The sequence below is a fragment of the Thermocoleostomius sinensis A174 genome, assembly GCF_026802175.1.
Classification (GTDB): Bacteria; Cyanobacteriota; Cyanobacteriia; order Elainellales; family Elainellaceae; genus Thermocoleostomius; species Thermocoleostomius sinensis.
The window spans coordinates 230,000-345,342 of sequence record NZ_CP113797.1; the positions used below are offsets into that span (position 1 = coordinate 230,000).

Sequence of the window (115,343 nt, forward strand, 5' to 3'; positions counted from 1 at the left end):
AATCAGTATATTTAAGTTAAGAAGCAAATCGCCGATTGAATGTTTCAACGGTGCTTTCACACTCGCTGGTTTGGCTTTACTGGTTTGACTTTATGACCTAACCTGACGAGACCCTGTAAAGGGAATGTTCAACAAAGGGTCGTCTGAACGATCGTTAGAGGGTGTTTAACCTGCACTCTACCATCACTAATCATCCCTGCAATCATCCAACCGGACAGAAATGATGAGCGTAACAAGACGGCAGCCGCATAGACTGGACGCAGTTTAAGCCAATCCTTGATTAGCTGCATACCTTGGCAATGACTGGTAATTGTAAAGGTAAAGTAAGGCGATCGGCATCAGCCGCTGAATGATTTGATTGCACCAATGCCGCCAACAGAGGAACTTGGTCTGGAGTAGCATGCTGCAACACTACCAGTAAATTCACACATTGATTCACCAAGTCAGCCACATCAATCTCGGCAAAATCGGGTTGATAGCGCCGCAGCCGATTAATTCCCTCACCCAGCAAAATTGTAGCGCCGCGCAGATTTTGATTGCCTAGATGATAAAGTGCAACTGCAACTTGCAAAATTCCTTGATAAAAAGTTTTTTGCGGATCAGAAGCTTCAATCCAAATTGCCTCTAAGGTATCGTGACAGGCGTAGTATTCACCCTGGTTGAACTGCTCCACCCCTTGCCAAAACTCTGTCGCCACCGCTTCACTCATATCCTGCTCCTGTGCAGCCTTACCTCACCCTAGCCTGAAACCATAGAACTCTACTATTATTTCAATCTCAACTATTTCAATCTCAACCCCCAACCCTCGATGCCAAAATCCCTACCTTTCGATCCCTAGTCCTCAGAAGGGCAGTCAAGCTATAATCTTGGCGGAGCATAGGCACATACTAATTTATGAGCAACCCTTTGGTACATGCTTTTTTTGTGGGCAGAGCATTTGCAGAAGCAGTTGGAGAACAGGTTGAAAATGCCGTGACCAATGCTCTAAGCGAGCTTGGCAAATTTGATGCAGAACAGCGAGAGCGCTTGCGTCAGTTTACAGAAGAGGTGCTGCAACGGGCATCCTATGCTGAGCAAATGACGATGCAGGGACGATCGTCTGGTTCTACCAACGCGGCCACTTCCACAGATTTACAGGCCATGATTGATGATTTGCGGGCAGAAACGGCTCAACTGCGAGCCGAACTACAGCGATATCGCAATCGCTCTTGATCACGTGCGCGGGATGAGTGACTCACAGCCTTACATGGGAGACGTAGAAACTGGTTCACGCTGGAACCGCAATCAATTGAGTGGCAAGGCCTATCGTTGGAGTCGAGAGAATTACTCGAAACGCCGTCGATCGATCGACATTTGGGCCTTTGTCCTTAAGCTCCTAGCAGCACAGTGGGCTTATAACAAAGCTTGGACCTATCCAAACGGTATGACGGACGAAGCCAGAACGAAGCGCCGTCGATCCCTAGCTGTTTGGATTCGAGAAACGCTGCTGGATTTAGGGCCCACGTTCATTAAAGTGGGGCAGATGTTTTCTACCCGTGCCGATTTGTTTCCGGCTGAATTTGTTGAGGAATTGTCAAAACTTCAAGATCGAGTGCCGGCGTTTAGCTACGAGCAGGTTGAGACAATCATTGAACAAGATTTTGGCAAGTCCATTCCTGCTCTATATAGCAGCTTCGACCCGATTCCCATTGCAGCAGCCAGTCTGGGGCAAGTACACCGGGCCCAACTTCACACGGGCGAAGAGGTGGTAGTGAAGGTGCAGCGCCCTGGTTTGAAAAAGCTATTTACCATCGATCTGGAAATTCTCAAGGGTATTGCCCATTATTTTCAAAAACATCCTAAATGGGGACGAGGACGCGATTGGATTGGCATCTATGGTGAATGTTGTCGCATTTTGTGGGAAGAGATTGAATATCTCAACGAGGGGCGCAATGCTGATGCGTTTCGCCGCAATTTTCGCGAGGAAGATTGGGTCAAGGTTCCCAAAGTTTACTGGCGATATAGCTCTCCTCGGATTTTGACGCTGGAATATATGCCCGGTATCAAAATTAGCCACTATGAGGCCCTGGAAGCTGCTGGACTTGATCGCAAGGAACTGGCCCGCTTAGGAGCCAAGGCCTATCTGCAACAGTTACTGAATGATGGGTTTTTTCATGCCGATCCGCATCCAGGCAACATTGCTGTTAGCCCCGACGGGTCGTTGATCTTCTATGACTTTGGCATGATGGGACGAGTTAATCCCATCACACGTGAGAAATTGCTTGATACCTTTTTTGGAATTGCCCAAAAAGATGCCGATCGTGTGGTGGCGTCGTTAATTGAATTGGGAGCACTGGCTCCGGCAGAGGATATGGGCCCAGTGCGCCGATCGATTCAGTACATGCTGGATCACTTTATGGATCAACCGTTTGAAAATCAATCGGTGGCGGCAATCAGTGATGATTTGTATGAAATTGCCTACGATCAACCTTTTCGATTTCCAGCTACCTTTACCTTTGTAATGCGAGCCTTTTCTACCCTCGAAGGGGTGGGCAAGGGACTCGATCCGGAATTTAACTTTATGGAGGTTGCAAGACCGTTTGCAATGCAAATTATGACAAATGGCAATGGTTCAAAGTCTAACGGTCTGTCGGATGGGCTATTTAATGAATTGGGGCGACAAGCTGCCCAAGTCAGCAGTACAGCATTGGGGTTGCCACGTCGGTTAGAAGATACCCTGGAAAAACTCGATCGTGGTGACATTCGGGTCCGAGTCCGATCGACTGAAACTGACCGAGCTTTACGCCGGGTTAGTGGCGTTAATATGGGAACAAACTACACCTTGCTGGTGGGAACGTTCACTCTCTCTGCTACCCTTCTGTTTATTAATCAGTATTTGTGGTTAGCGGCGCTGGCAGCGTTGTTAGCCTTGGTGGCTGGGGTTGCCCTCGTCCGACTGTTGATTCGGCTCGATCGGCTCGATCGCATGTTCTGAGCGCTTTAAGCTTATGTCCAAGTCCATGTCTATCCCGTTTGCGATGTTGGTTATGCCATGAAACGCCTTTTCACGGGTCTAACCGATCCGGGACTGCTTCGTGCTATCAATCAGGATGACTATTACATCGACCCGCACGGCCGTTTCTTTATTGTGGCAGACGGCATGGGTGGACATGCAGGAGGACAGGAAGCGAGTCGGTTAGCAACCCAAGCAATTCAAACTTACTTAAACGACTATTGGCACTCGCCGGAAGCCTCAGATGTGTTGCTAGAGCAAGCGTTTCTGAAAGCCAATCAGGCCATTTTGCAAGACCAATCAAAACACCCTGAACGCTCAGATATGGGAACCACGGCTGTGGCCGTCATGTTTCGTCACGACCAATCTTGGTGTGCTCATATTGGCGATTCACGCCTGTACCGTTTGCGGGGGGCCAAACTTCATCAAATCACTGAAGATCACACATGGGTGGCACGAGCGATGCGACTGGGAGATATTACTCCCGATCAAGCTCGGAATCATCCGTGGCGGCATATTCTGTCGAAGTGCTTGGGGCGCGAAGATCTCCGGCACGTTGAGGTACAGCCATTTGATCTACAGCCTCACGATCGCTTGCTGTTGTGTAGCGATGGGCTAACCGAAGAACTATCAGATACCCTCATTGCCTCACACTTGAAAACCATTCGTGCCTGCGATCGGGCGGCATTGGCGCTGGTGAATGCTGCTAAAGATAAGGGGGGTCGCGATAATATCACGGTGGTGATTATTGCATTTGATGACTCGCCTACGGAAGACAGATTCTACTTGGGATAAATAATGCTATAAGGTATGGCGGTATATCGCTTATCTTGTGCTGCATCAGTATTCTGGTTCCATGCGATCGTTTTTTCGTTCTTCTTTGGCAAAGCAGACATCTCAAGTTCGTTCAGCCCGGGGAACTTGGTCTCGTTCTTCTCTGTTAGGGCTAGTCTCCCTCATGCTGCTACTGGGTTCAAGTTCCCAACTCTTAGAAGATTTCTGGGCGTCTCCACAGGCAGTCTTGGTGTTGGGTGGTGCTACCGAACGAGAGCAATTCGCGGCGGAATTTGCTCGGCAGCATCCAGCCTTGCCGATTTGGGTATCTTCGGGCAGCAACCCCGAATATGCCGAGTGGCTCTTCGCAGAAGCAGGGATCGCCGCCGATCGAGTTCATCTAGACTATCGCGCTGTTGATACTGTGACTAACTTCACCACCTTGGTTGATGAATTCCAGCGGCAGGGAATCAACAGCGTCTACGTCATTACCTCTGACTATCACATGCGGCGCGCGGTTGTCATTGGTGAGATTGTTCTAGGGAGCCGAGGCATTACCCTAGAACCGATCGCGGTTCCCTCAAAGCACGCCAACGAACCCTTAGACAAAGTGGTGCGGGATGCGGCCCGCTCGATTCTTTGGATCACAACCGGACGCACGGGCGCGAACTTAGCCCATCTCTTGCGCCTGACACCGTCCAACACAGCGGGAATTGGAGAGGAACCTTAACCTACTGATTCAAAATCAGACTGGGGCTGCCCCCGGCCTCGGTCATGACTCCATTTTCCCAACGCACCGCTGTCAAAATCGCCTCGTTAAAGTTGGTGTTGCGGAGGATGGCATCGGTGAAATCAGCCCGAGTCAGATCTGCTCCCCAGAATGAGGTTCCCCACTTGGTGACTACATTGAACGCCACTGCCATAATCTGAGCATGTCTTCGATCGCCATTGAGGGCCCGCCAAGTGATGATAGCACTCATAGCAATCACAATAATCGCCAGTCCGATTGCCGATTCGCCTGCCGTAGGTACCGCAATCAGCAGAAACGGAATCCCAAACGCAATCAAGACTGCTAGCGCTGCCCATGCATTCCAAGCTAGGGTTGTCACTGCTGTAGCCAAGACCAAAAACGTTGTCACCGCTGCGACAAACGACGCCACCGTAATCGCGATGGCGATCGCCCCAGCCGAAATGACAGCAGCGGAACTGGCCAGCGCGACCATGCCAGAAAAAATAAACGCTAAGATAAACACACTAAAACTAGCCGCTAGGCCATTGCGAATGGCGATCGCCGCAAAGCCAATCAGCACTCCCAACGTCAGCCATTTAGGAATTAGATCAACCAAGTGGCTGCTGTGAAACCGAAACTCGACTACGCGATCAACCAACCCGGCTGAAGCTCCCAACAAGGCGGCGGCGGCAATAAACACTAGACTCATAATCACAGCGGCGTGGGGCTGAAGTCCAGCTTTGGCTTTGGCAAAGGTTGTGTTTCTCAAAATCGCGTTTGTGAAGTCTGTGCCACGAATGTCAGCTTTGCTAAAATCTGCATCCGACAAATCCTTACCACGAAACGATTTTCCCCTTAAATCTAAACCGCGAAAATTGCGTTCACCCTGTTGATATTGAGTTAGAAGCTGCTCTACTTTCATGCGTTTCAATTCCACCACCTGCTCTTTCATGACCGTAAATTCCACTCAGTAGTGTTGCTGCGCAAATTAGCACTCTCATGTAGTAACGCTGAGAACGATGCCCGTATGCACAAGCTGACATACCGACCTTTGTACAGTGATGTACGGCAATGAGGTTGAGGGGTTCCTCGCCCTCCCAGTAGACAACTCCCCTTACTTGAGGCAATCTTAACAGAGAACCTTGGCATCATTAGAAAAATGTTAAAATAAGCACATAGAATTTTTAGGTTTAGAATAAAAATTTTTGTCAATAATTCGTCAACAGTCAGCTACGATTCAAGTTATTCATTTTATTCCCTTAATCACAAATGTTTCGGATTTTACCTAAGTCATTCTCAGTTTATGTTTTTCTTTATACATGAATTACCGGTATTCAAAAGAGTTATCAAGGAATCAGCAATCCGATCGGCGGCTCCGGATGTTCCCATTCGATTACGTCCATTGGCGGCAATTAGTTGCAAGCGATCGGGAGTTTGCAGTAGCGTTTGAACCGCTGGCACGATTTCGGCAGGTGAGTTAACTAGAGTGACAGACGTCCCCAACAAACGAGTTTGGGCTTCGGCAAAGGCAGGCGTAAACTGTGGCCCTCTACCTGACAGGATAAACGCTGGTTTCCCCAATCCCACAAACTGTTCTGTGGCCGTTCCTGCCATCGCAATGGCAAAGTCCGCTTGGTGCAGACAATCGTTAAACCCCGATGGCACAAGCAGTAGCCGCGCATGAAGTTGGCTCAAGGTCTGGTAGGGATGTGAACTAGAAGCCCCACTCGATCGCCAGCCGAATGCCGTGGCCGCCTGCTGAAATTGAGCCAGATCCAAGCTAGGGGCAAGGGCCGCCAAAAACACAAGCTTTTGCCATTGAAATACCGGAACCAGAGTAGCCACTGCTTGTAGAATTAATTGCCAGTTTTCATATGCTTCGGGTGATCTAGACCCCGGCAGCAGCACAAAGGTGAGCGATCGGGAATCTATACGAGTCTCAGCACTAGTATCAACATTCAACCCAAAGTCAAGTCCAACCGGATCTAAGCCATCCATCATCGGATTCCCTACATCAAACGTCGGAATAGCCCAGCGCTTTAGGATCAAGGCAGTGAGCCGATCGCGGGGAAATACAGCCCGACAGCGGGGATGCTGCATCAACCATCGCTCCCAGGGTAAATACACAGAGCCAGACCAACTTTCCAGACGTTCAAACCAAGACCGACGCGGCAACAGTCCCTTTTCATCGCGTAAATAGTATTCTGACTTAGCTGTACCCACGAACGCATAAGAAGCTCCGCTGCTCCAAGCAAACAACAGTGGCACAATATCCCCAACTGCTAATATAAACGCTCCAGCTTTCGCCCAAGCGCGCACAGTTTGAAGCTGAGTTTGAGTTAGCCGCAGCAATCCGCCCTGCAAATCTCGTAGTAATTGTCGCCCGTCCATGTACACGAAACCACCCGAAGGCATCGCTCTGACTGATCCGGCGATCGGAATATCGTGTGCTGTATAGACGTGCCCTTCGCCTACAATGGGAAGAGCCGCTATGTCTGGGCAACTTGGGCGCTGTTGCAACGCTTGCAGGATGCGCAGTGCAATTGTGTCTTCGCCATGTCCGTTACTGAGGCAGAGCAATTTCATAGGATTGTTTCATTGAGCAATTGTATGGAAAAGGAACCAAGCACCAAAGATTGCCGATCGTGAATGGTTAAAGGGTGAATAGCAAAAACCAGCGGCTAATAGTAGGCTGGATTTGGACTTTCTAGAATAGACGATGACCACCGGGTTGGTCTTAATTGCAGCGATTTTGGTGTTGGGGGGGGTCATTGCCACCGTTGGCGATCGTTTGGGCACCAAGGTAGGAAAGGCTCGACTGAGTTTGTTTAACCTGCGGCCCCGCCAAACTGCCACGTTAATTACTATCTTGACGGGTAGCATCATTTCAGCGTCAACCTTTGCCATCTTGTTTACCGTCAGTGACCAACTGCGAACGGGCGTATTTGAACTGCGCGAAATTCAACGGGATTTGTCCGATGCTCGGCAAGAGCTAGAAGAAATTACCACTGAAAAAGAAGATATTGAGGACGAGTTAGCCAGTTCGCGGCAAGAGCAAATTGCGGCACAACGCCGCCTCGAGGAAATCAACAAATCCTTGCAGGCGTCGCTGGAGCGGCAAGCTCAAACTGAATCGGCATTGAACAGTACTCAGGAACAATTACAGCAAATTCAGGGACGCTTTCAGCAGGCACAGTCTTTGTTAGCCGCCGTTTCTGGACAAGCCATTACCCTCCGATCGGAAATTCAACAGCTTCAAGCCGATCGTCAAGAACTAATTCGTCAACGGGATGAGGTGCGCTCTCAAATTGCCCAACGTGATCAGGAAATTGCTCAGCGCGATCGCGCCATTACCGAGCGGGAAGAACAACTGCAACTTCTAGAAAATCAATACGTTTATCTCACCCAACAGGTACAAACCTTAGAACGAGAATTTCAAGCACTCCGACAGGGGAATGTAGCCTTGCTGCGTGGACAACCCCTTGCGACAGGGGTTGTGCGGATTATTACTCCCGATGCTGCTCCACAGGCGATCGAACAGTTGCTGAACCAAGCCAATCGGCTCGTGTTACAACGAGTTTTGCCTGGTGCAAGTGATCTAGAAGAACAGGTGATTCAAGTGACAACGACGGCCGTTGAACAAGCGGTACAGCAAATTGCAGATGGTCAAGACCATGTCATTCGGGTGCAGTCGGCTGGTAACTATGTGGTGGGTGAACCGTGTGTACTGGCAGGAAGAGCGTGCATTGGTGTTGACATTACAACGGCTGTCAACCAACTGATTTTCCGACAGGGCGATGTGGTGGCATCAACGGCGGTGAACCCTTCCACAATGACCGATCAAGAACTGGCAGAGCGAATTTTGTTGCTAATTGCAGCAGCACAATTTCGGGCCCGGCAGGCAGGAATTCTTCCAGACACGATCCAAATTTCAGATAATCGGCGGGAGACGGCGCTGGAGTTCATTAATCGCGTGAAGCAACACAACCAACCTGTGGAAATTCAGGCGATCGCGGCGGCAGATGCTTACACAGCCGGATTACAGATTGAACTGGCGGCGGTTCAAAACGGACAAATTTTGTTTAGTACTCAAGCGGGGCGGCTACCGTAATGGTGGTAATGGATGATGGGTAATCGGTACGGAGAGGAGAGGTATCTAAGCGTCGATTCGCTTACTAAGAAAGCTAGATGAAGGCTACCTTTGCACATTTTTGGGCTCTCACCCCACTCCCCGATCTCTGCTTTCTACCCCATAGTCCCCCGGCTTAGTACGAGGTTGAGCGCAGTCTCGATCGATGGTCAGTCGATCGATGTAGAGTGGAGCCTTTGGGACTCGAATCGGTTGAGCTTAAACTTGAGCCTAAACTCGAGCCTAAACTTAATGTCCAGTTGATTTCTTCCCATAACGAATGATTGGTTGTCCGAAAATCAAATAGCATGGCGGCTACGCTGACCAGCAAGAAGGTGGTTCCTGCGACAAATAGAATCAGTGCGCCTTGAATCAACCAATTTGATTGAATCAGCGTTCGACAGGCAATGACTAAAGTGCTGCCAATGCAAAGCAATAAGGCGCTTTGGGCCATAAGAACGCTGACATGGGCAATCTGATAGTGCTGTCGCAAGTGACGCAGTTGGACTTTTAGCGGTATGAGCCGATCGTGACGGCTGAGATCGGCGGCTCTCAATAATTCTAAATAGTTTCGCTGTACTCCTTGCAGGCGATGAAGCATTGAACTATGACGCATTAGCACAGCGCTCAGCAGAATGGTACAGGCAGTCATCAAAAGCGTGGAATTAAGAATCAAGCGGATTAGCTGGTCGGTTTGTTCAACGCTCATACAGCCCCTAATATAGATAGTACAATCGTATTAAATTAGTGCTGTGATTTTGCATTGATTTCAGTAAAGTTTTTTGTCGCATTTTAATACAGGGGGAACGATCGCACTGTTAGGGCTGACTCTTGAGTTCGCGGTCTATCCGTTATAGAGCTTAACAGTGTTGGATTGGACGCCCACATTTATCTGTTGCCATCCGCTAACCCAATTGCAGTGATAACGGTTGTAACGGATGGGACAGAAATTCATTAAATTGGTTAAGTTGAAACTAACCATTTGGGCGATAGTGCGGGGAACACTTGGGTGTATGGTGATGCAGAGGATCTGTTGCGAAGGAAATTAGAACCACGAAGTCACCGTAACGCAACCCAGTCCTGGCAGTTTCGTGTTTTGTTGAATGAACGGGCATGAAAAACTTTCAAGATTCATCGGATGAGCAATTTGAATCTGGGCAGGACAACAAAGTTCCGAAAGACCCAGTTTTTCAGCAGCAAGTTCAACGACTGCACCGTCTAACGGTTTATAGTCGCTGGATGCTTGTCGCGTTGCTGTGGCTTTGTGTTGCACCCTTATGTTTGTGGGCCTTGCGATCGGAGATTGCCCTGTGGCTAGACTATTTCACTTGGACAGCCGTTCGCTACACCATCCTTTATAACCGCATTCCGGCATTGGGGTTGATTTTTTGTGTTGCTGTTACAGTCTCTGTGTTGCTGTGGCAAAGCCGGGCAATTCTGTGGGGGCTGCCACCGGAACACCGCAATTATTTAGAAGCGCAAGTGCTAAGAATTCGCCGTCAAGGCCGAAGCCATCCCCTATGGAAGTGGGTTTGTGAACCATAGAGGTTGATGAAAGAGTGGCTCGATATAAAGGAACCAGAGTGTGGGATCATGACTCAATGCAACAAGACGGAATTGGGCCATTATGCAACCGATCGATTGGCTGATAGTTTTGCTGTACCTGGTGCTGACTATGGCATTGGGGCTATACCTAACCCGCAAAGCCTCTGGAAGCTTAGTTGATTTTTTTGTGTCGGGACGATCCCTGCCCTGGTGGTTGGCAGGAACCAGTATGGCGGCCACAACCTTTTCGATCGACACACCGTTATATGTGGCAGGTGTGGTGGGAAATCGCGGCATTGCTGGCAACTGGGAATGGTGGAGTTTTGGGATTGCTCACTTAATTTTGATTTATGTGTTTGCGCGGCTGTGGCGGCGATCGGAAATTGTCACAGATGCGGAGTTGACGGAGATGCGATATGGCGGTCGCATGGCGGCAATTCTGCGGGGAACCAAAGCATTTTTGTTTGCTGTACCCATTAACTGTATCGGCATCGGCTATGCCATGTTGGCGATGGTCAAGGTGATTGATGCACTGGAGCTTTGGCAAAGTTTGGGCATCACACCAGGCGATACTTTGAAGCTGTGGAGCGTGATTGGTGTCAGCATACTGGTGCTAATCTATTCTGGCTTTTCTGGACTATGGGGTGTGGTCGTTACGGATTTCTTTCAGTTTTTCCTGGCACTGTTGGGTGCATTTGTCGTAGCAGCGGCAGCGATCGGGCAGGCAGGCGGAATGCGACCGCTCATTGATCAAGCTCAGCAAGCTACCAGTATCGATGTATTATCGTTCGTTCCGGTGACGATTGGTGGAGCGAATGGTTGGTTAACTTGGAGCGACACAGCGGGAATTACAGCCAGTACCTTTGCCGCCTATGCAGTAGTGCAGTGGTGGTCGTTTCGTCGCAGTGATGGCGGTGGCGAGTTTGTGCAACGGTTGGCGGCTGCTAAAAATGAGGCCGAGGCCGAAAAAGCCGCCTGGTTTTTTAATATTCTGCATTATATGGTTCGCACCTGGCCGTGGATTGCCGTTGCCTTGGCAGCGATCGCGTTGTATCCAGACTTAGCCGATCGAGAATTGGGCTATCCTCGGCTAATGCTCGACTTTTTGCCGCCTGTGTTATTAGGATTGGTGGTGGCTTCGCTCCTAGCAGCATTCATGAGTACGGTCTCAACGCTCATCAATTGGGGTGCATCTTATCTCACTAATGACCTCTATGGGCGATTCATTAAACCAGATGCCAATCAATCTGAATTAGTTGCTGTTGGACGGATAACATCGGTTCTGGTTACAATTTTAGGTGCATTAGCCGCCTTCTTCTCGGATGATGTAGCAACCGTGTTTCGATTAGTGATCGCCATCGGAACTGGTCCAGGTCTAGTACTGATCTTACGATGGTTTTGGTGGCGCATCAATGCTGCCGCAGAACTGGCCGCGATGCTCGCTGGCTTTGTGATTGGTCTTGTTACCAGTGTAGTTCCGGTGTTGACGATCGAGGATTTTGGTTGGCGACTGATTGTGACTTCGCTGCTGACGGCTGTAATTTGGATTACAGTTATGTATCTAACTCCACCTGAATCGGATGCTACGCTGGATGCCTTTTACTGCAAAATTCGTCCGGGTGGCCCTGGTTGGTCGCGACAACAAGCCCGCACCCGCTTACTGCCAGCTCAGGATTTAGGACAAGATATCAAACGCACGATCGCAGCAGCCCTATTACTGTTTGGTGCCATGTTTGCAGTGGGTGGATTTTTGTTGTTACAACCGTTGATGGGTTGGGTATCACTCATAATCGCCGTTGCAGGTTGGATGTGGCTCCGTCAATTGGGGCGATCAACCGTGATGCCAATCGCACGACCCGGATTAGAGAATCCAGAGTTAAATCGATCAGACGATCGGCCATAGATGGAAAGTTAGAGAACGCAGGGAAGTTATACCAAGGTTCGACGACTCCGCCAACCTAGCCCAATCGCCACTAGTAGTAGTGGCAGCAGCACCATCACCAAGGCAGTCATAGGAGTAGCCGGAATATTGAGCCATGGAGCAAGATAGCGAATGGCAACTGCTAGCCCTGCCGACAGGGACAGCACCTTAAGGACAAACATGATTTGACTAGTCATACATAATCGCAATGAAAAAGCACTCTATGTAAGAGTGCTTTTAGCCTACTGCATTCAGGGAGAGGCGCGAGATCAACGCCTCACGAACCCAAAAAACACTGTGAACTGTTTAGTTACTGGACGTCCAAACGATGAACCGGAGCACCCCGATAGGTTAAGGAGGCAGGGATAGGTTGGCTGACCGGACGCTTGGGCCGACGCAGCCTGACCGCTGCCCCTCGATAATGTCCCACAACGCCATTCTCGGTCATTTCGATCGGTGTCTCGTCATGATGGTAGATTGCACCACGGTAATGTAGTTCCATCGGTTCGCCTCGTGATTCTCAACAAAAATATGGTTATGAGGCGCGTTCCTTCGGGAAATTCTCCCTACTTCCGTCCCCTTTAGGTTTCAATACCAATTAAAAGCCTAGAAGGGGATGAACGATTGAATTTCTGTATCTATTGTTACCGTTTTCCGGGAAGTTGTCAACTTTAAACAGCGAGGTCAGATACAATTCGTAACCAAACGGTTCGATCGCGTGACCCATCAAATTCGCAAAGGTAGATGAACTGATAGGTTCCTAGCAGTAGGTTTCCGCTCCCAATGAATACCGTCTTGGATGGACCAATCAGAGCGGCTTTGATGTGAGAGGGCGCATTTTTGTTAGTCGTCTGATGTAGATAGGGCAAATCTTTCGGAACCAAGCGATCGAGAGCATTCAACAAATCCACATGCACATTTGGATCAGCGTTTTCTTGAATTAAAATGGCAGCGGTTGTATGAGGGACATAGATGGTACAAGCTCCTTCGGTAATTCCAGTTGTGGCGATCGCCTGCTGCACTTGCGATGTAATATTGATAATTTCAGTTTTTTGCTGAGTGGCAACGTTAAATGATTGGCGTGTCGCTGTTTGCTGCATGATGGCAAGCCTCCTTTGGTTGCGGCTAAGTTTAGTTTGGTTTCTTAATCGGATGGCTGCGATACGGCCCCCTGGAGATCAAGTTGCAGCGCTTTTACCTCAACTTTGACTCCTTCTGCCGTCCAGGCCCTTGCCATTGCTGTTGTCACCGCGGAGGCATGGGGTTGATCGGTCAAGGCTAACAGCGTGGGACCGGCTCCACTAATCACTAGTCCATAGGCTCCGGCGGCATGAGCCGCAGACTCAACAGCAGCATATCCTCCAATCAACCGTTGGCGATAGGGCTGATGAATTCGATCGTGCAGAGCAGCCCGCAACCAGCTAGCGTCTCCGGTGGCTAAGCCCCGCAGCAATAATCCCAAGTGGGCCACGTTAAAAATGGCATCGGCACGGGCATAGTTCGTTGGTAGAACTCGTCGGGCTTCGGCGGTTGAAAGTTCAAAATCGGGCATTGCCACGATCGCGACGATACTGCCATGCCACGGTACATCACAGATTGTCCAACTACCATCAGCATTCGATGCTGCCAATTGACAGCCACCCAGCAGCGCCGGTACAACATTATCAGGATGTCCTTCGAGTTCGATCGCCAACTTTACCACCTCTGCCAGAGCAAAGGGCGAGCCAGCCAGGATATTTGCGCCTACCAATCCTCCCACGATCGCCGTAGCCGAACTCCCCAACCCTCGCGCTAACGGAAACCCTAGCTCAATCACAATGTGTACTGGAGGCGGAGTTTGCTGTAACTGTTGAAATAGCCGAACAAATGCTTGATAGGCCAAATTGCTGGCATCAGCTTTGACGCGCTCTGCTTCCGCCCCTCTCACCTCAATTACAGGCGATACGTCGGCAGCAGACAGTTGGGCAAACTGAAATTGGTTATATAGCGTTAGGGCGGCCCCAATGCAGTCAAATCCTGGTCCCAAATTGGCGGTTGTGGCAGGAACCCTCACCGTGACAAACGCTTCAGACATGGATCAAAACTTCAGAAGAATCAAGTGCAACCTCTGAGTGTACTGGGAATTAGTGGGCTGCGATCGATTCTTGAGGGGCAATCGGTAAAACTGTGTATTTGCTTCAGCGCTCTTTTGCCAAAACCCATTGAACCAACCTCGATCGAACTCAGGTGAAAGAACTACCGGGATGAAGCACCAGGGCTTATATCGTCCATCTCGGTAATTACAACATTAGGTATGGCTAAATGGCGATTAAACCTGACTGTCCCTCTCACCCTAGCCCTCACCTGTTAGGAGAGGAAACAAGTGATCCGGCTCTCTGCTCCCGCCGGGAAAAGGGTGGGGGATGAGGGCAACTCCGACGGGAATGGAGCCAAACCAAACACTGATGGGTATGTGGGATAATCCTGGTTCAGATCGAGAACAACGGTTACAGAACTGTGGGGCAAAACCGTGAACTCTAGGTTGAGGGCGGTCACGAACAAGGTAACGAATTAAATCTCACTCAGTTACAGGGGGACAGGCATGAAGCGACAAACATGAACGGCAAATCTCTGCTAAGCAGCCGTCACCATCATTTTTTTCAACAGTTTCAAGCCACGTTTAACTCGACGAGAAACGGTTACAGCACTAATGCCCAAGCGCTCGGCGGTCTCTTTTTGGGTCAGATCATATAGAAAAACAAACTCCAGTACTTCACGAGTGCGCTTTTCGAGTTGCACCAAGGCTTGCTGTAAGCGAATTTGGTCTTCTTGGGCCAGTTGAAAGCTGTGGTATTGGGCATCCGGTACAAGATCACCAAGCGAGGTGGAACCTTCGTCTTCGTCACGGATAGGTGCATCTAAGCTCAGCGGTGCACGGTTTCGGTAAGCCAGCTTAATTTCTTGCCATTCATTGAATGAAATCTGTAGTACGGCTGCTACTTCTGCATCGGTGGGTTGGCGGTTCAGTTTAACCTGTAGTTCGCGGGTGATGTTGGCCGCTTGGTGTTGCAGGGCTTGCCAGCGACGTGGAATCCGAACAGGCGAGCCTTTGTCCCGCAGATAGTGCTGAATTTCGCCGCGAATGTAGGGAATGGCGAAGGAACTGAACGCATGTCCTTTGGAAACATCAAAGCGCTCGATCGCCCGAATCAATCCCATGCTGCCAACTTGCAGTAAATCTTCATAGCTTTCCGTACATTGATTGACCCAGTGATGAGCTTCTTTCCTAACTAAGCCATAGTTCAGTTGCACAAGACGATTACGCAGAGACGCAGAAGGATGTTTGTAATACTCTCGCAATAGTTCTAACGTTTCGCTTTTGAGTTCGCTGGTAATTGAGATAAGCATGACAAGGTTCAGGTATATGGGGCGCTTAATAGATTCTTAAGTTTTCTGATTAAACGTATTCGGTTGCACAAACTTGCAACAACTGAGTTTTTACTGAACCTCGGTTTTGCGTCTCTGGCGCTGCCCGCTATAACCCCCATTTGCAGAGCAAAAGATTAAGCAAATGTCTGCATCGCAAGGGTTATAGGGATTATGACCAACTGTATCTAGACTCACGAATTATACGGAGACGATCGAGCCTGACGACTGGGCACCTCTCTGTGCAGATGGTTCTGAGCAGATTCTCAGCCAGAGATTGGAATGGGGATGTCCTGCTCAACAAAAAAAGAGGGGGAGTCCCCTCTTTGTTAACGCCTTAAAAGTTAGTTTAGGTGTTGTTGCTAACCGGATTGATACTGATGGACAGTGCCACTAGGCAGCGGGTTCCACACGACCGTAGAAAATTCCTTGAATTTTCACATCGACGGGTTCTTTTCCACCCATATCTGTATCCGATGGTTGGATACTTTCAAAGGTTCCAGCAATTTCCCCAGTTGCTCCATTCACCTGAGCGACTTGTAAAGAAATTTCGCCACGTCCTGTCACAAACGCTTTGGTGTTTTCTTTCACGAGTTCTTCAGAGTCAGCTCGTGACGGCAGGGCGATCGCATTGTCATATCCTGTGGTTAAACCACGTCCTTTCGGATCAAGGAAATTGGAAGTGCGATAGGAAGGTACTTTAAACTCGCCCACAAAGTCGGTCGAGGTTGTAATTGCCTTTAACCCTGGCTGCGACTTTGCCACCAAATCTTTGATGGTGAACAGGAAGGGATACATTTCGCCACCCGGCAATTTCACGGTAATGGCTTGGAAATCAAATCCATCTTTCTCAACAAAGGTGAGGCTACCGTCTCCACCAACTTTGAGATCTCCACTAACCTGATCGAGGGTGGAGGTGTAACGAGTCAGCGGTTTGCCCGCAATAAATCGGGCTTCTTGCCGCTTACCCGTTGTTTCCTCTTTCACAAAGAAGTTCGTTGGCTCTAAACAAAGACCAGTGATCACATAAGACTCGTTTGGGTCGAGGGGCAGAGAGCCGCGACGAACTTCTTCAATTTTGGGACAGGTATTAGCGAGGCCTGTGCCTCGAATTTGATCGTAGGTTAATGCAGCGGTTGAGTCGGTTGGACTCTCGCTGCAAGCTGTAATCAAACCTAGACATATGGCTAGGAATGCAGCAACTAAAGCGCGATACCTCATGGTCAACCTCTAATATTGAATGTGAAAACCCTACCAGTGTGATTTTAAAATTGATCAATCCAATCGCTTAGACAGGACTGCTCAGTGTTTGTCTACTTATGAAAGGGAGGGCAAACGATCGCCAAGCCCAACATCCGTCCAGCTTTGTCCAGAAATGAGCCTAGAGTGGCCTAACTATGATTCCATACTGAATTTTACAAGACCTTGTTGCGCTTTTATCTTTGCAATGGCGGAAAGGCATGTTCGTTCCCTGGTTCAAGATAGATTTTGTGGGTTTGCATTTTCCGCTTACAGTTGCCAAACAATTGCATCCGCAATTGCACCCGATAGTACATTTCGCAGCATCCACTTTGCCATAAGCTGGGATGAATTAATAATTGCAGTTGCAGAGTTTCATCAAGTCGGGCTACAACCGATTCGGTGCCAAGGAAGGTATCTGCTTGGAAGCAATGATATCGTTTGACGAACAGGTAGGGGTATTAGGAGTGTTACGAGCATGAGTGGTGAAGGGGACGATGTTCGATCGGCTCAACTAGAGGCGAATTTAGAGACCATTACGTCTTTAGTTCAAACCGTTGCACGACAGCATCAACGGCAAACCCGCGAGCTTTTAGCCTTGTTACGTTTGTTAGAGGCATTGCACAAAGAGATTCGAGATGGGTTGTTTCAGGAGTCTTTGCCAGATAATCGACAGGCCTTATATGCCTTGCTCCGCGATATTGAAACAGGTGGGGGCTGGCCGTATATTAATCGCATGAGGCTTCAAGCCTTTTTGTCACAGCTTCCTGCTGAGTCAGAAGACGATCGCTATCATCAACTCAATGATTGATTTTGGATTGATTTTGACTGGATTGAATCCTGATTGAATTCCAACTCCCAGAGGAAAGATAGTTCAGCCATGACTTTGGCAGGAGTCGCTAGAATAGTAAAAAATTCGTCAAGAAGGCCGCATGATTCCTACCGTTATTGAACAGTCTGGTCGTGGTGAAAGGGCGTTTGATATTTACTCTCGTCTTCTGCGAGAGCGAATCATTTTTCTGGGACAGCCCGTCGATTCGGATCTGGCTAATCTGATCGTGGCTCAGATGCTGTTTTTAGAAGCCGAAGATCCCGAAAAAGATATTTATCTCTACATTAATTCGCCTGGTGGTTCCGTCATGGCAGGGTTGGGCATCTTTGACACCATGAACCACATTCGTCCGGATGTCTGTACCATTTGTGTTGGGCTAGCCGCTAGTATGGGTGCCTTTCTGCTGAGCGCGGGGGCAAAGGGTAAGCGGATGAGTCTCCCTCATTCCCGCATTATGATCCACCAACCATTGGGTGGCGCTCAAGGGCAAGCCGCGGATATTGAAATTCAAGCTCGAGAAATTCTGTATTTGAAAAAGCAATTAAATCAGGCCTTGGCCAATCATACTGGGCAGCCCTTAGAACGGATTGAACAAGATACCGAACGTGATTTCTTTATGTCAGCCCACGAAGCTAAGGAGTACGGACTGATTGATCAAGTTATCGATCGCCAGTCGGTAGGTAGCCGTCCAATTGCAGCGGCTGCCAACTAGTTGAGAACCAAACGTCTCAGCCAAGCGATTCGTCGAAAATCTTAAAACACTTCAATTACTTCAATTAATGATAATCGGTGAGGGACATGGCTAAGTAGCTGTGCCCTTTTTTGTAGCTGTTCGTCCTGTGATAGAAACTCTTTAGAAGGGCGATTCGGACGGCGATGGCTGAAACTCTAGATAGCGTAAAAAGTCGATTAGCTCTGTGTCGTCTAACTCCTGTCGCGATCGCTTGCCATAGGTGCGCTTGAGATAATTGCGTCCTTGCTCGGTTGTCCAGCCCAATCGTTTCATCTCCAAGCCAATTTTGGCAATTTCTTCCGAGCGATCGGTTTCTGCTGTGACTAGCGGCGCTTCATTTGGCTCTGTCTTTCGTTTTGTCTTTTTAGCGGGTGTTGCCTTTTCAGAATCAGCCGCTCGGTTTTTTGCTGGAGATGGCTCTGCTTCCAACTCAGGAAGGGCGGAAACGATCGGAGTAGCTGATTCAGAAGACGCCGTTACGAATGCCTCCGAAGATTCAATTGGCAAGTTAAGGCTTGGTTCATGAGCCGGATCAAATGAAATAGCAGCGTAGTCTGACTGATACTCGGTGGAACTGTAATCGAAATTTGAAGGCGAAAAACTGGACGCCAAAGGAGACTCTGTTTCTGCGGTGGGCTGAGGCGGTACGTTCGCCACAGATTCAGGCTGACTACTAGGGGGGTAGCTGGAAAATGCTGATGGTGCAACTGGCTGGGTGCGATTGGGCGTTTCAACCAATGGCGACGCCGCCGAAGCAGTTGATGGCACTGAAGCAACCAACGGAACAGGTATAGGGTTCGTAGCGCCTTGAAACGGCGGAGGAGACATCACCGAACTCCCCTCCGAGGCAAGGGAAGCCAGCGCAGAACTCTGATCTATCCCAAGTCCGGATAAGGCCCGATACTTGGCCCGATCTTCGGCCTGCTCAATATCAACGGCTGCCGCTAATCCAGTGGCCAAAATAATAGAGCCAGCTCGTACAACGGCACGTACCACGTAGCTGTCTTGATGAATGGTCAACAGTTCGGAGGTGAGGCTAGCGGTTGGATAGCGAGCCTGAAGCTGAGTGATGAGAGTTGGGAGGGAAAACGAGTTCATTAGTTAGGGTAATGACTCTGGAGACGACACAGGTAATACTACAGAAATTACAATCACAAAGAATATTTGCAAGCCTATTGAGGCAATGTTGACCAGTTTAGACGTTAAGCTGAGGTTAGAGAGCTATCCTCTCATGTTTTGTTAAGTTTCTTTCAATGATGTTGTTGAGAAGATCGGTGGCGCTCACCGATTTATCTTAAATTTCAGGACTTCGCGTTTAATGCTAGACCAACTGCTTGACTATTCTCCCAATTTTGGTCTCGACACTCTCATCTTGTTGCCCGTCCTTGTGGCCCTAGAGGCTGTTTTGTCGGCTGATAATGCCATTGCTTTGGCGGCGATCGCCCAAGGATTGGAAGGGCCTCAACTTCAGCGTCGTGCTCTCAATTTTGGGTTAGTAATTGCCTTTTGTTTGCGCGTCCTTCTAATTTTGACCGCCACTTGGGTACTGCGATACTGGCAGTTTGAGTTGCTAGGAGCGGTTTATCTGCTGTGGTTGGTGTATCAACATTTTGCGCCTAATGCAGATATTGATTCTGAGTCCAGTTCCCATCATCATAAGCCTCGCTTTGGGTCGTTGCTTCAAGCGATTCCGATGATTGCCCTGACGGATTTGGCATTTTCGTTAGACAGTGTCACCACAGCGATCGCCATTTCCCGTGAAACCTGGCTGGTGATTACCGGTGGATTAATTGGCGTCATTACTCTGCGTTTTATGGCAGGTCTATTCATTCGCTGGTTGGATGAATTTACGCACCTAGAAGACGCTGGCTTTGTCACGGTAGCCTTAGTAGGATTGAGGCTGCTGCTGCGGGTGATCCATGATAGTTTTGTGCCGCCCGAGTGGTTGATGGTGATATTGATCGCCCTGTTGTTTGTCTGGGGCTTTTCGGAACGCGCCGAATCTAAAAGCGACGAGTCGATTCCGCTGACGGTCGCAGAGGCTTCACCCGTGGATGTAACATCAGAGCCACGAGAACCCCAAGAAATTTCTGCGGAGTAGGGAAACGATCGGCAAAAATAGCACTTAAACCCCAAAAAAGGTGGACTCACAGTCCACCCTCTGTCTTTCGGCTAGCAAGTTGAGTTGCTAGGCTCTTGGAACAAATAAGGAATAATAAGCTACCCGTCGCTCCAACTCAATTACTCATAAAGCCAAGGCGTGATTGTCGGCTGCCAACTTACTAGTTCTTCGTCCTTAAACCACAGCCCAATCTCTCGCTGAGCCGTTTCTGGGGCATCAGAACCGTGAATTAGGTTACGACCGATACTGACCCCAAAATCTCCGCGAATGGTTCCTGGCTCAGCACTCAATGGATTGGTTGCCCCAATTAACTTGCGGGCAGAGGCAATAACACCCTCACCTTCCCACACCATGGCAACAACTGGGCCAGATGTGATGAACTCCACCAAACTGGGAAAGAAAGGTCGCTCTTTATGGACATCATAATGCTGCTCTGCTAGCTCTCGACTGACTTGCAGCAGTTTTAAACCAACCAAGGTAAAGCCCTTGGTCTCGAAGCGGCGAACAATTTCGCCCACAATTCCCCGCTGTACACCGTCGGGTTTCACTGCAATAAATGTCCGTTCCAAAAGTGACTCCTCGTTTTATGAACGCCTCCAGACTCCAGATTAACTCAGAAGGTTCAACGGGTTGTTGAATTTTTGGCGAATCTGTTCAAGATTGAGCCAGAAGGGTGAGGCGTTACACCACACCCACCCTCCTGCAATTATTTGGATTTGCGGATATCTCGAGCCATGTTGCGGAACATATCCATACTGCTGTCGGCCTTGCGCCGTTCTGCCACTTTTAAGGTGTCCTCTATACTCGATTGGGTGGTGGTGGTATTGAGGGCTGTGGGAATTAACCCTTGCTCAGCAGCTTTCTCTAAAGATGAAATCTTCTCGATACGTTCCGGGGTTTTACCGTCTTTGGTTTTCGGAAAAGTACGGCGAATGGCCTTGGCCGATCGCATAAATTCAATGTCGCCATAAGTTTTGGCATCATCGGCACTAAGATAGTAAGCTTCAGCCCGGCTGCGCTGAGGTTTAGACGGGGTCTGTGGTTTCTGAGCTTGTGGTTTCGGGGCTGGCTCTGAATCGTCAGCCTCGGTCTTTGGCTTTGAGCGAAATAACCCTTTAAGGAATCCAGTCACTGATCTCTCCCAATCACGTCGGTTGATTTATTACATTATTGTAAGTTTTCTGAAAATTTATCAAGGACAATCAAAACAAGACTGAAGGGCTATGCTTGAAAGACCGTACTTTTGACTGCCAAAGTAATAATTCTCACACCGTTCATCTTTTGTTTTAATAGACTAAGAACAATATAAACGATTGAAATTAAATTATCCTAAAAGTATCAGGAAAAGCCACCACTGGTAGCGTAGGACTGATGTAGAAGGATAAACCGAAGTCTAGCTAGATTTCAATATTCAATTTCAATCGTTGAACTTGCTGATATTAACGGTGAGGATTTACGTGTGAATAAGGTTGCAATTGATCGCACTGCCCTTCCTAGTTCTCTGCAAGCGACCCTGACTGATCTTGCGACAAAACTAGCCGATCGCAAAGGCGAAGTTGTGGATCTACTCAGTGGAGAACAACCCGCCAAAAGCAGACATGTTGACCTAGAGTATCTCTGCTGTACTTGGTGGGAAGGATGTTACTACTGTCAAGATCAGAATCAGCAGTGGCACCGGGTCAAGTGCTTTATTTGAAGCGATTGGGGGTTGAGGAAACACCGTAAAGCTGGCGGCCCACTCGTTGGACGGGGAACAGAAACAGAATAGGAAGAACCACTGAGTGAGCGATTGATGCTTGTTCATGCTGACATAATTTCTATCCAGTATTTCTATCCAGTGACCCGTTGGCGAATGCCATGCTCCTCGGCCATTTTTGTGGCAGCATCTTGTAGATATTCCAGAAACGTCTGCGCTACGACCGATAGCTGCTTGCCTGCTAGGTAGACAACGTACCATTGGCGCTCGATCGGAAACCCTTCTACGTCTAAGACCACCACGTCGCTGATATCGGTAAGCAGAGTGTGGCGAGACAGGACTGATAGCCCCAACCCTCCGGCGATCGCTTGTTTAATGGCCTCATTACTCCCCAGTTCTAGCCGCACCTTTACCGATAGTTTTTCTTCGTCTAAAAGTTTCTGGAACGCTCGACGAGTGCCCGAACCTGGTTCCCTCATAATAAACGGTTCTTCCACCAAGCGTTTCAACGAGATGTGGCGTTCCTTGGCCAAAGGATGATCTTGTGGAGCCACCACCACTAAGGGGTTTTCCAAGAACGCATGTGCCTTGACATCAATGTTTTCAGGAATCTGGCTCATCACATAGAGATCGTCTTGATTATCAGCCAAGCGCTCAATCACCTGTTCGTGGTTGGTAACAATTAACGACACATCAATACCGGGATAGCGCTGGCAAAATGGGCCCAATAAACGCGGCATGAAGTATTTAGTGGTAGTAATGACAGCAAGCCGCAATTTGCCTTGCTTCATGCCCTTCAAGTTGGCCACTGACATTTCTAGTTGGTCTAGCTTATAGAAAATATCTTGACAGGTGCTAAACAGTTCTCGTCCAGCATCGGTTAGATAAAGCCGTTTGCCTACTTGTTCAAACAGCGGCAGCCCGATCGCTTTCGTCAACTGTTTAACTTGCATCGAAACCGTTGGCTGGGTTAAAAATAGTTCCTCTGCGGCTCTGGTAAAACTGCCATGCCGGGCAGTGGCCTCGAAGACTTTAAGCTGGTGCAAAGTAGCGTGAATCAACGACGGAATCTCCTATACCGAAATAAAAGATAAAAGCAATGCCGGAGCCGAGATTTATAGAACTAAGTCTATCATAGATATCCGAACTAGTGATTTTTATCTATAGAATTTGTGGTTATGATAAGTTCAGGTAGCAATAATATGAATTCCCTTCCAGTGTATGTTGCATGATAGTAGGGGGTAGCGGTTGGATTTAGCTCCCGTTCTAAATTTCCAACTCCTACGGCAATCGAGCGAGTGTGTCTTGCTCCAATCGCTTCCCGATGTTATGCAACATTTTTCTTGCCGATTTTTTAATGTTTGCGAGATGTGCTTAGCCAACGGTGAGAAACTAGCGCTCAGGTTCCACCACAGCGTGTTATCGGCTAGTCCTTCCAAGTCAGATCCGTTATTGGTAGCCGCCGAGCCGGGAACCGTGCGGGTGCATATCCATGCCATTTTGCAAAAATTAGACGCGCGCGATCGGACGCAGGCTGTGGTTTTAGCACTTCAGAATGGGCTGATTTCTTCCCAAGCCTTTGATCAGAGCGGGTCTTGAGACAGAGTTTTGGATTTGCTATAACAGCAATCCATCTTGCTCAATTTCTTCGATTACCTGTAGCCCACGCGGATCGCCCACCTTCAGCATGGCTGATCGTGCATCTTCCCGAACACCCATTTCTTCATCTTCAGCAAAGGCTTCAATCAACGCATCGATCGCAGTGGCATAGATAATATTTGACGGCAACTCTCGACAAATTTGTCCGATCGACCAAGCACAATTACTCCGCACTGCCGCTACTGGATCGCGCCGTAGCCCTTCAATCAGGCACGGCACTGCTTTTACCATGGCTTCGTAACTCACATGGGCCATTTGAGCGAGTGCACTGGCTGCCCACAACCGCACGGCAGACACATCCGTCTTCAGTGCATCCACTAACGGTTCTAATGATCGGCGATCGCGGCAATTGCCCAATGCCCAGACAATGCCTTTGCGCACGTAACCATTCCAATCATGCTGCAACTGCTTAATCAACGGTTCAACCGCCGTAGAGCTAGGATTGCGTCCCAAACCGTAGGCTGCACTGACGCGAATCAGTGGACATGGATCATTGAGCAACCGGATCAGGTGAGGAATCGCTCGCTGATCCTCTAACTCGCAAAAGGCACGGGCAGCTAACATCCGCTGTTGGTTGCCAGGTGACTCCAGCAGGGCCAGCATTGCGTCTGGATCAGGCTTGACGGATTCTTCAGCATCCACCTGATCGAGGGGATCTAGCTCAATTTCGGCGCTTAATACAGTAAGGTCGTCGTTGTCATACATACTGTCAACTTTACAGCAAAGCCTAGGCTTAGGCGGGAGTGAATTGATGATTTTTACTGAAGAAATTTAGATGGCGCAAAGGAGTAAGCCGTGGAGGCAGTTACAGGCAGCCAGTGAGAGTGAACTTCAACCTGCTTGAGCCAAAGGACTCAACTCAAACTGTGAGACAAACCGATATAGTGGTTTTAGGTAGATAGATGACCAATGAGCATTCACACTTCCATTCTGGAAGCATTACTGCACCGATCGCCCCAGTTACGTCCCCAACTGTACTTCAAGTCCTCCCTAACTGCTCTATCGCACGCTATGGAGGATCAGGTGCTAGCGGGTGGAGCGCAACTGCCATTGGTTATTGCTAGTTTTCAGCGAGAGCGATTTTATCGCCAAGAAGCTCATCGCTATGAACGCATTGCTGCTTTGACGCCCCATGTTTATGTGTTGGCAGCGCCTGAGACTAGCTTTACCAATGCTTCTAAAGAATACGAAACGATCGCCTTTGAAACGTCCGATCAACTCAGCCATGAGTGGCATTTAGTGGTAATTGGGCAAAACTATGCGGCTTGTTTAGTATGTCAAGAACGCCAGTCTCTTCCTGAGAAGGCAGAACCCTCAGAAATTCTGGCGATGGATCAAACGCGCCGATTTGAAGGTGTCTGGACGTTCGATCGCCAGGTTAGCTGCCAAGCGGCTGACATTTTACTCGATCGGATTTTGCAATATCGTCCAGAACTCAAGCAAAAGATCAAGCAAGCCAAAGCCGAGTTTTTGGTAGATATGCCTTCTGGTGTACGGGTTGTTGATCCTGATCCATTTGCCCAACGACTCATTACCTATCTACAAGCAGGGCAATATAAGCTGCTGAAGGCGTACCGCTCGATCGCCTCCCAAGAACGGCGAGAGCGTTTAATTAATTTGATCACGACTTCCATTCGACAGTCGTTAGACCCCGATGAAATCTTTCGAGTTGCTGTTGCAGAACTGGGGCAAGCCCTACAAGTTTGTCGTTGCCTTATTTATCGCTGTAAGGCTAACGATATCGAAACCACCATCAGCTATGAATATCGCTCAAATCCATCGCTGCCTTCCTTGATGGGGCAACGTTGGTCTCTGCACGATCACCCGGTGTTTCAAACCGTGGTGGAACAACAGTCTACGGTTTCAATCACTGATGCCCAGAAATCAGCTAACTTTGATCTGTCCTCCCTGCAATCGCGGCTCGAACGGTGGCACATTCGCTCGTGGCTCATGGTTCCTGTCCTCTATCAAGGGCGACTATTGGGCATGGTAGAAATTCATCATTGTCAAGCCGATCCGCATCCGTGGTCAGCCCACGAGATTGAACTGGTCGAGGCGATCGCCACTCAACTGGGTGTAGCCCTAATTCAGGCTGAATCCTATGCCAACTTAGAAGACTTGAATGAGCAGCTAGAAGCCCTGGAACGCACCCGCAGTAACCTAATTGCGATTACTGGGCACGAATTACGTACCCCCCTTTCCACCATTCAAGTCTGTCTAGAAAGTTTAGCCAACGAACCCGACATGATGCCGGAATTGCGGCAGGTGATGCTAAACACTGCCTTGTCTGATGCTGAGCGGATGCGTAATTTGATTCAAGATTTTATTACGCTATCGCGCTTGGAAAGTGGCCGAGTAGAGTGGCACTTCGAGTCAATTTCGATCGATGAATGCGTGGATTTGGCCCTGAGCAGCATTCGCACTCGCCAGAACACCGAAACCCTGCCCCGCATTCGTGCCCAAGTGCCCCTGGAGTTGCCCCCCGTGCGGGCGGATGGGGAATGGCTCGTTGAAGTCCTCTCAAAGCTGTTAGATAATGCCTGCAAATTCACCGAGCCGGAAGGAGAAGTGATTATTGAAGCCAAACCCAACGGCGGCAAGATGTTGGAAGTAACTGTCACCGATACCGGACGCGGCATCGAACCCAATCGATTGGAGGCTGTATTCGATCGGTTTTATCAGGAAGAAGGGGCCCTGCGACGCACAGCAGGGGGAACAGGATTAGGGCTAGCCATTTGTCGGCAAATTGTTTTGAGCTTGGGGGGGCAAATTTGGGCAGAATCAGCCGGACGCAACCAAGGCAGTCAGTTTCATTTCACCTTGCCGATCGCTCAAGATCCGGAATCAGAACAGCCCGACCTGCCACCCAATCCGCCCCCTGCCTCCAAACGTCGTTCTAGCCGCAAACGCGCAACTTTACGCTAGCGATCGCCACGATGACCATCCGGAAAAATGGTGGTGCTGTCATAGATGGCTGTCTGTAAATCGACCGCTTGTGCTCGGGCAAGGTTACAGCCCTGTAGGTTCGCGTTATCTAGGCAAGCGCGTTTCAGGTTTGCTCCTGATAGATCGGCAGATCTCAAATTGGCGTCTTTGAGGTTTGCACCGTAAAGATCGGCATTTTGCAAGTTGGCTGCACCAAAATCAACCCCTTCTAACTGGGAGTAGGCCAAATCAGCACGCACCAAATTTGTTTGTTGTAGGTTGGCACCCGTTAAGTTACTCATTTGTAAGCGCGCATTGCTGAGTTCTGCGCCTTGTAACTGTACGTCTTGCAGGTTGGCACGGCTGAGGTTGGCATAGGGCAAGTAGGCTTGCGTCAGATTGCTGCCTTGCAGATCAACACCTTGTAAATTACATTCAAATAGATCGGCTTGGCTCAAATCACTGTTTCTAAAATCACGTCGCCCTTCAGCGTATTCACTTAAAAGTTGTTTAATACTAATCTTTCGCATAGAAAAGATTTTTGCCATGAGAACCAGACCCTTATCAACCCATGGGTTGCGAGGGCAACTTAAGTATTTATGCTTACCTTTATAAAAGTTTACAAATAGCTATTTAAAAATGGTTCTGATTTAACTTTTTCTTTAGAGTAGCCTGCTACACAATTTGGCTTGTCCTTGCTCTGGGTGATGGGTGGTCAAAAGCGAAAGTGATGGTGACATGTGGCTAACTGTAGCTAAATTATTGAGCTTAAAAAGGCGCTCCAACTATTCTCATCGCTGCGATCGCCCGTTTGTGCCTTGAAAGAGTTGGATGATTTGGTGAATCGCCCCAGGTTTTGTCACCAGCAAAACGGTGGCCTCTGCCTCCAACACAGTATTCCCATCAGGGATCACTAAATCTTCATGAGGATGAGCTTGATAGCCGATGATCAACGAGCCTTTGGGAAAGTTTGAGTCTTGAGCAATCTGTGCCAAATTGCGCCCTACAACATTAGAAGCAGGAGGAATGCAGAGTTTAATGACTTCAATCTGATCTTGCTCAAAGTGCATCATTGATTCGACCTCTGGGTATTCGATCGCATTTACCATCGTAGAAACCGCCAAATCAACGGTGCTAATGATTGACGTAGCCCCTGCAATCCGATAGGGTTCAGCAAAATCTCGATGACGCATCCGCACCAAAATTCGCGACACTCCATAGTGTTTAGAAAGCGCCACCATCGCCAAGTTAAGCGCATCATCTCGTAAGACGGCTGCTACGGCATCGGCTTTGCGAATGCCTGCCTCGATTAACACATCGGTACTGACAGCACTGCCTTCAAAGACCATGACCCCCAATTGTTCCCGTACATAGCGACAGGCAACTGGATCAATATCGACCAGCGCCACTGTGTGTCCTAAATCCACGAGTTTCTGGGCCAAATTCATACCAATTAATCCGGCCCCAGCAATCACAACGTACATGTTCTTTGCCCCCGACGCACAACAACGGCTTTGTTTGACCTATCTGTCACACACTATAAACTCACAGCGTTAGCGGAACAGGGGGGTTATCGCTTTAGCCAAATTGCTCGCAAACCCGCGGCTTTGGCTCCCTCATAGTCTTCCCGAACGCTATCACCGATGTGCCACGCCTGCTCTGGTAAACAGTTGTGCTTATTCAAGGCAGCTTGAAACACCTGGCTGTCTGGCTTCGCGGCTCCTACTTCGGTAGAAATGGTGATCGACGAGAAAAAAGGTTCTAGCTCTAACCCCCGAAGTACTGAATACAGGCGAGTGTCAAAGTTAGACAAAACCCCCAAACTAATGCCTTGCTCGCGCCAGTAGGTTAGCGCTGGCCACACATCGGGATACACAAACCACGGTTCAGCCGTCGCAAAGTAGTCATAGAGAGTGGCAAAAAAGCCAGGAAAATCCTGAAATTGGTCGATCGCACCTACGTGCGCAAACGTTTGGTAGGCAATGTGGTACCACCAGTTGTATTCCCGCTGAGGAATCTCAGCCGTTGCAGTTTCCGGAAATGCCATCGGAGTCGCCGATTTGAACGTTTGGAAAAAGGCTTGATTTAATGCCGTCGGATCAGCCGTCACATCAAACCGTCGGGCGATCGTGCTGTAGGCGTCACCAACACTGCCTTTCACCCCAAATAGAGTTCCAACCGCATCGAGAAAGATGACGTGGGGATAGTCAGAAAATCCAGCGTCCTGTTGGGTCATTTGCAGGCTATCTGTATCAAGCGAATCAGCCGTCGAACATTCGGCAGAACTGGATGAATGCACAACTCACTGCTCCTGGATATTATGAAGTTTGACGGTAGCGCTTGCGATCAGAGGGTATTAGTGGTGAGCTAACAGATCGCGAATCGGTTGAACAATCCAATTCAACCCCACTTTAATTTGATGATCGAGCGTAGGCATCCGATACAGATACAGCAAGCGTCGAGCAATATAAGCGGCTGGGCCCTCTAACTTGACTCCTAATCCAGCCAATGTCGCATTACTGGTTCCCAAAGTCATCATTTCACCCAAGGGCGTATAGCGGAACGGCAGCAATGGGCGATCACTGATCGTTGCCCAAATATTCCATCCCGCATATTCAGCTTGTTGAAACGCCACTTGAGCGGTTCCCGGTACTTTCTGCCCATCAGCATCCTGACATTCAGCCAAGTCACCCAAGGCAAAGATCTCTGGGCGATCGATGACTTGTAGCGTCGGTGTCACCACTACCTGATCGCGAGAATTATGTTTAATGGGCAGATGACGAATGACATCCACAACTTTGGTGCCAACTGTCCACAGAACAATATCAACCGGAATCGTATCTACCTTGCCTTTGTATTCCAGGGTTATACTGTCGGCAGTGATCGACTCCACCTTAGTTTCTAAATCTAACCAGACATCTCGCTCACGAAGGGCTTTCGTCGCTGTCTCGCGATTAAACTCTGGAGAATTGCGCAGAATTTGATCGGTGAGTTCGATAATTCGCAGTCGTCCTCGATCGCCTAGTCGTTCTGCCAATTTACACGCCAACTCCACACCGCTGTAACCGGCTCCTACGATTGCAACTCGAATCTTGTCCTGGTTGGATTGCTCCAATGCCCGCAGACGCTCTTCCAACTGATACGCATCCGTGATTGTGCGAAAGGGAATGGCATATTCGGCAGCTCCAGGAACCTGATCTAACGGCGTTTCACCCCCCATTGCCAAAACCAAGTAATCGTAATTCAACGGGGCTGCATCTTTGAACTGGACAGTTTTTGCTTCAACATCGATGGCGTCTACGGCTGCTTGCTGAAAGCGAATACCTGTGTTTGCCAATAGCTCTGTAAAAGGCGGGGCAATTTCCCATGTTTCCAACTCTCCTGTTAGCAATTCATAAAGCAACGGAGAAAATAAAAACCGATCGCGCTGATCGACTAGCACAATTTCTGGTTTATGTTGCTGTGTCCATGGCAATTGATCTAGGCGTAATGCCGTGTAGAGACCACCAAAGCCTCCACCCAGGATGCAGATACGAGTTGATTGTTGAGTCATGGTGCGATCGAATGGTTAAGCAAGCGGCTTCTCTTACAGGATAGCAACCAAGGTTTGACGCTAACGAGAAGCAGCAGGAAGCGATGGCTGTGATGACTTTTGCGATTGGGTAATCGAGGAACCGTTCGCACGATGTCCGTTCTGTTGATTGGGTTGCTCCTGCAACAACACTTCTCGAATGAGTCGAGCGGCAGTTCGTTGGGCTAGTCCGCCCACAATTTGTTGCCCTAACTGTTGAGCTTCCGGTTTAGCCAACAGGCGCGGTACGATCGGCACTAACTGCACCGGATCAAAACCAGGTGTTTCCCTGAGCAAATTGAGAATGCGTAAAATTCGCTCTAAATTTTCCGACGGTTGGGCTGGTGGGGGTGGGCTAGATTGCTGCCCATTCCAACGGAACAAATTTTGCAGATTGTACGTAACTTGATCGATTGTGCTGCGTCCAAAGTCATCGATGCCTCGAATAATCTCATCGGCTAGAAATATGCGAATGAACTCACCGCGTTCTGAAAACAGAAACTCGATTGTTTGGTTCAAAACCTGATTAATATCGTAATCTTGGCTTTCCTTTGCATTGCGCAGAAGATTTTCCAAGCGATTCCAGCGGAAACTGCCGTCTTTAAATAAGAGATCCCGAAGCGAGTTTCGCAATTGGGGTGATGGATCGGTCAACAAGCGCTTGGCAACATAAGGATATGCCTTACTCAACACTTTGAAGTTGGGATCAACGTTAATGGCAATACCTTCCAGTGTCACCAGCGATCGAATAATTAACGCATAGTAAGCCGGCACACGGAAGGGAAACTCGTACATCACCCGTGATAGCTGATCCGTAATACTCTTGAAATTGAGTTCGGCTACACTCGCTCCTAGGGCATTGTTAAACACACCCGCCAAAGCAGGAACGATCGGCGTGAGATCGGTATCTGGCGTCAGAAACTCTAAATTGACATAGTCATTCGCCAAGCCTTCAAAATCGCGATTGACCAAATGTACCACTGCTTCAATTAGCCCGTAACGTTGATAGGGCTTAACTTCACTCATCATGCCAAAGTCAAGATAAGCCAGCTTACCGTCTGGCGTTGCCAGCAAGTTGCCTGGATGCGGATCAGCATGAAAGAAGCCATGCTCCAACAGTTGCAGCAGCGAACACTGTACCCCGACTTCCACTAGGTAACCTGCATCAATTCCTTGGGCACGAATTTCTTGAGTTTGCGTGAGTTTGGTGCCCGTAATCCATTCCATTGTCAGCACCCGTCGCTGTGTGTACTGCCAGTAGATTCGAGGCACATAAACATCGGTAACGTGACCATAAAGCTGGGCAAACCGTTCAGCATTTCGCCCCTCTTGGGTATAGTCCATTTCCTCGAAAATTCGGGCGCCAAACTCGTCCATAATGCCAACAAGGTCACTGCGAACGCGCTTAAGATTATTAGCAGCCCAACTGGCCAATCCCCGCAGAATGTAAAGATCTAATGTGATTTGCTGAGCCAGACCAGGACGCTGAACTTTAACAGCAACGGTTTCACCACTTTTTAGCTTGCCTTTATAGACCTGTCCCAATGAGGCTGCTGCCACGGGTTTGTCTGACAACTCAGCATAAATTTGGTCAGGACGATCGCCCAATTCTTCTTCAATAAAGCGAAATGCAACTTCATTGGGAAACGGCGGCAACTGGTCCTGTAACAGCGTCAGTTCTTCCAAATAAGTAGGCGGAACTAGATCTGGACGAGTAGATAGCGCTTGCCCGATTTTGATATAGGCTGGACCCAATCGGGTCAGAATCTGTCTCAATTTGACGGCTCGTTTTGGTTGGTTCTGCTCAATTTGCCCCGTTTGCCGATCCCACCAAAGTGACACAACAAAGGTTGCAAACGTCCAGAAAATACTAGACAGCCTTCCCCACACCTGCCACGGACGATGACGGTAATAAGCAGCGATCACAGCCGGATCATACCGGGGAACTTCTTCCAACTCTTCCACATGAACCGATTTAAGGTGTGGGTTGGGTTCTGGGTGCAATTCGCTTTCAACCACAATGCCCGAGGTTTGATTCATGTCGTTTGATGGGGGAGAGGATAAGGTCTGCATTGGTTTACGTTAAAGTTATCTCGCGAGATGGAAAGCTACCTGGATAGGGGCGGAAACGTGGCAGTGGCTGAGTTACCTTGGGTGAGTTACCTAGTGCGTATACTTTTTGCTGATTTACTACTTCAAAAAAGTTTTGAGCTAGAGTCTCAATTCACTGTATCGAGATCGAACCCTTAGGCGTGGGTTGAAAGCCGTCATGAATCGATCGCAAAAACCAGACGTTTATTGAGGTAGTCAAACTATCAGGTGACGAATACAAGTGACAAATATTTGTTGAAAACATTGAACTAGCATGCTTAAAGCGATCGAACCTATCCAACAGCGAAAACTCTGAATGACTCGGCAAATTACTCAGCGTCGTTGCCGGCGGTGAACCAGCCCAACACCTCAAATTCATTTAGAGAGGAAATTCATTTAGATAGACGATCGGCAAAATACACTCATGTAACGTATTGTAACAGCAGGATTTGCTAGGGGCACATCTGTCAGGCGGGGGAAAACAGCAGAATTAGAAAAATGGAGGATTTGAGTAGATAGACTGATGGGTGGATAAATGGGTGGAGATAGGTTGTACGCCGAAGGGCTAATCTTGCTAATTCATCCTTAAACAGAAAGTAGGTTGAGCTTCGGCAGTCTAGATAAGCCGATAAACTGAATAGAGAAGCCCAATCGGGTGATGCCCCTTTCTTGGTCGATCGCTGTTGATTCATGCTGATTTCCCTTCACATCGAAAATTTTGCTTTGGTTGATCGCTTAGAGTTGGAGCTTGGAATGGGATTGAATGTCCTGACCGGAGAGACAGGGGCAGGAAAGTCAATCATTCTAGATGCTTTAGATGCGGCATTAGGCGGAAAAGTATCGGCGCGGGCGGTTCGGACAGGAGCCGATCGGGCCCTAATTGAAGCGTCATTCGATCTAGATCCAGGGCTAATTGCTTGGTTGTCTGAACAACAAATTGAATTGGTCGATGACATGTCGCTGGTTTGTAGTCGCGAACTGACGGTGAATCGAGGCAATGTGCGCAGCCGATCGCGGGTTAATGGGGTACTGGTAAATAAGCAGCAAATGGAATCGTTGCGCGATCGCTTGCTGGAAATTACGGCACAGGGTCAAACCATGCAATTGGGCAATCCCTCACTTCAGCGCGATTGGCTTGATGCATTTGGAGGGGCAGCGTTGCTAGAACAGCGAGAAGTGGTGACAGATTTACATGTCGCTACCCAACAAGCTCTGAAGACGCTTGAGAAGCGCCGCCAGTTTGAGCAACAACGTTTACAACAGCTAGATTTATTTGAATATCAAGCCAAAGAACTGATTGCGGCAAACCTTAGTGATCCCAATGAGTTAACCGAGCTAGAACAAGAGCGGCAACGTCTCAGCCATAGCGTAGAGCTACAGCAGCAAAGCTATCAGGTCTATCAAGCGTTGTACCAAAATGACAGCGGTGCTCTGGCCTGTGCTGATCTATTAGGACAGGCGGAAACGACGCTGCAAGATATGCTGCGCTATGATAACCAACTGCAACCGATTGCGGATTTGGTGAGTGAGGCGTTAGCACAAGTTGAGGAAGCCGGGCGACTGATCAATCAATATGGTGAAGGATTGGAAACCGATCCAGAACGCTTACAGATCGTAGAAGAACGCATTATTCAACTGAAGCAAATTTGTAAGAAATATGGACCAACGCTAACGGAGGCGATCGCTTACAGTCAGCAGGTGCAGCGCGAATTAGAAGAATTGAGTGGCAGTGGTCAATCACTAGAGGTATTGGAGCAACAGTTTCAAGAGCGAGAGGCGGAACTGGCGCAGGCCTGCGCTAAACTCACAGATTTGCGGCAACGAGCAGCCCGATCGCTGGAGGCTTTATTAGTAAAGGAGCTAAAGCCACTAGCTATGGATAAGGTGCAGTTCAAAGTCGATATTGCACCCGTTACACCAACAGCAACCGGTGCCGATCGGATCACGTTTGTATTTAGCCCGAATCCTGGTGAACCGCTGCAACCTTTAACAGAGATTGCATCTGGTGGCGAGATGAGCCGCTTTCTGCTGGCATTGAAGGCCTGTTTCTCGCAAGTTGATTCGGTTGGCACGATGGTGTTTGACGAAATAGATGTTGGGGTGTCTGGTCGGGTGGCACAGGCGATCGCTGAAAAGCTACATCAACTTAGCCGACGCCATCAAGTCTTGTGTGTCACGCACCAACCAATTGTGGCTGCTATGGCAGACAATCACTATCGAGTCAATAAAGCTGTTGTGGACTCGGACGAAACGGCAACTCTTGGGCGCGGCCGGGGCAAAGCGAAAACACCGATCGAAGAGCCAGCGAACGGAGCCATGCTTCCTGCTGGGGAAGAGGTGCGAACTGTCGTGCGAGTAGTGGTGCTAGACGATCGACAGCGCCGTGAAGAACTGGCCGAACTGGCGGGTGGTAAATCGGATCAAGAGGCGATTGCTTTTGCGGAATCCCTGCTGGTGCAAGCAGCTAACACACGATTAACACAATCTCCAACGGCTTCAACCACCAAAGCAGCAACCAAGTCAGCCCGATCAAAGACGCGACAATCTCAAGGGTGATGAGTAACAAGCAATCGGTTACAGTTAAAAATGCTGAAGGCGATCGCGCCATAGCCTAACGGTTGAGTAACGAGTTTCTAGTGAGAGAATTACCATGTCTACCTTGCCATCCAATCCGTCGGATTTTCCATCCGCAGATCCATTGACGGATGAAGCAGCGCAGGAATTACTACTCGCCCTCCGCCGTAAAGAAGGTAACTGGATCGCTTGGGGACAAGCCTGTCAACGGCTACACAAGGCAGGGTATTCGCCCCAGCGCATTTTTGAGGAAACTGGGTTTGAGCCTAGTCAACAAAATCAAATCACGGTAGCGGCACAGGTCTATCAGTCGATCGCCAACCAGGTGGCAACTGATGTACTAGCCCGCTTCGATCGCACAGGTAGTGATTTGCTGTACGAATTTCGGATTTTGTCTCAAGCTCAGCGCTGTGATGCCGCTGCGATCGCCGTTGAAAAGGGCATTGATTCGGAAGGGGCCCGGGATATTGCCAAAGCCCTGAAAGAATTTGGTTGGCTGTCGAATCCACCTAAGGACTTCACCGAACATCCCAGTGATGCGATTACCTACTATTACTGGAAGTTGGCACGTCAACAGTCCGACCTGCAAACTCGATCGCGACTGATTGCCCAAGCTCTGCGATTTGCCAGCAGCGACTCAGCCCGCCGCCAAGTGGAAGCACTGCTCACTGATTTCACCGTCTCTAGAATCCGATCGGCCCCTCGGCTACCGTTCTATCGCCTAGAGTCTGCGGAGGAGCAACCACGGGTGATTCCGGTAGCTGGTAAATTGCCACTGGCAACGGCCGATCTGAAGGCGGTTCCCGTTGTAGATGAACATGGCGCGTTCAAAATCGTTCAGTTTTCGGGTGTAGGCGCGTGGACAGCCCTTCCCAGTTGGCAAGTGGTGCGGAATGCGGAAGATCCGGTCATGGTCATGACAGACAGCAATCAGCTTGCCCCAGACGCCTCGGAAGCGACCGAAGAGGTGTTGGTGATGATCGATCGGGCCCAGCGGCAGTGGAACGATGAAAGTTATTTCGCTGTTGATCAATCCGGTCAATTAGAAATTCGCTGGTTTGAAGAAGCTCCTGACCTCCCATTGCTAGGGCAAGTGGTACTGGTTCTGCGTCCCAAGAAAGTTCTAGATGAAGACTTTAATAAAGAGCTTTGGCAGGTAGAAGAGTGAGGAAAGAGTCGCGAGGGCAAACCAGCGAAGCGATAGCTTCCCCTGTCCGCTTAGGTGTTGCAGCCGCACGAGGTATCGGACAGAAATAGAAACGCATTGCTGTTCAAATCTAGCCGAGTTGATCCCGCCACAATACCAATTAGTTCGTTGGCTTGAGAGCCTTTGAGATAAATCGCAGTGCCCACAGAGAGGCTACGCGGCGCACGACGCAAGACATAATCTCTAGCCGTTCCATGTAACTGAATCACATCTTTGCGACCGAAATCTGTAATCAGGGCATAGTCTGTCCAACCCAGGGTAGTATCTTGCTGATCGTTATAGAATGCAGTTTGGCGATTGCCCAACACGAACCGATCGGCTCCCCGTCCTCCGGTGAGTACATCAATTTCACCCTGACCCGCTATCGACGATGTGGGATCGACCCCCGTAAGGCGATCGTTGCCCAAACCACCCACCAGTGTATCGTTGCCCTCACCGCCTGTTAGTACATCATTTCCACCATTGCCAAATACCTGATCTTGCCCTGTGCCACCATCTAGCGTGTCACTGCCGCCCAAGCCAAACACCGTATCATTTCCTGCCCCAGCGGCGGCGGTATTATTGGCCGCATCGCCCACCAGTAAGTTATCTCGATCGAGCGACACGGCGGCACGTGCTTCGGTGATAGCGCCAATAAACGAGGAACCAGGGGCAGTGCGTAACGTTTCCAACCCGGCGCGGGTTGTCAGGAGAGCAGTTCGCGCTGGGTTGACTGCACCATAGGCGGCTAAAAATTCGGCATAGTCTGAGTCGTTGCTGTAGGAGAAGGTAGGGTTATTGAGGGTTTGCACTGAAATTTCGGTTTGGGTAAAGTCTTGTCCCTGGGGTGGACTGCTCAGCAAACGCCCAATCACCCGGTGTTTGTCTAAAGCATAAACCGGATTGATTGCCGGGTCGGTATAGGATTGCAAAATTACCCGACCGTCGATAAACGCTTCACCTGCTAAGCTGACCAAATCACCTCGAACCACATAGTGCGTAACTGTCTGAGGATTGCCGCCATTCTGGATAAATCGATCGGCGATCGATCGGGTAGTACCGGGGCTATTGAACGTTACCACTCGTCCTATCAAATTGGGAAATTCAGCGGCGGTAATTTGCGTCAATGCACCACCAAAACTGTGTCCTACCACATCGGGTTTAACCGTGGGGCCACCGACACTGTCTAGCCAAGCTCTGATGTCTTCTCGGTTAGCAGCAAACTGGCTGACGCCAATGCCGTTCGGGTCTACAGCCGATCGATCGTCTAACAGATCATCAAGACCGCGAAACACAAGCACAGGGGGTTTGTCACCTCGAATGGCAACTAATCCAAAAGCTTGCAATCCTGTGGTTGAATTCACAAACTCGCGATCGATTCTGTAACCTTGTTGCGTGAGAAATTGTTCAATTTGTGCGCGAAATTCAGGTTTGTCAAATCCATAGACCAGTTCTTTTGCGAAAATTTCATAAATTGCGTCCATACAGTTTTGCCGCCAAATGCGGCTTTGTGAAAGGCTTGATCCTCAATCTTCTGCTTAGTTTAATCGAGATTTGGAACGATCGGAGGTTGTGGTTATAGTCAGCCAATTATTCTTTGCTTTGGTGCTGTTGAATTCATCCCTCTCTGACATCATTGTGAAAATAGTTCAAATGAACTGTAAAGTTGGGTATAGTTTGTCCAGAGAAACGCTAAAATCAAGCACTCGACTTAACCCACGTGGGCAGACCTATGGAAATCCTTTCGGTGACGTTGAAAAACTTTAAGTCTCATAGCGATCGTCACTTTTTGTTTCGACCAGGAACCAATGCCATCTGTGGAGAGAATGGCGCAGGAAAAACCAGCATATTAGAAGCGATCGCCTGGACGCTATTCAATTACCGAGGAGCATACAAAAATGAGGATTTGATTCGCAATGGAGCCGGGAGTGCGCAAGCCATTATCGAGTTTGTGTCGAGTCGAGATGGCCGCACCTATGCTGTTAAGCGCTGCACCACCACGGGGTACACCATTTACGATCCGCAATTGGGCGAAAGTCTAGAGTATAAGCGCATTGATGATGAAGTGATGCCTTGGCTGCGGCAACACCTAGGCGTAGCTCCAGGTACCGATTTAGGGCGCTTATTCGCGAATACAATCGGCGTTCCACAAGGTACATTTACGGCTGATTTTTTGCAACCACCGGAGAATCGCAAGAAGATTTTTGATGCTGTTTTGAAAGTGGAGGAGTATCGACAGGCGAATCAGCAAATGTTATCGCTGGAAAAATATGCCAAGGTCGAAGTGGAAACCTTAGAACGAGCACTGGCTCAATACGATGAACGACTGCAAGAACAAGCCCCACTACAGCACGAACATTGGTCATTGAGCCAAGAGATTCTACATGATGAAGTTCAGTTACAACAGTTACAAGTAACCCTGATGTCCTTGCAAGCGGAACGAGAACAACTAACGCTGCAAGCTCAGCAAGTACAACAACAGCAATTACAGTTACAACAACTGACCCTACAGAGAGAAAGCAAACAGCAAGCGATCGAGTTACTGAAACAATCAGTGCAGCGATCGGAACAAGCAATACAAATTTGCACAACCCATCGTGAAAGCTATCAAACCTATCTGCACGTTGAAGAGCATTTACAACAACTTGATCAACAGGTGCGACAACGACAAGCATTGTTTCAAACACGAGACAAATTACAAAAGCTGGCAAATGATCAACAAACGAAACTGACTCGGCTACAGCTGCAACTGGAAACAATCGCCAATGCCTCAGTGCAAATTGAGCAGCTACAGCCACTGATTCAGCAACAAGAAGCACTGGAACAACAACAGTCGGCGATCGTGGAACAATTGAACCAACTTCAAGCTTACAAACTAGAGCAACAAACAATCTCGCGACAGTTGACCAAGCTTCAGTCAGATTACGTCACTATTGAGGCCGCCATTGAGCAAACTCAAGCACTGCAAGCGATAGTTGAGCAAATTCCAGCCTTGGAACAAAAGCGCGATCGACTCCAGGAACAACTGAGCCGTATCGAGGCCGCTAAACAGTTTGAAACAGAATTACGACAATTGGTGACAGAAGGGGAAGCCAAACGCGATCGCCATCAACTAGATGCAGAGAGTGCTTTAGCAACCCTACGAGAGGTGCAGCAGTTTGTCCCCCTACTAGCAACTGCCCCTATAGAAGCAGCATTAATGGCGATCGGTTCTGGTGTTACGTTAAATACCGAACTGCTGAACGCACTGTGGCGAATTTTGGCGGATTTGTCTGAACAAGTGTCGATCGCCAAACTACAACAGCAGTTTCGTCAAACCAAAACTGAACTAGAGGCGGCTTACCAACAAAAAACGGCATGGATGACGCTGGAAGCAAAACAGACTCAGCGAATGCAATTGCATGAAGAAATAACACACTTGCAAACTCGTCTGACCCAAATTAAAGACCAGTTGGCGATCGAACCGCAGTGGCAACAACAACGCCAACAGTTGGTCAATGAATTGAAACAGTTGGAAGATCCCCGCAGTCGCTGTCAAATCCTACAACGTCAGATTCAACAGCAAGCCGCGCTGAATAGCCAATATGCTGCTTGTCATGCCCAACTTGCTAACACACAAGAGCAACTCCTGAGCTTAGATACTCAACTAGCTGAGTTTGCCGATCTAGACGATCACATCGAGCAGCAGAAGCAAGCCAGACAGTTGCACCACGCCAACTATCTTACCTATGTGCAGCACCGCAACGATGCCAATCAACACGCTCATCTGAAAGCAGAGTATCAGGCGGCGATCGCCGAGCTTCAGCAATTGGACGCGGCTCATCAAACCTTGCAGGCAGAATATAACCAGTTCATGCAAACGTTTGATCCACAACAAGCCATGACTGTTGAAGCAACCTATGCAGAACTACGCAGCCAGGCCGATCGCATTCAAGGCGGATTACCCCAGCAGCGCAAACGGTTAATGGATTTAGAGCAGCGGCTGCAACAGCTTCAAACAGTTGCCGAAAAGCGCGATCGTTGTCAACAAGATCTGACCCAAAAGAAACGCACTCAGAAATTCATCACTTTTGCCCGCAAAGCCTACAAGGAAGCAGGACCTCGCATTACAGAACGCTATTTGCAAAGCATTCGTCGCGAAGCCGATCGCCTATTTCGCGAACTGTTGAACCGCCCCAACGTGGCGTTGGAATGGACAAAAGAGTATGAAATCTTAGTGCAAGAGGGTGGACACACTCGGCGCTTTGTGAATCTCTCGGGTGGTGAACAGATGTGTGCCGCATTAGCGGTGCGTTTGGCTTTGCTGCGGGTCCTGGCCGATGTGGACATTGCCTTCTTCGATGAACCTACCACCAATATGGACCGTCCACGTCGAGAAAGCTTGGCAGATGCGATCGCCAACATCAAGTCCTTTCGCCAACTGTTTGTCATTAGTCACGATGACACCTTTGAGAAAGTCACAGAAAACGTGATTTTGGTGCAGCGCGAGTTGTAAATCTCCGCTGTACCTGACAAGGTCAGGATCGGGTCGTTTACTTCTTAAACTAGACAAGTTTTCATGTGGAAGGAGATGGAATGGTAGATCAGCCCGATCGCGCAATGATCATTCGCCTCTCTCTAGAACAACTGGAACAGGCTGAGTTGCTACAGGGACTAGAATCTTGGTTGCAGTTGGGCTTGTTGAACGATCGACAAGTGCGGCAACTATGTCAGCAGTATCTTATCTGTGCGCTGCCGTCTCCGCTGCCTGTATCCTCTCCAGATACCAAATTCCCCAAGCCTAATTCCACCCCAATCGCCACCAGCGCCCTAGACGATCGCGATGTTGCCGCTCCCCCAGCTACCCGTTCGGGTGTGCCCTCCGCCCGCTTTAGCCGATCGTTGCAAGCCCTCATGTCCGAAATCAGCGTGATTTGGCTTTTGTTTTTGGGCGTATTTCTGGTTGTGGTGTCGTCGGGTGTGCTAGCCGCCAGTCAGTGGCAATTGGTATCGCCTATCGGACAATACAGCATTTTGTTGACCTATACCTTAGTATTTTTCGGCGTCGGCCGGTGGGCAGCGCAGCGATCGAATCTGCGGCTGACGGCACGAATGTTGCATATTGCTACGCTATTGATTATTCCAGTGAACTTCTGGATGATTGACGGATTGCAATTATGGCGATCGCCGACAGGAATACTAGTCGGCACGATTGCAATTCTAGGTCTGAGCGGAATAATGAGGTGGCTATGGCAATCTCGATTGAACGTGTTACCCTCTCCTCAACCGCGTTTGGTAGCTCTGCATAGTGTGGGATTGAGTTGGCTTCATCTAGGTTGGGTCGTGAGTGGGGTACCGCTGATTGCGACCTATCTAGGCACGATCGGGACAGCCTGTTTGTTGGTGTGGTCCGAGACAATGCCAACCCACATTGCAACTTCACCAGATACGGCCAATCGATCGCGTTCAATAGCTCCCATCCTCTTAACGCTCTTAACATTGCTTCTAATTGGTAGGGCTGTGTTTGCGGCCCAAGTTCCTTGGCAACAATTGGGCTTAGCCGTGGGGCTTTGTGGCTGGGTCATGGGATGGTTATCACGGTCTCCGGTTAGCGCAGAGACGCAGCTTTGGACGCGCCTTGGGAGTTTGCTCCTGCTGGCGGGTTGGGCTGTGTCTGTGACAACAACTCCACCTCGGCAAGCTCTCGCCGTCAGCGGGTTGGCTCTCTGGCTTCTGATCGATCGGTTACAGAGAACAGGGCGATCGAGCGGGTTGCTGCTGCTGTTCATCGTGGGGCTACAAGCATATAGCCTAATTTGGTGGCTATTTCCAGCGTCCGTTCAGCAGGCGGTGATTGCCACGGCTGGGCAAGTGGTAGGGAATGCAGCCCTCCCCCAGGTGCTGTTGGCGATCGCAGGATTTCCCTATCTCTGGCTAACCCTAGCGCTAGCAAGCTGGTTGCACCGACAGACTCGCTCGATTGCAACAACCATCGCAGAACCAATCACAGAATCACCAGACTCTCCTAATTTTCGACGGCTGGCCCAGCAAGCAGAGACGATCGCCTTCATGTTGGGACTGGCACTAGTTATCCTCAGTTTGCTGAATCCGGGGGTGCGATCGATCACGCTGTGGCTGGCAACGGGGACATTGCTGGGGCGAGTTTACAAACGTGCTAGTATCTCGACGGCTCAAATCTACCTAGTACATCTAGCGGGTCTTACCGCCCTCATCTCCAGCATCGATTGGCAGTTGCCGATGCTGAGCCAACTCCAATGGGGGCAAATTCTGCTGGGGCTGATGGCAGTCAAATGGGGACTGAGTGTAGGCGATCGCCACTCACGATGGCGGCGGAGTGCCTGGTTTTTCGGCTTAGGACTGGCAGGTCTCAGCTATGTAGCACTGCTGCCTACGACAACGAATCAAGCGCTGATCTGGCTGATCGCTCCGGCCCTACTGACGGGTCTCTCGCGGCTCCGCTCTGCTATCGGTAGCCGCTTGTCTGCTTGGTTCAGCACGATCGGGCTATGTGCCCAACTGCTGCTAATTTATTCCCTCAACGGAGCCATCCTCAGTTTTGCCCTTGCCACCGGATTGATGGCACTCAACACCGCCACGCTGCGGCAACTTGTTCCGGCTGTGCTAACAATCGGAATGGCGTTAGGGCTAGAGTTCACCCTGGTTTGGAAGGAATTTGCCCCTCAAATTACGCAAGACACAATCTTGCTGCTGCTGGCAGCGGCACTGTGGCAACTGTGGCTTTTGCACGATCGGCTACGGCGGTCTACCCATGATTTACAGCGACTCTACGCGGTGGCGTTGAATGGTTGGGCGATCGGGCTATCTGGACTTTCGTTACTGCTATTAACTGGGCTAGCGGCTGTCACCTTGACTACACGATCGGCCAGCGGTTTACAGCTAATCGGTGTGGGGACAATTTTAGGGGCAATCAGCTATCGACTGAGACAACAGCCAACTGATCTGGAATTCTGGGGACTCGCGTGGGGGCTTGAAACGGCTACGGCAATCGGTATAGGACTGGCGGGTGGAGACACGATCGCGCTTGGGGCTGCCAATGTAGGTTTAGGATTAGTCAGTCAGTGGGCAGGAGACGGCTGGGTGATGCGATCGAGACAGAACTATCGCGTTAGTTGGCATCTGATTCCGCTGCTGTATGCAGGGTTAGGACTGCTGTGGGTGCACAGAGACTATACAGCCTTTACCGGACTCTATACGCTGCTGGCGGCTGGGGTTGGGTTGGGTGTAGCACGGCGATCGCGCCGGTTTCACTTGCTGACGCTGCTGTCGCTGATACTGGTGTCGGTTGCCACCTACAAGTTGCTGGTTTACCGGTTATGGCAGTCTGAGGGTGAATACCCAGGCGATGGCTGGACGCTGCTGGCCGGCTTGGCGATGCTGATTGCCTGGAGCTATCACGGGCTGGCCAGTTGGCTACGATCGGGTTGGGACTTGGGCGATCTTCAGCGGCGGTTTTTGGCCCACGCCCATTGGGGGTTGGGCAGCGGGTTGGCTGGGGTTGCCGTTTGGTTTCGCCTCAGTCCGGTGGGAACGGGTTTGTTGATCGTCACAGCCTTGGCGCTGTCTGGCTACGCCCTGACCATGGGACACGATCGTTGGCGCCCCACTCAACCAGAGGTTGAACTTGCAGCCGAAGCCGAAGCTCCGCGCCGTTTAAGCACCCGTGGCGAAGCGTGGATTTATGCCGGATTGTTGGAACTGCTCGCGACGATCACCTATGGACTCTACGAAGCGATTCCAGATACTTCGATGTTATTGTCCTGGGCTGGAACGATCGCAGCAGTCATTGGCATTGGGTTCTATCAGGTTCCTTGGCGCAGGTGGGGGTGGTCGGCTCGTCCGGGTCAGCAGTTAGCGATCGGATTGCCCATCGCGGTAGTGGGGGTAACGGCTGGTCGCGTTGCCCTACAAAGTCTGCTGATTGTGGCCGCATTCTATGCCTGGTTGGCTAAAGCGCTGGGAAAAATTCGGGTTAGCTACCTGAGTGTGCTGTTGTTTGAGTGGGCCCTACTGCGATTTTTGTGGCAACAAAACCGGTTGAACGGGCTGTGGATCGCGGCGGGGGTGGGGGGGGCTTTGCTGTATGTGGCACAAATTGATCCAGCGTTGCAACCCCAATCGGCCCGGGATCAGCGGCACTGGCTGCGATCGATCGCTACAGGGTTAATCAGCTTGACGGCCTTCTACCAAGCGGAAGTAGAAACGGGAGCGATGGCAATCGGTATAGGCGTCTTTACCTTGGGCTTCGGGATAGCCCTGATCCTCTCAGGGCTACTGCTGCGAATTCGTGCATTTCTATATCTCGGCACGGTAACATTTATTGGGCAAATTCTGCGGTGGCTCTGGCAATTTATCAATACCGATGCGGTTTTGCTGTGGTCGGTGGGTATCCTGTTGGGAGTCGCTTTTATCTGGATTGCTGCTACCTTTGAGGCGCGTCGTAGTCAGATGAATGCGTTTGTGCAATATTGGTCTAGCGAATTGGAAACCTGGGAATAGAATGAAAGACTGGGAAATCAGTCAATCTATCCATGAAATCACGCTGGAAGCAAATTTATCCCTGGATTAAATCGGCTGTTTTGAATCTAGACTCGATTGATCATTTTTTGAGGCAAATGGTCGAGAAAATTGCTGCTGTTTATGAAGCTGACTGCTTGCTGTGGACGGGGGTGGAATGGGGAGTCACAGACGCGTTACGAGTCTATGGAACCCCGAAGGCTATCTGTCAGTGTGCCAGTGAGTTGGATTTTGTCTGTACGCCAATCGATCGCTTGTCCGACGCAACCGATGATATCGAGGATCGCGCTCGAAACCTAGACTTGTCTCAAACCGTTCATCAATTTCATCCCCAATCATTGCCCTCGTGGTTACTCGAGCAACAGCGAACCCCACAATTGCGGCAACTAGACACGGGGGATTTGGTGATTCCTGTCACTAGCCGAGTCCCATCTCCCAAAACCGCCGAAGACATGGCACTGATGGCAAATCCGCTGCAATTTGTCTTGCAGTTAAACCGCTCTGCTCCTCAAGGAACCCCCGATGCGATCCATTCTCATATATTTTCTGCTGCCTCTACTGCTGCCCCGAATTGCCTCATCCAAGGCTGGACGGTGGAAGAACTTGAATCGATCGACGTGCTTTGCAGTCAAATTGGGCTAGCTTACAGTGCGTTATATTGGCGGCAACGGTTGGAACAATCTCGCCAACAGGCGGCATTGCTGGGGCGAATCTCGCGGCTGCTTAACTCTACCCTCAACCCCGACGAAATTGTCGATCGAATTGTCGCTGAATTGGGCTATGAGCTTCAGTGCGATCGATCGATTTTGGTCTACTTACGCCATCAGCCTGTCAGCATTTTAGCCACGTGGGATCATCCCGAACGGGATCTGATGCCCTTGGAACCAGAACAACTCGATCGAGAAGATTGGCAAGCTGCCATTGAGCTATTTTTGCAAGATGGTGCTTCCTATTTGCAACTAAGCGTTAATGAGCCAGACTTCAATCCATTGCAGCGCTGGCTACAAGCAAGTCGTGTTCAATCCGTTTTATTGGTACCCCTATTCATTCAAGCAGAGTTCTTTGGGGCTGTGGCGCTCTTGTCCTATTATGACCATCGTTATTACCTGCTCGATGAGTTGCAGATGGTGCGACAAGTGGCAGATCAAGCGGCGATTGCGCTGACCAATGCGCAACATTATCAGCGGCTGTGGTTAAAAAAAGAAGACCTGCAACAGCAAAACAGTACGCTGCAACAAGAAGCCGCTCGTGACGAATTAACCCAACTGCTGAACCGACGAGCCTTGGAGCGAGAACTGAATCAACTGAGCACTCGAACCCTTTGGACGGTGCAAGCCACCTTCAGCATCATCGTGTGTGATATTGATTATTTCAAGCAGGTGAACGATGCCCATGGTCACTTAATTGGGGATGTCGTTCTTCAGTCCCTAGCGCAACGGCTGCAAAGTCAATTGCGACGCGGTACTCTGGCCTATCGTTACGGCGGCGAGGAATTTGTGATTGTGCTGGCAGACACTTCTCTCAACCAAGCCACTGATGTTGGTGAGCGGCTACGGCAAGCGATTTGCTCGGCTCCGGTCCCTACTCAAGTTGGTCCGATCGAAGTAACCGCGAGCTTTGGGGTAGCTCAACAAGACGTTCTGCGCGATCACTCCGCATGGGAGGTATTCAATCGAGCCGATCGAGCCTTGTATGAAGCCAAACGTCTAGGACGCGATCGGGTGTATGCATTGAGTTAATTCTCACCGCGCTTGGTTCTATGGCTCTACCGTTTCCCACAGGCGTTCTAACTGATAGCGCCATGCTCCCAGTACTCGATTGCGGGTCGCTGGGCCAGAATCAATATCCCCCATCACGCCTTCTTCATAAAATCGCTCTAACGATTGCAGCGTAGCTTCCAGCGTTTGTCCCTGTTGTTTAGCTGCCCGAATGATTTGTCGCACCTGCGTTTCTGCCAGGTCATTAAACGCATTCCCCAATCCTTGCTGCTGGATGGTGAGTAATCGAGCGATCGCTGCTCGAAAATCAGTGGACGTCAAGCTATCACGGCTATGTTGAAACACGCCCCACAACAACCCTTGAAAGAAGGCATAGCGCGTTTCTTGAGTTTCATCGAAATTGGCTTCTAACAACTGCTGCATAAAAGGCAATGCCTCTTGCATGGGTGCGATCGTTACCAGTGCCCGCAACCACGATCGATCCTCGGATAGCAACACCAACAGCCGCAAATTATCTAGTTCTGCTTGCCAAGATTCCGGCTCATTCACCTGCACCGCTTCACCAAACAAATTTTTTAACTCTGCTGTAATTTCTTGAGGCGTCATCGTACACACCAACCAGTGGAGCATTTGTCTCACTATACCGTGATGCGATTGGCATCATCTCTCCCATGCGATCGAGTTCTGCTTCCAGTCCAACAAACAGTCCAACAAAAATGGGCAGCAGGCACCCCCACTACCCATGTATCGATTAGCAATCACCAATTACCAATCAATAGACACTTACTTATTGGGCTGCGGTGTCATCCGTAGATACGGCTTCACTTCTGTTACCCCTTTAGGGAATTTCTGCTTCGCTTCTTCCGTAGAAATTGACGGCACAACCACTACATCCTCTCCTTCTTTCCAGTTCACAGGCGTCGCCACGCTGTAGTTGTCGGTCAGTTGCAGCGAATCGATCACCCGCAAAATTTCTTCAAAATTGCGTCCGGTGCTGGGAGGATAGGTAATCGTCAACCGCAGCTTTTTATCCGGATCAATGACAAACACGGTGCGGACTGTCACCTTGGCATTGGCATTAGGGTGAATCATGCCATACGCTTCAGACACCGATTTGTCTGCATCGGCAATGATGGGATAGTTAACAGTTGTGTTCTGTGTTTCGTTGATGTCATTGATCCAGCCTTTGTGCGAATCTGCATCATCCACACTGAGAGCAATCACTTTGGCGTTGCGCTTTTCAAACTCGGACTTAAGTTTTGCCACTTCGCCAAGTTCTGTGGTGCAAACGGGCGTATAATCAGCCGGGTGTGAGAAAAAGACCACCCAGCTATCGCCAGCCCAATCGTAGAAATTAATTTCCCCTTCACTGGACTGTTGAGTAAAGTTGGGAACGGTATCACCAAGTTGCAATGCCATAGCTTAAATTCCTGTCTGTTACCTAAGAAACAAAATTCAGACTACATTGGATCATCATCGCACAAAACCCCGGTAAGCCGCTCGGAGTTTAGATCTTTTTACGATTTCAGCATCCTGTAACTCAATAACGGTTCTCTCGGTTGGGGCACTGACTGAACCTATCCTGGGTGACGATCGCCAGTTAGATAGGATTTTGAGCACGGCTTAAAGGCGCGAGGAGCTATTTCCCCAGAGCAATGCTGGCAGACCCAGATACAACGAGCATCGCGCCCATCAGACCAAGCCAAGTCATTGCATCCGCCGTTAACATGGCTGGAAATAGCCCTGAAATCATGAATACGGCTCCCATTGTAATGATTGGCGTCAAGGACAACACCGCACTGACCCTAGAAGCATCCCAACGATCGAGGGCTTCGGCAAACGCTCCATAGGCCAGCAGCGTGTTGAAGGCGCTGAAAATTAACATTGTCCACTGAAACCCTGTCAAGTTGAAGAGAGCCGTTGGTGCGGCTAAAGGTGTGAACAAGAGAGCACTACCGCCATAAATTAACCACATGATCCCAGGCGAACTCAACTGTTGCAGCAGTTGCTTTTGGGCCAAAGCATAGGCTGCCCAAACAATCGCCGCTAGCAATAGCCAAAAACTGCCCAGCAGATAAGCCGCCGACGCTCCTGCCAGCACTTGCAACTGATCGTTAAAAAATAGCGTCATCCCAAACGCTAGCACGCTTAGCCCCAGCCATTGCCGCAGGTGATATCGTTCCTTAAACACAAATAACCCGCCCATCCCCATTAGCACAGGCGCAAGTTGAATAATCACTTGAGCATTGCTAGGTGAAGTCGCATTCAATCCTTTCAGAAAAAACAGGTAGTTCACCGCTAGAGAGACCGTGGCGATGGTAAGCAAATCTAACCGGAGCGATCGCAACGTTTGCCAACTGGGTAATTGCTGCCTTATCCCCAGATAAACCGTCAATAACCCAAACGACAACAGAAACCGAAACCAAGTAACTGTGTAGACATCAGCGGCTTGCAAAACCACCTTCAACGGAATCGGCAACACTCCCCATAACAAAACTGTAATCAGCGCCAGAACAAGTCCCAAGCGCCATTCACCGGAACTGCGATGTAATGTCATCAAAACTTTTGAAACCCCTGATCCTTCTCAATGTGAGGAAGCTAGTTAAAAGCAACTCAGCGTTAAGCTATGTTGCAACCAGCGCCTTGGTTAGAAGCTTGGCAGCAACCAAGTTTTTAGCCGACTTCACACAACTCAATCTCTAAGTTAGTAAAGCACTGGACTGCTACGATACGATAAATTCAATGTTCTCACTTCCTACCACTGGGTCACTCCTTGGGAGGAAGGCAACGGCCCAAGCTCGATCGAATTCACAACACTTCAGCGCTTATTGTTCTTAGATTTCATTCCCTCCGATTCAACATTAATTCTGTCATTCATCTTTATTTTCTTTCCGCTATGTTCCACATTGCCCATGTTTCGTTGTACTGGCTAATTCAAACGTTGCAACCGTTGCTTGTTCCCATCTGCTTTGTCTTAGCTTGGACGATCGTGTTGCTCATTGGTTGGAACACGTGGGCGGCTATCCGAGACAGCATCACAAATGCTAAACAGATGCATCAAATTCCCTGTGCAAACTGTCAGTTTTTCACCAATGATCATCGGCTGAAGTGTCCTGTACACCCGAGTGAAGCGCTTTCGGATGCTGCCATCAACTGTCCTGATTATACTCCTTCGACCTATCCAACAATTTCCTATACCGGAGATAGGTACGAATAGTGAAGTAAGCTTTAAGATGCTCGGCTAGCTTGCAGTGAGTCAATTCGACAATTTGACTTAGATAGATGGTATTTGAGTGGATGCGACTCGTATTCGCCCGTTTCATTTAGGCTAAGACCAATGCTTTATCCGGTTGCACCAGATGCCAACCCCTCCCAACCTTCCCTTGCCAAGGAGAGGAACCGTCGGCGGTGGGGTGAATACTAGGCAGCATGACCAAGAATGGGTATAAGACCAATTAGACCCATTAGATTTAGACTCATTTAGATGAGTTGAGACAACTACTGGCTGGTTGCTGGAAACCTATGCTTGTGCAAAAACTCAATCAATGTCCTGAATTCGTGGCGGGTGATGCAACACTGTTACGCGAATTGCTGCACCCCGACAAACAACCGATCGCCCTACGCTACAGCCTTGCCCATGCGATCGTCTTGCCTGGGCAGACCTCAAAACTCCATGCACTGAAAACCTCGGAAGTATACTACATCCTGAGCGGTAGTGGTGAAATGCGCATTGACGCTGAGACCCAACCCGTAGAGGCTGGCGATGCCATTTACATTCCACCCAATGCTCAACAATCCATTCACAACTCAGGAACAGAGCCGCTAGTTTTTCTCTGTATTGTCGATCCGGCTTGGCGGGCAGAAGATGAAACGATCTTTGCCGATTGAGCAGTATCGATCCCCGTTGGTTGGCTATTTGTCGGTTTGCCTTTTGTGTAGGTTGGTATGTTGCCGATCGATTTCCCTAATTGGCGGACAATTCTTCTCAAGATACTAGAGAAGTAGCAACATTCTATAAAATTACCGAGGAAGAAAAGCAAAATGTATTCCGGAATACAGAACTGACATGTTAACAGTTGATGAAATTTCTATGATACGTACCAAGCTTTCAGTGGGTGCTCGAGTGTGTCAACAGGTCGCTTCTCTATGAACGCCGACTTGTTGATCAACTCAGTCCTCTACTCGCCAGATTTACAATTTGGCTGATGCTAAGAGGGTTTACTGGAAGGTGTGGGTTGCTCCTCCTATCCGAACGATAAGGACTCTGCTGTGTTTCGTAGAGTTGTTGGCTAACTGCAACTAAGAAAGGAACATCGAGTGATGATGTCTAAGAAACTGGACTTTAGAAGAAAACGGTTAAGAAGTCAGACTGAGCCGCTATTGGCGATCGGTTCTGGCTCTCTGCCAAATGTCAATGGGGCGTTTCAAACGCTGAAGAGGATTCTGCCTCAGCTATCTGCGAGTTGGCTCGCGTGTGTTCCTCTGACCGCCCTCATCGTTGGTGCGTGGAGTTTGGCAGCATCTGCCCAGGAGGAACCCCTGACTCCGGAAAGCGTTCAGGCGACGTTAGATAACATCTGGGTTCTCGTCGCAGCGATTCTGGTGATTTTCATGAACGCAGGGTTCGGCATGTTAGAAACCGGATTCTGTCGTCAGAAAAATGCTGTCAACGTTTTGTCAAAGAACTTGATTGTATTTGCACTGGCAACGATTGCGTATTGGGCGATCGGCTACTCCCTCATGTTTGGGGCACAAGGCAACGGCTTCTTTGGGGCTGGTGGTTGGTTCCTAACAGGAGATTCGGCCACCTATGGGTTGGAAGAAAGTACCTTGACCGTGCCTGTGTATTTCTTGTTCCAAGCTGCCTTTGCCGGAACGGCCGCCACGATCGTTTCTGGAGCGGTGGCGGAGCGCATCAAGTTCATCGACTTCCTCATTTTCAGCCTCCTGATTACGGGTATTTCCTATCCCATCAGTGGTCACTGGGTCTGGGGCGGTGGAATGCTCTCTGAGATTGGCTTTTTAGGCGGCACAGGTTTCTCAGATTTCGCTGGATCGACGGTGGTTCACTCGGTGGGCGGTTGGGCCGCCTTGATGGGTGCTGCCATCCTAGGACCTCGCATTGGTAAATATACCAATGGTCAGCTTTCGGCACTGCCCGGCCACAATATGAGCATTGCCACGTTGGGATGTCTGATCTTGTGGATCGGCTGGTTTGGATTCAACCCTGGCTCTGAGTTAGCAGCCAATGAAGCGGTTCCGTACATTGCTGTCACCACCAACTTAGCCGCAGCAGCGGGTGGAATTTCAGCGACTATCACGTCTTGGTTAGCTTCTGGTAAGCCTGACCTCTCGATGATTATTAATGGGATTTTGGCAGGTCTGGTCGCTATTACGGCAGGCTGTGCTGGTGTCACCTACCTGGGCGCTGTCATTATCGGCTTGATTGGCGGTATTATCGTTGTCTTCTCGGTGTATTTCTTTGACAGCATCCGCATTGACGATCCAGTGGGTGCTATTTCGGTGCACTTGGTCAATGGTATTTGGGGAACCTTGGCGGTTGGCTTGTTTGATCAGGAGTCTGGCTTGTTTTTTGGCGGTGGCGCGAACCAACTGATTGCGCAAATTCTTGGCATTCTGACGATCGGGCTATGGACGGTCGTGCTCAGCACTATCTTCTGGTATGCGTTAAAGTCCATCATGGGATTGCGTGTCACCGAAGAAGAAGAGTTGGTGGGCTTGGACATTGGCGAACACGGCATGGAAGCCTATAGCGGCTTTTTGAAGGAAGCGGGTGGCGTCGCTGGCAGTTCTGTTAGCTCAACGGCTGGCTCACCTGGAGCTACAACGCATTACTAATTTATGACTTAAATGCTTGGTTGGCATCTTGAGCTAACCTTAGTCTGACCTCACACGTGAAGGGATGCTGCTAGGCAGTGTCCCTTTTAGTTTGAGTTTAGTTTGAGAGAGTCGGGGGTCGGGAGTCGGGAAGTCGATAAGAATTTTTTACAGACTTTTTTTTACAGACTATTCCTTGGCTTCGAGTTATGATGAGGCGGTGTTACGCACACTAAGGTTCGCTGAGTCGCTAGCTGAAATGGGTTTGGGTGAGTGCGAAATAAACGTTCTAACTATTGTTCTATCGACTATCGATCGATTCGACAGTTTAAAAGCCGTTCCGTTCGGTTCGTAGCGAATTTCGTCAAGTTTTCTCCTGTGATGCTGCAACTGCGGTTCCTGCCAAGTTGGGTGTTTCTCTCTTTGGCAGCGAATGGCCTACTGCTAGCAGCGTTACTGGGGGTGTCGATGCAGATAAGAAATTCTGCCTCGTTGACTCCAACAACAGCACCCTCTGACCTCAACGTTAACGTTAGCTCAACTGGGGCGACGGTGAAGGCAACAACAGCACAGGCGAATCTGACCACATTGACCACCTCAGGTCATGAAATCAGGCCCCGACCCTCGCTGACCTATGAGCAGTGGCAGGTGCTCCTAGCCCAAGAAGCGGAGGCTGTGATTGAACAAAAACCAGAGCATTTGGCAATTTTGGCAGGAGATTCTATTAGCCTCTGGTTTCCCCAAGCCCTGCTGTTGAACGATCGAACTTGGCTCAATCAAAGTATTTCTGGCGAGACTTCGATGGGTTTGTTGCGTCGGCTTTCGGCTTTCGATCGTACTGATCCAGACACTATCTTTATCATGATTGGGATTAATGATTTGTTACGGGGTTTTGACCAGGAAGCCATTGTAACCAATCAACAAGAAATTGTTCGCACCCTGAAGGCGTCCCACCCTCGAGCGCAAATCGTGTTGCAATCTGTATTGCCCCATGCTTCAGAGGCTGCCACCTGGGAAGGACGCGATCGGCTGTTGAAGCTACCGAATACTCGCATTCAAGACCTTAACCGCGAGTTAGAAGCCGTCGCACAAGACGAAGAAGTCTATTTTCTCGATTTGTACTCACTGTTTGCGGATGAACAGGGCAATTTGCGCATGGAACTGAGCACGGATGGGTTACACCTCAACGAGCAAGGCTATCAAACCTGGAGTATTGCCCTCAAAGTTTATAACCAAGAAGTGCTAGAACCCGCGATCACGATTTACGAATAAATCTCGATGGACAAGTAGATGCATAAAACATGTACATCTTGTCATGATCGCAACAATTCTTGATATACGTTTTTTCTAAACTGCGGATAGGCTGAATGTAGGAACGCAGCTTTAGGAGGTTTCATATGGCTTTGGTAAAACAGGTGGAGGTTCGCCTGCTGGACTCCATCAAGTCAGGCATGGTGGAGTTCTATACTCCACAAGCGAGTCATGAAACGATGCTAGCCCAAATCCCGGCCAGCACGATCGATGACTTATTTGTGCATCATTTCCAGACCGATCAACTGCTGGTTGTGAGGGGTAGCTTCGTGCTGGTGATTCTGCAAAATCGGGAGTATCACTATATTCCACTCAGCGATCGTCAGCCCAAAGTGGTGACGATTCCGCCGGGCATACCACACGGAGCCATCAACCTCAGCCAAGAGCCATGCCTGTTGGTCAATGCTGTACTACGACATGGCCCTACTTACGAGAAAGATTATCGTCCCCTACGCAAACCCTTTCCGTTTGATATCGCGAAAGCCCGTACTCTTTTGACCGAACTAGCGCTTCCTGTCACTGCCTGATCGGTGGTTGGTAGCTAGTAGGTGGCGCTAGTGTGAGTGGCTGTAAGCGCTATCTGCTCGTCTGAGGAAAGTTGATTACAGGCAGTATTCCGGCAGCATTGTACAGGCAATATTACAAGCAATATTACAGGCAATATTCTAGTGAAACCGTTTCCGCTTGAGAAACTCTGAAATCACCTGCTTGCCGTTTTTTGGTCGAAGCGAGGTAGCAGTAGCGACTGTAGAGATGCTAGCAGGTCGATATAGAGATTCACCAGTTCGGATTGGTAAATCTACGGATTGCTGACGTAGGGACAGCCAACGATCGCGAATTAAAACACGCAGCAATTCATCCGATGTGATATTCTCTTGTTCTAAAATTTCTGCCAAAAGCTGTTCTGTTTCCCGGTCTAATTCTTTTGTTATCATCAGTTCACCAACCCGCCCTACGCTAGAAAAACTGTTATTAATTAAGATTCCATCCTAGCCAGATCAGGTCACTGTTTTCCATAATTTTTTAGTATTTTCAGATTTGCTGAGACTGACTTTACAAAACTATGGAATCTCGGATCATGGTTCTGCAAGATTACTTGTAACGTCATGGATTGTAATTCGGCTGACTTGGGCGATCGCCCAGTCCCTTTAGACGCTTTTTTCGCTATGATTTGGGAACTATAATTTTGCACATCGAACATACCTATGCAGTTTGGCCCCGGGTTTCTGCCAACGTTTTTGTACTATTTCACGACGGCAGGCGTGTTGGTGGCACTGGTTGCCTCTAGAGGGATGGGGTTTAGCCTAAATTCCGGGATGCCCGGCCGATTGGGGTTGATGGGCGGAGTCGTGGCCGGGTTGCTAGGAGCCTATTTCAACCGCACCACTACTGTAGATGTGCAATTTCAGGGACAAAAGAAGTTTTTAGCCGAGCTAGAAACAACCCTGGCAGCAATGGGTTATCAGCTTGCCGCGCAGGAGGAGGATCTACGCATCTATGAGCGATCGAACTTAAGCAAATGGCTATCGGGTAAGCTCTATGTTCAGCTTGAGCAGAATCATGCCACAATCGCTAGCCGGGCTGGAACGTTGCGGCGATTGCGAAAGCAGATCTAGGAGATTACTTGGAAGAGTTGGAATAGGCGTTCAAGGCATAGTCACGAAATCGGTTCATATCCGCCTGAATTGTAGATTCTACTACCCGTCCTAGAAACAAATTGTCCATGAGCTTGCCTAAAATTCCGGGAATGGAATAAGCGACCGTTAATTTGACGATGCTGTGGTTGCCGCGATCGTAAAACCGAATGGCTCCTCGGTTGGGCAACCCATCCACTGATTCCCACTGAATGATTTGATGCGTCACAAGTTTGGTAATCCGCGACAGCCAGCTAAACTCAAACCCGCCCGATGCAAGTTTCCAGCGTGATAGGTCTGGATCATCTTCCAGTACCTTCACCGAGTCAATCCATTTCATCCACTTTGGCATTTGCTCTAAATCCGACCACAGATTCCACACGACCTCAATGGGCGTTTCCACTTCAACTTGGACGGTATGTTCGAGCCAGTCGGTCATGGGAAGAATAGAAAGAACGGCTAAAGGATGAAGGCTGGAGGCTAAATCGAAAGAGACGAAGCATGGAGGATGAAACCCTCTGCATCCTAACAGGATATCAGGTCTAGGCTGGGTTTGCCGGGCAAGTACCAGTCACACCGCGTTGCCGACTTCAGGAGTGCCCAACCTAGTTTTGATCGTTCAGGAATGCGGCTGTTGCAAGGCCTGTCGCTGTAATTGCATCAAGGTTTTGATTCCCTTTTCAGCCACATCAAGCATGCGATCGAGTTGAGCACGGGTAAAGCTACCTTCTTCGGCCGTACCTTGCAGTTCAATCAGGCCCAGTTCATCGTTTAGGACAACATTGAAGTCCGTGGTGGCTGCCGCATCTTCGGTATAGTCCAAGTCAAGGAACGGCTCACCGTCTAGGAGTCCGACTGACACCGCCGCAATTTGATGGCGAATTGGAGAACTGGTTAATTCACCGCTTTGCAGCAATGTGTCGATCGCATCGCTGAGGGCAACAAACCCACCCGTGATCGAGGCAGTGCGCGTGCCAGCATCCGCCTGCAACACATCTGCATCGATGGTCAGGGTGCGTTCTCCTAACACTTTCATATCTAGCGCTGCCCGCAAACTGCGCCCAATCAATCGTTGAATTTCTTGCGTACGTCCAGAGAGCTTCATGAATTCCCGGGGCTGTCGTTGCAAAGTGGCGGCTGGCAACATGCGATATTCTGCTGTAAGCCAACCCTGCCCACTGCCTTCGAGAAATTTAGGAACACCCGGTTGCACCGTAACCGTACAAAGCACACAAGTATTGCCGCTGTGAGCCAGCACCGACCCTGCTGCATAGCGGGTAAAATGCCGTTCAAACCGAACAGGACGAAGTTCGTCGGGTTGCCGACCGTCAGGACGCTGCCAAGCCATAGGGGATTTAGGAGGGGATCTATAGATTTGATGGGAGAGGACAGCCTCAAATTCTCACTCAGAATACAAGGGATTCGCGCTAGAGGCTAGAGGGAGAAGAGGAGTTGCTGATAATAAAACGAGGAATCTCACGAGAAATGAAAGCCGCGATCGACTACTTCCCTTTCCGCGCCCCTAGTGACACCAATCTGGGCAGCGATCTCAAACCCAACTAAAACCAACAATTTCTAAATTCAAAGTTATATGTAGCGTTAGATGGCAGAAATTTTTTCAATATCACGCTATATTTTGCCTATGTGAAGAACGAGGTGGATCAGCGAGAAGGACGATCGTCCGTTGGTTTCTCCATACCTTTGTACTATAAATAAAGAAAATCTTAAGCTGCCTAAACTGCTAGCGCGCTTGTCCCCTCGGTTCATTATTTGGCTTGGCTACTGATCCCCATTCGAGATTAATCATGGTTTCCCAACTTGAAACACCCCTCCGCGACAGCAATCATTCCCTGCCCTATGCGATCGAAGGACTGGTTCAGGTTTTTACCTGCCCCCATCGCAGCTTTTTTACTGGGGTGATGGCGCAAGCCCTTCGGATTGCCGGACAGGGAACCCCTGTTTTAATTGTGCAGTTCCTTAAAGGTGGCATTGGGCAAGGTCCACGGCAGCCAATTCAACTGGGACAACATTTAGATTGGATGCGCTGTAGCCTCATGCGGTGCATTAATACACCAGAATTAGAACCGACTGAAACCGATGCCCTGCGCGAGCTTTGGGAACATACGCAAACGGTAGTGTCCGAAGGTAAATATTCGCTCGTGGTTCTGGACGAGTTGAGCCTCGCCATTCAGTTTGGCTTAATTTCCGAGGCAGAAGTGCTGCATTTTCTCAAGCATCGTCCCAGCCAAGTGGATGTGATTTTAACCGGGCCCGAAATGCCGTCTGCTATCTTGGACGTAGCCGATCAGATTACAGAACTGCGCCGCACCTATCGCCCCTAGCCACTCGCCCTTATCCTGCGATCGAATTTTCCCCCAATCTTCTAAGTTTCTTAAAGCTTTCTCCGCGCTCGCGTCGGACAGAGCGATCGTTGGTATAACTAAACCGTTATTTCTCTCATCCTTCAGTTACATGATTAAAAACGACACCTGGATTTTGGAGATGGCGGCGAATGGCATGATTGAGCCGTTCGAACCTCGGTTAGTGCGGCATGTAGATGGACTCCCCGTTATTTCCTATGGCCTTAGCAGCTATGGGTATGACCTGCGCCTATCTCCGTCTGAATTTCGCATTTTCAAACACATTCCCGGAACCGTCGTTGATCCAAAAAACTTTAACCCGGCCAATTTGGAACCTGTGGCGCTGCATTCTGATGAGAACGGCAGTTATTTCATTTTGCCGGCACACTCCTATGGGCTAGGCGTCGCCCTAGAGCGTTTAGCCGTGCCTGAGAATGTTACAGTCGTGTGTATTGGCAAGAGCACCTATGCGCGCGTAGGTCTGATTGCAAATTTAACCCCAGCGGAAGCCGGATGGCGCGGACACTTAACCCTAGAGTTTTCCAACTCATCTAGTGCCGATTGCCGCATTTATGCCAACGAAGGCATTGTGCAACTGCTGTTTTTGGAAGGGGCCCCGTGCGCCATCAGCTATGAAACCCGGCGGGGTAAGTATCAAGATCAACCAGAACAAGTGACCTTAGCCAAAGTCTAAGATGATCTGGCACTTGCTGCGATCGAAACTTCTCACTGCCTGCTAGATTACTGTCATGTACTTCTTTAGGAAGAAACATGAAACAATGGCGTTTGCGGATTTGTGGCAGAACGTCTGAAATAGTAACCCAACGCAACCCGTAATCTGTATCGTCGAGTGGTGAGGTGTCGAGTGGTGAGGAGGGATGAAGTGGCTATGAGTGCATCATTGTTACCGGAGGAATCGCGATCGACCGTTTTGGTATCGCCCGAACTAGAAGTTTCGGTGGTGGTGCCGGTTTATAACGAAATTGAAAGCATTCCTCGGCTCATTGAGGCGATCGCCACTACGCTGCAACAGCACCACATTGCCTACGAAATCATCTGTGTAGATGATGGTTCCAAAGATGGTTCGTCGGAGTTGCTACGGCAGATGGCCCGCACTCGGACTGATTTGCGAGCGGTGCTGCTACGGCGCAACTATGGGCAAACGCCAGCAATGGCAGCAGGGTTTAAGTACGCACAGGGACAAGCCGTCGTTACCCTAGACGGGGACTTGCAGAACGATCCAACGGATATTCCCCGCTTGCTGGCTAAATTGGACGAAGGCTATGACTTGGTGAGCGGCTGGCGCAAGCGTCGGCAAGACGCTATGTTGACTCGTCTGATTCCATCTAAGATTGCCAACTGGTTGATTGCCAAAGTTACGGGCGTGAATCTGCACGACTACGGCTGCTCGCTCAAGGCCTATCGATCGGAACTGATTATGGACATGAATCTGTATGGCGAACTGCATCGATTTATTCCAGCCCTGGCCTTTATTGAAGGAGCTAGAATTGCTGAAATTCCAGTGCAGCACCATGCTCGGCAATTTGGCCAGAGTAAATATGGGCTAGGTCGCACCTTTCGGGTGTTGATGGATTTGTTCACCATCTATTTTATGAAGCGGTTTCTGACCCGTCCAATGCACGTATTTGGGCTATTTGGGTTAATATCAATGCTGATCGGGGTTGGCTTAGGCGCGTATTTGACTTTTGTGAAGCTAGCCTTTGGCGAAAGCATTGGCGATCGACCGTTGCTAATTCTAGCCGTTGTCTTGTTTTTAACTGGGGTGCAATTGTTTAGCTTTGGCTTAATTGCTGAACTGATGATGCGAACCTATCACGAATCGCAAAATCGCCCCATTTACCGCGTTCGTGAAGTGGTAGAAGCTATCAAGAACCGATCGGACTCTAGAACCGTTGATTAGAGTTTCTGTCAGTGATGCCAATGCTGCAACGGATTTCCTACGCCATTTCCTACCACTATGCCTGGTCAATTAACTGGTCAATTAACAACGCACGTTCTAGACACTGTACACGGTGGTCCTGCTGCCAATGTGGCGATCGAGCTTTGGCAAGTGCCGCCTTCAGGAGACAAAACGTTGCTGAAATTGGTGCATACCAATGCGGATGGTCGAACAGATGCACCTCTGCTGGCGGCAGACGAACTGCAAGCGGGCGTGTACGAATTAGTGTTTGCGATAGGCGCATACTTCGATCGATCGATGCCATCGTTGCCCACCCCGCGCTTTCTCGATCGCGTTCCGATTCAGTTTGGTATTGCCAATCCAGAGGCCCATTACCACGTGCCCCTGCTGGTTTCGCCGTGGTCGTACAGCACCTATCGAGGAAGCTAAGCGATGTCTGAATCGAAGTCTGTTGCACCGCCCTATTCCCTGACCACGATCAACCAGATGAGTCAAGAAGAGTTCGTGGCGGCATTGGGGGCTGTGTTTGAGCAAACCCCCACGATCGCTCAGCAAACTTGGCAGCAGCGACCTTTTACTAGTCTGGAAGCGTTACATCAGCGCATGGTTGAGGTCATTAGGGCAGCGCCTATTGAGGCGCAACTGGCCCTAATTTGTGCCCATCCCGATTTGGGTAGCAAAGCCAAAATGGCAGTAGCCTCGGTGCAAGAGCAAGCGGGCGCTGGACTGGATCGGCTATCTCCCGAAGAGTTCGATCGCTTTCAAACACTGAATCAGGACTATAAGACAAAGTTTGGGTTTCCTTTTATCATTGCAGTGCGCAATCACACCAAAACCAGCATTCTAGAGGCATTTGAGCAGCGCTTACAACACTCGATCGACACCGAACGAGAGCAAGCCTTGACTGAAATTTTTCAAATCGCCAAGTTTCGATTAGCAGATTTGATCGGGGCGTAGCCACCAGCGCTCTCGTTGGGGGGCACTTCCTCATTCAGCGCAACGTTGGTCGTTATCCAGGTTGCACAAGCGGCAGCGGTTGAATGGGATGCACGGATGCATTGGTCGAACTTTTCGGCTTTACATTCTCTGCTTTATTTAAATTCAAGATAAAGGATTTATCGATCGATACGCCTTTGGCGTCGGTGCGGCGAACCGTAACGATATGGCAAACCTTATCTTCAACGTTCAAGACCGCTTTGTTCATAATCCTCAATTCATTTCCTTCAATCTTGAAGTATCCTTCTGCATTATTAAGCAAGGTGTAGGTGTAGGTATTTCCCGTTTTTGCATCAGAGGCAGGGAGCGTAGCCACCAAGGTGCTTGCCTCTTCAACGGGCCGATCGGGGTCATTGCTAAGTTGAGACGAGTTGATGGACATTTGTGGCATTTTTGTCACTCGTTGATTTCTCGCTGTGTGGTTTGCGATCGAAATTGGAGTGCTAGGCTCTGGCAGAGTAACAGCCCGATAGCCATGATTGCTTCTGGCAGTGGACGCGCTGAAACGCTGGGAAGTTCGATGGGTTGGAGCTTGCTGCTGAGGAGAGGTCGATGAGTCTACTACCAGGTTTCTCAAGGGTTCAATCACGCCGTCATTGGCCAAGGCAGCCTCTAGGACAGGTTCCATTCCAGAAGCAGCCACATTGCCATTGATTTCAGCTTGGTAGGCAGCTTCAGTGCTGATTGATGAACTCATCGACGAACTGATTGAAGAGGTTTGAGGCACAGATGCAGGTGCAGCCGACGGTTGAGGAGTTGATGATTGCGGAGCGCGATCGGTGGTTGATTTGGCTGTGGGTTTGACAGCCTGATCAGGCGATGCCGAACGGCGAGAAGCAACAGCAGAAGTTGGTTGAACGGTTGGTTTGGCGAAAGAGGGCTTGGCCGTTTTTGGGGTAGCAACAGCGGACTGAGGGCGCTGAGGCACTAATTTTTCCAAGAGGTTAAACCATAGACTACTGATGGTACGGTTCCAGAAAATAACGACATTACCACCGCCATAAACTAGTGCCCAAAGCAACATCCAATAGTACAAACTGTCGTTGTCAACAGGCTCACGCTCAATGGGTTGAGGGGCGGTAGTCGCTTCGGGGCGCAATTGGTTAGAAGCAGGTGCAGATTTGGTCTCTTCACTCGGCTCGATCGCAACCGCAGGTTCTGTCGCTTGGGAGGGTGCAGCTTGGGACGATCTGCCTGAATCAGTGTTTTCAAAGGCTGGGGCGGCAGTTGACTGTCCCTCTCGTGCCTGTAGTTTTTGCCAGGTCAAAGCACCAACAACGCCGTCCACCCCTAAACCGTGAAACTGCTGAAATTTGGCCACAGCGGCTTCGGTCTTGCTTCCATAAATGCCATCAATTTCCCCTGTATAGTGTCCCAACTGGTGTAAGTGGGTTTGTAGCCTGCTGACCGCCTCACCGCGACTGCCCAGGCGCAACAACGGCATCGATAACGGCATCGATTCAGATGTCCTACGAGACTGCCCATTTTCCCTGGTTTGCCTATCACTAGCTGTCAGCACTGCATGGAAGGACTCAGGCTCGGTGGGGCGTGGAATGGTGCTGTCTAGACGGTGGACTTGCGACGAATTATCAGCATGAAGATCCTGTCTAGTACTTGCCAGATTCGATCGCACAGGTTGTACCACTGCCACTGTTTCAGGAGAACTGATACAGTCAACCGCTGCGGTGACAGCAACAGCAGAATTCCCCTGGCTCTGGTGCTGAGGTTCAGGGCAGGTCGAGACACTGACAGGAGTAGGAGTAGTTGCTGCATCAGTACAGGTGACACAGGTAAGCAGCAGCAAGGCAGAAGGATTAGCAGCCATCGATCCTGGGAGTGAAGGTAAGTTGGTAGATTCCCCCAAGTGATTCTGAGCACCAATCGCAATGCGCAAAAACGCTGAATGCGCTGACCCAATTAGCTGACTTTTGTTCCACTATAATGCACAAAGGATTTCTTCAGGCAAGTCGATTCAGTAAAAATATATTTAACGATGGTTTTAGTCTAATTAGGTCAATCTTGTTTAAAGATTTCCCAAATGCACCGTTTATATCCCATGATTGTCGGTGAATAGCTAAAGTGGTAGCTCGATTTGAAACGTAGAGCCTTGGCCCGGCGTACTCATCACTAGCAGCCTTCCCCCATGAGCCTCAACAATTTGCTGCGCGATTGCTAATCCTAGTCCAAACCCACCCTTTTCTCGAGTTCGCTCGGTATCAACCCGATAAAAGCGATCGAAAATATAGGGCAAATCGGACGCTGGGATGCCAATTCCGGTATCCACCACTTGGATGGTGGTCCGATCGGAATGGGGTTCTAGGCGTAGCCACACTGTTCCCCCTGCCTGTGTGTACTTACAGGCATTGCTCAGCAGATTCTCGATCGCCTGTCGCAGTAAATCTGGTTCGGCGGATAGATGAACAGGCACTTCCGGTAAATGACTAATGAATTTAATGTCTTGCTGAGCCGCTTGCAGTGCGTAATCCGTTGCTAATTTCTCGAGAAGTTCGTTGAGGTGAATCCATTTCAGTAACTCTGGGGCTAATCGTCCCTGATGACGAGCCAGCAGCAATAAATGGCTGACCAACGTACTCATTGATTTAGTGCTGTCAATGATATTTTCCATTAAAGGACGCAACTGGGGATGATCTATCGCTGTCAATTGCCCGACTTGGGCATTGGTGAGAATGGCAGATAGGGGCGATCGCAACTCATGGGATGCATCAGCGGTGAAGCGTTGCAGTTGTTGATAGGACTGCCGAATCGGTTGCATCGCCACCCCACTTAATAGCCACCCTGTTAAGCCAATCATTCCCAGAGCGATCGGAAGCAACAAGGTCAGCAGTAGTCGAAATTGCTGAAGATCTGCTTTTAAACTGGTCATCGGAATGGCAACTTGCAGATGACCAATTAATTTACCAGCATCCTGTACGGGTAACGTTACTTGCCGCACCCATAGAGGAGATATTTGAGCATCCTGCAACTGAATGGTTTCAAATCCAGCAGGTCGATCAAGCTGAGGTGGTGGCGGTGGCCCAAAAAACTGGGTAGCTCGTCCTTGGGCATCATACCAACGAATATAAAGCAGGTCGCTATCCATGGGTTGAGCACTGTTTCCTAGAATGGGAACATTGGTTAGATCAACCTGGTACTGTTCTTGCTCTATGCCATATTGCACGCTGGCCGCCAGCACCCTAGTCGTTTTATGCAAAAGTCGATCGATCGACTCTAGCTTGTCTTCAGCCCGCAGGTAGTAAATGGTGCCGGAAAACAAAAAGAGAATGCTGCCCATAGACAGCGTGAACCAACGGGCTAAATTGCGACGACTGCGACTGAACATAACCACACAGAAAGAACAGATAGGTTAGCTCAACCCATGAACACTAGAACGTATCAAACGCGGCTAGCGACGCTCAAGGATTCTCGATCGCTGGTGCAATGACTGATGGGTGGATTCAATCGATATCCCATGCCATAGATTGTTTCGATCCAATCGCCTGCTCCAACGGTTTGCAGTCGTTGTCGCAGCTTGCGTACAAGAACTGTAATGGCGTTACTTTCAGGTTCTTCGCCCCACTCCCAAACCGTTTGCTCAATCTGACCACGAGAAAGAACTTGATGGGGATGCCGCATGAAATACTCAAGTAGCTGAAATTCCCGGCTAGACAGAGCCACTATCTCCCCTTGCCGTTCAACCGTTAAAGTATCGAGATGCAACTGCAAATCTGATACACAAAGGCTGTCTCCTTGCCAAAGCGGCGATCGCCGTCTGAGGGCCCGCACTCGTGCCATGAATTCAACGATGTCGATCGGTTTGACCAGATAATCATCTGCTCCCGCATCTAGCCCTGCTACTTTATCGAGCGTGGTATCTTTCGCTGTAATCATCAGCACAGGCGATACCTTTCCAAGGGCACGATACCGCTTACAGAGATTTAACCCGCTGATTTGAGGCAACATCCAATCTAAAATCAGCAAATCGTACTCTTTTTCACTAATTAGCCACTGAGCTGTTTCTCCATCGTTAACACCATCGACGTTATGGCCGGCTTGGGAGAGAACCGTTTGTAGCGGCATCAGTTGTTTGACATCGTCCTCCACCAGCAAAATCTTCATTGCTCTTGCTCTGCTCATTCTATATCGTTAGTCTAGAGAGCCATATAGAGCAAAGCATCATCCATCAGTGAGATTTCAAGCGATCGGCTTGCCCCCTAAGATGCAACTGTGTAATGCAACTGTGTAACACTTGATTGACTCACTTGGTTAAATACCTTTGGTTAAATACCTTATTACATTGGGCATGGGGGTTGTGTGCGACGAGCAGGAAATCAATGGCTAGGGACATTGGGGATTGAGTTTTGGCTACCTTTGCCAATTCTGGCGTTCTTATTTTGGCTGAGTTGCAGCCTGATCACCGTAGAGGTGCTCAGTCGTCCGTATAGTACGAAAGAGCGCTTGCAAGCCGATACCCAGTTAGAAGTGAGAGTGTCTGTTAACATTGCAACAATTCAAGCAGTCATTGATCAATCAGAGGACTTAACCCGAGTCGAGGTCATCACGGCCGACTCGAGTTTGCGCAGATTAGAATTTGAGTTTCCTGTAACCGAGTTTGCCGAGGTAGAAGCGACACTTGGCAAAGAATTAGGTTTATCGACCGAGGAAGTGAGGCAGTTAGTGCGCTATACGGTGGTAGATTAGCGAACACCTACCGTTGCTGGCGCTAAGGCTACCGTTTCATCTAGTGATAGCTGTTGCCAAAACGATCGAACCTCGTCTCCCACCTGTTGAGGATAAAAATAGTGGAAGAAGTAGCGTCCGCCGGGGCAAATCCACAAACGGGAATGAGGGTGTCGCCAATGTGACTCCCATCCTTGCAGTTGGTTAGGATCAAGCACCACATCATCGACACCGCCACACACTAACAACGGTACAGCCACCTCTAACGGTGGAAGACTCAATTGTCGAAATAAATTATGGGGCGATAGCGATTGCTCAAGATCCTGTTCAAGCAGTTTTACCAAGGCAGACATCGTACACGGCGGTGGGCAGCCAAATAGGTCATATACCATTTGCTGTAACACCTTCAAACGTGGACAGGGCAAAAGGCGGCGACGAACATGATAGTGGGCTTGCCAATCGAGGGTTGGTTGGACCCCCACCGAGCAGATAGCCAGCGATCGAACAGAGTCAGGATGACGCTGAGCATAGAGCAAGCCTAGCAATCCACCCGTTCCATGTCCTGCTAAGTGCAATGGTCGTGATTGTTGTTGAACATAATCATGTAAGAGCGTCAGAGCCGTTTCAAAGGAATTTGGTTCATCTTGAAGTTGGTTGTATTCCCATTGAGCTACAGTAGCAAACTGAGCTAAATAGTGAAGCAGCGGGCGATCGAAACAGCGCAGCCCAGAACTAACGCTGAGCCAAAGCATATCAGGTCGTTGGGGCATATGGATTCGTTGATGATCTAAGAATGAGGTGATAAATTGGAAAGCAATTTGCAAAAAATTCTACTTTGTAATCGGAATTGATTCATCTAAATCAAAGCTGATCCAGAGTAAGTCGATCAGTCGAGCGACAAGAAAGTCACAGGCGGATTCCAGCAAACGCCCCAATAGCAGGACACTCTGGTTTACAAGGAACGAAGAAACCAGGCGATCGAACAGAGAATCGAACAGAGATAGATGGCTCACAAGGTGGTTCATAGGGAATAAATGAGACAGGCTTATTGCAAAAGATATGCAATAACTTACAACAGCATATCGAGAAGTGGTACTACTTGCAAATAATTATCAATAAGTATTGGTAATAGCTAGTGGCAATTCGCTCAGCGCGGTCGCCCCAGGGTGGTGATGTAGAGAACAGCTTCATCGGCAGGAATACCCAACACCTCATTGACTTCATCATCGAAGAAACCAGCAATGCCGCTGACCCCTAGTCCCAAGCGAATGGCAGCCAAATTTAGCCGTTGTCCCAAGTGACCAGCATCCAGATGTAAGTAACGGTAAACTCGATCGCCATAGGTGGCTACGGCCGCTTGCAAATCGGCGGTATGAAACAACACGGCAGCGGCATCCCGACCTAAGTTTTGCCCCAAGCACAGCCGATGTAGTTGCCGCCGAAAGTTTTTGAATCGAATTTGTCGCAATTCTTGAGCATAGGGGGCATAGTAGTAACACCCTTCATCTAAACCGTCTACGCCAGATACGGCAATAAAGGTTTCAATCAACTTTAGATCAAAATAATCAGGAGTTGGGTCTAGCTGCTGATCTTGATAGTGTTGCGGTTGATAGGTAAAGTCAAGGAGTGCTTTCAGTTCATCGAGGCTTAAGTTAGCTCCACTGTAGGTTCGAGTCGATCGCCGTTGCACAATTGTTTTTTCCAGAAGCTCTAAATCGTTGCCCCAGTCAATTGGCTCGGTAGCGGTGGAAACCTTCAGACAGAAGGGAAAGTTATATTTATCTTCCTGTAATTGAGCGGATGGGTGCTGGGCAATAGACGCTAGAGATGAGGCAGATTCTTTCTTATTGGGATCTTCTTGCTCAGTGATGGCCGTAGCGTGGTGAAAATATCGCAGCAACTCATCGTCTGGAATGGCTGGATAGTCAGTTTGAGTACTAGAAGGTAAGGCGGTATAGCTTGGCAGCGTTGGATTGGTTGGCTGAGAGAAGCGATCGGACAGAGCAATGGCAACGATCGCCCCCTCTTGTTCTACATCTAGGTACAACAACTGATTGAGGGCATCATCAATAAACCCGCCAATAAGATGCGGGCGATAGGAGGTCAGGGCACTAGCAAGTTCAATATTTCCCAACAAATGCCCACTGTCTAGAAAAATGCGGCGATAGGCCCGATCGCGATATCGCCACGCCGATCGCATAAACACAGTGGTTACAATCAGTGCTAGGTGAGTGCAATCGAGGCTGGAATGCCAAAAACAGGCGTGCTGAAGCGGCACCCATACTTCACTATCCCAAAACCGCAGCAGAGAATGAGTTTGCGCTTGATAGTTGTACAACCCAGCCGGCAGCAGAGTTGTACCGCGAGAGACTAAATAAAGTTCAGCTGGATAGAGTGCACCAGCCGATGGTGTTGTGCGAAAGTAGACTGGCTCTCCGCTCCGAGTCACCATCCCCACCGTCAGCCCATAGCTATAAAACAAGAAACGGGAAAGCCGTCGCCACTCGTCTTGCTCGGCAGTGGATTCAGCTTTGTTGGTTAAATAGGATTTGAGATCAATGCCGGTGCCAATGCGATACTCTTTGAACGCAGCTGGTTGCTTTGTCCAGTCAAAGTCTTGGTCGGCGATCGTTTCAGGATGATATTTCGTTCGCTCGTGATAGTGTTGGGCGATGGAAATACGCGGGTCAGGCATACAAGATTTAGGACGGTGCGGCAGCTTTCTAGATCTTGACACTTTCGACCCCAGAATGACCATGTTGAATGCTGCATTTTTAAATGCTTGATTTTAGACAGGTTTCCTAGTCGATCGAGATGAGATAGGTTGGGTCTGTCCCTGTTGCTTCCTAGAGAAACCGGGGTTGGGGGAGGAGGGGGAGGAGGCAAAGAGTAGCTAGTTAACCAGCCCCCCTGTCCTTTTTTTCAACGGTGTAACTCCTAACTCTTAATCGCCAACGGCTGAATATAAAGATTTGGTTACAAGAAGTTGATGTGATCGATAGTAGACATGGCGTTGCTTAGAGACCGGAGCTTGATCTCATGCAAAGAATTTTGTCTCGGGCGGTGGTTCGGCATGTCATGAGTTTGGCGTGGGCGATCGGCTGCTTAATGAGTGCAACTGACGCAAAGGCTTATCAAGTTCAACAGGTAGGTCGGTTTAATATCGCATTTCATGTCACTCCCGATGATCAGCCTATTGCTAATCAGCCTTCCGAGGTCTGGATTCAAATCAGGCAGGGAGACGCTATAGTTCCTTCGTCACGCTGTCAAGATTGTCGATTAGTGTTGCTTGCTCCTGACGGACAACCTTTAAATCAATTTGATGGAGAAGAATTGCAACCCATTGGCTCAACTGTCTATGAAGGTGCGTTTGGCACAACCATGATTTTCGGTGCCCCTGGAACCTTTTTGGTGCAATTTGAAGGAACGATCGATCGACAACCAATTGATTTACTATTTGCCATACCTGTTCAAGCAGAACAACGCGACTAAATTAACAACAGTATCAGCTAAGAGCACGCGAAACAGTAACACAAACTCAGTCTCAAGTCAGATGCTAAAACTGGTAGAACTCAGGAGGATGAGGCTGTAGACTGAACGTTCAAATGATTGATTTCAACATCAACCACTGAAGGAGAGACTGAATGCGTTGGGCAGTGTCTCCTATTTTGCTATGGCCCCTATAGCAACAGGGATTGTAACGCTATTTGCTCCATTTGCTCTGAATATCTGCATATGAGATCCTTTTGCTCTGGATCAAGAAAATCCTATATAGAGATAAATTGCTAAATCGCGGTTGAGTAAACCTCACTTTTCTATCACATTTGCAGTCAATTCTAAAGTTGGGTGAATCTTTGAGGAAATCATTATGGACTTACAAGATATTTTTCATTGGGTGTATGTAGCAGGAATGGTAATCGGCGCGTTACATTTTTGGGCCCTGAGCCGTGATCCGCGAGGTGTGCCGCAATATGAATATCTTGTTGCCATTTTCATTCCGATTTGGTCAGGATTAGCTTACATGGCGATGGCGATCGATCAAGGTAAGGTGGAAGCAGCGGGGCAAGTAGCTCATTATGCCCGGTATGTAGACTGGATTGTTACCACACCTTTGCTGCTGCTAGCACTGGCTTGGACAGCCATGCAGTTCATTAAAAAAGATTGGGTGTTGATTGGTTTTCTGATGAGTACCCAGGTAGTTGTGGTGACAACGGGACTCATTGCAGATTTATCTGAGCGCGATTGGGTGAGATATCTCTGGTACATCTGCGGTGTCGTAGCGTTTCTAATTGTGTTGTGGGGAATTTGGGTTCCGCTGCGTCAGAAAAGCAAGAGCCAAGGCCCAGAGTTAGCGGATTTACACAATAAGCTAACAGTCTATTTCACGGTATTGTGGATCGGCTATCCTGTTGTTTGGCTAATTGGCCCATCAGGACTGGGATTAATTAATCAAACTGTAGATACATTCCTGTTTTGTCTCTTGCCGTTCTTCTCTAAAGTTGGATTCAGCTTTTTAGATTTACATGGATTGCGCAATTTGCAAAACCGTCGAGAAGCAACCGGAGCCGATCGCGTGGTTGAAAGAACCTTTCAGTTTGTCGATCGCCTCAGTGGGAGATCAACCCGACGAACCTCCAGACGCAGAACCCGATATCTTCCTGGCAAGTCGTAGACAACAAATTTTCGATTTATCGTTATTGCAGTTAAGCAGGCTTGAAGCAGCGGTATGCAATCATTGTGGTACAAAAATGCGATCGTCTATTCTTTGGATGTGGAAACATTCATGGACTCAAATGGCGATGGAATTGGCGATTTTGCTGGACTTACTCAACAACTCGACTACTTATCAGGACTGGGAATCACCTGCTTATGGCTACATCCATTTTATCCATCCCCAAAACGGGATGATGGGTATGATGTGATGGATTACTATAACGTTGATCCCTGCTTGGGAACGCTAGGTGATTTTGTGGAGTTCATGCACGAAGCCAAAGAACGCGGTATTCGTGTTTTGATTGATTTGGTCATTAATCATACGTCCATTCATCATCCCTGGTTTCAGGCGGCGCGATCGAATCAACACTCGACGTATCGCGACTACTATGTCTGGTCCGACGATCCGCCTCCGACCGATCCGGCAGAACTTGTGTTTCCGGATGTAGAGGACAGTATCTGGGAATACGATGAACAAGCCGGAGCCTACTATCTACATCACTTTTACAAAGAACAGCCTGATCTCAATATTTCCAATCCCGCTGTGCGCGATGAGATTCGCAAAATCGTTCATTTTTGGTTGCAATTGGGCGTGTCAGGTTTCCGAGTCGATGCCGTCCCCTATTTTGTCAAAAATGTTGATGTATTAGCCAAGCAATATGAACTAGAGAGTTTTTTAGAAGATCTGCGTCAGTATGTGTGTTCTCGTAATGCTGAGGCCATATTGCTTGCTGAGGCTAATGTTGAATCTGAGTCATTCCCACTTTATTTTGGTGATGGCGATCGAATGCATATGCTGTTCAGCTTTTTTGCCAATCAGAAGAAGTTTTTGGCACTGGCACGCCAGAATGTGGCTCCATTGATCGACGGGCTGAACCAGTTGCCTAATATTCCCCAGTCAGGTCAATGGTTGAATTTTGTGAGACATCATGATGAACTTACCCTAGACCAGTTAAGTGATGCTGAACGGAATGAGATCTTTCAGGCGTTTGCTCCAGAAGAGCACATGCAAATTTATGGGCGAGGTATTCGACGACGCTTGCCCCCGATGGTGAATGGCGATCGACGCTATATCGAACTAATCTACAGTTTGCTGTTTACGCTGCCGGGAATTCCCTTAATTCGGTATGGGGAAGAAATTGGCATGGGAGATGATTTGTCCTTACCCGATCGCGATAGTGTGCGGACTCCGATGCAATGGACAGATGCACCGAATGGAGGGTTTTCAACGGCTCCCAGCGGTCGTCTGTCTAAACCAGTCATTGCTGAAGGGGAGTATGGCTATCAACATGTTAATGTAGCCGCTCAGCAACGCGATTCTGAGTCACTACTGAATTGGTTCGATCGAGCAATTCGGATTCGGAAACAATGCCCTGAATTTGGTTGGGGGCGTTGGGTTATTATTGATATAGACGAACCTAGTGTGTTTGCCCACTCGTGTCAGTGGAACGGAAAGATGGTCGTAGCTGTTCATAATCTATCCAATCAGCCTTGTACCGTCACACTGAAATTCAGTTGCGATCGCCCCCTAGTTGATCTATTTGGCGATTGCCAATATGAACCGTGGCAAGGTGCGTCAGCCCTAGCACTGGAAGCTTATGGATATCGCTGGTTGCGGGCTGCCTAAAAACTATTCAACACATAGCCATACGTGTAGCTTCAATTTGCTAGAGGGCTATGCAACACCAACAAGCCAGTCAACTAACGAGAAATAAATTAAGAGTCCCAAAAAATCTTTGATTGTGGTGAGAAAGGGATCGGCACCCGTGGCGTGATCAAATCCAGACCGTAATAGTATCCAAGGCAGCACCGCTCCTAATACCGCTCCTAGCAGTACTACTGCAAACAACGCTATCCCTACTGCCATTCCTAATTGCGGTACATTATTCGGGATGCCTTGCCAGAAATACGCGATCGTACCGGCTGCTACTCCCAACACTAACCCAATCAGGGCCCCAATTGTTGCTTCGCGCACCAGATACGGAAAAAACCGACTAGCGTCAATTTGTTCCCATGCCAGTCCTCGCGCAAAAATCGTGGTAGATTGAGTGCCAACATTTCCGCCCATGTCCATGACCAAAGGAATGAAGATGGCGGCGGCAACAACTGTTTCCAAAGTGTCTTCAAATTGATCAATTACTCCTCCAACAATAAAACCACCAATTAAGGTGATCACTAGAAACAACAGACGTAGTCGCATGGCGTACCAGATCGGCCCACTGACTAAACGCTGACTCCAAACCCGATCGCGTCCTCTTAGGTTTCCGCCTACTCCAGCTTTTGAGTAGGCGGCTTCAGTCGCCTCTTCATCGATCAAATCAATAATATCGTCAAAAGTAATAGCCCCGACTAATCGTCCTTCTTGATCGGTAACGGGAATAGCTGGCAGATCGCAATCCTTCATCAGCTGAGCCGCCCGCACTTCGTGATCAACAACTCGCACCGCAATCTCTCCTTCAATCAACGTTTCGACGGCGGTATCAGGATGAGCTTTAATCAGAGTTGCTAACCAGGTATAGCCTCGATAGAAGCGTCCTTCGGTGAGGATAAATACCACTTGCAATTCATCGGAACGTAGTCTGGAGTTCCGAACCACATGAACTGCCTCTCCTGCCGTAGAGTGGCTGCGAACAGCCAAGTAGCGAGGACTCATCAAGCGCCCTGCACTTCGTTCTGGATATCCCAGTAGAGTATTGATTGTTTGGCGAGAGTCAGGGCTGAGGTCGGCAATCAATCGCTTAGTGACTTTGGCAGGCAATTCTTCAAACAACTGGACACGATCGTCTGGGTCAAGCGATTCAATTACTTCAATACTTTCGGGGTTCTCCATCGCTTGAATCAAATCGGCTTGCTCGTCAGGATTGAGGTATTCAAACACTTCAATTGCCTTATTTTTACCAAGCAATCGAAAGGCTAGCACTCGCTTCTGATAGTCCACATCATTCAACAAGCGCGCCAACTCAAAGCTACTGAGTTGATTCACGGTTTGCTTGGTTGCTTCAACAGAGGGTTGCTCCAACAGTTGATTGAGAATGTTACTCCGCATAATTTGAGTTTAGGATTCATTGCTCGATCTCAATAAGCTAGTGTTAGTCAATAAATGTGATTTGAAGATGACTGTAGTTTGAGCGGATGCATTGGAGTCCTACTGTAGACGGCAAAATTAGCCATACTGGAAGGATTGGTGAGTCGAATCGCTGCTGAAGAATATGACAAAACCAGAACAAAGGTGGGGTTTTGTTAAGAAAAGGCAATTCATCACTTTTCAGTCACATTTGCCATTAATTCTGAGCCGTAAACTAGTCGATCGTATTGTTGTCAATGATACGTTAATCAGGCGTCGTGCTCATAGGGTTGACGCGCTCACGAGACCGATTGAATGCAGTGAGAATGAGGGAAAATCTTATCTAGATTTAGCAACACTGAAAAAGTTAGTCACGACGTATGTTTTGAGGACTTTTGAGGAGAAATCATGCAAATTAGTGTGGGTCCACCGATTCTAACGATTAACCACGGCAGTACCTTTATGGTAACGGATTTAGCCGGACAGATTCATCCCGAAGGGTACTTTGGCATCTTCTGTGATGACACGCGATTTCTCAGCTATTACGCTTGCTATATTGATGGGCATGATTGGAATCGCCTAACATCGACGACTACAGCCTATTATGCTGCCCGTATTTACTTGTCCAATCCAAAATTCATCGCTAAAAATGGTGAGGTGGCGGAAGGAACGATATCTCTGATCATTAGCCGAGTTGTAGAGTCGGGGGTGCACGAAGAACTAGAATTAACAAATCACAGCCTCAATCCTGTAAGCTTTAATTTGGAAATTGCACTGCGATCGGACTTTGCAGACATTTTTGAAGTGGAATCTCAGCAGTTTGTGCGGCGTGGGCGTATAGAAACTGAATGGAATGGTGAACGCCAAGAATTATCCACAACTTATACAAATACCAACTTCTTTCGCTGCATTACCTACCGGGTGCGCGAGTGTGCATCACCAGTTCGCTATGCCAATGGACGCATTGTATTTGAAGTTACCTTAAAGCCAAATGAAACATGGAAGACCTACGGAAAATATGTTCTAGCTGACAATGAACGTATTCAAGAACCACAAGATTATGATTATCAATCGGCAGTTGATCAACGTGTGATCAATACCGAAGTAGAGAAATTACACGATCAATGGCTGCGATCGGTTACACAATTAACCTCCTCCAGTGAAGGAGTTAACCATCTGTATCACCAATCCATTGAAGATCTAGGAGCACTGCGGCTGTTTGATTACGATATGGGATCAGATATTTGGGTAGCAGCAGCAGGTGTGCCCAAGTTTGTCACCTTGTTTGGTCGCGATAGTCTGATTGTTAGCTTACAAACGATGATGGTGCATCCTAGCTTTGCGATCGGCGCACTCAAGCAGTTGGCACAATGGCAGGCAACCGAGGTTGATGAGTGGCGCGATGCAGAACCCGGCAAAATTTTGCATGAGATCCGTCGTGGGGAACTCGCCTGTTCTCAACAAATCCCCCATACGCCCTATTATGGAACAGCCGACGCTACCCCGCTATTTTTAATTACCCTGCACGAAGCCTGGAAATGGTTGGGCGAGGATGGATTGTTGCAGGAGCATCGGGATGTGATGCAGCGAGGGTTAGAGTGGATTGATTGCTATGGTGATCGCGATGGCGATGGCTTTCAAGAATATAAAACTCGTTCATCGAAAGGAATTGAAAATCAAGGTTGGAAAGATTCTGGGGATGCGATCGTCTATCCTGACGGTCAACAAGTATCACCGCCCATTGCGCTATGCGAGTTGCAAGGGTATGTCTTTGATGCGTGGCTACGCTCAGCCGAAATTTTTGATTATTGGGGTGAATTCGATCGGGCTGATGAACTGCGCACCAAGGCCAAGCACCTTCAGGCGCGCTTTGAGGAGCATTTTTGGTGTGACGATCTGGGCTTCTATGCGTTTGCTCTCGATTCAGAGAAACAGCCTGTTCGATCGATTGCCTCCAACGTTGGACATTGCCTCTGGAGCGGTATCGTCAGCCGCGATCGGGCCGCACAAGTCGCTAAGAAACTACTGCAACCAGAGATGTGGAGCGGTTGGGGCATTCGTACCCTCAGCACCACCAATGCTGCCTACAACCCGTTCTCCTACCACCGTGGCTCCATTTGGCCCCATGACAACAGCTTGATTGCAATGGGCTTGAAACGCTACGGCTTTGCATCTGAGGTGGCACAAGTTGCGGCTGGCATTTTTGAAGCTGCACAATACTTTAGCAGCGATCGATTGCCAGAGTTATTTGCTGGAATTGTGCGAGAACCGGGCGCTTTTCCTGTTCCCTATCGAGAAGCAAATGTACCACAAGCGTGGGCGGCTGCTTCGGTTTTTCAGTTGCTTCAAGCCATGTTAGGAATACAGGCTGACGCGCCCCATCAACAACTATTGGTTGATCCAAATCTTCCTGACTGGTTGCCAGAGCTAACCCTACGTCGGATTGAGGTTGGCAATGCACAGGTCGATCTGAAGGTTTGGCGCGATGGTGATGAAACTCGCTGGGAGGCAACGGTGCGATCGGGGACGATCAATGTAGTAGCCCAGGTTAGCCCTAAACCCAACCAATCGACTGGGGGTTGAAGCAAGCGGCATCTTGCTATGCATTGAATTGACCGACTCCAATCCCCAAACCAAAGTCGTCGATTGCTCAAGGCGCTGCATGCACTGACATCGGCGGCAGTACAGAGAACGCAGGGACAATCAGACCGATCGCCCCTACAACATAGGTTAGAGATTGGACATCACCGATCGAGCCGCCTCCAAGGTGCGATCGATGTCTTCGTCGGTATGGGCCAGCGATGTAAAGCCTGCCTCAAACTGAGAAGGAGCCAGATAAACGCCCTGTTCCAACATGCCGCGATGGAAGCGCCCAAACTTGACCAAATCTGATTGCTTGGCATCGTCATAGTTGTGCACCGGGCCAGCGGTGAAGAAGAAACCAAACATACCGCTGATTTGCCCCCCGCACGCCGCATGACCGGTTTCTTGGGCAATTTGCAGCAGCCCATCTGCCAGCTTTTTGGTGATGCGATCGAGATATTCGTAGCTGCCGGGACGCTGAAGCAATTCCAAGGTTTTGATGCCAGCCGTCATTGCCAAGGGGTTTCCCGACAGAGTTCCCGCTTGATACATTGGGCCAGCCGGAGCCACCATTTCCATAATATCCCGACGACCGCCATACGCTCCTACGGGTAACCCACCTCCGATCACCTTGCCCATTGTGGTCAAATCGGGCGTGACACCAAAGCGTTCCTGAGCGCCACCGTAAGCAATGCGAAAGCCTGTCATCACTTCGTCAAATACCAACAGCGCGCCGTGTTCTTTGGTAATTTCCCGCAGTCCTTCTAAAAATCCGGCATCGGGTGGAATAAATCCAGAGTTGCCAACAACAGGCTCTAGAATAACCCCAGCAATTTGATCCGGATTTTGGGCAAATAGCGCTTTGACCGCTTCTAGATCGTTGTAAGGCGCTGTGAGCGTATCGGCGGTAGTGGTTTTGGGTACGCCTGGCGAATCGGGCAGTCCTAGGGTGGCCACGCCGGAACCTGCCTTCACTAAAAACATATCCGCATGTCCGTGATAGCAGCCTTCAAACTTGATCACTTTGTCGCGTCCGGTGAAGGCCCGCATTAGGCGCAGCACCGCCATACAAGCTTCTGTCCCAGAGTTGACAAACCGCACCATCTCCACGCTAGGCACAGCATTGATCACCATTTCCGCCAGCACATTTTCTAAATAGCAGGGTGCACCAAAGCTGGTTCCGTTCTCCAGTGCTTCCTTCAGCGCTGCAATTACTTCGGGATGGGCATGGCCGCAAATCGCTGGACCCCAACTGCCAACATAATCAATGTATTGATTGCCGTCTACGTCCCAGATGTAAGCGCCTTTGACGCGATCGAACACGATCGGCTGTCCGCCCACTGACTTAAACGCTCGCACAGGCGAATTGACTCCACCAGGCAGCAGTTTTTGAGCCGCTGCAAAAATTTCTTCTGATTTGATGGTTTTAAGCGTCGTAGTAACCAAAATTCTCTCCTCTTATACGTTCAACCTAATCCATTCAACTGAAATGAGTTACGGGTACACAATCACAGCGATAGTCATTGTCGCTAGAGCCATAGACTATCAGTCTAAAGCAATCGCCGCGACAAGATGCAGGCTCATCGACTGAATTGACGCTCAATCAATGTTCCCACTCACTCACCGCCAATAGCCTCTGCATCATAGCCAATCACCCTACTTGGACAGTTTGCCGTGATCGGGTTAGGCTGTCGATCGCCTTTCTCTTTTTCTTAAGATTTTTATTGCTTAATTCCCTCAACACCAAAAATATTTACAGAGAGATCGCAGTGCAAGCGTATTAAAGTGCAGACGTACTGTTATCTTAGGATCACAGGTTTTGCTGACACTGGTGATTCCACAACAACTGACGCTGAAAAATTTTTTGAGCTATCGAGAGGCAACGTTAGATTTTCGCGGTTTTCACGTTGCCTGTATTTGTGGTGCCAATGGAGCCGGGAAATCGTCGCTGTTAGAGGCGATCGTGTGGGCAATTTGGGGGCAAGGACGCGCCACTGACGATGATGTGATTCATCTGGGCGTCACCGAAACCTTGGTGGATTTTATTTTTCAGTATCAGCATCAAACCTACCGGGTAATTCGATCGCGTCAACGAGGACACGCCACCACTCTAGAATTCCAGATTCGCACACCCAACGGGTTTCGCAGCATCACCGAAAAAGGCGTCCGCGCCACTCAGCAATTGATCTTGCAGCACCTGCGGCTAGACTATGACACGTTCATCAACTCAGCCTATCTACGGCAAGGTCGAGCCGATGAGTTTATGCTGAAACGCCCTAGTGAGCGTAAACAAATCTTGTCAGATCTGCTGAAGCTAGAACAGTACGATCACTTGGCCGAACAAGCTAGAGAACAAGCCAGACACCTGAAAGCGGAAATTAACGTTTTGGAGCAATCCTTGGACAGGTTGGCTGAACAATTGCAGCAAGAAGAAGCATTGGCGATCGAGCAAGCCCAAGGGCAAGCCAGGTTGCAACAATTGCAGCAGCAGCAACAGACCGATGAAACTCAATTGCGACGACTCTACCACTTGCAACAGCAGCGCCAAGCCGGGTTTCAACAACTGCAATTACAACAGCAGCAGCAAGAGCACCTGATGCAGGACTGTCAACGGGTGCAGCAAGAACTAGCCGCCGCTCAGCAACAACAACGCCAGTTGGAAATCCTTCTGCAAGATGCAGAAACGATCGCCACGCACTATGCCCAATTCCAGCGATTGCAAGCCGAAGAAGAAGTTCAAAGCGCCAAGTTTCAGGCTCAACAGGTCGCCCTAGCCAAACGCCAGCAACTTCAGCAGCAGCAAGCCGACCACCAGCACGCCCTGCAAGATCAACGACGGCAGGCCCAAGCTCAACTCGATGCCATTCATCAACAACAGCAAGATATCCGCCAAACCCTAGAGAAAACCGCAGACGTAGAAGCCGCGCTAGAACAGTTGCGCCAAGCCAGAGCGCGATTGAGCGAATTGGACGGGCTGCAAATGAAAGCAACCCCGCTGATGCAACGACGACAACAGGTGCAAACCCAACTCGATCGAGTACAGGCTCGGCTACAAGCACGCCTAGAAGAATTGCAACGATTAGCCGATCGCTTACAGCAGCAGCAACAGCAGCAACCCCAGCTTCAACAAGCGGTTCAATCGATCACCAATCAAATTCAGCATCTAGAAACCCGACGGGCATATCAACAGCAAGTCCGAGAAAAAGGCATGGAGCGACGGGCATTTTTAGAACGTCTGCAAGAACAGCAGCGCGAATGTGAACGCGGCATTGCGGAACTTGATCACAAAATTGCTATGCTATCGAAACGCGGAACGGTGGAACTCGCTCATGCAGAGGTCAGTCATGGGGCTGAAACGTCGGATGAACCAGAAGTCGAGGCGGCAGCCAGTACAACTGGGTTGCTCACCCTGGAATCTCCTCGTACTGTAACAGCAACTCCTCACGCTTACCCACCCTGTCCACTGTGCGATCGCCCTTTGGATCAACACCATTGGCAAGTTGTGTTAGACCATCATCGTCATGAACAGCGAGAATTGCATCATCAACTGTGGGTAATTCGAGAACAACTCACTACCTCCGATCGCGAAATTCGGATTTTGCGGCAAGAGTACCGCGATGTAGATAAAGAATTATCGCCCTATGCTGGTCTATTGGAACGAAGAGGACAATTACAGCAACAGCTACAGGATGTTCAACTGGAACAAAATCGACTTGAGCAAATTACCGCTGAAATTCAGACGCTGGAACAAACTCTTCAACAGCAAACCTTTGCAACGGAACTGCACGAAGAATTGCAATTGCTCGATCGCAGCTTGAATCAGTTGAACTATGATGATAGAGATCACGCCCTAATTCGCGGAGAAGTCGATCGCTGGCGCTGGGCCGAAATTAAACATGCCGAAATTAAACAAGCTCAACGTCGCTGGAATCAACTCAGTGAACAAATTCCAGCCCTTGAACAAACAATCGCCACCTTAGATCAACAACTGCAAACACTTTCAACCTCACCATTGCAGCAACAAATCTATGAACTCGATCGTCATCTCGCTGCGATTGACTATTCCATTGAACATCACACTGCATTGCGACAATCGTTGCGACAAGCTCAAACCTGGCAGTTGCGCTATCAAGAACTTTTACAGGCTCAGAATAACTATCCCCACATGCAGCAAAAAGTGCGGGAACTGACTGATTTGTGGGTGCAACGAACTCAAACCCTTCAGCAACTTCGTTTACAAGAAGCATCCCTCGCGGCGCAACTTCAGCAAACCCCAGATCCCACTGAGCAACTGCATATCCTTGAACACCAGATGCAGCAACGCCGAATCGATCTCGATCGGCAGTTGGCCGATTTAGGACGGCTTCAACAACAGCAACAACAGCTAGAGTGGGTGAAAGAACAACATGCAACCCTCAGTACACAAATACAAACAGCGCGACGGCAATATCGCATCCATCAAGAGCTAACCCAAGCCTTTGGTCGCAATGGCATTCAAGCGCTGATGATTGAAAATGTATTGCCGCAACTAGAAGCTGAAACCAACCAAATTTTGGGACGCCTCAGCGCAAATCAGTTACACGTACAGTTTGTGACGCAACGAGCCAAGCGCAGCGGTTCGGCTCGCAGTTCAGACAAATTAATCGACACCCTTGACATCTTGATTAGCGACATGCAAGGCACTCGGCCTTATGAAACCTATTCAGGCGGGGAAGCCTTTCGCGTCAATTTTGCGATTCGTTTGGCTTTGGCTCGACTATTGGCCCAACGATCGGGCATGGCCTTGCAACTATTGATTGTAGATGAAGGATTTGGCACCCAAGATGAAGCAGGTTGCGATCGGCTAATTGGGGCACTGAATGCGATTGCCCCCGATTTTGCCTGTATTCTAGCGGTGACTCATATGCCCCATTTGAAAGAAGCGTTTCAAACCCGCATTGAAGTCTACAAAACCGATCGCGGATCGCAGTTGCGGTTGGTTAGTTAGCTATTTACCCCAAGCCTAAGGCTTTCTCTCGCTTCGCCCCCTACGGTATACTCAGACCATCAACAAATCTGGGTTTTACGGGTGTGAAAAGGGTTTAGCTAGGTCTTTAAGCTGATGATACAGCACCCCCTACCTCATTAGGTAATGCTGTTACTTGTGTTCAACCTTGTGTTCAACTTCGTGTTCAGCGAAAACAAAGAACACGTTGTTTATATTAGGTTTGTTTATATTTAAGGTGCGATTGTGATCAGAACCAAACTTGTTGAATTATCCACTATTGAAGCCGTCGCCTATCGCCAAAAACTGCGAGACGGCAAAGCAGGAATCGTGATTTTGCGCTATGACTCTGACCAACCTGGCTTAGCATCGGTGAATCGGCGAGCAGGCACGCCTGAACCCGCTGCCAATACTAATCTTGAGGTCTTTCCATTAGAAGCCTTTCAAGAAGCAATTGAACTGACGTCTGGAATGCCCTACTCCCGTCGGGGCGCTGTGAAGCTGAGTGGTCGTCAAGCTGAAGAGAAACCAGAGGACGCATCGCCAGAGGAAGTGGCAACGGTTGATAGCGCTGAATATGAAGCGATCGTCAAAGCTTACACCAACAAAAAAGGAGAATTGTCCTACGATCTGTTAAACAAGGATTTTATCCAGTTTGCGAAGTCCAGCAAAATTGTTGCTGATATGGTGGCAAACCGGGCATCGGTAGACGAAATCCGAGAGCACGTTCTCAAGGTGAAACTAGAGTCGCTAACAGGCAACCGCGATTTAACCGCGGCGCAAACGAACCGAATTGTGGAAATGCTGGATGAAGTCAGCCCTCGCTATGTGTTTCGCGAACTAAACGACGAGATTATTAGAATGCTCAGTCGTTAGAGGCTGCTCGGCCAATATTGGGAAACGATCTAAGCGAGCCTGGTCACGTTTGTCGCCCTCACCTAAAATCCCTCGCCCTCACAGGGTCAGGGACTTCGCTCCGGCTCCCGGCTCCTCGCTTAGGAGCCGAGGGTGAGGATGAGGGTGAGACTGGCAACCGTGATGTGCCTCAACGAGCGATGCGTCTAGCCAAATGGGTTTAGCTATACAGAGAACGAAGCTGAATAGAATAGTAAAAAATCATTAGTCTTGCTTCAATCTGTTCTAGAAAAGGCAGGGTCATCAGATACTTGCTCATCATGGTCTCGCAATCAGCGTCAGCGCTATCAAGCTTGAGATGCCGACTGTTCAAGTAGGCACCATAGCCCTTGGTGATTAGCTTTTTACTCAGCTTTTTAAACGCTGGAAAATTGATTTTCATCCAATAGCCAGCCGTCATATAGATTTCTGCATAAATCCTACGCCTTCTCGCCAATGTGAGTGATTTGTGTTTCATGTGTACTCTATAAATACCCAGTTTTTGCTCCGTTTTATAGCCCGTTGCCAGCCCGACTGCAATAGAAGTGACATAGAGATCAGTGAGGGCCATCCCTGTGAATCCTTTAATTTCCGGCAATGGAAATAGCTGCTCTAGAAGCGATCGCGAAAAGCAAAGATTAGAACTAGAGGGAGTGAAGTTTGGTAATTCGGCGCGTTTGATATTTTCTCTGAAATCAATTTTCCTGAATGTCTTTTCTACATTTTTACAGCGAATATCACTAAAAATAGCCTCAGCCCCGGATGATTGAAAATCGACTGTTGTGACGGCGGCTGATTCTGTAAAAACCCAACCAACCTCAGATGAACTGTTAAAAAACTCAACGACCTTAGTGATTCGTTCAGGAAAGTACAAATCATCCGAATCAAGCAGACAGATGATATCTCCGGAGCTTGCGGCAACTCCTGCATTGACAGCGGAAGCCTCTCCGCCATTCTTCTTCAGAACTTTAATAATTTGATCACCATAGCTATTAATAATCGTTGGAGAGCTATCAGTTGAGCCGTCATCTACTACAATTACTTCAATTTTTTTGTAGGTTTGATTTAAAGCACTATCGATAGCATCTCTCAAGAATTGTTCATAATTATAGCTAACAATAATAATGCTAACTAATGGCATCGGTTCCATATTTAAATCCTCTTAAACACACGACGATCTCTAGCCCAATGGAACGTAAACTCACACTAATACAGCCGGTATCTTGCCAAGCGGATGTCAAATACATCATCAACCGCAACTTGCAACGATACACATCAAGCCGTGATAGACGATCGCATTCAAATAACCAGAAAAAGCAAATCTAAAACATGACAAATGAAACATTGCAGATGCTAAAGTTCTGCAAAACTTGCGGAAAAATGCTTAGCTCTTCAACGTAGAGTCTATATCTATGTTGAGGGATGTGAAAAAACTTAAATTTTTAATACTTTTAAGGTAGACAGCTAAGGTAGACAGCACCACTCTACAACTTGAGGGGATCGGGAATCTAAAGACCCTGGCTCGGATTAAATTTGTCTTACTAAGCTGATTTTGTACTATATGAGACGTTTTTTTCATAAAGACTAGATAAATGTACGAAAAAGATATGAAAAGCCAATAAATCTGCAACAAACTGGTTAGGCTATAATTCCCAGCCGATTGCTTCTACTGTCTTAATTTCCGCTTCATTAAGCCGATACAAGGCATACACTAACCGATCGATTGCGTGGTCTAGTGGCCCAAACTGGCTAGTTGTGGTAGCGCTTAACCGTTGTTCGACAAGAGCAATCAAGCGGATGTATTGCTGACGATCGGTGGCGTCATCCCAATTTGGCATGTAAATGGGCAGCGATCGTAACTGGGGTGGACCGACGCGATAATAGCCACCTTGCAGCCGATTGCCGCCGAACGAATGGCGGAAGTAAGCGTTCAGCAATTGGCTATTGAGCAACCCCAGCAAGTAGCGCAGATCCAGTGTTTCTGTGTCCTGCCAAATAATAGAAGTCGATTTGGCCGCTAACACCGAACCATGGCGATCGATCGCACATTCCAACTGCTGTGAGAGTCCTGCCACAATGATTTTTGGTTTCGTGGCTTGTTGATAGCGCTTTGTTGGCAGTTTGGTGCTGTGTACCGCCGCAACGCAGGGATAATGATACACCTGTCCCAGATAGCGCAATGGCTTGTGTCCCCACCGCAACTGATAGCGATCGATTGTGCCGCTGTTGATCACAGGTAAATCGCCTGTAGTCGGCAGCGAATTGTCCTGAATTAAGGATTGAATTTCGTAAGCTTCTGCGACAGTCGCGGCTCCTTGCACGCGGGCAATGTCACCCAAGGCTGGCAGGGTTTGTTGCAGGCGACTCAGAAGGGACTGGCTTACCGGAGTGGTGAAGCGCCACATGTCCCCAGAGGCAAATAGGTTGATCGATCGGCTAGAGTGCACCTGCTGCAAATCTTGCATTGCTTCATACAAGAGAGAAGAGTTGGAAGTTCCACCCTTCTTTGCCACAAACACCAGTGGATAGACCGACGCGGCAAACACAGGCACAGCCGCGTAATCACGCAGGTGAAGAAGCTGGGTCGTTTGAGTCAGTAATTGCCGCACTGGATGAGCATAAGCAGCCGACGCTAGTTTGTTAGGCACAACCAGGCTGATGAATCCACCCGATCGACACAGATCGATCGCCTTTTCAATAAACACACAAAACAAATCCCAATTGCCTACCGCCGATCGATATTGTTGGGTGCAGGCCTGCCGCCAGTTGGGCAAGTGTGTGGTCATTCCCTCCGAGTCGAGGTAGGGGGGATTGCCAATTACCACCTCAAAGCCACCATTCGCCAAAATGGTAGGAAAGGCTTGCTGCCAAGTAAAGTCATGACAATCGGCATCGATCAAGGCATTACCACAACGCAGTTGGTTGCTGAGATCGGGCAACGGTCGATCGAGAGTATCCGGCGAGGTCAGGGTCATGAGCCACAGCGATAGCCGTGTCACCCCGATTGCCGCTGGATCAATATCTACTCCGTAGAGGTAATTTAACAACCGCAGGTGTTCAGCGATTGACAACTGCCATTGCCCGTGTGAATCTGGCACAAGTACTGATGACTTGCCCACTGTCAAATATCGTTGCAATTGCCAATTCAATAAATATTGATAGGCACCCAGCAAAAACGCGCCGCTGCCACAGGCCGGATCAAGGATTTGGAAGGACGGCAAATTACTCGATGGTTCTGCTGCCAGAACTCGCCCGATCGTTTGCTTCACGATATAATCCACCACAATCGCGGGTGTATAGTAAATTCCCCGATTTTTTTTGGTGATACGTGGAGAGGGGATGGCGATCGATTGATTGGCCAGATGATCTGATTCAGCCTGCCAAGACAAACTGTGTTCATAGAGTTGCCCTAACTGTTCGCCGATTCTCTCTAGCGTAGATTGCCTGTTTGCTTTGCCCAGCGCATTCAGCAATCGCCGCAACAGCTCGTCAGGAATGGCAACAGTCGGTAAGGCAAAGGGAAAAGAAATGCCTAAGCGATTGTCTGTGCGATGCAACAACTCCAACAGTCGAGGATATAAGTCTGATTGGTGTTGCCACTGTTCGATTGTTCCCGTTGACAGTATTCTACCGTGCTCACAACCGCACAGCCACAGCAGCGCTAACCCCAGATGTTGGGCAATGCGGTTACTTTCACTGGTAGAAGCCTGACTCTGCTGAACTAACTGAGTGACGATCGCCTGTCGCCAAGCCTCGATCGGTCTCAGCCAAGAGGAATTCATCGAGAGTTCTCTGGTGTGTTGACAGGTTCCGTCTCAGCCTCTGTGGACTGGTCTAAGGGCTGGATACACTCAGCCGTGTCATTTTTGGGACTATTGACCTTGAGGCTAACCGGGTAGCTCTGCATGGCTTCAGCCGGATACGGGCGCAACAGTGGCAACAGTCGATCGGGCTGTTGTATCTGTGGATCAAGCCACAGATCATAGGTGTCCGGAGGCAGCACTACGGGCATTCGATCGTGCACTGGCTCCAACACCGCATTCGCTACGGTTGTCAGAATTGTGCAAGAGTCAATCACATCGCCGTTGCCGGTTTCCCAATGCTCCCACAGTCCAGCCAAGGCGAAGGGTTGACGATCGACTAGTTGAAAGTAATAGGGTTGTTTCCTCTTGGGCAACCGCTGCCACTCGTAAAAGCCATCCGCCACAATTAGACAGCGCCGCCGCTTGAACGCCGCCCGAAACGACGGCTTTTCTGTCACTGTCTCCGATCGGGCATTAATTAACCGTGCACCAATGCTGGGATCTTTTGACCAGGACGGAATTAAGCCCCAGTACAAATAGGTGAATTCGCGATCGGCTTCTCCAGCCCGCACTACCGCTGCTGGTTGCGTTGGGGCAATATTGTAGCGAGGAGACACCGTAGGAACGTCTGCCAAATCAAACGCGGCTGCGATCGCCTCCCCAGATTGCGTTAGGGTATATCGTCCACACATAAGCTCCGCCGTTCTGCTTCTTGTTGAATGGCTCTCAAATTATCGCTCAAACTTCCGGCAAATACTTGATGAAACATGCCTTCTAATAAGCCAGCGTTGGCTTCGGCTTCCACGGTTTGCGTTACCAAAACTTGAGGCAACTGATCTTGAGAATTGCCCGTCTCAATGGCAATCGGATACAGCTTCCAATAGCCTTGCAGCGTTTTCAGATCACCATCGACCAGTTGAAAATAAATGCGATCGGGTGCTTGTTCAATATTCTCCGTTCGCACCGTCGATTCAACCTCCATCATCAACACCCGGCGGCTATCTACCTGTTCAACCACTTTGCGAGACGCATCCGCTTCGATCACCGAACTCGACGCCACAGTAGGCAAAAATTGCTCAAAATTCTCGTAATCCGTCAGCACCGACCAAGCCACCTCTGGCGATGCTGCCACCAATACCCAACCGATATAGTTTCCACCTGCTCCGGTAATCACTGGCTTGCCACTACGAAGGGTTTCGCGATCGGCCCGAAACGATCACTATCCGCATCCTAAACAATCTGCTTCGAGGTGCGATCGGTCTTCAGTTGTAAACCTTTATAGCGATCGCCCAGTAAATAGACCTCTTTCAAATTAGGTTTTGAACGGGCGTTGTCCGCGCAAAATCTAATTAAAAACTCTAATATGCAAGAGTCCTAATGAGGACATTGGGTTGAAAGAGAGGGATGTGGCGGCACTGCCACCACAGGGGTGAAACCCCCTGCACCGCGTCCTAAACCGACTGGCTATAGCGATAACATGAGCAATGACATGCGGTTAAGTAGATAGTTGTTGCAATTGATAGCTCGCCTTCAGGTTGTGGGAAGATCAGGGTATGACTCTGATCATCGAGTTACTTGGACACCCACGGCTAGTGCGCGATGCTGTAAATTGGCGGCCAAAGGGACGCAAGAGTTGGTGTCTGCTTGCTTACTTGTTGCTAGCGAACCAGCCAGTTTCGCGTGAGCGTTTAGCGGAGTTGCTCTTTCCAGCAGCGGATGATCCGCTTGGTGCATTGCGCTGGAGCTTGTCAGATCTGCGCCGTGTGCTTGGTCCAGACTGCAAACTCTTTGGTAATCCGCTTGTGATTACGCTGCCGTCCACCGCTTTTGTTGATGTCAACCTGGTGCGTCGAGGGCGCTGGGAGGAGTCCCTCGATCTGCCTGGTTTGGGTCAGGATCTCCTGACGGGTATCAACGTTTCGGGTAGTGCTGAATTCGAGCTATGGCTGTTCAGCGAAAGACATCGCCTTGACGGTGCTACCGAGGCCATTCTGCATGAAGCTACCTTAGCCTGTTTAGCAGAAGGACGCCTCAACGATGCACTCAAATGGGCCTCGCGGTTAGTGGATCTCAACCCGCTCGATGAGGCTCATCACGTTCTGCTGGTGCAGTGTCTTAGAACGGTGGGTGACGATGATGGAGCCGTTAAGCATGTGAAGTACTGTACTGACCTTTTCCGGCAGGAGTTCGGGGTCGAGCCAAGCCCAGTACTACAGGAGGCAAGTTGCCAACCCACAATCAATCTATCTAAAACGCGCCCCTATTCTGTGCAGGCAATGCTTGAGGCTGGGGAAGCGGCGATCGGAGCGGGGGCTATTAGTCAAGGCTTGCAAACCTTACGGGAGGCAGTCGCTCTAGCCCGCCAAGGACAGAATCATCAACTCTTAGCTCGGGTGCTGGTGGCACTGGGTCACGCGCTTGTCCATGTGGGTAGAGGCAGTGACGAGGAAGGGGGGGCAGCCCTGCATGAAGCAGTCGTTCGCGCTCTTGAAGTGGGCGATGAGTGTACCGCTGCCATTGCTTATCGAGAACTAGCCTTCGCTGACCTGGAGCGTGGGCGCTATGCCCGTGCCCTTGACCTAGTGGATGAGGCGAAACGTTTCGCCGCAGGAGACGACGCTGAAATGGCATGGATCGAATGTATCGAAGGGGCCTGTCTGAGCGATCAGGCCCGTTATTCTCAATCACTGAAAATACTGAGTTCCGCTGTGCAACGGGCTGAGCGCACCGAGTCTCCAGAGGCTTTAGTGTTTGCCCGCTGTTGGGTAGGCCGGTTGCACTTGTTGCGGGGTGAATTGGCTGAGGCAACGCCAGTGCTTGAACAGGCACTAGAGGAGGCACGTGCTTGCTGGATGGCGCTTGCCCCACTTCCCGAGTCTCTTCTGGCTGAGGTACACCTGCTAACTGGCGATCTTGACACAGCCGAGAGCCGACTCGAACGTGCTTTTGTCATGGGACGACAACTCGACGATCCGTGTTTAGAGAGCATCGCCATGCGTGGACTGGGGCTAGTAGCCGTCGCCCAGGGGCAAGATAGCCGGGGCTATCAGATGCTCATTGATGCACCACGAATTTCTCGACGGCTACCCGATAGCTATCGATGGATTGAGGCTTATGGGCTTGATGCATTGTGTCGGGTGGCGATCGACCAAGAACAAGCGGCAGCACCCCACTGGATTGCTGACCTCGAATCACTGGCCGCACGATGTGGAATGCGCGAGCTTTTTGTTCGGGTACTGTTGCATAAGGCTATGCTGGGTGAGCCAGGTGCGTTCGAGCTAGCGTGTGATTTAGCGACTGCGATCGATAACCCTTTCCTCCATAAAACCATTGCTCAAATTAAGCTCCGGAAGGTTTCACACGCTGGTTCACACGGACATCATTGATCATAGTGAGATTGGTTAGCAGCCTCATGAGGAGGAAAGTACCATGTCATCTCACACCTTCAATGAAGTCGCTCTAAAGGAACTGCGCGACGGCTTTACTGGCAACCTGATCACACCCGACAATTCAACCTATGATGAGGCTCGAAAAATCTTCAATGCGATGATCGATCGCCGTCCCAGCCTTATTGCTCAATGTGCTTGTGTAGAAGATGTTGTCCGCAGTATTCAGGTTGCCCGTCATTATGGTCTTGAGATTGCAGTGCGTGGTGGCGGGCACGGTGTTGCGGGTAAGGCGCTTACCGAAGGTGGACTCGTCATCGACCTGCGGCAAATGCATTCCGTCTCAGTTGATCCGATTGAGCGCACGGCGACGGTTGGGGGTGGAGCTACGATGAGTCACCTCGATCGAGCGACAGAACCCTATGGACTGGCGACAACAGGGGGACGAGCCTCTACAACAGGCGTGGGTGGATACATCCTGGGAGGTGGCAGTGGTTGGCTTGACCGCAAGTTTGGTCTCGCCTGTGACAACCTCCTCTCCGTCGAACTCGTGACAGCCAGTGGTGCTGTGATTCATGCCAGCGAAAACGAACACTCAGAACTCTTTTGGGCACTTCATGGTGGGGGTGGTAACTTCGGAGTTGCAACTTCATTTACATTGCGTTTGTACGAATTATCGTCAGTCAGCGTGATGTTGTTAATATGGTTGCCTGAAGCCGGGGTAAACGTGCTTCGTACCTACCGAGATTTTATGGAATCAGCCCCTGATGACATCGGCGGTGGTGCGCTTTTTCTGACTGCCCCTGATGAGGAATTCGTGCCCGCATCGTTAGTTGGGAAGATGGCTTTCGTCGTTCTCATTACCTATGCTGGCTCATTATCTGAAGCCTATCAGGTCGCAGCCCCAATGCTAGAACTAGGACATGAGGGAGAGTTTATTTCAGAAATGTCCTATGCCGATCTCCAATGTATGCTCGACGATCCTCCCGGACATCGCAACTATTGTTCTGTGGAGTATCTTGATGCTTTCCCGAATGAAGCCATCGATCGGTTCTGTGCCCATGCAAAGAACATGATTGTACCTTCAGCGTCTCAGCATATTCTTCTACCGCAGGGAGGTGCACTAGGACGGGGGCGCTCTGACTATCCGTTGCCGTGGCGACAGGCTCCCTGGCTGATTCATCCCTACGGTTTATATCAAGATTCGGCTGATGATCAGCGGGTTCGGCAGTGGACTCACGATACTCGATCTGCCCTCAAACCGTGGGAGAGCGGGGCCGTCTATCTCAACTTCATTGGTGACGAGGGGCAGGATCGGGTGGTTGCTGGACTTGGACAGGAGAACTATGCAAGGCTGGCAAACGTTAAAGCTCAATATGATCCAGAAAACGTCTTTCACTTGAACCACAATATCAAGCCGACTTAATCGGCTCGGTTTGCCGCTACAGGCTTAACACTAATTGTAATCCCGGTTCTGGGCGAGCATCGTCTGGTAATGGATCGGGGTCGGGTCGCATGGCGGGACAATACCGCGCATAGGCACATCGATCGCACTGTGCCCCTGGAAAGGGTTGCCACCGTCGATCGCGCCGCAACTCAACGGCCAAATCGCTGACAACAGACTCAACTTGCTCACGATGGGCGGGTGTGGCTTCAAAGCTAATTTTTTCGCCAGTACGCAGATAGAGCAGACTGAGGCGCTTGAGGGAGCGTTGATAGCGTTGTTCCAAGGCTAGATAGTAAAGCCCAATCTGCAAATCAATCTCGTCGGGTTCGGATGGCTCAATTTCTTTGGCAGACTTATAGTCAATTAGTTCAAGCCCGTCATCTAGGTAATCTAGCCGATCGTAGCGTCCAGATAGAGTGAATTCTAGATTGTCTACCCGCAAACAGCCCTGAATTCTACCTTCCACCGCCACTGGGCGTCGCATCGCCGATTGAGTGGTAATGAAGGTGTGATAGTAGCGCCGGAGAATCGATCGTCCTTCTGTAATTTGGCTAGACGTCAGATCGCCGACCTGCTGATTCCAACAATATTCAAACCAATCCCAACGTGGAATCGGATCTTGATAGTGCCAGTCTTGATAAATTTGCGCCAACGCTTGATGCAGTGAAGTTCCCAAGGCAGCCGAGCCAAAAAAGGCAGCGCTTTCCAGCCGCCGTTCATAGCGAAAATAGTAAGCACGAGGGCAACGATAGTAGGACTGTAACTTGGCAGCAGAGAGGAGGTAGGACATGCTTTTAACACCGATCGTCTGAAACAAATCACCTGAACCAAAACAAATCGCCCGCCTAAAATGGTTGCAATGCTTCCTATTTGGCAACTCCTTATGGCCCATCGAAGCAGCTATACAGGCTTGTGGCTACTATGATGACACTAGATATAGGATTTGGACAGGTTTTTTGCATTAATTATTTCTACATGTAGAGTTGAGCGCGTTGAATCAGATTTTTAGCTTCAGAGATCTGCTTAAAAGTTTGTTGCTACCCTCGTTTCCACCACTCATAGAGTGCAGCGTCAGTGAAGCAACCCTCTCGGAAGCACGCAGCTAGCTAATTGACGGACCAAAGGTTTCCGCCCTTGCCCTAAATCCTCTCCCCAAGAACGCGGAACTTCAATCCGGTTTCCCTGCTCCTAAGCGGAAAGAAGGGAGTCGGGAGTCGGGAATGAGGTTAAACTGGCACACGTGACATGCTCCCTTCCTCTCGCCCCGTTCCGTCGGTAAGCGCTCACCAAATTCCGGATCAATTCAAAAAAATTTTAAACAGTCTATCGGAGCGTTTCGTCCTTGTCCTCTGGGCATTATGTTGCGATCGGCTAATTGGATTTCCTACATCTTTGGTCGTAACAAATCATCAATGATCTTGATCATTTTGAATGATTGGTTATGATGAAAAAAAGTAAAGTCAATAACAAGATTGTCAATTTAGGCGATCGGATTTTGACGTATCTCTAGGCTGAGACTGAAGGAGCTATCCGATTAATGGATTACATTCAGAAGTTGCTTGAAAAAGTGAAGGAGTGGGCCGGCAAAATTATTGAGGCGCTCCTGGGGCCAGAAGCGCAGCCGGAGCCAGAGCTAATCCCGGTGCCTGTAAGAGACAGTAACCGCAGACGCTGAATGGTCTTCTGATTTGCCTCGCCCAAGTTAAGATATCGCATTTTTCTACAGCCTGATCAATTCAGGCTTATTTTATGAATCTATTCAGCCAGATAGCTGGCTATTCCGCCACAATTGTGTAAATTCGCTCTGAGTTCAGCGAGATGGCTGAAAAAGATTTTGTAAGGATTTTGTAAGGTTCTAGGTCGCATGGCGCGACTCACAACAGTGCCTAGAACTATAAGCCAACCTGAGTCATCCAAGCACAACTGCCTGAAAGGAGTTGTACAATGTTTGGGTTGTAAGCTAAGGACACGAGCCTTGATTGAGCGCTATACTTTGCCCGAAATGGGCAATCTGTGGACGGAAACCTACAAATTCAAAACGTGGTTACAGGTCGAAATTGCGGTTTGCGAAGCACAAGCCGAACTGGGCCACATTCCCGCAGAAGCTGTAGAAACTATCAAGGCAAAGGCAAATTTTGATCCGCAGCGGATTTTAGAAATTGAGGCAGAAGTCAAACATGATGTGATTGCCTTTCTCACTAACGTCAATGAATACGTCGGAGATGCTGGGCGTTATATTCACCTGGGCATGACCAGTTCTGATGTGCTAGACACAGCGTTAGCCTTGCAACTGGTGGCTAGTTTGGATGTGATTATGTCACAACTGGAGCATCTGATTCACGCGATTCGCTTCAAAGCTCAACAGCATCGCGATACGGTGATGATTGGCCGATCGCATGGTATTCATGCTGAACCGATTACCTTTGGCTTTAAGCTGGCAGGTTGGTTGGCCGAAGTGTTACGCCATCGCGATCGCCTCTGTGCCGTACATCAACGCATTGCCGTTGGCAAAATTTCTGGTGCGGTTGGAACCTATGCCAATATTGATCCACGCATTGAAGCAATCGCCTGTCAAAAACTAGGACTAGAACCGGATACTGCCTCCACGCAGGTTGTTTCTCGCGATCGCCATGCCGAATTTGTGCAGGCAATTGCCTTGCTGGCCGCCTCAATTGAGCGGTTTGCGGTAGAAATTCGCAACTTGCAACGCACCGATGTTTTAGAAGTAGAAGAATTCTTTTCTAAGGGACAGAAAGGTTCCTCTGCTATGCCCCACAAGCGTAATCCGATTCGATCGGAACGGCTGACCGGTCTCGCACGTATGATTCGCGGCTATGCGGTGCCTGCGTTGGAGAACGTCGCGCTGTGGCACGAACGCGATATTTCCCACAGTTCCGTCGAGCGTATGATGTTTCCCGATTGCTGCACATTGATGCACTTCATGCTGGTAGAAGCCACAGACTTAGTGAAGAATTTATTGGTTTACCCCGAAAACATGCAGCGCAATCTAAACCTCTATGGTGGCGTCGTGTTCAGCCAGCGAGTTCTTCTAGCGCTGGTGGAAAAAGGCATGAAACGCGAAGAGGCTTATGCGATCGTCCAATCCTGTGCACATACCGCTTGGAATCAACCCAATGGAGATTTTCATGCCTTGGTTGCTCACCATCCCCAAGTGACCGCCTTGCTTTCACCTGCCGAGATTGAGTCCTGCTTTGATCCACAACACCATTTGACTCACCTGGATACCGTGTATCAACGGCTCAATATTTAGCAAAAAGCCAAAGGATGAAAAGCCTTAACCCATGACCCCAATCCCCATTATGCCCACACATTGGGACAGCCAACGACGCAATTACGTCCTTGGGCTTTAGCTTGCAATAACCGTTGATCGGCACGTTGCAATAAACTTGTTCCTCTCGCATCATCGGTGATTTCCAAAGTGGCAACCCCGGCACTGATAGTAACGCTGAGATCTAGGGTTTCGTTGATGACAAACGGTTGATAATTGATCAACTGGCAGAGGCGATGGGCAATGCGCTGAGCTTCTTGACACGCAGTGTCACTGAGGATAACGACAAATTCTTCTCCACCATAGCGAAACGGCGTGTCATAAAACCTTAAGTTGTGGCGAAGGCGAGCAGACAGCAGTTTAAGCACTGCATCTCCTACCAAATGGCCATGGGTATCATTGATAACTTTGAAATAGTCTACGTCCATCATAATGAGGCTGATCGGCACATTCCGACTCCGAGCGTTTTGAATTTGGCGCGGCAGTTCCCATTCAAAGGCACGGCGGTTGTTAAGTTCAGTCAGCGGATCAGACAGCGCGATCGCCGATAACACATCATTCGCCCGAATCAGTTCTCGATGGTTTTGCACTCGCCTCAACCCCGCTTGTACTTGTACTTGCAATCGCCGGTCATAGAACTCCCTTTCTGCGTCAGAACTGATCATTTCAGCATCAGGCATCCAAACATACGCATCGGCTCCAGCCTCTAGCAATTTCACTTCTCTGTTTAATTGGTCTGATCGATTCAGAGGTTGATCATCAATCACAATGCAGTAGATCCACGCTAGACGGTTTTGCAACTTGATTTGTTGACAAAGCTCGATGCCGTGGGGTTGCTCCGCTTGAATCAACACAAGATCGGGCTGTTGAGCTTGAATCAACGGCATGGCTTCAGACGAATTGTCTGCCACCTCGACCGTAAAAGTTGCCAGGTCACGAATTCGATCTAACGAGAAAGATCGGAAGCGATCGCTTCCAATCACAAGAATTGAAGCGTCCATTTAACGTTATTTGCAAGACTCAACGAATGGGTCAGACTTCCACAACCACGGAAACCTAGTCGAAATAGCAAATTGAAATAGCACTTGGGTGTCAAGAAGCTATAAGTCTGTGTATTACCAAGTATTACCAAGTATTGCTAAGTATTATTTAATGTAGCATTAGCAACTACCTTAACTGCTCCCTATCTTTTTCATTACTCTCTCCAGATCGGGAAGTTACCGCCGAACTTAAATTGGTAATCAGAAGTTGCCCTCCAGATCAACAGCATTTCATCGGTTGAAGTTAGCGTCGATCTAAGGTTGCTGATAATGCTTGTATGGGTTCAAGAAGTGACAGCTCCGGTCAGGATACACATCCTGGTATGGCCAATTGGGCACTGATGCCTAAAAGTCTAAACCAACAAGGGAACAACTGTAGCTGCTTTCAACAATTAACTATGATGAAATAGCCAAAGCGAGAAAAATAGCGCATTTGCAAGTTTTTGGCTTAGCTGCGCTTTAAACTACTTACAACTGGATCAAAGAAAATTTCGCATTCTTCTTATCTACGAATAACGCCATGCGCCGTTTTTCCGACCTCTCCTTCGTTCTGATCCCTCTCCTAGATTAGGTAAGAGGCGCTTTAATTGCGCTTGTTCTCATGCTAAGAATAGACAGACGGGAATCAGGGCTAACGGTAGAGTATAGATTCGGATACGTGGTCATTAGAAACAGCTATTCGCCTAAAATTATAGCCTCGAGATTCTACTGATTCAATTAATTTTTAGTATAATTTTATACCTAAAATTAGCAAGTTTCTATCTGCTATTTCTCTGCTAAGAGTGTCGTTCTGGTTATTGCCAGTGCCGTCATGAAAATTCAACGAATCAATGCTTGTCTGATTCGCGGCCTGTACAATTGACCTTCAAAGTTCTTTATGCTAGAGATAGCTTCACCCTCTACATTACTCCTGATAGTTTCTTCCCATGCCTACTCCTCTTAGCGGCGATCGCATTCGACAAACCTTTCTTGATTTCTATGCAGCTAGGGGGCATCAAGTTCTGCCAAGTGCCTCATTAGTACCCGAAGATCCAACGGTGTTGCTAACGATCGCAGGAATGCTACCTTTCAAGCCAATTTTTCTGGGTCAGCGTCCGGCAGAGTTTCCTCGTGCCACCACGTCACAAAAATGTATTCGCACCAATGATATTGAAAACGTGGGACGCACCGCCCGCCACCATACTTTCTTCGAGATGTTGGGAAACTTTAGTTTCGGCGACTATTTCAAGGAAAAGGCGATCGCGTGGGCATGGGAGTTGTCTACCGAGGTGTATGGACTGCCGGCGGATCGCTTAGTGGTCAGTGTCTTTCGCGAGGACGATGAAGCCTTCGCCATTTGGAGAGATCAAATTGGCATACCGCCCCATCGCATTATTCGCATGGGTGAGGCAGATAACTTCTGGAACTCTGGTCCAACTGGCCCATGTGGCCCCTGCTCTGAGATTTATTACGATTTTCACCCAGAGCGAGGGGATGATTCTATTGACCTCGAAGATGACACCCGTTTCATCGAGTTCTATAACCTGGTGTTTATGCAGTACAACCAGGATCTGGAAGGCAATCTAACCCCGCTGCAAGCCCAAAACATCGATACAGGTATGGGGCTAGAGCGCATGGCGCAGATTCTCCAGCAGAAGCCCAATAACTACGAAACCGATCTAATTTTTCCGATTATTGAAACCGCCGCTAAGATTGCGGGCATTCGATATACCAAGGCAGATGAGGCGACCAAAGTATCGCTAAAGGTGATTGGGGATCATATTCGAGCCGTTGTTCACATGATTGCGGATGGTATCACAGCGTCCAATTTAGGGCGGGGCTATGTGTTGCGTCGCTTAATTCGACGAGTGGTGCGGCACGGACGGCTGATTGGCATTGAGCAAGCCTTTACCACAGACGTGGCAGAGTCTGCCATTGCCCTGATGGAAAAAGTCTATCCAAATCTGCGCAGTCGAGAGCCAGCCATTAAGGCCGAGTTGCAGGTCGAGGAATCACGCTTTCGAGAAACGCTCGATCGCGGCGAAAAGTTGTTAGCTGACATTATGTCTGGGCTACCTAAAGGGGGGGAAATTTGCGGCATAGATGTGTTTGAACTATACGACACCTACGGGTTCCCGGCTGAGCTAACCCAAGAAATTGCTGAAGAACAAGGTTTGACCGTAGACATGGCGGGCTTCGAGTCCGAAATGGCAAAACAACGCGATCGCTCGCGTGCGGCTCACGAAACGATTGATCTGACGGTACAAGGAACATTAGACAAACTGGGCGGGCAACTGCACGAAACCGAGTTTTTGGGCTATACCGAAGTGTCGAGTTCGGCTCGCGTCACGGTGCTGCTAGTAGATGGCAAAACAGTGGAAACCGCAACGGCTGGTACCGACGTGCAGATTGTGCTTGATCGCACCCCTTTCTACGCAGAATCCGGGGGGCAAATTGGCGATCGAGGGTATCTATCGGGTGATGAAGTCGTGGTACGGGTTGAGGATGTTAAGAAAGAAGGCAGCCTATTTGTTCACTTTGGGCGGATCGAACGGGGCACTCTAGCAGTGGGCGATCGGGTAACAGCACAGATTGATCTGGCTTGTCGGCGACGGGCCCAAGCTAACCACACCGCTACTCATTTGCTGCAAGCAGCGCTGAAGAAATTGGTTAACCCCAATATTGCCCAAGCAGGGTCGCTGGTGGCGTTCGATCGGCTGCGGTTTGATTTCAATTTGGCACGCCCGGTGACGCCAGCCGAACTTCAGCAGATCGAAGACCAAATCAATACCTGGATTGCCGAAGCTCATGGGGCCCAAGTTGCTGTCATGCCTCTAGTAGACGCCAAGGCCAAAGGTGCAATCGCCATGTTTGGCGAAAAGTATGCCGATGAAGTGCGAGTGATTGACTTCCCAGGGGTATCAATGGAACTGTGCGGTGGTACGCACGTCAGCAATACCGCAGAAATTGGTCTGTTCAAGATCATTTCGGAGTCGGGTGTGGCAGCTGGGGTGCGACGAATTGAGGCCGTGGCTGGGTTGGCAGCGTTGGAATACTTAAGCCTGCGCGATCAAATTGTCCGTGACTTGAGCGATCGATTTAAGGCAAAACCGGAGGAATTACCCGATCGAATCACGGCACTGCAAACTGAATTAAAAACTACACAAAAGCAACTAGAGTCGCTGAAAGCCGAACTGGCACTCACTAAGTCTGAGCAACTGTTGGGGAAAGCTGAAGCGATCGGTAATGTCAAACTACTGGTGGCTGAGTTAGGCAATGTCGATGCTGAATCTCTCAAAACAGCGGCAGAACGATTGCTGCAAAAGCTGGGTGAAGGTGCGGTAGTGTTAGGATCAGTTCCTGACCCCGAAAAAGTTAGCCTTGTGGCCGCCTTTAGTCCTAGCCTCAACAAGCAAGGGTTGCAAGCGGGCAAATTTATCGGGGCGATCGCCAAACTCTGTGGCGGCGGTGGCGGTGGGCGACCGAACTTAGCACAGGCGGGTGGACGTGATGCCAGCAAACTTCCCGAAGCCTTGAACACGGCACGGCAGCAGTTAGAAGCCGAACTGGCAAAGTAAACCAATGGCTTACAGCGACTTTACTCTAGCCAGCGTTAAGACGACGCTTGACCTGAATGTTGATGAAAGCCAAAGTCTGTTTCAATCCGTTGAACGGGTGCAGCCGTCTGAATTTTTAACGGTGGCATTACAGGACTATCTACCACTGGCAACAGCTATCAATACAATTCTAGGAATTCTCTTGCAACCGTTCTAAACGGCTCCCTTGATCAGTACTTCATAAATCCTCACAAATTGATGGTCAACTTCCACGAGTTGGATGCAACACTCCCTGGCGATCCCAATTAACGTTACAATCTGTGACCGAAGACTCGATATACACTCAAGGAAACAGAATTTATGCCTTTATCGGTTGGTGATCCCGCTCCGAACTTTACCGTCAAGGATACCAATGGCAATACGGTGTCTTTGTCGGATTACGCTGGCAAAACCGTCGTGCTGTACTTTTATCCTAAAGACGACACGCCCGGCTGCACCAAAGAAGCCTGCGGCTTTCGCGATAACTATGCTCAATATCAGGGCAAAGATGTTGTGCTGTTTGGCGTCAGCACCGATGACGAAGCTTCCCACAAAGCATTCACGGATAAATACAATCTGCCCTTCCCGCTGCTAGCCGACACCGATAAAACGATCGTCCAAGCCTATGATGTAGATGGCGGTGGCTATGCCAAGCGCGTTACCTATGTCATTGGACCCGATGGCACGATTGCCAAAGTCTATACCACGGTCAACACCGAAACCCATGCCAATGATATCTTGGCGGAGATTGGACTCTAACCAAGAATGAAGGATAAAGACTAAACGAAGGATAAAGAGGAACTGAAGCCCTATTGGAAGCAAATGGTGTACTAGTCCTGCTTCCACATAGTTGTTGCAGAAAGGATTCAGGTTAGTTCCACGGCTTCAGATGGAGGGCAGGAATTTCTTGTTAGTCTCTATCCTTCTTCAGACTTTATCCTTTCTAAACTTTTCCAAGGTGTCAGATGGTCAAGAGCGGGGCACATTATATTTGCTTTTTTGCTTTGAATGTTGGATTTGGAAGCAAAATTCAACGTAGCTCAGATTCAGCATTTGCCTTAAAATTGAGGCGGATTTGCTTCATGGAGAGGAAATTATGCCTCGAACCCCCGGATGGTTTAACCGCGCTATAGACTTTGAACTCACTCCCCGAACCCGAGAGCTTGAAATTCAACTAACTTGCAATCGACGACGAATTGCTGAGATTGACCGCGAGTATCTTGCCATTGCGGCGGCCAAACCGCGCTTTCGTTTTGGCAAAAACACGATCGTTCCCTTCACGAATCCGCAAACTGGCGAGGAAGAGGTTCTGCTGCTGGAAGCTGAAAAAGCTGCCGAATTGATGCAGCTTCAAGAAGAAAGAGCGTGTCTTCAAAAACATGTTGACGCAATGGAACAGGAATTAGCCCGTCTCTCCTCGACTGTGTCGCCTCAAGATAGACCAGACCATCGTCCCCAATTACCGACTCATCACTCTGATAGCGCCAAACTTCCTTGGGATAGTTCCGATGTACCCCTGCCCGCTCAGTCGCCCGATTCTGTGGCTCACAACACGGTCCCAAGTCAGACTGAGCTAACTAGCCCCATCGCTGGCTCTGGTTTCGGTACGTTCCTAGCGTTTCTGACGGCGATCGGGCTAACGCTACTGATCTTGTGATGTTTCTCAAGACGCGGCATCTGGTTATGACGCTCCCATAGAGCCATTCTCATCTTATAAATCCATAAGGTCAGTGCTTTTCAAATTGTGAGCAGACATGCCTTGATGGGTTTCCACAAATTCGCTAGCTGCGTGTAATCTGAGATAGTCGGTTAGAGATTCCAGATACTCGGCTGTGTCTTCATCCTCTGGGCGATCGTTGCGGAACTCTTGAATGGTAAACTCCAACCACTCGACCACGGCTAATGCATGTTCTTTACCGAGTTTGTCCACTAATTCTTGCGTATTCATGACCGTCTTCTGTGTAGAGCAATTGCTTTTACTTTGCGCGATCGAACTCGCTTTTCTCAACTATCGATTGGAGGAAGTCGGGAGGAGGGAATAGGGAGTGGGGAATAGATTACGATCGAGAAAGATGAAACTATTGGTAGTTGGTTGATATGAGCTTAACCAAGCAGTTGCTTTCACAGATTCCTGGTAATCCTTGGATAGGCTTACAGCGAGCCGATGCTCTGTGGAAGCAATATCGTGAGGGCGAAATTCCTTGTTCAAGGGTGGTGCACGAGCACGCAGAGACACTAGAGGCGATCGATTGGGATGTGGTGATCTGTGGTGGCACGCTAGGAGTGTTGATGGGGGCAGCGTTAGCTCAAAAAGGCTGGCGGGTAGCTTTGCTTGAGCGGGGGAGGTTGCGCGGTCGCGATCAAGAATGGAATATTTCTCGTCGTGAGCTACAGAGCTTGGTTGAACTGGAATTGCTGACGCTGGCTGAGTTGGAGACCACGATCGCGACAGAATACAACCCCGGTCGCATTCGCTTTCACAAGGGCATAGAGGTTTGGGTAGAGGATGTGCTGAATGTGGGAGTCAATCCAGTATTTCTGCTCGATACCTTGAAAGCCAAGTTTCTGGCAGCCGGGGGGCAATTGTTTGAACAGACTGCTTTTAAGGCAGCGATGGTTCACCCCAATGGCATTCACATCACTGTCAACCGATCTCAAGAAACTCATCCCTCATCCTTTAAGTCCCGCCTGTTGCTCGACGCGATGGGGCATTTTTCCCCAATTGCCCAGCAAGCCCGACAAGGACAGCCCCCCGATGCCGTCTGTATGGTGGTGGGAACTTGTGCTCAAGGCTTTCCCAACAATGATACTGGCGATCTGTTTGCCTCTATCACGCCTACCCGAAACCAGTGTCAGTACTTTTGGGAAGCTTTTCCTGCCCGCGATGGACGCACCACTTATCTTTTCACCTATCTAGATGCCCATCCCGATCGTCCCAGTCTAGAAGCCCTGTTTGAAGACTATTGGCGACTGCTGCCAGACTACCAAGCGGTTGAGTTATCACAGTTACAGATTCAACGTGCCCTATTTGGCTTTTTTCCGTGTTATCGTCAGAGTCCTCTTCAGCCGCAGTGGGATCGGTTGTTGCCGATCGGAGACAGCAGTGGCAGTCAATCGCCGCTAAGCTTTGGTGGATTTGGAGCCATGATTCGCCATCTCGATCGCCTTGTGACAGGAGTTGATGCCGCACTGGAAACCAACATCCTGCATCGGCAGGGGTTGTCCTTACTGCAACCCTATCAGCCCAATCTTGCGGTTACGTGGCTGTTTCAGCAGGCAATGAGTGTGAAGGTCAATCAGTCGATCGATCCCGATCGCATCAATCGGCTACTGTCGGGGGTGTTTCAAGCTATGGAACAATTAGGAGAACCGGTACTGAAGCCGTTTTTGCAAGATGTGGTGCAATTTCCTGCCTTGCTGAGAACGTTGCTGCAAGTCTCTGTCACTCAACCGTTGTTGGGTCTGAAGGTGATTCCTCAAGTCGGGGTGGGGGCGTTATCAATGTGGCTATTACATTTTGCCATGCTGGGGCTTTATGCAGGGCTATATCCCCTGGCAAAATTGTTTCATCCGTGGTGGCAAGGCTTGCCACCAGTGCCTCGCTACTACGCCGATCGCTGGCTTGATGCTTGGCAATATGGCAGTGGCAATGATTGGTAAGTCCTTGTGCCGTTACTCAAGTCTGGCACGTTGGGGAAGTACGTTAGCCCACACAAAAGTTAGACTAGATGGGTTGCTAATCCTTTCAAGGAAGACCCTTCGTCTTCCCGTTTTTGCTTATGGATTTTCCCTTAGCACGGCAACGGTTTTATCAAGAAATCCGCCAACCTCAGGAGCAGATTGACTTGGCAAAAGCCGCCCTATTTTTGGCGCAAGAAGAGTATCCAACGCTGGAGCCAGAGGATTACCTTGCTTTGTTAGATCAAATGGCACTTGACATCAAAGAGCGACTGCCGTCGAACCACTATCCCTTGCGCATCATCCAGACCATCAATCATTACCTATTTGAAGAATTGCAGTTTTATGGCAATGCCGAGGACTATTATGACCCGCGCAACAGCTATTTGAACCAAGTGCTCGATCGGCATACAGGGATTCCAATCACACTGTCGTTGATCTACCTAGAGGTTGCCAAACGCATTGACTTCCCAATGGTTGGCATTGGCATGCCAGGACATTTTCTCATTCGTCCGGCAATTGGAGACATGCAAATTTTTGTTGATCCGTTTAACCGAGGCGAAGTGCTATTTGCAGAAGACTGCCAAGAACGACTGAAGCAACTATTTGGAGAACCGATCGCCCTACGTCCAGAATTTCTAGAAGCGGTCGATGCGCGGTACTTTTTACTACGCATGTTAACGAATTTGAAAGCGATTTATCTTCAGCAAAGGGATTTAACGCGCCTATTAGCGGTGATTGAGCGCATGTTGCTGATTCATCCCAATGCACCTTTGGCGCAACGCGAACGCGGGTTGCTCTACTATCAACTGGGGCGTTGGACAGAAGCGGCTCAAGATTTAGAGAGCTATTTGTCGCAAATTCCAATGGCTGAAGACGCCTCACTGATGCAGGAATTGCTAAGACGAATGGGGCGAACCAATTAGCTTTTTCAATCGGTCGATCGAATCGCGCCTGTCACTATTTGAACGATCAACGATATAAATGGGAAGCCTCCCAGTAAGCGCTATCCCTAGAATCAATGACGGCAAATTTTCTTCAAAAACCGCTTGATGTAGCAGTTAAGCCGAGTGGTGCCACTCCCTACCCAATCGATGCGGCGATCGAGCTAACCAGTGCGGCAAATCGAGCGACTCAACCTACCATGCGCATGGTTCAGTTAGCTATGCAGCGGCTCGTTCAGCGAATTATGAACCTGCAACGGAGTGGGCGCATAGGAACTAGAATTCGATCGGCTGTTCTGTTGCCCTATGTGCAAACGGAGACGCAGGAACTCATCAATGCTCTACATCGTAGCCTTGCAGCCCCCCCCTTTCCATCACGCTCAACTCCAAGCACGGCTGAACGATTCCCCAGTGCGGTCGAGTCTCCTCCGCTTGCTAAAAAAACAAATAGTACAGATAGTATCGGGTTAAAATCCTTGAGATCTTGGTTGCTTTGGAGCACAAGCCGCAGTAGTCCTGATGTGATGCGATTATTAAAGGGTCAGATAGCGCGGGTGTCCTCACCAGATCGACCTTGGCAACTGGGAACCTTACGCTTGGTGCCGTTTTTGAGGGTATGCTGTCTCGATCGCACAGGTTCATGTACGGATGATGCATCAACGGCTGATCTAATCCTTGATCTGACGGCTGACAGAATGCCAATGCCTGTGCCACCATCGGTGCTTTCTCAGATGCTTTCTCAAGATACGCGCATCTACGTTGACTCTACCATTTGTCAGCAACCTGCCACTGTTTCGGTTTTACTGAAAAATCTGCACGCACAAATTCAACAAATTACCCCGGCAATTGCCCCCTATTTTGGGGGGATCACGGCGCAAGTACGACTTCCCCAGCGATCGTGGTGCTCTAGCACAGTTCAACTTCAGTATCGGCTGGAATTTGTTCCCCTACTGCCACCTCCCAAGCCCTTATCGCCCCTCGTTAAATTTGCCGATGCTCGCTGGCTCCAGCAGTATGATGCGGTCATTCATCACCAACAAGTGTCTTGTACTACTGATCAAATCGCTCAACAATCCCTCACTCACAAGCGCTTACCCTCTGCAATGAGAGTGGTTGCCGCGGCCCATGCCCTGTCAGATCAATTGCAAAATAACCCAGCGATTGTCAGTCGCCTTTTCACCCTTCAAGAGGTTGAACTGGATGAACTGGTATGGCGGCTAGGCTGGGGATTTCTGCACAGTAGCTACGAAGGAATGCAGCTTTTAAGTGGCATTCCGGTTACATTGTTTTCTCCTGCATCGGCTCAACGGCGATCGATTGATGACCAATTGATTGACAAGCAGACAGTTGATAAGCAAACAACTGGACAACTGCGGTTTGTGATATCCCTACATGTGCAAACGGGCTGTCAAAGCTGGACGTTGGATTTGATATCGGGAGATTTGATATCGCAGCAACTACTATCTGGGCAATCAACTACATTGCAGCAGCGCCGTCAGTCTTCCTTGCACCCAGCAAATCACAGATCTAGCCATTTACTGCCTACGGCGATCGTCCAATCGCCTGCTTGTGCTTGGTGTCAATTACCGCGATCGCTGCACCAACTACAAACCCGGCTGTGGCAACAGATTGATGTTCATACTCCAGAACTGAAACTCCTACTGCAACCAATCTTGATTGAGCTATACCCACAACAGCCTGGCTCCAATTTTCTACCCAACAGGCGATCGGGCAGGATGCAGCTAACAGGGCAGTTTGAGTTGACCGCTATGCCTGTTTCATTAGCTACCCAAACTGGGAATTGATAAAGAAGGAAAGCTGTTCATTCTCTCGATCGAGAGATAGTTGCACACGATAGAGTGACAATAGAAATGGTGCAGATTGGTGAATTCTATTGCAACGTTGGCTAGGGTGAGTTAGGGCAAAACTGGTACAAGTTTGCAATTTGTAATTTCCTTTTCTGATTCACGCTCTGATTTCAGCGCTATAACTACCGACAACAGGTGATGTGCTATGTCAAACCCAACACCAACCCCAGATTCATCCACGCCATCTACCCCTTCTGGTGCGATCGATCCATCGGCACAATCCGCAGATCAATCCCTATCAGAGCCAGCAAGTGCTACGGCCACTCGAGGAGCGGATAACCCGTCAACTAAACCGTCTGCTCCGACCCCGCTGCGGTGTTTCACAGGAGCCATGATTGCAGGCGGAATTGCAGCCGTGCTTTATCAGCTAACGTTGTCTATTATAGAAACGTTTGCCAACAAGCCGCTGCCCTCTGGAAACTACATTGCGGTCAACATTGCAGTAGCCGTGCGCACCCTGGTTATGGGCATGAGTGCAATGGCAACGGGAATTTTTGCTATTGCGGCTTTAGGGTTATTGGCTTTGGGAGTTCAACTATTGGTGCAACAACTACGACAGCCTTCCACCTGAACCCTTCCTTGGTTTGGACTGTATGTTTAAGGCTGTTTGTCTCCTCACCGGCTTGTTACCTTTACTGACTCTTGTTCCCTATGCAGACGCTCAGACTCCAGAGGCGCAGATTGCCACAGGAATCTGCGGACTTTATAATCATTCGGGCTATTTAGTTGTCGATGAAGCAGGCAATTTGGTAGACATCGTAGAGTACTGCCAACGACAAGCCGATCGCCAACCGCACACCAATCCTCCAAACGACCCTCAACTAGCCGCTGTTGCCTCCGAATTTTGGCGCACCTTTGAAATGACAGCCAATGCTGAAGCCCAACAGATGGCGGCTGAATTGGGTCGGGATGAAGTCCTAGCCTACGGCGCAACAATCTGTCCATTTTTGCAACAGGGCGGAACCCTACGAGAATTGAGACAAATTCAGACCGATGGCAACTTGCCGTCTAGCTTTGAAACGGCTGTAACCGTGGCGGCTATCTATAGCCAGTGCCCGGCTCATCGAGCGGAGTTAGGGCGGTAAGGTCTTCTACGCCTGTTTTTAAACCAGCATTCGCTCTAGGGCATCTACATCGGGAATGCACAAACTGTCGCGATCGCGTTGAATCAAGCCTTTTTTCTCCAACTTGCTTAGCACCCGCGTCACCGTTTCACGGGCCAATCCGCTTAAGCTGCTGAGTTCACGATGAGGCAAATTGGGAATTTCGATGCCCTGATCGGCTTGTTTCCCTTGTCCATCAGCCAGAAATAGCAGAATATCTGCTACTCGAGAAACGCTGTCCGACTCCCGCAATCGCAACCGGCGATTCACTTGGCGCAACCGGCGGGCCATTAATTGAGCTAAGCGGATGCCTGCTTGCGGTTCTGTATTCAACAGTTGCACAAAATCTTGGGCTGGCATGTTGCCAATCACGGTGGGAACCAAGGTAATCACATCAGTCGATCGAGGAACTTCGTCTAACGGAGCCATTTCACCGAACAACTCCCCTTTGCCCAAAATGTTTAGGGTAACTTCCTTGCCATCAATGTTGTAAGTTCGAATTTTGACCCATCCTTCTAAAATAAAATACACCGAGGTGCCCCAGTCATTTTCCAGTAAAATCACCTGATTGGCCGGATGATTCCGAATCACGACATGGGCAGTGGCTTGTTCAATGACGTCTTCAGTCAGCCCTTTGAAAAAAGGAGCAGATTGAATCAGAGAGGTTTCACGAGGGTCACGGGGTGTATAGCGATCGTGCATGGAGCAACGCCACTCCAGATATTAAGGTAAAAGAAGATCTAGAGGTCACAGGCTGACCAAAGCCACACCTAGACAGTTTACTTTGCTGTGCCAAACGGCGGTGGAGTAAGCTGCATAATCGCTTGGAGCAGAGCTTAGAACGCATACCTTGTTTAGAGAACTAGGCTGCTCACTAGGCTCAACCTTACCACTAACTAGCAATTCTACTGTAGGTAGATGAATTTTCTTGCCTTCAAGAGCAAAATCCGGATTTAGTTTTCCTGTAGAAAATATTACCGGCTAAAATTGCTTTTTAAGCAGAATTTTTAGCAGATGCCTGACGGTTAAACTCTGCGATCGATGATAAGAAACACACCCTGGCAAACACTGCTGCTTTACATTGGCAGCACCCATGCAAAAGCGCAGGATTCCATTGTTACTATCCTAACCACCCGTGATGTTATTTGCCACCGTTTTATTCTCCACCCACGCTAATACCTGTGCCGTATACCTCTGCATCGGTTAGCGTAATGTTGTTCATAGAAGCCCCTTGAACCTGTGCATGGTACATGCGAGCACGGGTCAGATCAATGCCATTTAGATTTGCCTCATTCAAAACGGCATTGGTCAGGAAAGCTTCTGTTAAATTGGCTCCTTGCAAATTTGCACCAGTCAAGTCGGCTCCTTCAAGATTAGTAGCTATTAAGTTAGCTCCACTCAAGTTGGCGCCCCTTAAGTCCACCCCAATCAAATGCTCGCCGCTTAAATCTGCACCCGCTAAATCGCAATTGACACAAACACGCGTTTCTAATAGTTGCTGCACATGGGCTGGATTTTCTGCTTGCACGGCATCACCAAGTACAGTCGGCAGCAAAGTTAGGGTTGCTGATAAAATCATTAATGCTTGAAATCTCATATACTAACCTCCCTTGAACTTCTGCAATGCCGCTGTCATCAACCGTTACGGTGAACAAACACTGCTTTAGGGATACACTACGATCGCTACTATTTCCGCAACTTGCAGGGCAATTGCATGGCTCGCTGCTTTCAATTCATTGGGTTTCTAAACCCCTACATTCGTTGAATCACTAACCAGTCAATCGGCTAACATTTTGTGCTCTATTGCGTTGAACTTGACTGGAATTTACTCGTTGCAACACAGTGTGGCGCGGTTAGAAAACCAGCTTGAACGGGAACCATACTTTTAATTTATGGTAGAAAACCGAATGACGCTTCACCTTTTAGGTTGATTTAAGCCCTGGAGAAAGCACCCCCTTGGGTTTGAGTATAAGCGGCTGGAATTTGACATTTGGATTGGTTGCAAATCTGGAAACAATCGACGATCGGCACATCCGATCAGCCACACCAATTATGCAGATTGGGTAGTAGCAGTATGGCGATTGAAGCAATGAGGGCAGCAAATGCCTGCTTGATACTGAGGGGATTGTTGATCAGATTCTGAAATGGGATGACCACAGCCATAGCACATGTCATAATGCCCTGGCTCTAGCCCATGTTGAACCGCAACCCGTTGATCGAAGACAAAACACTCACCTTGCCAAAGACTATCCGCAGCCGGAATTTCTTCGAGATACTTCAGGATACCGCCCTTGAGGTGATATACCTCTTGAAATCCTTGGGATAACAGAAACGAAGAGGCTTTTTCGCAGCGAATGCCACCTGTGCAAAACATGGCAATTTTTTTGTGCTGAGTTGGATCTAGATGCGCTTGCACATAGGCAGGAAACTCTCGAAAAGAGGCTGTTTGAGGATTTTCTGCGCCTTGGAATGTGCCAATGCTGATTTCATACCGGTTGCGAGTATCGATCACAACGACATCGGGATCAGAGATCAGCCGATTCCAGTCTTGAGGATCAACATAGGTTCCAACTCGTTCGGTGGGATCAACATGAGGCTGCCCCAAGGTGACGATTTCTTGCTTCAGCCGCACCTTCATGCGATCGAACGGCATGGTTTCGGCAGTGGATTCTTTATGATCTAAATCTGCCAAGCGCGGATCAGTCCGCAGGTAGGTCAACACTGCATCAACTCCATTTCGCGCTCCGGCGATTGTGCCATTGATGCCTTCGTTCGCTAGCAAAATGGTGCCTCGAATTTCCTGCTGTTGACACTGTAATAATAATGGCTGCCGTTTTTCAGCACAGTCTAGCAGCTTAACGAATTTGTAAAAGGTTGCAACGATAATCGCCATAGATCTATTCTGCCACATCTCCCCTTTGCCTAGTTTTGAATGATAAGGTGCCATTCCTTTCTGCTGAATTGTTTGCTTGAGTTGCAGCAACTTCATGCAGGATTTAACTTCACACGAGAGTTATCTGAAGATGACGCTGGAAAGGCATAATGGGCTAGACGTTCTTAAAGTAGCGTAGAAAGTTCTGTGAAGTACTTTTTTCTGTCAGATGGATGGACGGTTGGTCGCGTTTGGGAGTTTGGAGGTCTTTGGAACGAAGCCGCTTGGCGACGCAAACCGCAAATTGAGCAGACCAACCTGTGCATTTTTGAAAACAACGAAAAATTGTGGCTATATCGGGTTGAAGATGCCGTGTTGATGGTGGAAGTAAAGCCGATCGCACCGGAACTAGCTAGTCCACAGACGCGCAGCATTGGACAAGTGGTTTTAAAACGATTGATCAGTGCTGAACAGGCGATCGATCTATTGTGCAAAGCCGATTTGTTCCTCGATCGATCGGAACATTGAGGTCGGTGAAGTCGGCGCAGATGAATCTAGGAATCCAGCATTTCACCCGTTAGCCTTCAGTCTTTATCCCTGCTTCCTCCTACGGTACTTCATTCAACTCTCCGTCAGGGAAGTTGCTCACTTGACGGCGTAGAGTGGCGAGGGCGCGGTTGTAATTGAGAATTGCCTGCAAATTGTTGAACCGAGCTTGGGTTAACGCCGTCTGAGCTTGCAACACATCGGTCTGAGTTCCTACCCCTGCTTGGAACCGCAATCGGGCCAGCCGCAGGGCTTCGATCGCCTGTTGTACGGCTAAGTCTGTGGTTTGAATATTCTCAAAGTTAGAATTTAGCTGTGAATAGGCTTGCTCGACCTGAAAGCGAATTTGGTCACGTTGGTTAGCAAAATTGGTTTCAGCAATAGCAATAGCAGCTTCGGCTTGTCTAGCTCGCGATCGAGCAGCCCCGCCATCATAGAGGGGTACACTGACCCCAAGCGTAGCCGTGAAATTAGAGAGAAATCCAGCATCTTCCTGAGGCGAGTCAGGGTCAGTTGCCAGCGTATTGGTTAAGGCATAACGAGTAGACACTGTGACTTGGGGTCCAAGTGCGGCTAAAGCCTCTCGGCGGTTGCGTTCCCCAATTTCTCGCTGCACCAGTAGCTGTTCTAGTTCGGCTCGGTTACGATAGGCCGCTACGATCGTTTCTTCTAAGTCTAGTTCCCACTCACCTGCAATTTCGATCGGATCGGCAGCGGCGAGGGTGATGGTTTGATTCAGGTTTAACCGTTCGGCCAACTGACGACGGGCAATTTCTTGATCACTTTCCTGATTGCGCAGGTTTTGCAGAGCATTGGCCACATCTACTTGCGCTTGCAGCACATCAAAGCGAGTTCCAACTCCGGCTCGTTCTAGCGCTTCGGCATCTCGAAGGCTACGCTCGGCCTCTTCTAGAGACGCTCGGAAGATTTGCACTTCTTCGTCGGCTTCTTGCAGATCGTAATAATCTCGGGTGATCTGAAGGATCAAATCTTCTGTTTCGCTCTCGATCTGTAGTTCTTGTAGCCGTACCCGACGCTCTGCGGCTTGAATCGCTGCCGATCGGCGTCCAGAGGTGTAGAGGGAGTACTCAACCGTCAGAGCACCTCCTAAAACTAGGGAGCGAGATACAGGAGTTTCAACACGTGTATCTGAATTTGGGTCTAAAGGATTTTCTCGAACTGGATTAACAGATTCGCTGGCTCCGTATTCAGACTCAACGCCAGCAGACACAGTAGGATAGTTGGCGGCTTCTGCTTCTCGGAGGGCCGCTCGTTGCTGTTCTAGCTCCAACCGCACAGCTTGCAAATCAGCACTATTGCGAATGCCCAATTCGATCGCCTGCTCTAGAGTGAGGGGTTGAGTCCCCACCAGTTCCACTTCTTCGGGGGTGGTGGGGAAGGAAAGCGGGTTGGCATCGGGATTGAGATAGTCAGGTGTTGCCCCGCGTGGATCGCTCGGTTGTATCAGATTGTCATCTTCGATCGCTTCAATCTCCTCGGTTTCCAAATCTTCTGATTCTTCCTCCACTGCCTCATCTAGGTCTGTAGGAGCGGGAGCAGAAGGTTCCAACTCTGGGGTCTCTGGAAAAGGTTCAGGGTCTGGCAGAGGGGCAGGGTCCTCCCGATCTTCTAAACGATCTGCTGGCTGATCGAGACTGGGATCGGGAGAATCAACCGAATCAGTCGAATCTATTGGAGCGACGGGGGCGACTGGCGGTTCCACTTCCGGTTCGCTGGGAGTGTCTCTGGGCAGTGTTTCTGGAGTTGGTGTTTCTGGAGTTAGTGTTTCTGGTTGTCCAGGTGGATCGATCGTATTAGACGGATCAACCCTTGGCAAAGCGGGCGGTTCGGATTCTTCCGTCGGCTCTTCCAAGGGGGCAGCAGGGGCTTCGCCATCCGATTCTTGCAACTCATCTTCGGAGGTGACTTGAGCCGTTAGAGGAACTGCCGTCCCTGATTCAGAGGTCCCGATGAAGAGTTTAATCAAAGGAGTTGCAACGGCTTGCCGAGGCTTAGCTACTGGCTCTTCGGAGGGTTCAGTGGGGGGGGTATGAGTCCAATTCACCTCACGGATGGTTTCTGCGGAAGCGGATTGATTGGTCGATCGAAGCGATGAGGGTTGCCGGTGATGCGATCGGGGCGAAGATGCTTTCTCTACAGCATTATTCGATGTTTGATTTGCGGCATCTGCCTCAGCTTGATAAGACTGAGCCGGAACGGCTGTTCCCAAGAAGACAATTGTAGTAATGCCGACAGCAACCAGAGGACTTGAGGATGACATAGCGTTAATCTCTCACACCAAAAAAGCTCACCGAAAATCTAACCCTTTAGCAGGATACTGATTGAATAGCAACGTTGGCAAACGATCGAGCGGCATTTAGCTCAGGCTTTCACAATGACAACGTCGTTATTTTGTAAGTTGTGCACCAACTTTAGCGAGTTTTGAGAACAATGCTGCATTCGGTATCAATAAACCGTTGAATCTTAAACAATACGTCAACAAAAATGTACCTTAAGAGGTTTCTATTAAAATCAAAGATTAATTAATAACCTGCTGCAATCGACTGGCTGGGTGATTTTTCTAGTCGCGCAAAAATACAAGGGCTGGCAAAAGCCAAAATCTTTCCAACATAGAGGTTTGTGGCTGCACCTTTGCAGTAGAATGACCTGTTGTGGAAAACCCTGCTAAAACCAGTTTGAAGGCCAGGGCGTCTGTTCTTTCACTGAGACCACCCGCGAATCATGCCAAAGGTTCTTGTTTCCGATCCGATCGACCAAGTTGGAATTGATATCCTCTCTCAAGTTGCCCAGGTCGATGTTAAAACAAATCTACCTCCTGAAGAATTATTGCAAATTATTTCAGATTACGATGCGCTGATGATTCGTTCCGGAACCCGCGTCACTAAAGAGGTGATTGAGGCCGGTAATCAGCTTAAAATTATTGGGCGAGCCGGGGTTGGAGTCGATAATGTAGATGTGCCAACGGCTACACGACGCGGCGTTTTGGTTGTCAATTCTCCAGAGGGGAACACTGTGGCAGCGGCTGAACATGCTGTGGCCATGATGTTGTCGCTTTCGCGCTATATTCCAGATGCCAATCAGTCAGTTAAGGGTGGACAGTGGGATCGCAAGAGCTTTACAGGGGTGGAAGTTTACAAAAAAACGCTGGGAATTGTGGGCCTCGGCAAAATTGGCTCGCATGTAGCCAGCATTGCCCGCGCAATGGGAATGCGGTTGTTGGCTTATGATCCCTATCTGTCGATGGAACGAGCCGAGCAGTTGGGCTGTCAGCTTGTGGAACTTGATTTTTTGTTTCAAGAAGCCGATTACATAACCCTGCACATGCCCAAAACGCCAGAAACCTATCACTTGATCAATGCGGAGGCGTTGAACAAGATGAAACCCACCACTCGCATTATTAACTGTGCGAGAGGCGGCATCATTGATGAAGAAGCGCTGGTTGAGGCGCTCAAGCAGGGTAAGATTGCTGGAGCCGCTCTGGATGTCTATGAACAAGAACCGTTGCAGGCAGAGTCCTCACTTCGATCGCTGGGCAAGCAGTTGATTCTTACTCCCCACTTGGGAGCCTCTACCGAAGAAGCTCAGGTGAATGTGGCGATCGATGTGGCCGAACAAATTCGTGATGTGCTGTTGGGGCTGCCGGCCCGATCGGCTGTTAACATTCCTGGATTACGCCCCGACTTGATGGAAAAACTGCGTCCGTATCTGCTGCTCGCAGAAACCTTGGGAAATTTTGTCAGTCAGTTGGCAGGAGGACGCATTGAATCGTTCCATATCAAACTGCAAGGAGATTTGGCTACTAATGAGAGTCAGCCGATCGTCATTGCCGCCTTGAAAGGATTGCTCTCCCATGCCTTGCAAGAACGTGTTAACTATGTCAATGCCAATATTGAAGCCAAAGAACGAGGCATACACGTTGTAGAAACCCGCGATGCCACCGTGAAAGACTATACTGGCTCGCTGTTACTGTCAGCGACCGGCCCCTTAGGAACTCACTCTGTTACTGGTGCATTGCTGGGCGATAATGAAATTCGCATCACCAGCATCGATGAGTTTCCCATCAACGTGCCCCCCAGCCGCTACATGTTGTTTACCTTGCACCGAGACATGCCCGGCATCATCGGAAAGATTGGCTCGCTTTTGGGCAGCTTCAACGTCAACATCGCCAGTATGCAAGTCGGTCGTAAGCTGGTGCGGGGTGATGCAGTCATGGTGCTGAGCCTTGATGATCCCATTCCTGATGGCATTTTGTCGGAAATTACCAAAGTCAATGGTATTCGCGACGCCTATACCGTGACGTTGCCAGAGAATTAGCAAGGCAGAAAGCAGAGGGACGAAGGATGGACTATCAAGGTAACCGGAAAAAGGAAAAAATTTACTCACCTTTTGCCTGAATTTCCTAACCCCTAACCCCAACCCTTAAACTAATGACCAATAGCTGGTGGGAAATTCAAGTTGTCTGCGAGCCAATCATGGAAGAGTTAGTCTTCTGGCGATTGGATGATTTTGGTTGCCGAGGGTCGGCTAGCGAGACCACGCCCGATCGGTACTGGATCAAGTCTTACTTACCGCAGATGAGGACCCAACCGCAAGACTTGACGGCGCTAGCATCATTACTACGACAGGATGCAATTAGTACTGGCTTTTCTGCGCCGATCGTGACCTGGAGCTTAATTGAGGAAGAGGACTGGGCCAGCAGTTGGAAAGATCACTGGCACCCCCAGGAAATTGGCGATCGCTTCTTGATTAATCCGGCTTGGCTCCCTCCACCGCAAACCGATCGTCTCCTCCTCAAGCTTGATCCTGGGGTTGCCTTCGGCACCGGGGCCCACGCCACTACCCAGCTTTGTCTAGAAGCGTTAGAGATGCGTTTAGATAACTCTAATGCTGAGGCAGGTTCTGAGGTCGTGATTGCCGATATTGGCTGCGGCTCTGGGATTCTCTCGATTGGGGCCCTGCTGCTGGGAGCTAAACGTGTCTATGCCGTTGATGTTGATCCACTAGCCGTGCTCTCTACAACTCGCAATCGCGAGATGAATCAAGTTGAACGCGAGCGGTTGATAGTGGCAGAAGGGAGTCTGGATTGGCTAATTCAGACTCTATCTACCCCGGTAGATGGCATCGTTTGCAACATCTTGGCCGATGTCATCCTGCAATTGATTCCCAAAATGGGCGAAATTGCTAAACCAACAACGTGGGGTGTCCTCAGCGGTATTTTAGTCGATCAAGTTAGTCCGATTGTTCAAACTCTAGAGCAGCACGGTTGGACAATGGCTACCCTCTGGCGCAAACAGGACTGGTGCTGTCTAAATATTCGCCGCTCCTAATCTTAATTTGTTCGTTACAACCTGGATGCTGCTAGTCGCCCATGACATGGACCACAAGCTCCCGGACATGGCGATGTTGGCGATGCTCCCAAATATAGATACCTTGCCACGTCCCCAACGCTAGCCGACCTTGAACAATCGGAATCTGTTCGGAGGTGTGCGTCAAAACCGTGCGAATATGGGCCGGCATATCATCGGGCCCTTCAGTGCTGTGAATATAACGATCGCCTTCTGGTACCAGCTTAGACAAGAAGTTGGACAAATCAGTTAACACATCCGGATCGGCGTTTTCTTGAATGATTAAACTGGCAGAGGTATGGCGTAGAAACAGCGTACATAAGCCCGTTTGAATGCCAGAATCCGCAACAACGGCTGTCACCTTCGATGTGATTTTGTGGAGGGACTTGCCGCTAGTTTGAACTTTGATGATTTGTTGATGGTGAACCATAAGTCAGCGGTACAAAGTTCTGTTGAGAACTTCATGTTTTTCTTCGTCTTTTCATTCAAGTTACAGGCAGAGCGTCAGCTATGCAATGACATCTAAATCGGGCGTTGCTGAACCGAAGTATGATTCTCGGGCTGGAGATGCTTGCAGTCCTCACCCTAGCCCTCTCCCAAAGCAGAGGAAACAAGAGTCCTAGCTCCCTTCTCCTAGGGAGAAGAGTTTGGGATGCGGGCAATTCCTATCTGCGCTCAGCAATGCTCTAAATCGGTCTGCCTCTATCACACCAATTTGAGCGCTGCTTTTAAGCGGGTGAAGGGAATCGAACCCTCGCTGACAGGATGGGAACCTGTCGTTCTACCACTAAACTACACCCGCGTGCATTTAAACATAGCGCATTGTTGAACGGGTGAGACAGTCATTGGCGCCAAGGGACTTCACATCATGTTAAACGGGGGGGCATCTCCCTACTTCCCAAATAAACAGGGTTCCACCGTCTACCTTCCCAAATAAACAGGTTCACAACGTCACAGATACTCAAAAGACGCGCTACAGTCAATAGAGTAACTGTCAGAGTAACTGTTAAACCTTGTGACAAAACTGTGCCCTTCTGTTGCCTTACCTCACAAATTAAAGATTGATGGTGAGAT

Annotated in this window: 96 protein-coding genes, 1 tRNA gene, 2 pseudogenes and 1 riboswitch; of the genes and pseudogenes, 51 read left to right on the top strand and 48 right to left on the bottom strand. The window is 49.2% G+C overall.

What is annotated here, in order from left to right:
* Positions 1-280: 280 nt before the first annotated feature.
* Positions 281-709 (bottom strand): DUF309 domain-containing protein, encoded by a 429-nt coding sequence (locus OXH18_RS00940; protein ID WP_268610542.1) that lies wholly within the window; start codon positions 707-709, stop codon positions 281-283.
* A 185-nt stretch (positions 710-894) separates the two neighbouring features.
* Here OXH18_RS00940 and OXH18_RS00945 point away from each other — a divergent pair, with 185 nt between their 5' ends.
* From OXH18_RS00945 to OXH18_RS00960, 4 genes are all read left to right on the top strand, one after another.
* Positions 895-1,212 carry a DUF6825 family protein gene (locus OXH18_RS00945; RefSeq protein ID WP_268610544.1) on the top strand — a complete coding sequence of 106 codons (318 nt, stop codon included), beginning with the start codon at positions 895-897 and terminating at the stop codon, positions 1,210-1,212.
* A 34-nt stretch (positions 1,213-1,246) separates the two neighbouring features.
* Positions 1,247-2,974 carry an ABC1 kinase family protein gene (locus OXH18_RS00950; protein WP_268613261.1) on the top strand — a complete coding sequence of 576 codons (1,728 nt, stop codon included), beginning with the start codon at positions 1,247-1,249 and terminating at the stop codon, positions 2,972-2,974.
* A 57-nt stretch (positions 2,975-3,031) separates the two neighbouring features.
* Complete coding sequence (locus tag OXH18_RS00955) at positions 3,032-3,787, top strand: PP2C family protein-serine/threonine phosphatase (RefSeq protein WP_268610546.1); 756 nt, start codon at positions 3,032-3,034, stop codon at positions 3,785-3,787.
* Positions 3,788-3,950: 163 nt separating this feature from the next.
* Positions 3,951-4,496: a YdcF family protein gene (locus tag OXH18_RS00960; RefSeq protein ID WP_315874804.1), complete on the top strand. Its 546-nt coding sequence runs from the start codon at positions 3,951-3,953 to the stop codon at positions 4,494-4,496.
* A gap of 1 nt (position 4,497) precedes the next feature.
* On the opposite strand, the gene OXH18_RS00965 is transcribed toward OXH18_RS00960, so the two are convergent.
* Complete coding sequence (locus OXH18_RS00965; RefSeq protein WP_268610549.1) at positions 4,498-5,448, bottom strand: pentapeptide repeat-containing protein; 951 nt, start codon at positions 5,446-5,448, stop codon at positions 4,498-4,500.
* A 344-nt stretch (positions 5,449-5,792) separates the two neighbouring features.
* Complete coding sequence (locus OXH18_RS00970; protein WP_268610550.1) at positions 5,793-7,082, bottom strand: lipid-A-disaccharide synthase-related protein; 1,290 nt, start codon at positions 7,080-7,082, stop codon at positions 5,793-5,795.
* 133 nt (positions 7,083-7,215) lie between these two features.
* On the opposite strand from OXH18_RS00970, the gene OXH18_RS00975 reads away from it, so the two are divergent.
* A complete protein-coding gene (locus tag OXH18_RS00975; protein ID WP_268610551.1) occupies positions 7,216-8,607 on the top strand; it encodes a DUF3084 domain-containing protein in 1,392 nt (463 codons plus the stop codon).
* Between the two features lie 154 nt (positions 8,608-8,761).
* On the opposite strand, the gene OXH18_RS00980 is transcribed toward OXH18_RS00975, so the two are convergent.
* The gene (locus OXH18_RS00980) at positions 8,762-9,334 is read right to left on the bottom strand and encodes a DUF2721 domain-containing protein (protein WP_268610553.1); all 573 of its coding nucleotides are present in this window, start codon (positions 9,332-9,334) and stop codon (positions 8,762-8,764) included.
* A 404-nt stretch (positions 9,335-9,738) separates the two neighbouring features.
* On the opposite strand from OXH18_RS00980, the gene OXH18_RS00985 reads away from it, so the two are divergent.
* Together OXH18_RS00985 and OXH18_RS00990 are read left to right on the top strand one after the other, a co-directional pair.
* On the top strand, positions 9,739-10,170 hold the full coding sequence (locus OXH18_RS00985) for a hypothetical protein (protein ID WP_268610554.1): 432 nt from the start codon (positions 9,739-9,741) through the stop codon (positions 10,168-10,170).
* An 82-nt stretch (positions 10,171-10,252) separates the two neighbouring features.
* The gene (locus OXH18_RS00990; RefSeq protein ID WP_268610555.1) at positions 10,253-12,073 is read left to right on the top strand and encodes a sodium:solute symporter family protein; all 1,821 of its coding nucleotides are present in this window, start codon (positions 10,253-10,255) and stop codon (positions 12,071-12,073) included.
* A 26-nt stretch (positions 12,074-12,099) separates the two neighbouring features.
* Here the strand turns inward: OXH18_RS00990 and OXH18_RS00995 are convergent, their stop codons facing one another.
* The 6 genes from OXH18_RS00995 to psbO form a co-directional block, all read right to left on the bottom strand.
* Complete coding sequence (locus tag OXH18_RS00995) at positions 12,100-12,288, bottom strand: hypothetical protein (protein ID WP_268610556.1); 189 nt, start codon at positions 12,286-12,288, stop codon at positions 12,100-12,102.
* A gap of 113 nt (positions 12,289-12,401) precedes the next feature.
* Positions 12,402-12,593: a DUF4278 domain-containing protein gene (locus tag OXH18_RS01000; RefSeq protein ID WP_268610557.1), complete on the bottom strand. Its 192-nt coding sequence runs from the start codon at positions 12,591-12,593 to the stop codon at positions 12,402-12,404.
* 39 nt (positions 12,594-12,632) lie between these two features.
* A riboswitch (Glutamine riboswitch) is annotated at positions 12,633-12,716 on the bottom strand.
* Positions 12,717-12,762: 46 nt separating this feature from the next.
* On the bottom strand, positions 12,763-13,191 hold the full coding sequence (locus OXH18_RS01005) for a secondary thiamine-phosphate synthase enzyme YjbQ (protein ID WP_268610558.1): 429 nt from the start codon (positions 13,189-13,191) through the stop codon (positions 12,763-12,765).
* 44 nt (positions 13,192-13,235) lie between these two features.
* On the bottom strand, positions 13,236-14,165 hold the full coding sequence (gene thrB, locus OXH18_RS01010; protein ID WP_268610559.1) for a homoserine kinase: 930 nt from the start codon (positions 14,163-14,165) through the stop codon (positions 13,236-13,238).
* Between the two features lie 539 nt (positions 14,166-14,704).
* On the bottom strand, positions 14,705-15,478 hold the full coding sequence (locus OXH18_RS01015; RefSeq protein WP_268610560.1) for an RNA polymerase sigma factor SigF: 774 nt from the start codon (positions 15,476-15,478) through the stop codon (positions 14,705-14,707).
* 411 nt (positions 15,479-15,889) lie between these two features.
* Complete coding sequence (psbO, locus tag OXH18_RS01020; RefSeq protein ID WP_268610561.1) at positions 15,890-16,717, bottom strand: photosystem II manganese-stabilizing polypeptide; 828 nt, start codon at positions 16,715-16,717, stop codon at positions 15,890-15,892.
* Between the two features lie 496 nt (positions 16,718-17,213).
* On the opposite strand from psbO, the gene OXH18_RS01025 reads away from it, so the two are divergent.
* A complete protein-coding gene (locus OXH18_RS01025) occupies positions 17,214-17,546 on the top strand; it encodes a hypothetical protein (RefSeq protein WP_268610562.1) in 333 nt (110 codons plus the stop codon).
* A gap of 121 nt (positions 17,547-17,667) precedes the next feature.
* Positions 17,668-18,279, top strand: coding sequence for an ATP-dependent Clp endopeptidase proteolytic subunit ClpP (clpP, locus tag OXH18_RS01030; protein ID WP_268610563.1), 612 nt, complete (start codon positions 17,668-17,670; stop codon positions 18,277-18,279).
* Between the two features lie 141 nt (positions 18,280-18,420).
* On the opposite strand, the gene OXH18_RS01035 is transcribed toward clpP, so the two are convergent.
* Complete coding sequence (locus tag OXH18_RS01035; protein ID WP_268610564.1) at positions 18,421-19,398, bottom strand: hypothetical protein; 978 nt, start codon at positions 19,396-19,398, stop codon at positions 18,421-18,423.
* Between the two features lie 220 nt (positions 19,399-19,618).
* Here OXH18_RS01035 and OXH18_RS01040 point away from each other — a divergent pair, with 220 nt between their 5' ends.
* Positions 19,619-20,401 carry a TerC family protein gene (locus OXH18_RS01040; protein ID WP_268610566.1) on the top strand — a complete coding sequence of 261 codons (783 nt, stop codon included), beginning with the start codon at positions 19,619-19,621 and terminating at the stop codon, positions 20,399-20,401.
* Between the two features lie 140 nt (positions 20,402-20,541).
* Here the strand turns inward: OXH18_RS01040 and ndk are convergent, their stop codons facing one another.
* A complete protein-coding gene (gene ndk, locus OXH18_RS01045) occupies positions 20,542-20,991 on the bottom strand; it encodes a nucleoside-diphosphate kinase (protein WP_268610567.1) in 450 nt (149 codons plus the stop codon).
* Between the two features lie 137 nt (positions 20,992-21,128).
* Positions 21,129-21,554, bottom strand: a complete 426-nt coding sequence (locus OXH18_RS01050) for a hypothetical protein (RefSeq protein WP_268610569.1) — start codon at positions 21,552-21,554, stop codon at positions 21,129-21,131.
* Positions 21,555-21,881: 327 nt separating this feature from the next.
* On the opposite strand from OXH18_RS01050, the gene OXH18_RS01055 reads away from it, so the two are divergent.
* Positions 21,882-22,118: a hypothetical protein gene (locus OXH18_RS01055; RefSeq protein ID WP_268610571.1), complete on the top strand. Its 237-nt coding sequence runs from the start codon at positions 21,882-21,884 to the stop codon at positions 22,116-22,118.
* Between the two features lie 134 nt (positions 22,119-22,252).
* Here the strand turns inward: OXH18_RS01055 and OXH18_RS01060 are convergent, their stop codons facing one another.
* Together OXH18_RS01060 and OXH18_RS25230 are read right to left on the bottom strand one after the other, a co-directional pair.
* Positions 22,253-23,179, bottom strand: a complete 927-nt coding sequence (locus OXH18_RS01060) for a LysR family transcriptional regulator (RefSeq protein WP_268610573.1) — start codon at positions 23,177-23,179, stop codon at positions 22,253-22,255.
* 315 nt (positions 23,180-23,494) lie between these two features.
* Positions 23,495-23,584, bottom strand: a pseudogene (locus OXH18_RS25230) (potassium-transporting ATPase subunit KdpA); the annotation flags it as partial.
* 1 nt (position 23,585) lies between these two features.
* Here OXH18_RS25230 and OXH18_RS25235 point away from each other — a divergent pair.
* Positions 23,586-23,717 (top strand): annotated as a pseudogene (locus OXH18_RS25235) (LuxR C-terminal-related transcriptional regulator); the annotation flags it as partial.
* An 18-nt stretch (positions 23,718-23,735) separates the two neighbouring features.
* Here the strand turns inward: OXH18_RS25235 and OXH18_RS01075 are convergent.
* Positions 23,736-24,482, bottom strand: coding sequence for a HEAT repeat domain-containing protein (locus OXH18_RS01075; protein WP_268610577.1), 747 nt, complete (start codon positions 24,480-24,482; stop codon positions 23,736-23,738).
* Positions 24,483-24,686: 204 nt separating this feature from the next.
* Here OXH18_RS01075 and OXH18_RS01080 point away from each other — a divergent pair, with 204 nt between their 5' ends.
* Positions 24,687-26,702, top strand: coding sequence for a DICT sensory domain-containing protein (locus OXH18_RS01080; protein WP_268610579.1), 2,016 nt, complete (start codon positions 24,687-24,689; stop codon positions 26,700-26,702).
* Here OXH18_RS01080 and OXH18_RS01085 read toward each other — a convergent pair.
* The 5 genes from OXH18_RS01085 to OXH18_RS01105 form a co-directional block, all read right to left on the bottom strand.
* Positions 26,699-27,232, bottom strand: a complete 534-nt coding sequence (locus tag OXH18_RS01085; protein ID WP_268610580.1) for a pentapeptide repeat-containing protein — start codon at positions 27,230-27,232, stop codon at positions 26,699-26,701. The genes OXH18_RS01080 and OXH18_RS01085 overlap by 4 nt on opposite strands.
* 261 nt (positions 27,233-27,493) lie before the next feature.
* A complete protein-coding gene (locus tag OXH18_RS01090; RefSeq protein ID WP_268610581.1) occupies positions 27,494-28,186 on the bottom strand; it encodes a potassium channel family protein in 693 nt (230 codons plus the stop codon).
* Between the two features lie 86 nt (positions 28,187-28,272).
* Positions 28,273-28,938: an HAD-IA family hydrolase gene (locus OXH18_RS01095; RefSeq protein WP_315874805.1), complete on the bottom strand. Its 666-nt coding sequence runs from the start codon at positions 28,936-28,938 to the stop codon at positions 28,273-28,275.
* 120 nt (positions 28,939-29,058) lie between these two features.
* A complete protein-coding gene (locus tag OXH18_RS01100; protein WP_268610583.1) occupies positions 29,059-30,255 on the bottom strand; it encodes an NAD(P)/FAD-dependent oxidoreductase in 1,197 nt (398 codons plus the stop codon).
* A gap of 60 nt (positions 30,256-30,315) precedes the next feature.
* Positions 30,316-32,313, bottom strand: coding sequence for an ABC1 kinase family protein (locus OXH18_RS01105; RefSeq protein WP_268610584.1), 1,998 nt, complete (start codon positions 32,311-32,313; stop codon positions 30,316-30,318).
* 741 nt (positions 32,314-33,054) lie between these two features.
* Between OXH18_RS01105 and recN the strand changes: the two genes are divergently transcribed.
* Positions 33,055-34,920, top strand: a complete 1,866-nt coding sequence (gene recN, locus OXH18_RS01110; RefSeq protein WP_268610585.1) for a DNA repair protein RecN — start codon at positions 33,055-33,057, stop codon at positions 34,918-34,920.
* A gap of 94 nt (positions 34,921-35,014) precedes the next feature.
* Positions 35,015-36,106 carry a RuBisCO accumulation factor 1 gene (locus tag OXH18_RS01115; protein ID WP_268610586.1) on the top strand — a complete coding sequence of 364 codons (1,092 nt, stop codon included), beginning with the start codon at positions 35,015-35,017 and terminating at the stop codon, positions 36,104-36,106.
* A gap of 50 nt (positions 36,107-36,156) precedes the next feature.
* Here OXH18_RS01115 and OXH18_RS01120 read toward each other — a convergent pair whose 3' ends face one another.
* Positions 36,157-37,608 (bottom strand): hypothetical protein, encoded by a 1,452-nt coding sequence (locus OXH18_RS01120; protein WP_268610587.1) that lies wholly within the window; start codon positions 37,606-37,608, stop codon positions 36,157-36,159.
* 248 nt (positions 37,609-37,856) lie between these two features.
* Between OXH18_RS01120 and OXH18_RS01125 the strand changes: the two genes are divergently transcribed.
* The 3 genes from OXH18_RS01125 to OXH18_RS01135 all read left to right on the top strand — a co-directional run bounded on the left by OXH18_RS01125 (position 37,857) and on the right by OXH18_RS01135 (position 46,398).
* Positions 37,857-40,619 (top strand): AAA family ATPase, encoded by a 2,763-nt coding sequence (locus OXH18_RS01125; protein ID WP_268610588.1) that lies wholly within the window; start codon positions 37,857-37,859, stop codon positions 40,617-40,619.
* A gap of 80 nt (positions 40,620-40,699) precedes the next feature.
* Positions 40,700-44,641 (top strand): hypothetical protein, encoded by a 3,942-nt coding sequence (locus OXH18_RS01130; RefSeq protein ID WP_268610589.1) that lies wholly within the window; start codon positions 40,700-40,702, stop codon positions 44,639-44,641.
* Positions 44,642-44,673: 32 nt separating this feature from the next.
* Positions 44,674-46,398 (top strand): sensor domain-containing diguanylate cyclase, encoded by a 1,725-nt coding sequence (locus tag OXH18_RS01135; RefSeq protein WP_268610590.1) that lies wholly within the window; start codon positions 44,674-44,676, stop codon positions 46,396-46,398.
* Positions 46,399-46,416: 18 nt separating this feature from the next.
* On the opposite strand, the gene OXH18_RS01140 is transcribed toward OXH18_RS01135, so the two are convergent.
* The 3 genes from OXH18_RS01140 to OXH18_RS01150 form a co-directional block, all read right to left on the bottom strand.
* Positions 46,417-46,983 (bottom strand): hypothetical protein, encoded by a 567-nt coding sequence (locus OXH18_RS01140; protein WP_268610591.1) that lies wholly within the window; start codon positions 46,981-46,983, stop codon positions 46,417-46,419.
* Between the two features lie 177 nt (positions 46,984-47,160).
* A complete protein-coding gene (locus OXH18_RS01145) occupies positions 47,161-47,796 on the bottom strand; it encodes a peroxiredoxin (protein ID WP_268610592.1) in 636 nt (211 codons plus the stop codon).
* 220 nt (positions 47,797-48,016) lie between these two features.
* Entirely contained in the window at positions 48,017-48,934 is a 918-nt protein-coding gene (locus OXH18_RS01150; RefSeq protein ID WP_268610593.1) for a DMT family transporter, read from the bottom strand.
* Between the two features lie 339 nt (positions 48,935-49,273).
* Between OXH18_RS01150 and OXH18_RS01155 the strand changes: the two genes are divergently transcribed.
* From OXH18_RS01155 to OXH18_RS01175, 5 genes are all read left to right on the top strand, one after another.
* The gene (locus OXH18_RS01155; RefSeq protein ID WP_268610594.1) at positions 49,274-49,594 is read left to right on the top strand and encodes a hypothetical protein; all 321 of its coding nucleotides are present in this window, start codon (positions 49,274-49,276) and stop codon (positions 49,592-49,594) included.
* Between the two features lie 305 nt (positions 49,595-49,899).
* Entirely contained in the window at positions 49,900-50,265 is a 366-nt protein-coding gene (locus OXH18_RS01160; protein WP_268610595.1) for a cupin domain-containing protein, read from the top strand.
* A 435-nt stretch (positions 50,266-50,700) separates the two neighbouring features.
* Positions 50,701-52,236, top strand: coding sequence for an ammonium transporter (locus tag OXH18_RS01165; RefSeq protein WP_315874806.1), 1,536 nt, complete (start codon positions 50,701-50,703; stop codon positions 52,234-52,236).
* A 252-nt stretch (positions 52,237-52,488) separates the two neighbouring features.
* On the top strand, positions 52,489-53,487 hold the full coding sequence (locus OXH18_RS01170; RefSeq protein ID WP_268610597.1) for an SGNH/GDSL hydrolase family protein: 999 nt from the start codon (positions 52,489-52,491) through the stop codon (positions 53,485-53,487).
* Positions 53,488-53,612: 125 nt separating this feature from the next.
* Positions 53,613-54,053, top strand: a complete 441-nt coding sequence (locus tag OXH18_RS01175; RefSeq protein WP_268610598.1) for a cupin domain-containing protein — start codon at positions 53,613-53,615, stop codon at positions 54,051-54,053.
* A gap of 138 nt (positions 54,054-54,191) precedes the next feature.
* Here OXH18_RS01175 and OXH18_RS01180 read toward each other — a convergent pair whose 3' ends face one another.
* Positions 54,192-54,461 (bottom strand): hypothetical protein, encoded by a 270-nt coding sequence (locus OXH18_RS01180; RefSeq protein WP_268610599.1) that lies wholly within the window; start codon positions 54,459-54,461, stop codon positions 54,192-54,194.
* Between the two features lie 270 nt (positions 54,462-54,731).
* Between OXH18_RS01180 and OXH18_RS01185 the strand changes: the two genes are divergently transcribed.
* Positions 54,732-55,142, top strand: coding sequence for a hypothetical protein (locus tag OXH18_RS01185; protein ID WP_268610600.1), 411 nt, complete (start codon positions 54,732-54,734; stop codon positions 55,140-55,142).
* A 4-nt stretch (positions 55,143-55,146) separates the two neighbouring features.
* Here the strand turns inward: OXH18_RS01185 and OXH18_RS01190 are convergent, their stop codons facing one another.
* On the bottom strand, positions 55,147-55,599 hold the full coding sequence (locus OXH18_RS01190) for an SRPBCC family protein (protein WP_268610601.1): 453 nt from the start codon (positions 55,597-55,599) through the stop codon (positions 55,147-55,149).
* A 180-nt stretch (positions 55,600-55,779) separates the two neighbouring features.
* Positions 55,780-56,508 (bottom strand): ribonuclease PH, encoded by a 729-nt coding sequence (gene rph / locus OXH18_RS01195; RefSeq protein WP_268610602.1) that lies wholly within the window; start codon positions 56,506-56,508, stop codon positions 55,780-55,782.
* A gap of 457 nt (positions 56,509-56,965) precedes the next feature.
* On the opposite strand from rph, the gene OXH18_RS01200 reads away from it, so the two are divergent.
* From OXH18_RS01200 to uraD, 5 genes are all read left to right on the top strand, one after another.
* A complete protein-coding gene (locus OXH18_RS01200; RefSeq protein ID WP_268610603.1) occupies positions 56,966-57,502 on the top strand; it encodes a P-loop NTPase family protein in 537 nt (178 codons plus the stop codon).
* Positions 57,503-57,632: 130 nt separating this feature from the next.
* Positions 57,633-58,214: a dCTP deaminase gene (gene dcd, locus OXH18_RS01205; protein ID WP_268610604.1), complete on the top strand. Its 582-nt coding sequence runs from the start codon at positions 57,633-57,635 to the stop codon at positions 58,212-58,214.
* A 195-nt stretch (positions 58,215-58,409) separates the two neighbouring features.
* On the top strand, positions 58,410-59,441 hold the full coding sequence (locus tag OXH18_RS01210) for a glycosyltransferase family 2 protein (protein WP_268610605.1): 1,032 nt from the start codon (positions 58,410-58,412) through the stop codon (positions 59,439-59,441).
* A 57-nt stretch (positions 59,442-59,498) separates the two neighbouring features.
* Positions 59,499-59,870, top strand: coding sequence for a hydroxyisourate hydrolase (gene uraH / locus OXH18_RS01215; RefSeq protein ID WP_268610606.1), 372 nt, complete (start codon positions 59,499-59,501; stop codon positions 59,868-59,870).
* A 3-nt stretch (positions 59,871-59,873) separates the two neighbouring features.
* On the top strand, positions 59,874-60,398 hold the full coding sequence (gene uraD, locus OXH18_RS01220) for a 2-oxo-4-hydroxy-4-carboxy-5-ureidoimidazoline decarboxylase (RefSeq protein WP_268610607.1): 525 nt from the start codon (positions 59,874-59,876) through the stop codon (positions 60,396-60,398).
* A gap of 52 nt (positions 60,399-60,450) precedes the next feature.
* On the opposite strand, the gene OXH18_RS01225 is transcribed toward uraD, so the two are convergent.
* From OXH18_RS01225 to rppA, 3 genes are all read right to left on the bottom strand, one after another.
* Positions 60,451-62,262 (bottom strand): peptidoglycan-binding protein, encoded by a 1,812-nt coding sequence (locus OXH18_RS01225; RefSeq protein WP_268610608.1) that lies wholly within the window; start codon positions 62,260-62,262, stop codon positions 60,451-60,453.
* Between the two features lie 249 nt (positions 62,263-62,511).
* A complete protein-coding gene (locus tag OXH18_RS01230; RefSeq protein WP_268610609.1) occupies positions 62,512-63,777 on the bottom strand; it encodes a sensor histidine kinase in 1,266 nt (421 codons plus the stop codon).
* 53 nt (positions 63,778-63,830) lie between these two features.
* Positions 63,831-64,553: a two-component system response regulator RppA gene (gene rppA / locus OXH18_RS01235; RefSeq protein ID WP_268610610.1), complete on the bottom strand. Its 723-nt coding sequence runs from the start codon at positions 64,551-64,553 to the stop codon at positions 63,831-63,833.
* Between the two features lie 195 nt (positions 64,554-64,748).
* On the opposite strand from rppA, the gene OXH18_RS01240 reads away from it, so the two are divergent.
* The gene (locus OXH18_RS01240) at positions 64,749-65,135 is read left to right on the top strand and encodes a hypothetical protein (RefSeq protein ID WP_268610611.1); all 387 of its coding nucleotides are present in this window, start codon (positions 64,749-64,751) and stop codon (positions 65,133-65,135) included.
* Here OXH18_RS01240 and OXH18_RS01245 read toward each other — a convergent pair.
* Both OXH18_RS01245 and OXH18_RS01250 read right to left on the bottom strand, forming a co-directional pair.
* Complete coding sequence (locus tag OXH18_RS01245; protein WP_268610612.1) at positions 65,132-65,884, bottom strand: alpha/beta fold hydrolase; 753 nt, start codon at positions 65,882-65,884, stop codon at positions 65,132-65,134. The two genes, OXH18_RS01240 and OXH18_RS01245, sit on opposite strands and share 4 nt — an antisense overlap.
* A 377-nt stretch (positions 65,885-66,261) precedes the next feature.
* Positions 66,262-67,809: a SagB/ThcOx family dehydrogenase gene (locus OXH18_RS01250; protein ID WP_268610613.1), complete on the bottom strand. Its 1,548-nt coding sequence runs from the start codon at positions 67,807-67,809 to the stop codon at positions 66,262-66,264.
* Positions 67,810-68,153: 344 nt separating this feature from the next.
* Here OXH18_RS01250 and OXH18_RS01255 point away from each other — a divergent pair, with 344 nt between their 5' ends.
* The 3 genes from OXH18_RS01255 to OXH18_RS01265 all read left to right on the top strand — a co-directional run bounded on the left by OXH18_RS01255 (position 68,154) and on the right by OXH18_RS01265 (position 71,454).
* Positions 68,154-68,606 carry a hypothetical protein gene (locus OXH18_RS01255; RefSeq protein WP_268610614.1) on the top strand — a complete coding sequence of 151 codons (453 nt, stop codon included), beginning with the start codon at positions 68,154-68,156 and terminating at the stop codon, positions 68,604-68,606.
* 376 nt (positions 68,607-68,982) lie between these two features.
* On the top strand, positions 68,983-69,786 hold the full coding sequence (locus OXH18_RS01260; RefSeq protein ID WP_268610615.1) for a bacteriorhodopsin: 804 nt from the start codon (positions 68,983-68,985) through the stop codon (positions 69,784-69,786).
* A 54-nt stretch (positions 69,787-69,840) separates the two neighbouring features.
* Entirely contained in the window at positions 69,841-71,454 is a 1,614-nt protein-coding gene (locus tag OXH18_RS01265; RefSeq protein WP_268610616.1) for an alpha-amylase family protein, read from the top strand.
* A gap of 48 nt (positions 71,455-71,502) precedes the next feature.
* On the opposite strand, the gene mgtE is transcribed toward OXH18_RS01265, so the two are convergent.
* Positions 71,503-72,873, bottom strand: coding sequence for a magnesium transporter (gene mgtE, locus OXH18_RS01270; RefSeq protein ID WP_268610617.1), 1,371 nt, complete (start codon positions 72,871-72,873; stop codon positions 71,503-71,505).
* A gap of 426 nt (positions 72,874-73,299) precedes the next feature.
* Here mgtE and OXH18_RS01275 point away from each other — a divergent pair, with 426 nt between their 5' ends.
* Entirely contained in the window at positions 73,300-75,474 is a 2,175-nt protein-coding gene (locus tag OXH18_RS01275; RefSeq protein WP_268610618.1) for an amylo-alpha-1,6-glucosidase, read from the top strand.
* A 147-nt stretch (positions 75,475-75,621) separates the two neighbouring features.
* Here the strand turns inward: OXH18_RS01275 and hemL are convergent, their stop codons facing one another.
* The gene (gene hemL / locus OXH18_RS01280; RefSeq protein ID WP_268610619.1) at positions 75,622-76,920 is read right to left on the bottom strand and encodes a glutamate-1-semialdehyde 2,1-aminomutase; all 1,299 of its coding nucleotides are present in this window, start codon (positions 76,918-76,920) and stop codon (positions 75,622-75,624) included.
* 385 nt (positions 76,921-77,305) lie between these two features.
* On the opposite strand from hemL, the gene OXH18_RS01285 reads away from it, so the two are divergent.
* Positions 77,306-80,461 (top strand): SMC family ATPase, encoded by a 3,156-nt coding sequence (locus tag OXH18_RS01285; protein WP_315874807.1) that lies wholly within the window; start codon positions 77,306-77,308, stop codon positions 80,459-80,461.
* Between the two features lie 243 nt (positions 80,462-80,704).
* Positions 80,705-81,334 carry a hypothetical protein gene (locus OXH18_RS01290; protein ID WP_268610621.1) on the top strand — a complete coding sequence of 210 codons (630 nt, stop codon included), beginning with the start codon at positions 80,705-80,707 and terminating at the stop codon, positions 81,332-81,334.
* Between the two features lie 199 nt (positions 81,335-81,533).
* Here OXH18_RS01290 and OXH18_RS01295 read toward each other — a convergent pair whose 3' ends face one another.
* From OXH18_RS01295 to OXH18_RS01310, 4 genes are all read right to left on the bottom strand, one after another.
* Entirely contained in the window at positions 81,534-82,502 is a 969-nt protein-coding gene (locus tag OXH18_RS01295) for a glycosyltransferase family 2 protein (RefSeq protein ID WP_268610622.1), read from the bottom strand.
* 493 nt (positions 82,503-82,995) lie between these two features.
* Positions 82,996-85,134: an Eco57I restriction-modification methylase domain-containing protein gene (locus tag OXH18_RS01300; protein ID WP_268610623.1), complete on the bottom strand. Its 2,139-nt coding sequence runs from the start codon at positions 85,132-85,134 to the stop codon at positions 82,996-82,998.
* Positions 85,131-85,847, bottom strand: a complete 717-nt coding sequence (locus OXH18_RS01305) for an SOS response-associated peptidase (protein WP_268610624.1) — start codon at positions 85,845-85,847, stop codon at positions 85,131-85,133. The genes OXH18_RS01300 and OXH18_RS01305 overlap by 4 nt, the downstream gene beginning before the upstream one ends.
* Complete coding sequence (locus OXH18_RS01310) at positions 85,826-86,329, bottom strand: SRPBCC family protein (protein WP_268610625.1); 504 nt, start codon at positions 86,327-86,329, stop codon at positions 85,826-85,828. The genes OXH18_RS01305 and OXH18_RS01310 overlap by 22 nt, the downstream gene beginning before the upstream one ends.
* 379 nt (positions 86,330-86,708) lie before the next feature.
* On the opposite strand from OXH18_RS01310, the gene OXH18_RS01315 reads away from it, so the two are divergent.
* Together OXH18_RS01315 and OXH18_RS01320 are read left to right on the top strand one after the other, a co-directional pair.
* Positions 86,709-88,541, top strand: a complete 1,833-nt coding sequence (locus tag OXH18_RS01315) for a BTAD domain-containing putative transcriptional regulator (protein WP_268610626.1) — start codon at positions 86,709-86,711, stop codon at positions 88,539-88,541.
* A 43-nt stretch (positions 88,542-88,584) separates the two neighbouring features.
* Entirely contained in the window at positions 88,585-89,967 is a 1,383-nt protein-coding gene (locus tag OXH18_RS01320) for an FAD-binding oxidoreductase (protein WP_268610627.1), read from the top strand.
* Between the two features lie 16 nt (positions 89,968-89,983).
* On the opposite strand, the gene OXH18_RS01325 is transcribed toward OXH18_RS01320, so the two are convergent.
* Positions 89,984-90,778: a RecB family exonuclease gene (locus OXH18_RS01325; RefSeq protein WP_268610628.1), complete on the bottom strand. Its 795-nt coding sequence runs from the start codon at positions 90,776-90,778 to the stop codon at positions 89,984-89,986.
* Positions 90,779-91,963: 1,185 nt separating this feature from the next.
* Between OXH18_RS01325 and purB the strand changes: the two genes are divergently transcribed.
* Entirely contained in the window at positions 91,964-93,259 is a 1,296-nt protein-coding gene (gene purB / locus OXH18_RS01330; RefSeq protein ID WP_268610629.1) for an adenylosuccinate lyase, read from the top strand.
* A 47-nt stretch (positions 93,260-93,306) separates the two neighbouring features.
* On the opposite strand, the gene OXH18_RS01335 is transcribed toward purB, so the two are convergent.
* A complete protein-coding gene (locus tag OXH18_RS01335) occupies positions 93,307-94,278 on the bottom strand; it encodes a GGDEF domain-containing response regulator (RefSeq protein WP_268610630.1) in 972 nt (323 codons plus the stop codon).
* Positions 94,279-95,243: 965 nt separating this feature from the next.
* Here OXH18_RS01335 and alaS point away from each other — a divergent pair.
* From alaS to OXH18_RS01355, 4 genes are all read left to right on the top strand, one after another.
* A complete protein-coding gene (gene alaS / locus OXH18_RS01340; protein ID WP_268610631.1) occupies positions 95,244-97,874 on the top strand; it encodes an alanine--tRNA ligase in 2,631 nt (876 codons plus the stop codon).
* 4 nt (positions 97,875-97,878) lie between these two features.
* Positions 97,879-98,070, top strand: coding sequence for a hypothetical protein (locus OXH18_RS01345; protein ID WP_268610632.1), 192 nt, complete (start codon positions 97,879-97,881; stop codon positions 98,068-98,070).
* A gap of 143 nt (positions 98,071-98,213) precedes the next feature.
* Positions 98,214-98,651 (top strand): peroxiredoxin, encoded by a 438-nt coding sequence (locus OXH18_RS01350; protein WP_268610633.1) that lies wholly within the window; start codon positions 98,214-98,216, stop codon positions 98,649-98,651.
* A 337-nt stretch (positions 98,652-98,988) separates the two neighbouring features.
* Complete coding sequence (locus OXH18_RS01355; protein WP_268610634.1) at positions 98,989-99,549, top strand: hypothetical protein; 561 nt, start codon at positions 98,989-98,991, stop codon at positions 99,547-99,549.
* Positions 99,550-99,603: 54 nt separating this feature from the next.
* On the opposite strand, the gene OXH18_RS01360 is transcribed toward OXH18_RS01355, so the two are convergent.
* A complete protein-coding gene (locus tag OXH18_RS01360) occupies positions 99,604-99,840 on the bottom strand; it encodes a hypothetical protein (protein ID WP_268610635.1) in 237 nt (78 codons plus the stop codon).
* 149 nt (positions 99,841-99,989) lie between these two features.
* On the opposite strand from OXH18_RS01360, the gene OXH18_RS01365 reads away from it, so the two are divergent.
* The 5 genes from OXH18_RS01365 to OXH18_RS01385 all read left to right on the top strand — a co-directional run bounded on the left by OXH18_RS01365 (position 99,990) and on the right by OXH18_RS01385 (position 105,467).
* Complete coding sequence (locus tag OXH18_RS01365; RefSeq protein ID WP_268610636.1) at positions 99,990-101,552, top strand: FAD-dependent monooxygenase family protein; 1,563 nt, start codon at positions 99,990-99,992, stop codon at positions 101,550-101,552.
* Positions 101,553-101,671: 119 nt separating this feature from the next.
* The gene (locus OXH18_RS01370) at positions 101,672-102,496 is read left to right on the top strand and encodes a SirB1 family protein (RefSeq protein WP_268610637.1); all 825 of its coding nucleotides are present in this window, start codon (positions 101,672-101,674) and stop codon (positions 102,494-102,496) included.
* Positions 102,497-102,591: 95 nt separating this feature from the next.
* Positions 102,592-104,319 carry a hypothetical protein gene (locus tag OXH18_RS01375; RefSeq protein WP_268610638.1) on the top strand — a complete coding sequence of 576 codons (1,728 nt, stop codon included), beginning with the start codon at positions 102,592-102,594 and terminating at the stop codon, positions 104,317-104,319.
* A 208-nt stretch (positions 104,320-104,527) separates the two neighbouring features.
* Entirely contained in the window at positions 104,528-104,953 is a 426-nt protein-coding gene (locus OXH18_RS01380) for a DUF3082 domain-containing protein (protein WP_268610639.1), read from the top strand.
* A 22-nt stretch (positions 104,954-104,975) separates the two neighbouring features.
* Positions 104,976-105,467 (top strand): hypothetical protein, encoded by a 492-nt coding sequence (locus OXH18_RS01385; RefSeq protein ID WP_268610640.1) that lies wholly within the window; start codon positions 104,976-104,978, stop codon positions 105,465-105,467.
* Positions 105,468-105,485: 18 nt separating this feature from the next.
* On the opposite strand, the gene OXH18_RS01390 is transcribed toward OXH18_RS01385, so the two are convergent.
* From OXH18_RS01390 to trhO, 3 genes are all read right to left on the bottom strand, one after another.
* Positions 105,486-106,187 carry a Crp/Fnr family transcriptional regulator gene (locus OXH18_RS01390; protein ID WP_268610641.1) on the bottom strand — a complete coding sequence of 234 codons (702 nt, stop codon included), beginning with the start codon at positions 106,185-106,187 and terminating at the stop codon, positions 105,486-105,488.
* A 454-nt stretch (positions 106,188-106,641) separates the two neighbouring features.
* Complete coding sequence (locus OXH18_RS01395) at positions 106,642-107,082, bottom strand: pentapeptide repeat-containing protein (RefSeq protein WP_290428434.1); 441 nt, start codon at positions 107,080-107,082, stop codon at positions 106,642-106,644.
* A gap of 453 nt (positions 107,083-107,535) precedes the next feature.
* Positions 107,536-108,378 carry an oxygen-dependent tRNA uridine(34) hydroxylase TrhO gene (trhO, locus tag OXH18_RS01400; protein WP_268610642.1) on the bottom strand — a complete coding sequence of 281 codons (843 nt, stop codon included), beginning with the start codon at positions 108,376-108,378 and terminating at the stop codon, positions 107,536-107,538.
* Between the two features lie 186 nt (positions 108,379-108,564).
* On the opposite strand from trhO, the gene OXH18_RS01405 reads away from it, so the two are divergent.
* Positions 108,565-108,885, top strand: a complete 321-nt coding sequence (locus tag OXH18_RS01405; RefSeq protein ID WP_268610643.1) for a hypothetical protein — start codon at positions 108,565-108,567, stop codon at positions 108,883-108,885.
* A gap of 79 nt (positions 108,886-108,964) precedes the next feature.
* Here OXH18_RS01405 and OXH18_RS01410 read toward each other — a convergent pair whose 3' ends face one another.
* On the bottom strand, positions 108,965-111,184 hold the full coding sequence (locus OXH18_RS01410; protein ID WP_268610644.1) for a TolC family protein: 2,220 nt from the start codon (positions 111,182-111,184) through the stop codon (positions 108,965-108,967).
* A gap of 461 nt (positions 111,185-111,645) precedes the next feature.
* Between OXH18_RS01410 and serA the strand changes: the two genes are divergently transcribed.
* Entirely contained in the window at positions 111,646-113,238 is a 1,593-nt protein-coding gene (gene serA, locus OXH18_RS01415) for a phosphoglycerate dehydrogenase (protein ID WP_268610645.1), read from the top strand.
* Between the two features lie 113 nt (positions 113,239-113,351).
* A complete protein-coding gene (gene prmA, locus OXH18_RS01420; protein WP_268610646.1) occupies positions 113,352-114,251 on the top strand; it encodes a 50S ribosomal protein L11 methyltransferase in 900 nt (299 codons plus the stop codon).
* A gap of 31 nt (positions 114,252-114,282) precedes the next feature.
* Here prmA and OXH18_RS01425 read toward each other — a convergent pair whose 3' ends face one another.
* Complete coding sequence (locus tag OXH18_RS01425) at positions 114,283-114,699, bottom strand: secondary thiamine-phosphate synthase enzyme YjbQ (protein WP_268610647.1); 417 nt, start codon at positions 114,697-114,699, stop codon at positions 114,283-114,285.
* 301 nt (positions 114,700-115,000) lie between these two features.
* A tRNA-Gly gene (locus OXH18_RS01430) sits at positions 115,001-115,071 on the bottom strand.
* Between the last annotated feature and the right edge of the window lie 272 nt (positions 115,072-115,343).

Bases quoted from the DNA above. Each gene is read 5' to 3' on its own strand.
- OXH18_RS01380 (WP_268610639.1), top strand. From the start codon at position 104,528: ATGTCAAACCCAACACCAACCCCAGATTCATCCACGCCATCTACCCCT.
- psbO (WP_268610561.1), bottom strand. From the start codon at position 16,717: ATGAGGTATCGCGCTTTAGTTGCTGCATTCCTAGCCATATGTCTAGGT.
- OXH18_RS01120 (WP_268610587.1), bottom strand. From the start codon at position 37,608: ATGGACGCAATTTATGAAATTTTCGCAAAAGAACTGGTCTATGGATTT.
- OXH18_RS01005 (WP_268610558.1), bottom strand. From the start codon at position 13,191: ATGCAGCAAACAGCGACACGCCAATCATTTAACGTTGCCACTCAGCAA.
- OXH18_RS00990 (WP_268610555.1), top strand. From the start codon at position 10,253: ATGCAACCGATCGATTGGCTGATAGTTTTGCTGTACCTGGTGCTGACT.
- OXH18_RS01370 (WP_268610637.1), top strand. From the start codon at position 101,672: ATGGATTTTCCCTTAGCACGGCAACGGTTTTATCAAGAAATCCGCCAA.
- OXH18_RS01180 (WP_268610599.1), bottom strand. From the start codon at position 54,461: ATGATAACAAAAGAATTAGACCGGGAAACAGAACAGCTTTTGGCAGAA.
- OXH18_RS01105 (WP_268610584.1), bottom strand. From the start codon at position 32,313: ATGAATCAAACCTCGGGCATTGTGGTTGAAAGCGAATTGCACCCAGAA.
- dcd (WP_268610604.1), top strand. From the start codon at position 57,633: ATGATTAAAAACGACACCTGGATTTTGGAGATGGCGGCGAATGGCATG.
- OXH18_RS01015 (WP_268610560.1), bottom strand. From the start codon at position 15,478: ATGCTTATCTCAATTACCAGCGAACTCAAAAGCGAAACGTTAGAACTA.
- OXH18_RS01080 (WP_268610579.1), top strand. From the start codon at position 24,687: ATGAGCATTCACACTTCCATTCTGGAAGCATTACTGCACCGATCGCCC.
- OXH18_RS01300 (WP_268610623.1), bottom strand. From the start codon at position 85,134: ATGAATTCCTCTTGGCTGAGACCGATCGAGGCTTGGCGACAGGCGATC.
- OXH18_RS01090 (WP_268610581.1), bottom strand. From the start codon at position 28,186: ATGTACGTTGTGATTGCTGGGGCCGGATTAATTGGTATGAATTTGGCC.
- OXH18_RS01325 (WP_268610628.1), bottom strand. From the start codon at position 90,778: ATGTCCTACCTCCTCTCTGCTGCCAAGTTACAGTCCTACTATCGTTGC.
- OXH18_RS01250 (WP_268610613.1), bottom strand. From the start codon at position 67,809: ATGCCTGACCCGCGTATTTCCATCGCCCAACACTATCACGAGCGAACG.
- OXH18_RS01265 (WP_268610616.1), top strand. From the start codon at position 69,841: ATGCAATCATTGTGGTACAAAAATGCGATCGTCTATTCTTTGGATGTG.
- serA (WP_268610645.1), top strand. From the start codon at position 111,646: ATGCCAAAGGTTCTTGTTTCCGATCCGATCGACCAAGTTGGAATTGAT.
- OXH18_RS01385 (WP_268610640.1), top strand. From the start codon at position 104,976: ATGTTTAAGGCTGTTTGTCTCCTCACCGGCTTGTTACCTTTACTGACT.
- alaS (WP_268610631.1), top strand. From the start codon at position 95,244: ATGCCTACTCCTCTTAGCGGCGATCGCATTCGACAAACCTTTCTTGAT.
- OXH18_RS01260 (WP_268610615.1), top strand. From the start codon at position 68,983: ATGGACTTACAAGATATTTTTCATTGGGTGTATGTAGCAGGAATGGTA.
- OXH18_RS01160 (WP_268610595.1), top strand. From the start codon at position 49,900: ATGCTTGTGCAAAAACTCAATCAATGTCCTGAATTCGTGGCGGGTGAT.
- OXH18_RS01255 (WP_268610614.1), top strand. From the start codon at position 68,154: ATGCAAAGAATTTTGTCTCGGGCGGTGGTTCGGCATGTCATGAGTTTG.
- OXH18_RS01185 (WP_268610600.1), top strand. From the start codon at position 54,732: ATGCAGTTTGGCCCCGGGTTTCTGCCAACGTTTTTGTACTATTTCACG.
- OXH18_RS01210 (WP_268610605.1), top strand. From the start codon at position 58,410: ATGAGTGCATCATTGTTACCGGAGGAATCGCGATCGACCGTTTTGGTA.
- rph (WP_268610602.1), bottom strand. From the start codon at position 56,508: ATGGCTTGGCAGCGTCCTGACGGTCGGCAACCCGACGAACTTCGTCCT.
- OXH18_RS01365 (WP_268610636.1), top strand. From the start codon at position 99,990: ATGAGCTTAACCAAGCAGTTGCTTTCACAGATTCCTGGTAATCCTTGG.
- OXH18_RS01115 (WP_268610586.1), top strand. From the start codon at position 35,015: ATGTCTACCTTGCCATCCAATCCGTCGGATTTTCCATCCGCAGATCCA.
- OXH18_RS01390 (WP_268610641.1), bottom strand. From the start codon at position 106,187: ATGCACGATCGCTATACACCCCGTGACCCTCGTGAAACCTCTCTGATT.
- trhO (WP_268610642.1), bottom strand. From the start codon at position 108,378: ATGGCGATTATCGTTGCAACCTTTTACAAATTCGTTAAGCTGCTAGAC.
- OXH18_RS00960 (WP_315874804.1), top strand. From the start codon at position 3,951: ATGCTGCTACTGGGTTCAAGTTCCCAACTCTTAGAAGATTTCTGGGCG.
- OXH18_RS01200 (WP_268610603.1), top strand. From the start codon at position 56,966: ATGGTTTCCCAACTTGAAACACCCCTCCGCGACAGCAATCATTCCCTG.
- OXH18_RS01395 (WP_290428434.1), bottom strand. From the start codon at position 107,082: ATGAGATTTCAAGCATTAATGATTTTATCAGCAACCCTAACTTTGCTG.
- OXH18_RS01345 (WP_268610632.1), top strand. From the start codon at position 97,879: ATGGCTTACAGCGACTTTACTCTAGCCAGCGTTAAGACGACGCTTGAC.
- uraH (WP_268610606.1), top strand. From the start codon at position 59,499: ATGCCTGGTCAATTAACTGGTCAATTAACAACGCACGTTCTAGACACT.
- OXH18_RS01000 (WP_268610557.1), bottom strand. From the start codon at position 12,593: ATGGAACTACATTACCGTGGTGCAATCTACCATCATGACGAGACACCG.
- OXH18_RS01135 (WP_268610590.1), top strand. From the start codon at position 44,674: ATGAAATCACGCTGGAAGCAAATTTATCCCTGGATTAAATCGGCTGTT.
- OXH18_RS01320 (WP_268610627.1), top strand. From the start codon at position 88,585: ATGTCATCTCACACCTTCAATGAAGTCGCTCTAAAGGAACTGCGCGAC.
- OXH18_RS01360 (WP_268610635.1), bottom strand. From the start codon at position 99,840: ATGAATACGCAAGAATTAGTGGACAAACTCGGTAAAGAACATGCATTA.
- OXH18_RS01315 (WP_268610626.1), top strand. From the start codon at position 86,709: ATGACTCTGATCATCGAGTTACTTGGACACCCACGGCTAGTGCGCGAT.
- OXH18_RS01095 (WP_315874805.1), bottom strand. From the start codon at position 28,938: ATGACCCAACAGGACGCTGGATTTTCTGACTATCCCCACGTCATCTTT.
- OXH18_RS01355 (WP_268610634.1), top strand. From the start codon at position 98,989: ATGCCTCGAACCCCCGGATGGTTTAACCGCGCTATAGACTTTGAACTC.
- OXH18_RS00950 (WP_268613261.1), top strand. From the start codon at position 1,247: ATGGGAGACGTAGAAACTGGTTCACGCTGGAACCGCAATCAATTGAGT.
- OXH18_RS00975 (WP_268610551.1), top strand. From the start codon at position 7,216: ATGACCACCGGGTTGGTCTTAATTGCAGCGATTTTGGTGTTGGGGGGG.
- OXH18_RS01335 (WP_268610630.1), bottom strand. From the start codon at position 94,278: ATGGACGCTTCAATTCTTGTGATTGGAAGCGATCGCTTCCGATCTTTC.
- OXH18_RS00980 (WP_268610553.1), bottom strand. From the start codon at position 9,334: ATGAGCGTTGAACAAACCGACCAGCTAATCCGCTTGATTCTTAATTCC.
- OXH18_RS01130 (WP_268610589.1), top strand. From the start codon at position 40,700: ATGGTAGATCAGCCCGATCGCGCAATGATCATTCGCCTCTCTCTAGAA.
- OXH18_RS01035 (WP_268610564.1), bottom strand. From the start codon at position 19,398: ATGAACTCGTTTTCCCTCCCAACTCTCATCACTCAGCTTCAGGCTCGC.
- OXH18_RS00970 (WP_268610550.1), bottom strand. From the start codon at position 7,082: ATGAAATTGCTCTGCCTCAGTAACGGACATGGCGAAGACACAATTGCA.
- OXH18_RS01125 (WP_268610588.1), top strand. From the start codon at position 37,857: ATGGAAATCCTTTCGGTGACGTTGAAAAACTTTAAGTCTCATAGCGAT.
- OXH18_RS01155 (WP_268610594.1), top strand. From the start codon at position 49,274: ATGTTCCACATTGCCCATGTTTCGTTGTACTGGCTAATTCAAACGTTG.
- OXH18_RS01085 (WP_268610580.1), bottom strand. From the start codon at position 27,232: ATGCGAAAGATTAGTATTAAACAACTTTTAAGTGAATACGCTGAAGGG.
- OXH18_RS01245 (WP_268610612.1), bottom strand. From the start codon at position 65,884: ATGCCCCAACGACCTGATATGCTTTGGCTCAGCGTTAGTTCTGGGCTG.
- OXH18_RS00955 (WP_268610546.1), top strand. From the start codon at position 3,032: ATGAAACGCCTTTTCACGGGTCTAACCGATCCGGGACTGCTTCGTGCT.
- OXH18_RS01350 (WP_268610633.1), top strand. From the start codon at position 98,214: ATGCCTTTATCGGTTGGTGATCCCGCTCCGAACTTTACCGTCAAGGAT.
- OXH18_RS01275 (WP_268610618.1), top strand. From the start codon at position 73,300: ATGCAAATTAGTGTGGGTCCACCGATTCTAACGATTAACCACGGCAGT.
- OXH18_RS01175 (WP_268610598.1), top strand. From the start codon at position 53,613: ATGGCTTTGGTAAAACAGGTGGAGGTTCGCCTGCTGGACTCCATCAAG.
- OXH18_RS01100 (WP_268610583.1), bottom strand. From the start codon at position 30,255: ATGACTCAACAATCAACTCGTATCTGCATCCTGGGTGGAGGCTTTGGT.
- OXH18_RS01140 (WP_268610591.1), bottom strand. From the start codon at position 46,983: ATGACGCCTCAAGAAATTACAGCAGAGTTAAAAAATTTGTTTGGTGAA.
- OXH18_RS01305 (WP_268610624.1), bottom strand. From the start codon at position 85,847: ATGTGTGGACGATATACCCTAACGCAATCTGGGGAGGCGATCGCAGCC.
- uraD (WP_268610607.1), top strand. From the start codon at position 59,874: ATGTCTGAATCGAAGTCTGTTGCACCGCCCTATTCCCTGACCACGATC.
- OXH18_RS01295 (WP_268610622.1), bottom strand. From the start codon at position 82,502: ATGGAACCGATGCCATTAGTTAGCATTATTATTGTTAGCTATAATTAT.
- OXH18_RS01075 (WP_268610577.1), bottom strand. From the start codon at position 24,482: ATGTATGACAACGACGACCTTACTGTATTAAGCGCCGAAATTGAGCTA.
- OXH18_RS01375 (WP_268610638.1), top strand. From the start codon at position 102,592: ATGACGGCAAATTTTCTTCAAAAACCGCTTGATGTAGCAGTTAAGCCG.
- OXH18_RS01425 (WP_268610647.1), bottom strand. From the start codon at position 114,699: ATGGTTCACCATCAACAAATCATCAAAGTTCAAACTAGCGGCAAGTCC.
- OXH18_RS01165 (WP_315874806.1), top strand. From the start codon at position 50,701: ATGTCTAAGAAACTGGACTTTAGAAGAAAACGGTTAAGAAGTCAGACT.
- rppA (WP_268610610.1), bottom strand. From the start codon at position 64,553: ATGAAGATTTTGCTGGTGGAGGACGATGTCAAACAACTGATGCCGCTA.
- OXH18_RS01190 (WP_268610601.1), bottom strand. From the start codon at position 55,599: ATGACCGACTGGCTCGAACATACCGTCCAAGTTGAAGTGGAAACGCCC.
- OXH18_RS01410 (WP_268610644.1), bottom strand. From the start codon at position 111,184: ATGTCATCCTCAAGTCCTCTGGTTGCTGTCGGCATTACTACAATTGTC.
- thrB (WP_268610559.1), bottom strand. From the start codon at position 14,165: ATGTCTGAAGCGTTTGTCACGGTGAGGGTTCCTGCCACAACCGCCAAT.
- OXH18_RS00995 (WP_268610556.1), bottom strand. From the start codon at position 12,288: ATGACTAGTCAAATCATGTTTGTCCTTAAGGTGCTGTCCCTGTCGGCA.
- OXH18_RS01225 (WP_268610608.1), bottom strand. From the start codon at position 62,262: ATGGCTGCTAATCCTTCTGCCTTGCTGCTGCTTACCTGTGTCACCTGT.
- OXH18_RS00945 (WP_268610544.1), top strand. From the start codon at position 895: ATGAGCAACCCTTTGGTACATGCTTTTTTTGTGGGCAGAGCATTTGCA.
- OXH18_RS01150 (WP_268610593.1), bottom strand. From the start codon at position 48,934: ATGACATTACATCGCAGTTCCGGTGAATGGCGCTTGGGACTTGTTCTG.
- clpP (WP_268610563.1), top strand. From the start codon at position 17,668: ATGATTCCTACCGTTATTGAACAGTCTGGTCGTGGTGAAAGGGCGTTT.
- OXH18_RS00940 (WP_268610542.1), bottom strand. From the start codon at position 709: ATGAGTGAAGCGGTGGCGACAGAGTTTTGGCAAGGGGTGGAGCAGTTC.
- OXH18_RS00985 (WP_268610554.1), top strand. From the start codon at position 9,739: ATGAAAAACTTTCAAGATTCATCGGATGAGCAATTTGAATCTGGGCAG.
- OXH18_RS00965 (WP_268610549.1), bottom strand. From the start codon at position 5,448: ATGAAAGAGCAGGTGGTGGAATTGAAACGCATGAAAGTAGAGCAGCTT.
- recN (WP_268610585.1), top strand. From the start codon at position 33,055: ATGCTGATTTCCCTTCACATCGAAAATTTTGCTTTGGTTGATCGCTTA.
- OXH18_RS01040 (WP_268610566.1), top strand. From the start codon at position 19,619: ATGCTAGACCAACTGCTTGACTATTCTCCCAATTTTGGTCTCGACACT.
- mgtE (WP_268610617.1), bottom strand. From the start codon at position 72,873: ATGCGGAGTAACATTCTCAATCAACTGTTGGAGCAACCCTCTGTTGAA.
- OXH18_RS01230 (WP_268610609.1), bottom strand. From the start codon at position 63,777: ATGTTCAGTCGCAGTCGTCGCAATTTAGCCCGTTGGTTCACGCTGTCT.
- prmA (WP_268610646.1), top strand. From the start codon at position 113,352: ATGACCAATAGCTGGTGGGAAATTCAAGTTGTCTGCGAGCCAATCATG.
- OXH18_RS01025 (WP_268610562.1), top strand. From the start codon at position 17,214: ATGAGTGGTGAAGGGGACGATGTTCGATCGGCTCAACTAGAGGCGAAT.
- OXH18_RS01145 (WP_268610592.1), bottom strand. From the start codon at position 47,796: ATGGCATTGCAACTTGGTGATACCGTTCCCAACTTTACTCAACAGTCC.